At 70.4% G+C, this 90,292-nt stretch carries 87 protein-coding genes (1 of these 87 only partly in view); 64 read left to right on the top strand and 23 right to left on the bottom strand.

Features of this window, described 5'->3' with window-relative positions; translation table 11 throughout:
* From EW117_RS11575 to EW117_RS11515, 13 genes are all read left to right on the top strand, one after another.
* Positions 1-960 (top strand): phosphatase PAP2 family protein (locus EW117_RS11575; protein WP_129786809.1); only part of this gene is annotated, 960 nt, incomplete at its 5' end.
* 118 nt (positions 961-1,078) lie between these two features.
* Entirely contained in the window at positions 1,079-1,741 is a 663-nt protein-coding gene (locus tag EW117_RS11570) for a hypothetical protein (RefSeq protein WP_129786807.1), read from the top strand.
* A gap of 33 nt (positions 1,742-1,774) precedes the next feature.
* Positions 1,775-2,578, top strand: a complete 804-nt coding sequence (gene proC, locus EW117_RS11565) for a pyrroline-5-carboxylate reductase (protein WP_165362652.1) — start codon at positions 1,775-1,777, stop codon at positions 2,576-2,578.
* Between the two features lie 46 nt (positions 2,579-2,624).
* A complete protein-coding gene (locus EW117_RS11560; RefSeq protein ID WP_129786854.1) occupies positions 2,625-3,626 on the top strand; it encodes a LacI family DNA-binding transcriptional regulator in 1,002 nt (333 codons plus the stop codon).
* 318 nt (positions 3,627-3,944) lie between these two features.
* Positions 3,945-4,853 carry a carbohydrate ABC transporter permease gene (locus tag EW117_RS11555; RefSeq protein ID WP_129786805.1) on the top strand — a complete coding sequence of 303 codons (909 nt, stop codon included), beginning with the start codon at positions 3,945-3,947 and terminating at the stop codon, positions 4,851-4,853.
* Positions 4,853-5,713, top strand: coding sequence for a carbohydrate ABC transporter permease (locus tag EW117_RS11550; protein ID WP_129786803.1), 861 nt, complete (start codon positions 4,853-4,855; stop codon positions 5,711-5,713). Before EW117_RS11555 ends, EW117_RS11550 begins: the two co-directional genes overlap by 1 nt.
* A gap of 23 nt (positions 5,714-5,736) precedes the next feature.
* Complete coding sequence (locus tag EW117_RS11545; protein ID WP_129786801.1) at positions 5,737-7,098, top strand: ABC transporter substrate-binding protein; 1,362 nt, start codon at positions 5,737-5,739, stop codon at positions 7,096-7,098.
* Positions 7,099-7,218: 120 nt separating this feature from the next.
* Complete coding sequence (locus EW117_RS11540; protein WP_207211839.1) at positions 7,219-8,622, top strand: RICIN domain-containing protein; 1,404 nt, start codon at positions 7,219-7,221, stop codon at positions 8,620-8,622.
* 304 nt (positions 8,623-8,926) lie between these two features.
* Positions 8,927-10,591 carry a xylulokinase gene (locus EW117_RS11535; protein WP_129786852.1) on the top strand — a complete coding sequence of 555 codons (1,665 nt, stop codon included), beginning with the start codon at positions 8,927-8,929 and terminating at the stop codon, positions 10,589-10,591.
* Entirely contained in the window at positions 10,591-11,349 is a 759-nt protein-coding gene (locus EW117_RS11530; protein ID WP_129786797.1) for an L-ribulose-5-phosphate 4-epimerase, read from the top strand. The genes EW117_RS11535 and EW117_RS11530 overlap by 1 nt, the downstream gene beginning before the upstream one ends.
* Entirely contained in the window at positions 11,346-12,860 is a 1,515-nt protein-coding gene (gene araA / locus EW117_RS11525; RefSeq protein WP_129786795.1) for an L-arabinose isomerase, read from the top strand. The genes EW117_RS11530 and araA overlap by 4 nt, the downstream gene beginning before the upstream one ends.
* A 224-nt stretch (positions 12,861-13,084) precedes the next feature.
* The gene (locus EW117_RS11520) at positions 13,085-13,771 is read left to right on the top strand and encodes a GOLPH3/VPS74 family protein (RefSeq protein WP_129786793.1); all 687 of its coding nucleotides are present in this window, start codon (positions 13,085-13,087) and stop codon (positions 13,769-13,771) included.
* Positions 13,772-13,903: 132 nt separating this feature from the next.
* Positions 13,904-14,179: an acylphosphatase gene (locus EW117_RS11515; protein WP_129786791.1), complete on the top strand. Its 276-nt coding sequence runs from the start codon at positions 13,904-13,906 to the stop codon at positions 14,177-14,179.
* A 70-nt stretch (positions 14,180-14,249) separates the two neighbouring features.
* Here the strand turns inward: EW117_RS11515 and EW117_RS11510 are convergent, their stop codons facing one another.
* Complete coding sequence (locus EW117_RS11510) at positions 14,250-15,344, bottom strand: arabinan endo-1,5-alpha-L-arabinosidase (protein WP_129786789.1); 1,095 nt, start codon at positions 15,342-15,344, stop codon at positions 14,250-14,252.
* Between the two features lie 112 nt (positions 15,345-15,456).
* Here EW117_RS11510 and EW117_RS11505 point away from each other — a divergent pair, with 112 nt between their 5' ends.
* Positions 15,457-16,545, top strand: coding sequence for a LacI family DNA-binding transcriptional regulator (locus tag EW117_RS11505; protein ID WP_129786787.1), 1,089 nt, complete (start codon positions 15,457-15,459; stop codon positions 16,543-16,545).
* A 21-nt stretch (positions 16,546-16,566) separates the two neighbouring features.
* Here EW117_RS11505 and EW117_RS11500 read toward each other — a convergent pair whose 3' ends face one another.
* The 5 genes from EW117_RS11500 to EW117_RS11480 form a co-directional block, all read right to left on the bottom strand.
* On the bottom strand, positions 16,567-17,259 hold the full coding sequence (locus EW117_RS11500) for a YesL family protein (protein ID WP_129786785.1): 693 nt from the start codon (positions 17,257-17,259) through the stop codon (positions 16,567-16,569).
* Positions 17,256-18,626, bottom strand: a complete 1,371-nt coding sequence (locus tag EW117_RS11495; RefSeq protein ID WP_129786783.1) for an arabinan endo-1,5-alpha-L-arabinosidase — start codon at positions 18,624-18,626, stop codon at positions 17,256-17,258. Before EW117_RS11495 ends, EW117_RS11500 begins: the two co-directional genes overlap by 4 nt.
* Positions 18,623-19,558: a carbohydrate ABC transporter permease gene (locus tag EW117_RS11490; protein ID WP_242504233.1), complete on the bottom strand. Its 936-nt coding sequence runs from the start codon at positions 19,556-19,558 to the stop codon at positions 18,623-18,625. Before EW117_RS11490 ends, EW117_RS11495 begins: the two co-directional genes overlap by 4 nt.
* Before the next feature lie 18 nt (positions 19,559-19,576).
* Positions 19,577-20,470, bottom strand: a complete 894-nt coding sequence (locus EW117_RS11485; protein ID WP_129786781.1) for a carbohydrate ABC transporter permease — start codon at positions 20,468-20,470, stop codon at positions 19,577-19,579.
* A 99-nt stretch (positions 20,471-20,569) separates the two neighbouring features.
* Positions 20,570-21,919 carry an ABC transporter substrate-binding protein gene (locus EW117_RS11480; RefSeq protein WP_129786779.1) on the bottom strand — a complete coding sequence of 450 codons (1,350 nt, stop codon included), beginning with the start codon at positions 21,917-21,919 and terminating at the stop codon, positions 20,570-20,572.
* Between the two features lie 200 nt (positions 21,920-22,119).
* Between EW117_RS11480 and arfA (EW117_RS11475) the strand changes: the two genes are divergently transcribed.
* The 8 genes from arfA (EW117_RS11475) to EW117_RS11440 all read left to right on the top strand — a co-directional run bounded on the left by arfA (EW117_RS11475) (position 22,120) and on the right by EW117_RS11440 (position 34,383).
* Positions 22,120-23,631 (top strand): arabinosylfuranosidase ArfA, encoded by a 1,512-nt coding sequence (gene arfA, locus EW117_RS11475; protein ID WP_129786777.1) that lies wholly within the window; start codon positions 22,120-22,122, stop codon positions 23,629-23,631.
* Positions 23,628-24,665, top strand: a complete 1,038-nt coding sequence (locus EW117_RS11470; protein ID WP_129786775.1) for an arabinan endo-1,5-alpha-L-arabinosidase — start codon at positions 23,628-23,630, stop codon at positions 24,663-24,665. The genes arfA (EW117_RS11475) and EW117_RS11470 overlap by 4 nt, the downstream gene beginning before the upstream one ends.
* 176 nt (positions 24,666-24,841) lie before the next feature.
* On the top strand, positions 24,842-25,846 hold the full coding sequence (locus EW117_RS11465; RefSeq protein WP_207211838.1) for an ABC transporter substrate-binding protein: 1,005 nt from the start codon (positions 24,842-24,844) through the stop codon (positions 25,844-25,846).
* A gap of 158 nt (positions 25,847-26,004) precedes the next feature.
* Positions 26,005-27,531, top strand: a complete 1,527-nt coding sequence (locus EW117_RS11460) for a sugar ABC transporter ATP-binding protein (protein ID WP_129786773.1) — start codon at positions 26,005-26,007, stop codon at positions 27,529-27,531.
* Entirely contained in the window at positions 27,528-28,595 is a 1,068-nt protein-coding gene (locus EW117_RS11455) for an ABC transporter permease (protein WP_242504232.1), read from the top strand. Before EW117_RS11460 ends, EW117_RS11455 begins: the two co-directional genes overlap by 4 nt.
* The gene (gene yjfF / locus EW117_RS11450) at positions 28,592-29,599 is read left to right on the top strand and encodes a galactofuranose ABC transporter, permease protein YjfF (protein ID WP_129786771.1); all 1,008 of its coding nucleotides are present in this window, start codon (positions 28,592-28,594) and stop codon (positions 29,597-29,599) included. The genes EW117_RS11455 and yjfF overlap by 4 nt, the downstream gene beginning before the upstream one ends.
* Before the next feature lie 139 nt (positions 29,600-29,738).
* Positions 29,739-33,389: an alpha-L-arabinofuranosidase C-terminal domain-containing protein gene (locus tag EW117_RS11445; protein WP_207211837.1), complete on the top strand. Its 3,651-nt coding sequence runs from the start codon at positions 29,739-29,741 to the stop codon at positions 33,387-33,389.
* Between the two features lie 214 nt (positions 33,390-33,603).
* Complete coding sequence (locus EW117_RS11440; protein ID WP_129786769.1) at positions 33,604-34,383, top strand: GTP pyrophosphokinase; 780 nt, start codon at positions 33,604-33,606, stop codon at positions 34,381-34,383.
* Between the two features lie 78 nt (positions 34,384-34,461).
* Here EW117_RS11440 and arfA (EW117_RS11435) read toward each other — a convergent pair whose 3' ends face one another.
* On the bottom strand, positions 34,462-35,994 hold the full coding sequence (gene arfA / locus EW117_RS11435; protein ID WP_129786767.1) for an arabinosylfuranosidase ArfA: 1,533 nt from the start codon (positions 35,992-35,994) through the stop codon (positions 34,462-34,464).
* Positions 35,995-36,110: 116 nt separating this feature from the next.
* Here arfA (EW117_RS11435) and EW117_RS11430 point away from each other — a divergent pair, with 116 nt between their 5' ends.
* The 10 genes from EW117_RS11430 (at position 36,111) to EW117_RS11385 (ending at position 47,267) form a co-directional block, all read left to right on the top strand.
* Complete coding sequence (locus EW117_RS11430) at positions 36,111-37,190, top strand: LacI family DNA-binding transcriptional regulator (protein ID WP_129786765.1); 1,080 nt, start codon at positions 36,111-36,113, stop codon at positions 37,188-37,190.
* A 152-nt stretch (positions 37,191-37,342) separates the two neighbouring features.
* Positions 37,343-38,695: an ABC transporter substrate-binding protein gene (locus tag EW117_RS11425; protein ID WP_129786763.1), complete on the top strand. Its 1,353-nt coding sequence runs from the start codon at positions 37,343-37,345 to the stop codon at positions 38,693-38,695.
* Positions 38,696-38,703: 8 nt separating this feature from the next.
* On the top strand, positions 38,704-39,639 hold the full coding sequence (locus EW117_RS11420; RefSeq protein ID WP_129786761.1) for a carbohydrate ABC transporter permease: 936 nt from the start codon (positions 38,704-38,706) through the stop codon (positions 39,637-39,639).
* The gene (locus EW117_RS11415; protein WP_129786760.1) at positions 39,639-40,556 is read left to right on the top strand and encodes a carbohydrate ABC transporter permease; all 918 of its coding nucleotides are present in this window, start codon (positions 39,639-39,641) and stop codon (positions 40,554-40,556) included. Before EW117_RS11420 ends, EW117_RS11415 begins: the two co-directional genes overlap by 1 nt.
* A 252-nt stretch (positions 40,557-40,808) precedes the next feature.
* Positions 40,809-41,975, top strand: coding sequence for a multiple monosaccharide ABC transporter substrate-binding protein (chvE, locus tag EW117_RS11410; RefSeq protein WP_242504231.1), 1,167 nt, complete (start codon positions 40,809-40,811; stop codon positions 41,973-41,975).
* Between the two features lie 178 nt (positions 41,976-42,153).
* Positions 42,154-43,725: a multiple monosaccharide ABC transporter ATP-binding protein gene (gene mmsA, locus EW117_RS11405; protein ID WP_129786758.1), complete on the top strand. Its 1,572-nt coding sequence runs from the start codon at positions 42,154-42,156 to the stop codon at positions 43,723-43,725.
* Positions 43,722-44,903: a multiple monosaccharide ABC transporter permease gene (gene mmsB, locus EW117_RS11400; RefSeq protein ID WP_129786756.1), complete on the top strand. Its 1,182-nt coding sequence runs from the start codon at positions 43,722-43,724 to the stop codon at positions 44,901-44,903. Before mmsA ends, mmsB begins: the two co-directional genes overlap by 4 nt.
* A 167-nt stretch (positions 44,904-45,070) precedes the next feature.
* Entirely contained in the window at positions 45,071-45,697 is a 627-nt protein-coding gene (locus tag EW117_RS11395; protein WP_129786754.1) for a TetR/AcrR family transcriptional regulator, read from the top strand.
* Between the two features lie 8 nt (positions 45,698-45,705).
* A complete protein-coding gene (locus EW117_RS11390; protein ID WP_242504230.1) occupies positions 45,706-46,545 on the top strand; it encodes an ABC transporter ATP-binding protein in 840 nt (279 codons plus the stop codon).
* Positions 46,542-47,267 carry an ABC transporter permease gene (locus EW117_RS11385; RefSeq protein ID WP_129786752.1) on the top strand — a complete coding sequence of 242 codons (726 nt, stop codon included), beginning with the start codon at positions 46,542-46,544 and terminating at the stop codon, positions 47,265-47,267. The genes EW117_RS11390 and EW117_RS11385 overlap by 4 nt, the downstream gene beginning before the upstream one ends.
* A gap of 80 nt (positions 47,268-47,347) precedes the next feature.
* Here EW117_RS11385 and EW117_RS11380 read toward each other — a convergent pair whose 3' ends face one another.
* Both EW117_RS11380 and EW117_RS11375 read right to left on the bottom strand, forming a co-directional pair.
* Positions 47,348-48,646 carry a phytase gene (locus EW117_RS11380; protein WP_129786750.1) on the bottom strand — a complete coding sequence of 433 codons (1,299 nt, stop codon included), beginning with the start codon at positions 48,644-48,646 and terminating at the stop codon, positions 47,348-47,350.
* Positions 48,647-48,772: 126 nt separating this feature from the next.
* Positions 48,773-49,948 (bottom strand): acetoin utilization protein AcuC, encoded by a 1,176-nt coding sequence (locus EW117_RS11375; protein ID WP_129786748.1) that lies wholly within the window; start codon positions 49,946-49,948, stop codon positions 48,773-48,775.
* Positions 49,949-50,206: 258 nt separating this feature from the next.
* On the opposite strand from EW117_RS11375, the gene EW117_RS11370 reads away from it, so the two are divergent.
* The 5 genes from EW117_RS11370 (at position 50,207) to EW117_RS11350 (ending at position 53,643) form a co-directional block, all read left to right on the top strand.
* Positions 50,207-51,607, top strand: coding sequence for a TrkH family potassium uptake protein (locus EW117_RS11370; protein ID WP_129786746.1), 1,401 nt, complete (start codon positions 50,207-50,209; stop codon positions 51,605-51,607).
* A 71-nt stretch (positions 51,608-51,678) separates the two neighbouring features.
* Positions 51,679-52,347 (top strand): potassium channel family protein, encoded by a 669-nt coding sequence (locus EW117_RS11365; RefSeq protein ID WP_129786744.1) that lies wholly within the window; start codon positions 51,679-51,681, stop codon positions 52,345-52,347.
* A gap of 230 nt (positions 52,348-52,577) precedes the next feature.
* Positions 52,578-52,676, top strand: coding sequence for a 30S ribosomal protein bS22 (locus EW117_RS11360; RefSeq protein WP_003792170.1), 99 nt, complete (start codon positions 52,578-52,580; stop codon positions 52,674-52,676).
* 110 nt (positions 52,677-52,786) lie between these two features.
* Positions 52,787-53,122, top strand: a complete 336-nt coding sequence (locus tag EW117_RS11355; protein WP_129786742.1) for an ArsR/SmtB family transcription factor — start codon at positions 52,787-52,789, stop codon at positions 53,120-53,122.
* Positions 53,119-53,643: an SRPBCC domain-containing protein gene (locus EW117_RS11350; RefSeq protein ID WP_129786740.1), complete on the top strand. Its 525-nt coding sequence runs from the start codon at positions 53,119-53,121 to the stop codon at positions 53,641-53,643. The genes EW117_RS11355 and EW117_RS11350 overlap by 4 nt, the downstream gene beginning before the upstream one ends.
* A gap of 49 nt (positions 53,644-53,692) precedes the next feature.
* Here the strand turns inward: EW117_RS11350 and EW117_RS11345 are convergent, their stop codons facing one another.
* Positions 53,693-54,490 (bottom strand): HAD family hydrolase, encoded by a 798-nt coding sequence (locus EW117_RS11345; protein ID WP_129786738.1) that lies wholly within the window; start codon positions 54,488-54,490, stop codon positions 53,693-53,695.
* Positions 54,491-54,567: 77 nt separating this feature from the next.
* Between EW117_RS11345 and EW117_RS30155 the strand changes: the two genes are divergently transcribed.
* Genes EW117_RS30155 through EW117_RS11330 form a run of 4 tightly spaced genes read left to right on the top strand, consistent with a single transcriptional unit; the run spans position 54,568 to position 55,939 of the window.
* Positions 54,568-54,729 carry a hypothetical protein gene (locus EW117_RS30155; RefSeq protein ID WP_165362651.1) on the top strand — a complete coding sequence of 54 codons (162 nt, stop codon included), beginning with the start codon at positions 54,568-54,570 and terminating at the stop codon, positions 54,727-54,729.
* A complete protein-coding gene (locus tag EW117_RS11340) occupies positions 54,726-54,968 on the top strand; it encodes a Pr6Pr family membrane protein (RefSeq protein ID WP_129786736.1) in 243 nt (80 codons plus the stop codon). Before EW117_RS30155 ends, EW117_RS11340 begins: the two co-directional genes overlap by 4 nt.
* A gap of 14 nt (positions 54,969-54,982) precedes the next feature.
* Positions 54,983-55,231 (top strand): glutaredoxin family protein, encoded by a 249-nt coding sequence (locus EW117_RS11335; RefSeq protein ID WP_129786734.1) that lies wholly within the window; start codon positions 54,983-54,985, stop codon positions 55,229-55,231.
* A 60-nt stretch (positions 55,232-55,291) separates the two neighbouring features.
* Positions 55,292-55,939: a redox-sensing transcriptional repressor Rex gene (locus tag EW117_RS11330; protein WP_129786732.1), complete on the top strand. Its 648-nt coding sequence runs from the start codon at positions 55,292-55,294 to the stop codon at positions 55,937-55,939.
* Positions 55,940-56,041: 102 nt separating this feature from the next.
* On the opposite strand, the gene EW117_RS11325 is transcribed toward EW117_RS11330, so the two are convergent.
* Entirely contained in the window at positions 56,042-56,770 is a 729-nt protein-coding gene (locus EW117_RS11325) for an aspartate/glutamate racemase family protein (RefSeq protein WP_422890693.1), read from the bottom strand.
* A gap of 2 nt (positions 56,771-56,772) precedes the next feature.
* Positions 56,773-58,389, bottom strand: coding sequence for an NCS1 family nucleobase:cation symporter-1 (locus tag EW117_RS11320; RefSeq protein WP_129786728.1), 1,617 nt, complete (start codon positions 58,387-58,389; stop codon positions 56,773-56,775).
* Between the two features lie 228 nt (positions 58,390-58,617).
* Here EW117_RS11320 and EW117_RS11315 point away from each other — a divergent pair, with 228 nt between their 5' ends.
* Both EW117_RS11315 and mmuM read left to right on the top strand, forming a co-directional pair.
* The gene (locus tag EW117_RS11315) at positions 58,618-59,211 is read left to right on the top strand and encodes a helix-turn-helix domain-containing protein (protein WP_242504229.1); all 594 of its coding nucleotides are present in this window, start codon (positions 58,618-58,620) and stop codon (positions 59,209-59,211) included.
* Positions 59,212-59,272: 61 nt separating this feature from the next.
* Complete coding sequence (gene mmuM / locus EW117_RS11310; protein ID WP_129786724.1) at positions 59,273-60,199, top strand: homocysteine S-methyltransferase; 927 nt, start codon at positions 59,273-59,275, stop codon at positions 60,197-60,199.
* Positions 60,200-60,280: 81 nt separating this feature from the next.
* Here the strand turns inward: mmuM and EW117_RS11305 are convergent, their stop codons facing one another.
* Positions 60,281-60,832 carry a YceI family protein gene (locus tag EW117_RS11305; RefSeq protein WP_129786722.1) on the bottom strand — a complete coding sequence of 184 codons (552 nt, stop codon included), beginning with the start codon at positions 60,830-60,832 and terminating at the stop codon, positions 60,281-60,283.
* A gap of 132 nt (positions 60,833-60,964) precedes the next feature.
* Between EW117_RS11305 and EW117_RS11300 the strand changes: the two genes are divergently transcribed.
* The 6 genes from EW117_RS11300 to ccsB all read left to right on the top strand — a co-directional run bounded on the left by EW117_RS11300 (position 60,965) and on the right by ccsB (position 66,397).
* Positions 60,965-61,477 (top strand): MarR family winged helix-turn-helix transcriptional regulator, encoded by a 513-nt coding sequence (locus EW117_RS11300; protein ID WP_129786720.1) that lies wholly within the window; start codon positions 60,965-60,967, stop codon positions 61,475-61,477.
* 79 nt (positions 61,478-61,556) lie between these two features.
* The gene (locus EW117_RS11295; RefSeq protein ID WP_129786719.1) at positions 61,557-62,201 is read left to right on the top strand and encodes a histidine phosphatase family protein; all 645 of its coding nucleotides are present in this window, start codon (positions 61,557-61,559) and stop codon (positions 62,199-62,201) included.
* Positions 62,201-62,797 (top strand): TlpA family protein disulfide reductase, encoded by a 597-nt coding sequence (locus EW117_RS11290; RefSeq protein WP_129786717.1) that lies wholly within the window; start codon positions 62,201-62,203, stop codon positions 62,795-62,797. Before EW117_RS11295 ends, EW117_RS11290 begins: the two co-directional genes overlap by 1 nt.
* Positions 62,797-63,606: a cytochrome c biogenesis CcdA family protein gene (locus EW117_RS11285; protein WP_129786715.1), complete on the top strand. Its 810-nt coding sequence runs from the start codon at positions 62,797-62,799 to the stop codon at positions 63,604-63,606. Before EW117_RS11290 ends, EW117_RS11285 begins: the two co-directional genes overlap by 1 nt.
* Positions 63,606-65,408, top strand: coding sequence for a cytochrome c biogenesis protein ResB (resB, locus tag EW117_RS11280; protein WP_242504228.1), 1,803 nt, complete (start codon positions 63,606-63,608; stop codon positions 65,406-65,408). The genes EW117_RS11285 and resB overlap by 1 nt, the downstream gene beginning before the upstream one ends.
* A 2-nt stretch (positions 65,409-65,410) precedes the next feature.
* Entirely contained in the window at positions 65,411-66,397 is a 987-nt protein-coding gene (gene ccsB / locus EW117_RS11275; protein ID WP_129786713.1) for a c-type cytochrome biogenesis protein CcsB, read from the top strand.
* A 98-nt stretch (positions 66,398-66,495) separates the two neighbouring features.
* Here the strand turns inward: ccsB and EW117_RS11270 are convergent, their stop codons facing one another.
* A complete protein-coding gene (locus tag EW117_RS11270) occupies positions 66,496-66,894 on the bottom strand; it encodes a PLD nuclease N-terminal domain-containing protein (RefSeq protein WP_129786711.1) in 399 nt (132 codons plus the stop codon).
* A gap of 33 nt (positions 66,895-66,927) precedes the next feature.
* The gene (locus tag EW117_RS11265) at positions 66,928-67,371 is read right to left on the bottom strand and encodes a PLD nuclease N-terminal domain-containing protein (protein WP_129786709.1); all 444 of its coding nucleotides are present in this window, start codon (positions 67,369-67,371) and stop codon (positions 66,928-66,930) included.
* 94 nt (positions 67,372-67,465) lie between these two features.
* Here EW117_RS11265 and EW117_RS11260 point away from each other — a divergent pair, with 94 nt between their 5' ends.
* The gene (locus tag EW117_RS11260; RefSeq protein WP_129786707.1) at positions 67,466-67,750 is read left to right on the top strand and encodes a DUF4229 domain-containing protein; all 285 of its coding nucleotides are present in this window, start codon (positions 67,466-67,468) and stop codon (positions 67,748-67,750) included.
* Between the two features lie 88 nt (positions 67,751-67,838).
* Here EW117_RS11260 and EW117_RS11255 read toward each other — a convergent pair whose 3' ends face one another.
* Both EW117_RS11255 and EW117_RS11250 read right to left on the bottom strand, forming a co-directional pair.
* On the bottom strand, positions 67,839-68,708 hold the full coding sequence (locus EW117_RS11255; protein ID WP_129786705.1) for a 1,4-dihydroxy-2-naphthoate polyprenyltransferase: 870 nt from the start codon (positions 68,706-68,708) through the stop codon (positions 67,839-67,841).
* A gap of 85 nt (positions 68,709-68,793) precedes the next feature.
* On the bottom strand, positions 68,794-70,062 hold the full coding sequence (locus EW117_RS11250; RefSeq protein ID WP_129786703.1) for an AMP-binding protein: 1,269 nt from the start codon (positions 70,060-70,062) through the stop codon (positions 68,794-68,796).
* Positions 70,063-70,174: 112 nt separating this feature from the next.
* On the opposite strand from EW117_RS11250, the gene EW117_RS11245 reads away from it, so the two are divergent.
* From EW117_RS11245 to EW117_RS11235, 3 genes are all read left to right on the top strand, one after another.
* Positions 70,175-71,254, top strand: coding sequence for a DUF3048 domain-containing protein (locus EW117_RS11245; RefSeq protein ID WP_242504227.1), 1,080 nt, complete (start codon positions 70,175-70,177; stop codon positions 71,252-71,254).
* 121 nt (positions 71,255-71,375) lie between these two features.
* Complete coding sequence (locus EW117_RS11240) at positions 71,376-72,629, top strand: ATP-binding protein (RefSeq protein ID WP_165362650.1); 1,254 nt, start codon at positions 71,376-71,378, stop codon at positions 72,627-72,629.
* Positions 72,616-74,331: an ABC transporter ATP-binding protein gene (locus EW117_RS11235; protein ID WP_207211836.1), complete on the top strand. Its 1,716-nt coding sequence runs from the start codon at positions 72,616-72,618 to the stop codon at positions 74,329-74,331. Before EW117_RS11240 ends, EW117_RS11235 begins: the two co-directional genes overlap by 14 nt.
* A 58-nt stretch (positions 74,332-74,389) precedes the next feature.
* Here EW117_RS11235 and EW117_RS11230 read toward each other — a convergent pair whose 3' ends face one another.
* Both EW117_RS11230 and EW117_RS11225 read right to left on the bottom strand, forming a co-directional pair.
* Entirely contained in the window at positions 74,390-74,746 is a 357-nt protein-coding gene (locus EW117_RS11230) for a Scr1 family TA system antitoxin-like transcriptional regulator (RefSeq protein ID WP_129786699.1), read from the bottom strand.
* Between the two features lie 15 nt (positions 74,747-74,761).
* Complete coding sequence (locus tag EW117_RS11225) at positions 74,762-75,583, bottom strand: alpha/beta fold hydrolase (protein ID WP_165362649.1); 822 nt, start codon at positions 75,581-75,583, stop codon at positions 74,762-74,764.
* Between the two features lie 155 nt (positions 75,584-75,738).
* On the opposite strand from EW117_RS11225, the gene EW117_RS11220 reads away from it, so the two are divergent.
* Positions 75,739-77,379, top strand: coding sequence for a helix-turn-helix transcriptional regulator (locus EW117_RS11220; RefSeq protein WP_129786695.1), 1,641 nt, complete (start codon positions 75,739-75,741; stop codon positions 77,377-77,379).
* A gap of 20 nt (positions 77,380-77,399) precedes the next feature.
* Here the strand turns inward: EW117_RS11220 and EW117_RS11215 are convergent, their stop codons facing one another.
* Positions 77,400-78,065 (bottom strand): TetR/AcrR family transcriptional regulator, encoded by a 666-nt coding sequence (locus tag EW117_RS11215; protein WP_129786693.1) that lies wholly within the window; start codon positions 78,063-78,065, stop codon positions 77,400-77,402.
* Between the two features lie 139 nt (positions 78,066-78,204).
* Between EW117_RS11215 and EW117_RS11210 the strand changes: the two genes are divergently transcribed.
* Positions 78,205-79,290: a hypothetical protein gene (locus EW117_RS11210; RefSeq protein ID WP_129786691.1), complete on the top strand. Its 1,086-nt coding sequence runs from the start codon at positions 78,205-78,207 to the stop codon at positions 79,288-79,290.
* Here EW117_RS11210 and EW117_RS11205 read toward each other — a convergent pair.
* Positions 79,267-80,220, bottom strand: coding sequence for a 1,4-dihydroxy-2-naphthoyl-CoA synthase (locus EW117_RS11205; protein WP_129786689.1), 954 nt, complete (start codon positions 80,218-80,220; stop codon positions 79,267-79,269). The two genes, EW117_RS11210 and EW117_RS11205, sit on opposite strands and share 24 nt — an antisense overlap.
* Positions 80,221-80,289: 69 nt before the next feature.
* Here EW117_RS11205 and EW117_RS11200 point away from each other — a divergent pair, with 69 nt between their 5' ends.
* Positions 80,290-80,889: a gamma carbonic anhydrase family protein gene (locus tag EW117_RS11200; protein WP_129786687.1), complete on the top strand. Its 600-nt coding sequence runs from the start codon at positions 80,290-80,292 to the stop codon at positions 80,887-80,889.
* Here the strand turns inward: EW117_RS11200 and EW117_RS11195 are convergent.
* Positions 80,886-81,833, bottom strand: a complete 948-nt coding sequence (locus EW117_RS11195; protein ID WP_129786685.1) for an EamA family transporter — start codon at positions 81,831-81,833, stop codon at positions 80,886-80,888. The genes EW117_RS11200 and EW117_RS11195 overlap by 4 nt on opposite strands.
* A 147-nt stretch (positions 81,834-81,980) precedes the next feature.
* On the opposite strand from EW117_RS11195, the gene EW117_RS11190 reads away from it, so the two are divergent.
* From EW117_RS11190 to EW117_RS11165, 6 genes are all read left to right on the top strand, one after another.
* Complete coding sequence (locus EW117_RS11190) at positions 81,981-82,487, top strand: type II toxin-antitoxin system Phd/YefM family antitoxin (protein WP_242504226.1); 507 nt, start codon at positions 81,981-81,983, stop codon at positions 82,485-82,487.
* Entirely contained in the window at positions 82,487-82,822 is a 336-nt protein-coding gene (locus EW117_RS11185; protein ID WP_129786683.1) for a hypothetical protein, read from the top strand. Before EW117_RS11190 ends, EW117_RS11185 begins: the two co-directional genes overlap by 1 nt.
* A gap of 25 nt (positions 82,823-82,847) precedes the next feature.
* Positions 82,848-83,828, top strand: coding sequence for an o-succinylbenzoate synthase (locus tag EW117_RS11180; protein ID WP_129786681.1), 981 nt, complete (start codon positions 82,848-82,850; stop codon positions 83,826-83,828).
* The gene (gene menD, locus EW117_RS11175) at positions 83,825-85,606 is read left to right on the top strand and encodes a 2-succinyl-5-enolpyruvyl-6-hydroxy-3-cyclohexene-1-carboxylic-acid synthase (RefSeq protein ID WP_129786679.1); all 1,782 of its coding nucleotides are present in this window, start codon (positions 83,825-83,827) and stop codon (positions 85,604-85,606) included. The genes EW117_RS11180 and menD overlap by 4 nt, the downstream gene beginning before the upstream one ends.
* 161 nt (positions 85,607-85,767) lie before the next feature.
* Positions 85,768-87,459 (top strand): S1C family serine protease, encoded by a 1,692-nt coding sequence (locus EW117_RS11170; RefSeq protein WP_129786677.1) that lies wholly within the window; start codon positions 85,768-85,770, stop codon positions 87,457-87,459.
* A gap of 183 nt (positions 87,460-87,642) precedes the next feature.
* The gene (locus EW117_RS11165) at positions 87,643-88,155 is read left to right on the top strand and encodes a GNAT family N-acetyltransferase (protein ID WP_165362648.1); all 513 of its coding nucleotides are present in this window, start codon (positions 87,643-87,645) and stop codon (positions 88,153-88,155) included.
* Positions 88,156-88,207: 52 nt separating this feature from the next.
* On the opposite strand, the gene EW117_RS11160 is transcribed toward EW117_RS11165, so the two are convergent.
* Entirely contained in the window at positions 88,208-88,837 is a 630-nt protein-coding gene (locus EW117_RS11160; RefSeq protein WP_129786674.1) for a TetR/AcrR family transcriptional regulator, read from the bottom strand.
* Between the two features lie 129 nt (positions 88,838-88,966).
* Between EW117_RS11160 and EW117_RS11155 the strand changes: the two genes are divergently transcribed.
* Both EW117_RS11155 and EW117_RS11150 read left to right on the top strand, forming a co-directional pair.
* On the top strand, positions 88,967-89,560 hold the full coding sequence (locus tag EW117_RS11155; RefSeq protein WP_129786672.1) for a DUF6230 family protein: 594 nt from the start codon (positions 88,967-88,969) through the stop codon (positions 89,558-89,560).
* Positions 89,551-90,292 carry the start of a DUF6114 domain-containing protein gene (locus EW117_RS11150; RefSeq protein ID WP_129786670.1) on the top strand. The gene runs 1,022 nt beyond the window's last position, so the window shows 742 of its 1,764 coding nt (coding positions 1-742); it begins with the start codon at positions 89,551-89,553; its stop codon lies off the right edge, out of view. Before EW117_RS11155 ends, EW117_RS11150 begins: the two co-directional genes overlap by 10 nt.

Raw genomic sequence — 90,292 nt, 5'->3', positions numbered from 1 at the left:
CCGCGCCGTCCTCCCGCCCGCCTGGCCGCTCTCATGGTGGCGCTCGGCGCGGCACTGGGCACCTGGCTCGTCTGGTGGGCGATGGTCACCACCTGGCCCGGACAGCGAGTCGAGGAGCGTGTCTTCGAGACCGCCGACCGCTACCAGGACGTCGTCAACCACCTCGTGGAACCCATGCTGCTCCTCGGGTCGTTGCCGTGGCTCGCGGCGGGACTCCTCGTCGTCTGCGGGATCGGGTTGCTGCGCCGGAGCTGGGTGGCCACGGCCATGGCCGCCGTCGTGATCCTGGGAGCGAACCTGACCACCCAGGTGATCAAGGACGGAGTCTTCCACCGCGTCGGCCTCGTCGGTGAGTGGAACCAGGACGTCAACACCTTGCCGAGCGGCCACGTCACCGTGGTGGCGGCGGCCTGGGCCGCGCTCCTGCTCGTCACTCCACGCGGCTGGCGGCCCGTGACGGCGCTTGCCGGCGCCGCCGTCACCTGTGCCATGGGCCTGGCGACGCTCGCGGACCGCTGGCACCGCCCGTCCGACGTCGTCGCTGCGGTGCTCGTCGTCGTGGCCTGGACGGCCCTGACGTGCGCTCTCGCGCCGGCGGGCTGGGCGGGCCCGCCCGCCGCCGGGACCGCGAGGCGCGCCACCGCCGGGACCGCGAGGCGCGCCACCGCCGGGACCGCGCGGCGCGCCGCCGCAGGCGCAGCGCGGCGTGCCGACGCCGCGACGGGGCCGGTCACGATCCTCCTGGGAGTCATCGCGGTGCCGGCGGCCGCCGTCTCCGTACTGGCGGCTGCCGCGACGGAGGGCTACGCCTGGGCGACGCTCCCGTGGGGCGGGGGCCTGACGGCCTACACCGGCGGGCTGCTCGCCGCATGCGCGGTCTCAGCGGCGGCCTTCGCGGTCCTGCTACCGGTGTGTCAGGCGGCGGATCGTGCTCGGAGTGGCGCCCGCCAGGCGGGGTGAGGTTCGGACGCTCGTCCGGTGCCGGGCGTGCCTGCGCGCCGATGTCAGTGCCCCGACATAAGGTTTCGACTGAGCCGCCGTGACGCATCCGGTGGACAGAGCACGGGGGAGCCAGGACATGACCGACCAGCGCGTGAACCGACCGCGCACCGGTGCGACAGCATCGGTCGCCGGGAAGGGCGGGAAGACGACGTCGCCCGCGGTGTACCGGCGTCGTCGGCTCGTGGCGGTCGTGGGGTTGCTCGTGATCGTGCTCGCCCTGGTCCTCGTGGGGGGCTTCGCCTGGCCGGGTTTCTGGCGCAGCGAGGGGACGCCGCAGCCCGTTCCCACGGTGACGGTCACGGCGCCGGCACCGACCCCCACGGTCAAGGCGATGGAGCGCGCCGGTGACGAGACCGCCTTCCAGAAGGCCCTCCCGTCCACGGTGCTGCAGTTCGCGCTCGGCTCGCTCGCTGAGGCCAAGGAGCCCAAGGAGCAGGGTGCGCTGGAAGCCTGGAACGCGGAGTACGCCGACGGCGGCTCCGGCGAGGTGGCGCTCGTGGCGGGCCAGTGGGCGACGTCGGACGAGGCGGAAGCCGCGGCGACCGCCTGGACCCAGGCCGCCGGCGAGGCGGACCGCGAGGGCGACGTGAAGGTCGGCAAGAAGGTGGTCGGGCAGTACGCGATAGTGCCGGCCAAGGGGGGCAAGGCCGTCGTCGTCTGGCAGAACGGGACCGCGGTGATGCAGGCAACGGGCCCGGCCGACACCATGGAGGACTTCTACGCGGCCTTCCCGCTGTGAGGGCTCCCGTGCGGGGCGGGGGAGAATAGTGCCGTGAACCAGCGACTTGCAGTGCTCGGGGCCGGGAACATGGGCGAGGCCGTGCTCGCCGGCGCGCTCTCGGCGGGCTGGGCCGCGGCCGACATCGTCGCCACCGTGCGGACCGAGGCCAAGGCCCAGCACCTGCGCGAGACCTATCAGGTGGCCACGACCAGCGACAACGTGGCGGCGGTCCGGGGCGCGGGCCTCGTCCTCGTGGGAGTGAAGCCGAAGGACGTCGGTGCCCTCCTCGACGAGATTGCACCCGGGATCGACCCCGAAGCCGTGGTGGTCACCGTCGCGGCCGGACACCCCGCGTCCTTCTACGAGAAGGGGCTGCCCGCCGGTACCGCCGTCGTGCGGGCCGTGCCGAACACGCCTGCCGCGATCGGCGCGGGCATCACCGCTATCGCGCCGGGAGCGGCCGCCACGGAGGCCCACCTCGAGGTGGTGGAGCACCTGTTCGCGGGCACCGGCGCCGTCGTCCGCACGGCGGAGAAGGACCTCGACGCGGTCACCGCGATCTCCGGGTCCGGCCCCGCGTACATCTTCTACGTCGCCGACGCGCTCGCCGAGGCGGGTGTGCTGCTCGGCCTGACACGCGACGTCGCCCGCCGCCTCGCCACACAGACCCTGCTCGGCGCGTCCCGCCTCATGGACGAGTCGGGGGAGCACCCCGTGCTCCTGCGCGAGAAGGTCACCTCACCGGGCGGCACCACGGCGGCCGCCCTGCGCGCCCTCGACGACGGTGGCGTCCGGGCGTCGTTCCTGACCGCCGCGACCGCCGCGCGTGACCGCGCCCGCGAGCTGGGTGGATGATTCGTCCGTGACCATCTCTCGACCCGCGATGACGCGGCCGCCGGCCATGGCCGACGTCGCCGCGCTCGCCGGCGTCTCCCACCAGACCGTTTCGCGTGTGCTCAACGGCCATCGGAGCGTGCGCCCGGCCACCCGGGAGAAGGTGCTGGAGGCGATCGCGGAGCTCGGCTACCGCCGCAACAGCGCGGCGCGCGCCCTGGTCACGGCGCGGTCGACGACCGTGGGCGTGGTGACCACCGGATCGCCGTTGTTCGGCCCGTCGAGCACGTTGATCGCTGTCGAGGAGGCCGCTCGCGAGCAGGGCTGGTACGTGAGCGTCGCGACCCTCAGGCGGTACGACGCCGCCACCCTGCACAACGCCCTGGAGCACTTCCTGGACCAGGCGGTCGAGGGCATAGTCGTCATCGCGCCGCACAGCGACGTGGCCGACGCCGTGGAGTCGTTCCGGGCCCCCGTGCCCGTGGTGATCATCGCGGCGCGCGATGTGCAGCCCGACGTGCCGACCATCCCCCTGGCGGTGGACCAGCGGGCGGGCGCGCGGCTCGCCGTCGAGCACCTGATCGAGCTGGGGCACCAGCGGATCCTGCACGTCGCGGGCCCGCCGGACTGGCTGGACGCCGTCGAGCGTGAGGAGGCGTGGCGCGCGGTCCTCACCGAGCACCGTCTGCCCGTCCCCGAGCCGGTGGTCGCGAGCTGGACCGCGGACAGCGGCTACATGGTGGGGCTCGACCTGGCGCAGCGGGTCAAGGCGGGCGACGGCCCGACCGCGGTGTTCGCCGCCAACGACCAGCTCGCACTCGGCCTGCTGCGTGCCTTCTGGGAGTGCGGCGTCTCGGTGCCCCACGACGTGTCGGTGGTCGGGTTCGACGACGTCGACGGCTCCGGCCACTTCATCCCGCCGCTCACGACGGTGCGCCAGCCCTTCGTCGATCTGGGCAGGCGGAGCGTCGCACTGCTCCTCGCGGCGGTCGACGGCGGCAAGCCCGCGGCGGAGCTGATCGCCCCCGAGCTCGTGGTGCGGAGGAGCGCCGCGGCGCCGCGCACGTGAGTCCTCGCAGGTGAGGCCGCGCCTCAGATCGCGCGGACAAACCGGTGCGGATCGGAACCCAGCGGTTGCAGTTGTGCAACGTCGTAGTCCGTTAATGATCGAGTCGTTGACACATCCGCGGCGCGAGTGGCAGAGTCACCGCGCACGAGGATGTTTACGTTCACATTCCGTCGTCGGGCAGCATCGTTGCCCGGCGCGTGCCAAGGACATTGATGTCCAGGTGAGTCCGGACGCCGCTGTCCGGGGAAAGGGGTGCCGCCCGTGCCAGGTCGCCGCCCACCAAGTCTCAGCGTCCCCATCGAGGAAGGCCGCCCAGCCGTGGCGGGCACCGGCACGCCCGTGCTGGGCCGACGTCCACCCAGCCTCCGCGTCTCCGCGGCGGGCTGGAGCTTCGTGGCCCCGTTCCTCGTCGTCTTCGCCTTCGCGTTCATCGCCCCCGTGATCTATTCGCTGTACCTGAGCTTGTTCCGTGACCAACTCATGGGCGGAAACCAGTTCGTGGGGTTCGCGAACTACAGCGCGGCATTCACCGACCCGAAGTTCTGGGACGGCGCCGGTCGGGTGCTCCTGTTCCTGGCGGTGCAGGTGCCGATCATGCTCTTCGTCGCGCTGGTCGCCGCGCTCGCGATCGACAGCGGTCGTCTGTTCGGCAAGCGCTTCACCCGCATCGCGCTGTTCGTGCCCTACGCGGTGCCTGGCGTCGTGGCCGTGCTGATGTGGGGGTTCATGTACGGCGAACGGATCGGGATGGTCGGCTGGCTCAACGACGCCGTCGGCTCGCAGGTGCTCGCCCCGTTCACCAAGGAATGGATCCTTGTCGCGATCGGCAACATCGTGACGTGGGAATTCGTGGGCTACAACATGCTCATCCTCTACGCGGCGCTGCGTACGGTGCCGGGTGAGCTGTACGAGGCGGCCGCGCTCGACGGCGCGAACCAGTGGCGCGTGATCAGCGCGGTGAAGCTGCCGGCGCTGCGCGGGGCACTGATCATCGCGACCATCTTCTCGATCATCGGCAGCTTCCAGCTCTTCAACGAGCCGAGCATCCTCCAAAGCCTCGCGCCGACGCTCATCTCGTCGTCGTACACGCCCAACATGTACGCCTACAACCTGAGCTTCACCGGCCGGCAGATCAACTACGCGGCGACCGTCGCGATCGTCATGGGCGTGCTGACCGCGGTGATCGCCTACGTGGTCCAGCTCCGCGGCACGAGGAGGGAGGACTGATGGCGCACTCGTTCGCGAGACCACGCAAGTCCGTGACCCTGACCATCCTCATGGCAGGGCTGGTCGTCTACTCGCTGTTCCCGCTGTGGTGGCTGCTGATGAGCGCGACCAAGCCCCAGGAGCTGCTCAGCGGCTCGTTCGGCCTGCTGCCCGCAGGAGAGTTCGCGCTGTTCGCCAACATCTCGGAGGTCCTCACCCATCAGGACGGCATCTTCGTGCGCTGGTTCGGCAACACCGTGGTGTACGTCCTGGCGGGCGCAGGCGGAGCCACGCTGTTCGCGGCACTTGGCGGCTACGGCCTCGCGAAGTACCGGTTCCGCGGCCGCAACGCGGTCTTCGCGACCGTCCTCGGCGCGGTCGCCGTGCCAGGTGCGGCGCTCGCCGTGCCAACGTTCCTGATGTTCAGCGAGCTCGGGCTGACCAACACGATGTGGTCGGTCATCCTGCCGACCATGGTCTCCCCGTTCGGGCTGTACCTGATGTGGGTCTTCGCCTCGGAGGCGATCCCCACCGAGCTGTTGGAGGCTGCCCGGGTCGACGGGGCGGGCGAGTGGCGCACGTTCTTCACCATCTCGCTCAGGCTGCTCGCCCCGGGCATCGTCACGGTCGCCCTGTTCGTGATCGTCGCCACGTGGAACAACTACTTCCTGCCCCTGATCATGCTTTCCGACAAGAACCTGTTCCCGCTCGCCATCGGACTGGCGAGCTGGAACGCCGACGCGACCGGCGTCGGCGCTACCCCCGTGTTCCACCTGGTCATCACGGGTGCTGTGCTCACGATCCTGCCGATCGTGGCCGTATTCCTGCTGTTGCAGCGTTACTGGCAGTCCGGCCTCAGTGCCGGCGGTGTCAAGGGATGAACGACCTCAAGGAGGAGGCCCCCATGAGTATCAAGAGAAACCTCACACGCAGCCGCCGTGTCGCGGCGGCCGCCGCCGTCACGGTGCTGGCTACGACCCTGGCCGCATGCGGCGGGGGCGAGCCCGGAAGCGGAGAAGAGCCCGCCGAGGCCGCGAGCGCCGAGGAGATCGAGGCGGCCCTCGAGGAGGGCGGCACCATCGACTTCTGGACGTGGACGCCGCAGGCGCAGAAGCAGATCGATGCCTTCGAGAAGGCCTATCCGAACATGACCGTGAACCTCACGGACACGCAGGGCGCCGAGGACCACAACACGGCCTTGCAGAACGCGATTTCGGCGGGCAGCGGTATCCCTGACGTGGCCCAGCTCGAGTACCAGTCGGTGCCGCAGTTCCAGCTCCCCGGGCAGCTCACCGACCTCACGGCGTACGGCTTCGGCGACCACGAGGCCCTGTACACGCCGTCGACCTGGGGTGCTGTGTCCCAGAACGGCGGCATCTGGGGGCTGCCGCAGGACTCGGGTCCGATGGCGCTGTTCTACAACGCCGACGTCTTCGAGGAGCACGACCTCGTCGTGCCGGAGACGTGGGACGAGTACGTCGAGCAGGCACGCAAGCTGAAGGAGGCGGACCCCGACAAGGCCATGATCAACGACGACGGCAACGGCGCGGGTGGCGTCACGTCGATGATCTGGCAGGCCGGCGGCAAGCCGTTCCAGGTGGATGGTGACACCGTCACGGTGGACCTCGCCGACGAGGGGACGCAGAAGTGGGCCGAGATGTACCAGCAGTTCATCGACGAGGAGCTCGCGTCGGACATCCCCGGCTGGACCGACGAGTGGTACCAGGCTCTGGCTGACGGCACCATCGCCTCGATCGTGGTGGGTGCCTGGATGCCGGGCGTGCTGGAGTCTGGCGCACCTGACGGCTCCGGGAAGTGGCGCGTGGCGCCGATGCCGACCTATGACGGCACGCCCGTCAACGCGGAGAACGGTGGCTCGACCGAGGTGGTCCCGGAGGGCTCGGACGACAAGCTTCTCGCCGCCGGCTTCCTGCAGTGGCTCAACGCCGACCCGGAGAGCATCAAGGTGTTCATGGAGACCGGCGGGTTCCCCGCGACGGTCGCCGAGCTGGAGTCCGAGGAGTTCCTGGGCTTCGAGTCCGAGTACTTCGGTGGCCAGAAGATCAACGAGGTGCTCGCGGGTGGCGCCGAGAACGTGGTCGAGGGCTGGCAGTACCTGCCGTGGCAGTCCTACGCGAACAGCATCTTCTCGGACACGGTGGGCCAGGCCTACCTCGACAAGACGTCGCTCCTGGACGGGCTCGCGGCGTGGCAGGAGGAGAACGTCCGGTACGGAACGGAGCAGGGCTTCACCGTCAACGGCTAGCCGGCCTTCGCACGTGATGGAGGAGCGGGGATCCCGACGTACGGGATTCCCGCTCTGCGCGCCATGCACTGAGTCCTGAACTGCCCAGAATCCTGCACTGCGATGAAGGAGTGTGGTCCCGTGAGGCGTCTTTGTGCTGCCCTCGCTGCCCTGGCCTGTGTTCTGACGACCGCCGTCGGCGCGGTCTCCGCCCATGCCTCGCCCGAGACGGTGGCGAACGCCACCCAGTTCACCGATACGTCCGGCAACCCGCTGCACGCCCACGGCGGCGGGGTGGTCAAGGTGGGCGAGTACTACTACTGGTTCGGCGAGAACCGGAACTCGGACAACACGTTCCGGTATGTGTCGGCCTACCGGTCCACCGACCTCGTGCACTGGGAGTTCCGTAACCACGTGCTCACCGAGGCCAGCCACCCCGAGCTGGCGATGGCCAACATCGAACGCCCCAAGGTCATGTACAACCAGGCGACCGGCCAGTTCGTGATGTGGATGCACAAGGAGAACGGCACCGACTACTCGGAGGCGCGCGCGGCCGTGGCCGTGAGCGACGCCGTGGACGGCGACTACACCTACCAGCGCAGCTTCCGGCCGCTCGGGCACATGTCCCGCGACATCGGCGTGTTCGTCGACACCGACGGCACCGGGTACATGTACTCCTCCGCGCGGGAGAACTACGACCTGCACATCTACCGCCTCAACAGCGCCTTTACGGACGTCGCCGCACTCGTCGCCAACCCGTGGCCCGGCGGTCACCGCGAGGCGCCCGCGCTGTTCAAGCGGGGCAGCACCTACTTCATGCTGACCTCGGGCGCCACGGGCTGGAACCCGAACCAGCAGAAGTACGCGACGACCAGCAATCTGGCGTCCGGCTGGTCGGCGATGCAGAACGCCGGCGACTCAACGGGGTACGGCTCGCAGACGACGTTCGTGCTGCCTGTGCAGGGCACCTCGGGTACGTCCTACCTGTACATGGGCGACCGCTGGGGCAACTCGATCGGGAGCAACGTCAACGGGTCGAAGTACGTGTGGGCGCCGATCACGTTCCCCACGGCGACGTCCATGTCGTTCAGCTACTACCCGGAGCTCGTGATCGACGAGGCCGCGGGCACCGTCGTCGGCCGGGGCGGACCGTTCGAGTCGCTCACGGCGCGGCACTCCGGCAGGTGCGCCGACGTGACCAGCCAGTCCTCCGCCCCGGGCGCCCAGATCAAGCAGTACGACTGCAACGGCGGCGGAAACCAGCGGTTCTGGTTCCGGGTCGCGGGCAGCGGCTACTACAACCTCGTGGCCCGGCACAGCGCGCTGTGCGTGCAGGAGAACGCCACGACCGTCACGCAGGAGAACTGCGGGACGGGCGCCGCCCAGCAGTGGTCGGTGGTCGCGGCGTCCGGCAGCTACGTGACTATCCGGTCGCGGGCGACGGGCGAGTGCCTCGACGTCAACGGCGGCTCGACGGCGAACGGGGCGGCAGTGATCACCTACGCGTGCAACGGCGCGACCAACCAGCAGTGGACCCGAGGCTGACGAACCTGCCGAGGTAGGGCCCTGGCGAGGTAGAACCAGGGCGAAGTAGGACTGCAGCGCACCGACGATCAGTGCGGTGCAGTTCTTCTTCGCCAGAGTTCTACCTCGCCCTGGTTCTACTTCGCCCCAGTTCTACTTCGGCGAGGCCTGTCCGCGCCGCGGGGTTGGGTACCGAGTTGTCGTAACGTATCGTGTGAGCGCTAACATCGCCGTGGACGGTTTGCTGACGGCTTACCGTGACCAGCGACCGATGGTGACACGAACGACGCCTCGCGACGACGCGGGCAGGACGGAGCGGTCCACGATGGTGGAGCGGCAGGACGAAGGGGTGGGCCGGCGCACCGGTCTCCGGGAGGCGATCGAGCAGGGCCGGACGGCTCTCGGTATCGAGCTCGGCTCCACCAGGATCAAGGCGTGTCTGGTGGGCCCGGACAACGCGCCGATCGCGAGCGGCAGCCACGACTGGGAGAACCAGCTCGTCGACGGTATCTGGACCTACTCGCTGGACGCCGTGTGGTCTGGCCTGCAGGCCTCGGTGACAGCGCTGTTGGCCGACGTCGAGCGGCAGTACGGAGTGCGGCCGACGTCGTTCGGTGCGATCGGCGTCTCGGCGATGATGCACGGCTACCTGGCGTTCGACGACGCGGACGAGCTGCTCGTGCCGTTCCGCACCTGGCGCAACACCACCACGGAGCGCGCCTCGACCGAGCTGTCCCGCCTGTTCGGGCACAACATCCCGCTGCGCTGGTCGGTCGCCCACCTCTACCAGGCGGTCCTCGACGCCGAGCCGCACGTGCCGCAGGTGCGGCACGTCACCACGTTGGCCGGGTACGTGCACTGGCGCCTGACCGGCCAGCAGGTGCTCGGTGTCGGCGACGCGTCGGGCATGTTCCCGATCGACCCGGCGACCAGGGACTACGACCAGCGGATGCTGGCCCAGTTCGACGAGCTCGTGGCCGGCCGCGGGCCCGGCCCGGCTATCGCTGACCTGCTGCCGCGCGTCCTGCCGGCCGGCGCCGACTCCGGTGCGCTGACCGAGGAGGGCGCCGCGCTGCTGGACCCGACCGGCACCCTGCTGCCGGGGATCCCGCTCTGCCCGCCCGAGGGCGACGCCGGGACCGGCATGGTCGCCACCAACTCCGTGGCACCCCGCACCGGCAACGTCAGTGCCGGGACCAGCATCTTCGCGATGGTCGTCCTGGAGAAGGCGCTGGAGCGGGTGCACCCCGAGCTGGATCTCGTCACCACCCCGGCCGGCGACCTCGTCGCGATGGTGCACTGCAACAACGGGGCCAGCGAGCTCGGCGCCTGGGCGGAGATGTTCGGCCAGTTCGCCGCCGCGCTGGGGCAGCCGGTCGCGCCGGGCGCCGTCTTCGCGGCGCTGCTGCGTTCCGCCCTGGACGGCGACGCCGACGGCGGTGGCCTGCTCGCCTACAACTACCTGTCCGGCGAGCCGATCACCGGCCTGGAGGCCGGCCGGCCGCTGTTCACGCGCACGCCGGACAGCCGCCTCACTTTGGGCAACTTCGCACGCACGCAGGTCTACAGCGCGTTCGCCACGCTGAGCCTGGGCATGCGTGTCCTGGCGGAGGAGCAGGTCGAGCTGGACGCCATGTTCGCGCACGGCGGCCTGTTCAAGACCGAGGGTGTGGCCCAGCGGCTGCTGGCCGCCGCGCTCGGCGCGCCCGTCGCCGTCGGCCGGACGGCGGGGGAGGGCGGTGCCTGGGGCATCGCGGTGCTGGCCGCGTACCGGGCGTCCGCGCGCGGTACAGCCGCCCCCGAGCAGGACCTGGGCGCCTACCTGGGCGCCGAGGTGTTCGCGGACGCCGTGCTCGACGTCGTCGAGCCCGACGCCGGCGACGTGGCGGGCTACTCCGCCTTCCTGGAGCGCTACAGCGCGGGCCTCGCGATCGAGCGCGCCGCCGTCGCCGCACTCCGGAACCGAGACACGACGCAGGAGAGCGACTGATGAGCAAGGCACTGACCGACTACTCGCAGGCCGTCCAGGACGAGGTGGCGCGCGTGCGTGTCGTCGTCTCGGACCTGCATGCCGAGCTACCGCGCTGGGACCTCGTGGTCTGGACGGCGGGCAACGTGTCGCAGCGGGTGCCGAACCCCGACGTGCCGGACGGCAGCGCCGACCTGTTCGTCATCAAGCCGTCCGGCGTCTCCTACGACGACCTCACCCCGGAGGGCATGGTCGTGTGCGACCTCGACGGCGACCTGGTGGACGGGACGCGGTCGCCGTCGTCGGACACGGCCGCTGCCGCCTACGTATACCGGCACATGCCCGAGGTGGGCGGCGTCGTGCACACGCACTCCACGTACGCGACGGCCTGGGCCGCACGCGGCGAGGAGGTGCCGTGCGTGCTGACGATGATGGCCGACGAGTTCGGCGGCCCCGTGCCCGTGGGCCCGTTCGCGATCATCGGCGACGACTCGATCGGCCGGGGCATCGTCGAGACCCTGAGCGGCCACCGCAGCCCCGCCGTCCTGATGCGCAACCACGGCCCGTTCACGATCGGCAAGGACGCGCGGGCCGCGGTGAAGGCCGCGGTCATGGTCGAGGAGGTCGCCCGCACGGTGCACATCTCCCGCCAGCTCGGCGAGCCCGTGCCGATCGAGCAGCAGCACATCGACTCCCTCTACGACCGCTATCAGAACGTCTACGGCCAGCCCGCGACGTCGTCGGCCACCGCCGAACAGAACACGGAAGGACAGGCATGAGCACCAAGCCCTATGCGGACCGTGAGGTCTGGTTCCTCACCGGGAGCCAGGACCTCTACGGCGAGGAGACCCTGGCCCAGGTCGCGGAGCAGTCGCAGGAGGTCGCCCGCGCGCTGGACGCGTCGTCGGACGTGCCGGTCAAGATCGTGTGGAAGCCGGTCCTCAAGGACTCGGCGGCGATCCGCCGCGCGATGCTGGACGCCAACGGCGCCGACAACGTGCTGGGCGTCATCACCTGGATGCACACCTTCAGCCCTGCCAAGATGTGGATCGCGGGCCTGGATGCCCTGCGCAAGCCGCTGCTGCACCTGCACACGCAGGCGAATGTCGAGCTCCCCTGGGACGAGATCGACATGGACTTCATGAACCTCAACCAGGCAGCGCACGGCGACCGCGAATACGCGTACATCGCCACACGGCTCGGTGTCGCGCGGACCACGGTCGCGGGGCACGTCTCCAACCCCGCGGTCACGCGCCGCGTCGGGACCTGGGTACGTGGCGCGGCCGGCTGGGCGGCGACGCACGAGCTCAAGCTGGTCCGCTTCGGCGACAACATGCGCAACGTGGCCGTCACCGAGGGTGACAAGACCGAGGCCGAGCTGCGGTTCGGCGTCTCGGTGAACACCCACGGCGTGAACGACCTGGTCGCGGCGGTCGACGCCGTGGAGGAGTCCGCCATCGACAAGGTGGTCGCGGAGTACGAGGACAAGTACGACGTCGCTCCCGAGCTCCGGGCGGCCGGCGAGCGCCACGACTCGCTGCGGTACGCCGCGCGCCAGGAGATCGCGCTGCTCGGGTTCCTCGAGGCGGCCGGCGCCAAGGCGTTCACCACGAACTTCGAGGACCTGGGCGCCCTGCGCCAGCTCCCCGGCCTGGCGGTCCAGCGCCTCATGGAGATGGGCTACGGCTTCGGCGCCGAGGGCGACTGGAAGACGGCGGTGCTCGTCCGGGCCGCCAAGGTGATGGGCGAAGGCCTGCCCGGGGGTGCGAGCCTCATGGAGGACTACACCTACGACCTCACCCCGGGCTCCGAGCTCATCCTCGGCGCGCACATGCTGGAGGTCTGCCCGTCGCTGACCACCTCGACGCCGCGCATCGAGATCCACCCGCTCGGCATCGGCGGCAAGGAGGACCCGGTCCGCATGGTCTTCTCGGCGGACGCGGTCGAGGGTGCCGTCGTCGTGTCGCTCGCCGACATGCGCGACCGGTTCCGCCTGACGGCGAACGTGGTCGACGTCGTCACCCCGCCGCGTGACCTGCCGAACCTGCCCGTGGCGCGCGCGATGTGGGCGCCGCGACCGTCGTTCGACGTCTCCGCCGAGTCCTGGCTGACGGCGGGCGGCGCGCACCACACCGTCATGTCGACCGCGGCCGGGATCGAGGCGTTCGAGGTCTTCGCGAACATCGCGCGCACGGAGCTGCTGGTGATCGACGAGGACACGACGCGCCGCGGCTTCGCCGATCAGGTCCGGCACAACCAGGCCTACTACCGCCTGGCCCAGGGCCTCTGACGCGGGTCTTCGCGGAAGTCCGCCTCCATCACACGGTTACGCCTGGAAATCACGAGAGTTCCAGGCACAGCCGTGTGATGGAGGCGGACTTTCTGGTTCGTCGGTGCCGTCGCTAAGGGTCCGTCGTGCGGGGGTGGCGCGTCATCCCTGGGGCGGATCACACGGCGAGACCTGCCGTGATGTGCTGGAACTGACATACCAGCCGACATCCCAAGGAGACCGTGATGGATCTCAGTCTCGCCGAGGAGTACCTGTTGCTCGCGCTCGACGACACCTCCGGCCGACCGCTGCTCAGCGCGCAGCACGTGCAGTTCGCCCTGGCCGGGGCGTCGGTCGCCGACCTCACCCTGCGTGGTGCACTCGCGGTGTCCGACGGCGCGGACGGCGGCCGGGCCGGCCGGTTCCGGACGACCGGCCGGGCAACGCCGTCGGACCTGATGCAGCGCGAGGTGCTCGACCTGGCGCACGACCGCAAGCCCAAGGACGCGGTGCGGAAGGCGGGGCAGGGCAGCTTCGCCCGGAGACTGCGCGACTCGCTGCAGCAGGGGCTGGCGGCCCGGGGCGTGCTGCGCGAGGAGGAGATCAAGATCCTGGGGCTGTTCCCCAGCTCCACCTGGACCCCGCACGACCCGGCCCCCGAGACCGCCGTCCGCGAGCGGGTGCTGGCAGCATTGACCGGGCGCGCGGACGCGGACGAGCGGACGGCGGCCCTGGTCTCGCTGCTGCTCGCGACCGACCTGACCCGCAAGGTCTTTCCCGATCAGGACCGGCGTGCGCTGAAGCGCCGCGCCAAAGAGATCGCGGAGTCGGAGTGGGCAGGTGCCGCGGTCAAGCGCGCGATCGACGAGCTCAACGCGGCGATGGCCGCGGCGAGCGTGGCGGCGACGGGCGCGGCCACGGCAGGCAGCTGACCCCGACCCGCCGAGGTCGGGGCCTCGCGGATGTCCGCTCTCATCACACGGTTGTGCCTGGAAATCGCGAGAGCTCCAGGCACAACGGAGTGATGGAGGCGGACTCTCTGGTTCGTCTGTGAGGATGACGGCATGGAGACCTTGATCGCACGACACGTCGTCGTGAGCGGACGGGTACAGGGCGTCGGTTTCAGATATCTCCTCGAGCGGGAGGCAGCGGCCGTCGGCGTGGCGGGCTGGGTCCGGAACACCGCCGAAGGAACTGTTGAGGCGGTCGTCGAAGGGCCGCCCTCTGGGGTCGAAGAGGTTCTCGGGTGGATGCGGCGCGGCCCCCGGGGCGCCGCCGTCGCGTCGGTCGACGTGACCGCGACGACGCCGCAAGGCCACGCCGGCTTCACGATCCGGTAATCGCTGTGGGCGTGATCGTTGCGGCATCATGCCCCTTTTAGCCGCAACGATCACGCCCACAGCAAACGGGTCAGCGCACCAGCGGCCAGCCGGCCTTCCACGCCATCCGGTGCAGGCCGAGGGTCGGGAAGTACGGGATCTCCTCGTTCGCGCCGTCGTAGTAGTGGTACGCCAGGACGCCGTCGTGCACGGACTGTCCGCCTGGGCCGACCACCGGGCCGTTCGACTCCAGGAGCACCGTGCCCCCGCCGCCGACCATGTCGCGGCCCTCCTTGTCGAGGTACGGGCCGGTGACGGAACGGGACCGGCCGACGACGATCTTGTACGTGCTGTCCGCCCCGGCGCAGCAGGCGTCGAACGAGACGAACAGGTAGTACCAGCCGGCGCGCTCGTAGATGTACGGGGCCTCGACGCGGTTGCCGGGGGCGAACCGGTCGACCAGGTGGACGGCGTTCTCGAGCGCGCCGGCGACGGGCTTGCCGCTGGGCCAGGAGATCTCCACGAGGAAGATGCCGTACCAGTGCGAGCCGATCGCCATGTACGGCGTGCCGTCCTTGCCGGTGACGATACCGGCGTCGATCGCGTTGAACTCCTTGCCGTTCTCGATCGGGGCCGGGGAGGTGATGACCGGGCCCTGGTCCACCCACTCGTAGTCCGGGTCGTCCGGGTCGAGGGTGGTGTTCGTGGCGAGCGCCGTCACCGAGTTGTTGGTGCCGAAGCGAGACGCGGAGTAGTACAGGTAGTAGGTGCCGTCGTGCTCGTAGACCTCGGGGGCCCAGAGGTTGTCCGGCAGGGCGCCGTCCGAGAAGTGCTCGTCGATCCAGCCGGGGATCTCGTCCCAGACGGTGCCCTCGTAGGCCCAGGTGGTGCCGTCGTCGTGCGACGACCACATCTGGACGGTCCCGCCGTTCTCGCGGTTCAGGAGCCCGGTCGAGTAGACCCACCAGGTGCCGTCGTCGTCGACGGTGAGGGCGGGGTCGTGGATCGGCGAGGTGTCGCCGACGACGCTGATCTGGCCGGGTGGTCCCGCCGTCGTACCTGCTGCCGCGCCGGCGTCGGTGCCCGTAGCCGGTCCGGCGAGGGCCCCGGACGCCGGCGCGGCGACGGCCAGGGCCGCGGTCATGGCGAGCGCTCCGAGCGCCGCGAGTGGCTTGCGTGGTGACATCGTCGTCCTCCGTGTTCGTCGCCCTCGCTGCGTCTTCGCCGAGGGTTCTACAACGATGTAGAGTACATGGGTCCGCTTGTATTGACCACGATCCGTCGAAAGGGCGCGAACCATGCCGGTGACGATGCAGGACGTCGCGCAGCGCGCCGGCGTCTCGGTCAAGACGGTCTCGAACGTGGTGAACGGGTACCCGCACATTCGCGACTCCACCCGTCACCGGGTCGAGGAAGCCATCGATCACCTCGGCTACCGGATGAACGTCTCGGCCCGCAACCTGCGCATCCGCCGCACCGGGATGATCACCCTCAACGTGCCCGAGCTCTCGCTGCCGTACTTCGCGGAGCTCGCCGACTCGGTCATCCGCGCCGCCGACGAGTGCGGCTGGACGGTGCTCATCGAGCAGACCGGGGCGGAGCGCGCGCGTGAGCTCGAGGTGCTCGCGGGTGGCCGCCGCCACCTGACCGACGGCGTGCTCTTCTCACCCCTCGCACTGGGCCCCGACGACCTGGGCCGCTTCGACGTCGACTTCCCGCTCGTCGTCCTCGGCGAGCGCGTCTTCGGGGCGCCGGCCGACCACGTGACCATGAACAACGTGGAGGCGGCGCAGGCCGCCACGGCACACCTCATCGCCGCGGGCCGACGGCGCATAGCGGTCGTCGGCGCGCACCCGGGCGAGGTCATCGGCTCGGCCGCGCTGCGGCTGACCGGCTACGAGCGGGCGCTGGCCGACGCCGGCATCCCGCTCGACCTCGCGCTCGTGGGCGAGGCGGGCCTCTGGCACCGCGCGACCGGCGCGGAGACGATGGGCCGTCTGCTCGACTCGGGGGTCGAGATCGACGCCGTCTTCGCCCTGAACGACGCCATGGCGCTCGGCGCCCTGCATGCGCTGCACGCGCGGCGGATCGACGTCCCCGGAGACGTCGCCCTCATCGGGTTCGACGACGTCGACGACGTCCGCTACTCCGTGCCCACGATCTCGTCGGTAGACCCGGGCCGGGACGACATCGCGCGCACCGCCGTCGAGCTGCTGGTCGCGCGGATATCCGGCACCGAGGAACCGTACCGGCGCATCGTGCCCGGCACGCGGATCGTCGGCAGGGGGTCGACCGATGAGGCTGAGGGCGACGGCGAGAAGGTCGTGACCGTGCTGCCCGGTCGGGTGGAGGACATCGAGGCCAGCCCTCTGGCTGCGGGCCTCTGACCTGGGGCGCGGTCGCCTAGGCTACAGATCCGCAGAATCGTCCGTGTCGCCGTCGGCCAGCACCGTAGTTTGGTCGATGCGGTTCAACCGCTCGTCGACCATCCACCCGGTGAGCCACAGCGGCACCGAGATCCCGGCGAGCAGCCCGGCCAGCGGAAGAACGTACGACACCAGGCCGCACACCGCGAGCACCACCAAGGCGCCCACGGCAGTGCCAGGCCCCAGTGCGGGAGCCAGGAGCAGGAAGCGCCAGGTGTCGAGCGCGGACCGGTCGTAGCGCAGCACCACCCGGGGCCAGTAGGCCAGCACGACGGCGGTCCAGGTGCCGACCAGGACGAGCCCCACCTGCAGCGCCGCCCGGACTGCGCCGTCCAGCTGCGCCAGCACCAGCGCGTCGAGCCACAGCACCACGGCCGCGAACGTCACGGGCGCGCCCAGCAGGTTGGTGCGCCGCCAGCCGTCCCGCCACCCCCGCCAGAACGGGCGCCAGGGGGACCCGGCGGGATCGCCGTCGAGCAGCACGGCGCTCGCGGCCCGGACCGCCGGCCATGCCCCCAGCACGATGCCGCCGGCGAGCGTGCCGAGCAGGACCAGCACGTTGACCTCGACCAGCCGGGTGGCCCGCCGGAGCACTCGCATGACACCGCCGGTCCAGCCGATCTCGTCCTCGGCCGAGGTGTCGCGCACCGGCTCGTCCGGCTCGGGTTCGGTCACTCGTCGCTCACCTTGGTGCCGGTCACGACACGACCGGCGTCGTCCATCGCTGCCAGGCACAGCGTGGCACGGTCGCGCACGGCGTCCCAGCCGGGAAAGACGACGGCCGCCCAGACCCGGGCTGCGTCGGCATCGCTCTCCCAGGCGAACCGCCCCTCGCCGAGCGCGCGTGCTCGTCCGATGCCGGCGAGCACCCCGTCCAGCACGTCGCCGAGCCCTCCGATCGTGCCGTCGGCCACCTTGGCCGGCGCGGCACCGACGTCGAGCACCTCCCACGCGCCGCCCAGCGCACCAGCGTCGGCAGGCCAGGTCGCAACATCGTCGTTCTCGCGAGACGGACCCGCCCAGAGCTGCGGCGAGACCAGCGGCCAGCCGTCATGCGTCCACACCAGCCGGCGCACCTGGACGCGATGCTCGGTCGGTGCGTCGGCGTCGCGCACGTGATGCACCAGGAGCTGGCGGTCCGGTTCGGTGAGGACCGAGGCATGACCCGGCGCGAGGATCCCCGGCCCGCCGGCCAGGCGATGGCTCGCCAGGACCGGTACGCCGACCTGCCAGGGGTCCACGCCGGACGCCGCGTCCTGGGTCCCTGGCGCGCCGTCGGTCATCAGCCGGCCGGCGCGGTCCCGGAACGTGCCGGTGACGTCGTCCCCGACGCCGGAACGCACGTGGTACGTCCCGGCCAGGGAGTCGTACGAGACGAGGAGTGCCCAGCCGCCGTCGGGCCGGGGGAGGACGAACGCGCCCTCGACCGCGCCGTCGGCGAGCCGCGACCGGCGCGCCAGCAGCTTCCCCGGAGACCTGCGCAGCGCCCCCGCCGCCGGCGCGTCGACGACGAACCCGGTGGACGCGTCGACGGGCAGCGCGTAGATGCCTCCGAAGAACGAGCCATAGACGAGCCACTGCCGTCCGCCCTCGGCGGTGACCAGGTTCGCGTCGATCGCGTTGGGGTGCCCGAGCCCGTCCGGCCCGTGCACGTGATCGCTCGCGATGACGATGCCGCGGTCGGCCCAGGGCCCGGACGGGTGCGGTGCGATCGCGAGCCCGATCGCCGATCGCCGCGACCCGAACGTCGACGCGGAGTAGTACATGCGCCACTCCGCGGCGCCGGGCTCGCCCGCCCGGACGACGTCGGGCGCCCACAGGCCGCTCGCCCTGGACCACTCGGCGGCCGGCCCGGGGACGCCGTCGAGCGCCCAGCCGTGGAACGTCCAGGTCACCATGTCGCGCGAGGTGCGCACCTGGACACCGGCGCGTACGGGCCCGTCCGAGCGGGCGTCGGTGGAGAACATCCAGTAGGCGCCGTCGTCGTCCCGGACGACGGTGGGGTCGTGGACGTGCCGGCCACCCCACGCGGACGCCGTCATCCCTTGGTACCGGTGAGGGCGACGGACTCGATGATCTGCCGCTGGAAGATCAGGAAGATCGCGAGGATGGGCAGCAGCGCGATGAAGGACGCACCCATGATCAGCGGGTAGTCCCGCTGGGTCGCGTACTGCACGTTCATGTTGGCGATGACCACCTGGAGCGTCTGCCGCCCCGGTGTGTTCAGGTACAGGATGGGCGCCAGGTAGTCGTTCCAGATCGCCATGAACCAGAGGATGAACTGGGCGGCCACCGCGGGCCGGATGATCGGGAAGATCAGCCGCCAGAAGATCTGCCAGTAGTTCGCGCCGTCGATCTTGGCCGCCTCGATGATCGAGTTCGGCACGTTCTCCAGGTACTGCCGCAGGAAGAAGATCACGAGGATGTTGCCGAAGATCGCCGGGACGATCAGTGGCAGGAGCGTGTCCACCCAGCCGATCCGCGAGAACATCACGAACTGCGGGATCATCAGGGTGGGGTACGGGATCATGATCCCGGTCAGCAGGCCGATGAAGATGACGTTGCTGAACGGCAGCCGCATCTTCGCGATGGCGAACGCTGCCATCGAGCAGGTGATCGTGCCCAGCACCGTGACGGTGGCCGCCACGATGAAGCTGTTCTGGAACCCGGTGAGGATGCTGGAGTCCTGCCACATCCGGACGTAGGTGTCCCACTGCGGCACCTCGGGGATCCACACGGGGGGCAGGGCGAAGACCTCGGTCTTGGTCTTCAGGGACGTGGAGACCATCCAGGCCAGCGGAGCGACCATCACTATCGCACCGGCGGAGAGCAGGGCGAAGACCAGCCAGTCACCGATCCGGGTGCTCGTGGTCCGGCTCATCGGGCCGCGGCCCGGGGCCTTGCGGCTGGGGGTCGTGAAGCCGAGGGTGTTGCGGTTCTGGGGGTCGCGGCTCGGGGCCGTGGTGAGACTCATGATTCCTCCGCCTCCGCGTCAGTCGATGACGAAGCTGTTGCGCCGGTTCAGGCTGAATTGGATGAGGGTGATGATGAGGATGAGCAGGCCGAGGACGATCGCCATGGCCGTCGCATATCCCATCTGCTGGTACCGGAACGCCTGTCGCCAGATGTGCCAGACCGCCGACGCCGTGCTGTACTCGGGCCCGCCCGTCGGCGTCATGATGTTGATCTCGGTGAAGATCTGCGCGCCGCCGATCACGTTGGTCACCACCAGGAAGAACGTCACCGGGCGGACCAGGGGCAGCGTGATGGTGCGGAACCGCTGCCAGCCGTTGGCGCCGTCGAGCTGCGCGGCCTCGTGCAGCGAGCGCGGCACCGACTGGATGGCGGCCAGGTACAGGATCATCGAGTACCCCAGGCCCTTCCAGATGGCCATCAGGATGATCGCCGGCTTGGCCCAGAACGTGCTCGCCAGCCAGTTGGGGCCGTCGATGCCCACGAGGGCCAGGGCCTGGTTGACCAGGCCGAAGTCGCCGTTGTAGGCCCACTGCCACAGGATGGCGATCGCCGCCAGGGACGAGATCACCGGCACGTAGTAGATGGTGCGGAAGGCGGTGAGGCCCACGATCTTGCGGTTCATCGCGACGGCCAGGGCCAGTGACACGGCCAGACCGATCGGGATGCCGATCATGTAGAAGAACGTGTTGTAGACCGACTCGAGGAAGTTCGCGTCGGAGAGCAGCCGCACGTAGTTGTCGAGGCCGACGAACCGCATGACCCCGAGGCCGTTCCAGTTCGTCAGCGACGCGTAGATCGCGAAGCACACGGGGTACAGCGTGAACAGCAGGTAGCCGATCACCGGGGCCGCGACGAAGGCGAGAGCCCAGCGGTGCTCAGCCCGGTGCAGGCGCGAAGCTGTGCCAGCCATGGAGATCCCTCTCTGAGTGGCCCGGGGTTGCGGGCGTGATCGTTGCGCCTAAAACGGTCGTGCCGGCGCAACGATCACGCCCACAACCCAGGACGAGGACTAGTTGCCAGCGCTCGCGGCCGCGGCCTGCTCGGCCTGGGTGTTGGACTCATCCAGGAGGGCCTGCATGCGCGGCTGCACCTCGGCGAGGTACTCCTCGGCCGTCCGCTGGCCGTCCAGGACGGGCTGGATGTTGGTCCACATCTCGTCGTACCAGGCGGCACCGTAGGTCATCGCGGCCGGCATCGGGCGGCCGTAGTCCTCGACGATGTCGAGGAACTCCTGGCGGTTGGCCGGCTTCGAGTCCTTCTCGCCCGCCCACTCGGCGGCCATGTCCTTGAGGTTCGGGACCTGGATACCGGCGTCGACCAGGGTCTGCTGCGCGGTCTCGTCGGCGGACAGGTAGGTGACCAGCTCGGCCGCCTCCTCCGGCATGGCCGTCGTCGCGGAGACGCCGATGCCGAGCGAGCCGATCCACGTAGCGGGCTCACCCGTCGAGCCGGCGGGGAACGGGATGAGGTCATAGTCGAAGTCGAGCTCGTTGTAGACGCTCACGTCCCAGGGACCCACGGGGAAGAACGCGAGCTCTCCCTCCATCCAGCGCTGGTAGGTGTCCAGCGTGGCGGCCTGCTCGGCATTGGGGGTGACCTCGTCCACCGTGGTCAGGTCCGCGATGTACTGCAGCGACTCGGCCATCTCAGGGGTGTCCACGGTGACCTCGGTGCGGTCCTCGTTGGTCCAGTCGGCGCCGTTGCTCCAGGCGAAGCCCTGCATGTTCCACTGCACGTTGAGGCCGGTGCCCCACTGGTCGACCTCGTCGTCGCCGTCGGTGTCCTTGGTGACCTTCTTCAGCACGTCGAGCCACTCGTCCCAGGTGTAGGGCTCGTCGGGGCTCGGCAGCTCGATGCCCTCGGCCTCGAGCATCGTCTTGTTGTAGCCCATGGCGAACGGGCCGACGTCCTTCGGCAGCCCGTAGAGCGCGCCGTCGGGCGTGCCCTGGAGCGTGCCGTCGTAGCGGTAGGAGTTGACGCCGTACTCCCACAGGTTGTCCAGGTCGACGCCGGAGGCCTCGACGTGGTCGGTGATGTCGAGCAGCACGCCGGAGGTGACGTAGGACTGCAGGTTGGCCTGCTCGATGTAGAACACGTCGGGCACGTTGTTGCCCGAGATCGCCGCCTGGAGCTTGGTGGCGTACTGGTCGGCGTCGGTGACGATGACCTCGACCTCCACGCCGGACTCCTCGGAGAACCGGTCGATGGCCTCCTGGTAGGCGGCCTTCTCGTCCTCGCCGCCGCGGAACATGAAGGTGAGCTTGCCGTCGTCATCTGTTCCCGAACCACTGCCGCAGGCGGCGGTGGAGGCCAGGACCAGGGCGGCGACGATGCCGGTGGTCAGGCGTGACTTCCTCATCACGGGTTCCTCTCTTGAGCCGGGCTGCTGGCGCGGGCCGATCCGCCAGAAATGGCGGCGCAACGTGTCGCGGAGCGTACCGGGTTGTCTCTTCGGCTCTGAAGTTACATCGATGGAGAATCGATGACGCGCACGCTAGCATCCCTTCTACAACGATGTACAGCGGCCGATCGTGGCCGCTACAGAGAAAGAGGAACTCCATGCACTCCGCCACCGTCTCGCTCGACCCCGCGTTCGTCGTCGGGCCCGTGCGTCGCCGCACCTTCGGATCGTTCGTCGAGCATCTCGGGCGCTGTGTGTACACGGGCATCCACGACCCCGGGCATCCCTCCGCCGACGACGACGGCTTCCGCGGCGACGTCATCGGGCTCACCCGTGAGCTCGGTGTCTCGACGGTCCGGTACCCGGGCGGGAACTTCGTCTCGGGCTACCGGTGGGAGGACGGCGTCGGCCCGGTCGAGGACCGTCCGACCCGCCTGGACCTCGCCTGGCACTCCAGCGACCCCAACCTCGTGGGCGTCGACGAGTTCATGCGCTGGGCCGCCAAGGCCGGCGTCGAGCCCATGATGGCGGTCAACCTGGGCACACGCGGCGTGCAGGAGGCGCTCGACCTGCTCGAGTACTGCAACGTCCCCAGCGGCTCCTACTGGGCGGACCAGCGCCGCGCCAACGGTGCCGAGGACCCGTACCGGATCAAGATGTGGTGCCTGGGCAACGAGATGGACGGCCCGTGGCAGATCGGCCACAAGACCGCGCACGAGTACGGGCGGCTCGCAGCGGAGACCGCCCGCGCCATGCGGATGATCGACCCGGGGCTCGAGCTGGTGGTGTGCGGCTCCTCGAGCTCGGCCATGCCGACGTTCGGCGAGTGGGAGCGGACGGTCCTGACCGAGGCGTACGAGCACGTCGACCACATCTCCGCGCACGCGTACTACTGGGAGGAGGACGGCGACCTCGCCTCGTTCCTCGCCTCGGCGGTGGACACCGACCACTTCGTGGAGTCCGTCGCCGCGACGGCGGACGCCGTCCGCGCCGCGGGCAAGCACGCCAAGCAGATCAACATCTCGTTCGACGAGTGGAACGTCTGGTACCAGAAGCGCGCCGAGTCGAACCCGCCGTCGGGCGACGACTGGCCCGTGGCCCCCGTCCTCCTGGAGGACCGCTACAACGTGGCCGACGCCGTAGTGGTCGGCAACCTGCTCATCTCGCTGCTGCGGCACACCGACCGCGTGCACGCTGCGTCCCTGGCGCAGCTCGTCAACGTCATCGCGCCGATCATGACCGAGCCGGGCGGGCGCATCTGGAAGCAGACGATCTTCCACCCGTTCGCCCTCACCGCCCGGCACGCGGCCGGCGAGGTGCTGCGCCTCGCGATCGACTCGCCCGTGCACGAGACCGCCAAGTTCGGCGAGGTCGCGGTGCTCGACGCCGTGGCCACGCACGACGCCGAGTCCGGCGACGTCGTGGTGTTCGCCGTGAACCGGTCCTTGACCGAGCCGGTGGTGCTCGACGTCGACCTGCGCGGCTTCCCGGGCATGCGCGTGGCCGAGGCCCTGACGCTGTCGAACCCCGACCACACCTGGGCCGCGACCGCGGACGACGACACCAGCGTGCTGCCGCAGCCCAACACGTCGGCGAAGGTGGCCGACGATCGCGTGCGGGCCGAGCTGCCGCCGGTCTCCTGGTCGATGCTGCGCCTGGAGACCGAGTGAGCCGGCGTCGGACCGTCGTGTCGGCGTCCGTCGCGGTGGCCGTGGCCGTTGCCGCGGCCGCCGCGCTGGCGGTGACCAGGCCCTGGGAGCCGCGACCCCGGGTCCTGGACCTGGCCGGCGACCTGCGCGTGCACGACCCGGCCCTGGTCGCCGGGGCCGAGGGTGAACCGTGGTTCGTGTACTCGACCGGCGACGTCAAGGTCGGGTTCGGCGCGCCCCAGGTGCGCCGCTCCGACGACGGCGGGACGACCTGGGTGGATGCCGGCACCGCCTGGGACGCCGACACCGACCCGGAGTGGGTCCGGACAAGGATCGACGGCGTCGAGAACTTCTGGGCGCCCGAGCTCTACGAGCACGACGGCACCTGGTACCTCTACTACTCGGCGTCGACGTTCGGGTCGAACCGCTCGGCGATCGGCCTGCGCACGGCTGCGACACCCGATCCGGACGACCCCGCCTACGGCTGGACCGACCAGGGCATGGTCGTCGAGTCCGTGCCCGGCGAGGACAACTTCAACGCGATCGACCCCGGGATCGTCGAGGACGAGGACGGCAACCCGTGGCTGTTCTTCGGGTCGTTCTGGGGCGGCCTCCAGCTGCTCCCGCTCGAATGGCCCAGCGGGAAGCCGGTGGCAGGGGCCGAACCCGTCACGATCGCGAGCCGGGTCGGCGTGCCCGACAACCCGATCGAGGCGCCCTACGTCGTCGAGCGGGACGGCTGGTACTACCTGTTCTTCTCGCGCGACCTGTGCTGCCGCGGCACCGACTCGACCTACAACATCGCCGTCGGGCGCTCGCGGGAGGTGACCGGTCCGTACGTGGACGCGGACGGGAAGGATCTCGTGCTGGGCGGTGGCACGCCGGTGCTCGGCACCGAGGGGGCCATGGTCGGGCCCGGCGGCCAGTCGGTCTCCCGCGGGCACCTCGCCTTCCACTACTACGACGGCGCGTCCGGAGGAGACTTCCGGCTTGCGATCCAAGGGCTGGCCTGGTCCGACGACGGTTGGCCGGTTGCAGCGGCCGTGACCAATTAAGCCCTTTTCGTCCCTCGAATCCGCATGTTCCCCTATTGGATGAAACCCGGCAGACTCGTTACTGGACTGTGACGTGAGCGGCTATCTATCGCATCCATGTGAGCGCTAACATTCGACTCGGGCAATTTCGCCGCAAGCACCCCGCACGACGTCGCGCGGGATCTCAAGGAGGAGACATGGCACGCACTACCCTGACCCGCACCGTCCTGGCGGCGGTCGCGGCAACCTCGCTGTTCACGCTCGGCGCGTGCGCTTCGGACGCTGGTAACGAGCCCGCAGGTGGGGGCGAGACCACCGCCGCCGACGACGGCGTCATCACCCTCGGGTTCTCGCAGGTGGGCGCCGAGTCCGGGTGGCGGGCAGCGAACACCAAGTCCATCCAGGACACGCTCACCGCCGAGAACGGCTTCGACCTCAAGTTCTCCGACGCACAGCAGAAGCAGGAGAACCAGATCCAGGCCATCCGCACCTACATCACCCAGGGCGTGGACGTCATCGCGTTCTCCCCGGTGGTCGAGACCGGCTGGGACGCCGTGCTCCAGGAGGCCAAGGCGGCCGGGATCCCCGTGATCCTCACCGACCGCGCCGTCGACTCCGACGACGAGACCCTCTACGAGTCGTTCATCGGCTCCGACTTCGTCAAGGAGGGCACGACGGCAGGCGAGTGGGTCGTCGAGAACTTCGACGGGGACGGTCTCAAGGTCGTCGAGCTCCAGGGCACCACGGGCTCGGCCCCGGCGATCGACCGCAAGGAGGGCTTCGAGGCCGCCATCGACGGCTCGGACGTCGAGATCATCGACAGCCAGACCGGCAACTTCACGCGGGCCGAGGGCAAGACCGTCATGGAGGGCTTCCTCAACAAGCACGACGACATCGACCTCGTGTTCGCGCACAACGACGACATGGGGCTCGGCGCGATCGAGGCCATCGAGGCGGCCGGCATGGAGCCGGGCAAGGACATCCAGATCGTCACGATCGACGCCGTCAAGGACGGCATGCAGGCGCTCGCCGACGGCAAGATCAACTACATCGTCGAGTGCAACCCGCTCCTCGGGCCGGACCTGGCGAAGATCGCCCAGGCGGTCGTCGCCGGTGAAGAGGTCGAGAAGCGGATCGTCGTCAAGGACGAGGCGTTCGACCAGGCGGCAGCCAAGGAAGCGCTGCCCACCCGCGAGTACTGAGCCCCCCGTCGCCGAGGTAGAGCGCCTGTCCGGACACACGCTCTACCTCGGTGTGACTCGATCGCCGAAGTAGAGCGTGTGCCTGGACAGGCGCTCTATTTCGGCGACGTGGCGACGTAGCCCGGCGCCGCAGCAAACGCCAGACAAGAAGGTCGAGGATGACCCAGCAGACAGCACCACCCGTCGTCGAGATGACCGGCATCAGCGTCGAGTTCCCGCCGGTGAAGGCCCTCGACGGGGTCGATCTCCACCTGCGCCCCGGAGAGATCCACGCCCTCATGGGCGAGAACGGCGCGGGCAAGTCCACCCTGATCAAGGCCCTCACCGGGATCTATTCGCCGACGGCGGGGACGATCCTGGTCGACGGGGTCGAGCGTCGGTTCACCGGCCCCGCCGACGCCCGGGCACACGGCATCAGCACCGTGTACCAGGAGGTCAATCTCTGCGAGAACCTCACGGTCGCGGAGAACATCATGCTCGGCGCCGAGCCGCGCCTGCTGGGCGGCCTGAACTGGCGGGCGATGCGCCGTCAGGCGGCGGTCCACCTGGAGCACATGGGCCTGGACATCGACCCGGCGTCGTCCCTCGGGTCGCACTCGCTGGCGGTGCAGCAGCTCGTCGCGATCTGCCGCGCCACGGTGGGGGACTGCAAGGTCCTCATCCTCGACGAGCCCACCTCCAGCCTGGACACCGACGAGGTGGAGCACCTGTTCACCGTCATGCGCGCGCTGCGCGACGACGGTGTGGCGATCCTGTTCGTGAGCCACTTCCTGGACCAGATCTACGAGGTGTCCGACCGCATGACCGTGCTGCGCAACGGCGGGCTGGTGGGGGAGTTCGTCACCGCGGACCTGCCCGCCGCCGAGCTGGTGCAGCACATGATCGGCCGCTCCATGGAGGTGCTGGAGGCCGCTGAGGAGGTGGTCGAGCACGCCGAGCGTCCCGCCGGCGCCACCCCGCTGCTGCAGGTGGTCGGTCTGGGTCGCAAGGGCTCGGTACAGCCCTTCGACCTCGATCTCTACGAGGGTGAGGTGGTGGGCCTCGCCGGGCTGCTCGGCTCGGGTCGCACCGAGCTGGCGCGCCTGCTCACCGGTGCCGACCGGGCCGACGTCGGACAGGCCCGCGTGGCCGGGAAGCCGACCCGCCTGCGGACCCCGCGCGTGGCCATGGGCCACGGCATCGCCTACACGTCCGAGGACCGCAAGGGCGAGGGCGTCGTCGACGGCCTGACCGTGCGGGAGAACATCGTGCTCGCCCTGCAGGCGGAACGCGGCTGGATGCGGCCGCTGCCCCGCAAGCAGGTGGACGAGCTGGTCGCGAAGTACATCCAGCAGCTCGGCATCCGGCCGGCGAACCCGGAGGCGCTGCTGCGCAACCTCTCCGGCGGCAACCAGCAGAAGGTGCTGCTCGCGCGGTGGCTCGCCACTGCCCCCCGGCTGCTCGTCCTGGACGAGCCCACGCGCGGCATCGACGTCGGCGCCAAGGCCGAGATCCAGAAGCTCGTGGCCGACCTCGCCGCCGACGGCATGTCCGTCGTCTTCATCTCGGCCGAGCTCGAGGAAGTGCTGCGCATATCCCACCGCATCACCGTGATGCGGGACCGCCGCAAGGTGGCGGAGATCGACGGAGGAGGAGCCACGATGGACCAGGTGGTCGACCTCATCGCCGGAGGTGGGACGAAGTGACGAACCTGCTCCGCCACTACCTGTTCTGGCCGGTGGCCGCCCTGGTCGCCCTGCTGGTCGCCAACACGGTCGCCCGGCCCAGCTTCCTCGCCATCACCATCCGGGACGGCCACCTGTTCGGCGCCCCGATCGACATCCTGCGGACGACGGCGCCCCTGCTGCTCGTGGCCCTCGGCATGACGCTGGTCATCGCCACGCGCGGCATCGACCTGTCGGTTGGTGCGGTCGTCGCGGTCTCCGGGGCGGTGGCACTGTCGCACCTCGCGTCGTCGCCCAACCCGGAGTCGCCGGTCACGGTGCTCACCGCCGTCGGCCTGGCCCTGGCGTTGTGCCTGGTGCTGGGCGTCTGGAACGGGTTCCTGGTCTCGGCGCTCGGCATCCAGCCGATCATCGCGACGCTCATCCTGATGACGGCGGGCCGCGGTGTCGCCATGCTCATCACGGGCGGCATGATCACCACGGTCAACAGCGCGCCGTTCAAGGTGCTGGGCTCGGGCTTCTGGCTCGGCCTGCCCGTCGCGGCGGTCCTCGCGTTCGGGGTGTTCGCCGTCGTCGCGTTCGTGGTGCGGCGCACCGCGCTCGGCATGCTCCTGGAGGCCACGGGCATCAACCCGGCCGCCAGCCGCCTCTCCGGCGTGCGGTCCAAGACGCTGACCTGGACCGTGTACGCCGCGTCGGGCCTGTTCGCCGGCCTGGCGGGCCTGCTCATCAGCGCCGACACGATGGCGGCCGACGCCAACAACGCCGGCCTGTTCATCGAGCTCGACGCGATCCTCGCGGTGGTGATCGGCGGGACGGCGCTCTCGGGCGGCAAGTTCAACCTGTCGGGCACCCTGGTGGGCGCCCTCGTCATCGCGACGCTCGAGCGGACGGTGACCGTCCTCGGCATCTCGCCGCTGGTCACGCCCCTGTTCATGGCCCTGGTCGTCATCGCGGTGACGCTGTTGCAGTCGCCCAGGATGCGGGAGCGGCTCACCGCGGCGACCCGCCGCCCGGTCGCGACCACGCCCCCCGAGCCGCAGCCCGCCGCACGCCCCGACTCGACGGAGGTGAAGACCCGATGACGACGTCGGCTCCCGCCCGCACGCCCCGCAAGCTCGGCGGGGTGAAGATCCCGACCCGGCTCGACCGGCGCTACCTGCCGGTGGTGGGCACGTTCGTGGTGCTCGCGCTCATGCTGATCGTGGGCGGCTCGCGGTACGAGAACTTCCTGACGCCCGCCGTGGTGTCCAACCTGTTCATCAACAACGCGCACCTCATCGTGCTCGCGGTGGGCATGACCTTCGTGATCCTCACCGGCGGCATCGACCTGTCGGTGGGGTCGGTCCTGGCGCTGTCCACGGTGATCACCGCGGCCCTGCTCCAGGCCGGCTGGCCGCCCGCCGTCGTGATCCCGGTCGCGGTTGCGGCAGGGACGGTGATCGGCCTGGCGCACGGCGTGATGATCCACTACTTCCAGGTGCAGCCCTTCGTGGCGACCCTCGCGGGCATGTTCTTCGCGCGCGGGCTGTGCTTCCTCATCGCACCGGAGTCGATAGCCATCGACAACGCGTCGTTCGCCGAGCTGGCCACCTGGGTCCAGATCTTCGGCGAGTGGCGCATGACCTCCAGCGTGCTCATCGCGCTGATCGTGCTGGGCCTGGGCTTCGTGGTCCTGCACCTGACGCGGTTCGGCCGCACCGTGTACGCGATCGGCGGCGGCGAGCAGTCCGCGCTGCTGATGGGCCTGCCCGTAGCCCGCACCAAGGTGCTCGCCTACGTGGTGAGCGGCACGTGCGCCGGGCTCGGCGGCCTGCTGTTCGCGATGGCGCAGCGGTCCGGCTACTCGCTGACCGGCGTCGGCATGGAGCTCGACGCGATCGCCGCTGTCGTCATCGGTGGCACGCTGCTGACGGGCGGGACCGGCTTCGTGCTCGGCTCCGTGCTGGGCGTACTCGTGCTGGGCCTGATTCAGACCATCATCACGTTCGAGGGCACCCTTAGCTCGTGGTGGACCAGGATCGTGATCGGCGTGCTGCTGCTGATCTTCGTCCTGCTCCAGCGGGCCCTGACCCTCCGCCGAACCTGACCCCGCCGAGGTAGAACCCTGGCGAGGTAGAACCAGGGCGAGGTAGGACCGCAGCGCGCCAGAGTTCTACCTCGCCAGGGTTCTACCTCGGCGTCCTTGATCCAATAGCCACAACGATGTGACGGAAGGAATTACAACGATGAATAGATCCACGACCGCACCAGTGAGACGCCGGACCGCTCTCGTGGCGGCCGCGCTCACGCTGGGCCTCGCGGCCCCTGCGGCCGCAGCCCCGGCCCTGGCGCCCGACGCCGCCCCGGTCACCCTCGCGGCGGAGGCGCCCGCCCCGGCGTCGGCCACCGCGGCGGACGGCGAGTACGCCGCCTACTTCTTCCCCTACTTCACCGGCGAGTCCACGGCCGACGGCGAGACCATCTCGTTCGCCGTCTCGAACGGGCCGGACCCGCTGGAGTGGACCACGCTGAACGGCGGCGAGCCGGTGCTCAGCTCCACGCTCGGCACCAAGGGCCTGCGCGACCCGTTCCTGATCCGAGGCGGCGACGGCACGTACTACCTGCTCGCGACCGACCTGCAGATCTACGGCGGCGGCAACTTCGGCGACGCCCAGGAGACGGGCAGCCGCTCACTCATGGTCTGGGAGTCCACGGACCTGGTGAACTGGGGCGAGCAGCGCGAGATCGAGCTGGCCCCCGAGAACGCCGGCAACCTGTGGGCACCCGAGGCGTACTGGGACGAGGCAGCCGGCGAGTTCGTCGTCTACTGGGCCTCGGCCCTGTACCCGGCCGACGTCCCGCCCGCCGAGCGCGACATCCGCACGTCGTACCAGCGCATGATGTACGCGACCACAACGGACTTCGAGACCTTCTCGGAGCCGAAGCCGTGGATCGACGAGCCGCAGGGCGACGGCCTCGGCATGATCGACTCGACGGTCCAGGAGGAGGACGGCGTCTACTACCGCCTCACCAAGGACGAGTCGTACATGGGGATGCGGCAGGAGTCGTCCACCGACCTGCGCCGAACGCAGGGCGTGACCGAGGGCGACGGCTGGGACCTCATCGAGGAGCGCGTAGGGTTCGGCCAGCCGAACCCGTGGGGCGGCACGTTCACCGGCGGTGAGGGGCCCACGCTGTTCCCGTCGCTCACCGACGACCGCTGGTTCCTGCTGCAGGACCAGCCGAGCTACCACGGCGGCCAGGGCTACATGCTCTTCGAGTCCGACGACCTGAGCAGCGGCGAGTGGACGGCCAACCTCGACGCGGTCCTGCCGGCCAGCCCCCGGCACGGGACGGTCCTGCCGATCACCGCGGAGGAGCAGGCGGCGCTGCTCGCGGCGTTCCCGCCCGCGGAGACACCGGTGCAGGAGCACACGCTCGACGTCGACGCCGCCGCGGCCGGCACCGAGATGAGCGACGACCTCTACGGCGTCTTCTACGAGGACATCAACTACGCGGCCGACGGCGGCCTGTACGCCGAGCTGGTCCGCAACCGCTCCTTCGAGTTCGCGGCCACGGACAACCGGAACTTCACCGGCATGACGGGCTGGGACGTCGTGCAGCGGCGCGGGTCCACGGGCACCGCCCAGGTGCAGTCCGAGCGCGGCACGTGGCTCAACGACGCGAACCGCGCCTATCTGACAGTCGAGGCCGACGGCCCCGGCGTCGGCGTGCGGAACGCGAGCTACAACGAAGGCTTCGCGATCGAGAAGGGCAAGAAGTACGACTTCTCGGTGTTCGCGCGCAGCAACAGGGCGCAGCAGGTTCGGGTGAGCCTGGAGTCCCCGGACGGCGCCACGACATACGCGTCCACCACGGTGTCGGTGAACGGCTCCGACCGGTGGAAGAAGCACACGGCCAAGCTCACCGCGAGCGGCACGACCAACGACGCCCGGCTCGTGGTGACGGGCGGCGCGGCCGGCACGCTGCGGCTGGACATGGTCTCGCTGTTCCCCCGCGACACGTGGGAGGGCCCGGTCAACGGGCGCTCGCCGCTGCGTGCGGACCTTGCGCAGAAGGTCGCCGACCTCGAGCCGTCCTTCCTGCGGTTCCCCGGCGGGTGCGTCACCAACGTGGGTACGTTCGACACGTACCTGGAGTCGGACGGCGCCGACCGCCGTCGGACGTACCAGTGGAAGGAGACCATCGGGCCGGTCGAGGAGCGCCCGACCAACTGGAACTTCTGGGGCTACAACCAGACCTACGGCCTGGGCTACCTCGAGTACTTCGAGTTCGCCGAGGACCTCGGGGCGACTCCGCTGCCCGTGCTGTCGGTGGGTGCCAACGGCTGCGGCAGCAACATCCCCGAGATGACGGACGACGTCCGCATCGACCGTTGGGTGCAGGACACCGTCGACCTCATCGAGTTCGCCAACGGGTCCGTGGACACCGAGTGGGGCGCGAAGCGCGCCGCGCTGGGCCACCCCGACCCGTTCGGGCTGAAGTACATCGGGCTCGGCAACGAGGAGAACACCCGTACGTTCGAGGCGAACTTCCCGCGGTTCCGGGACGCCGTCGAGGCGGCCCACCCCGAGGTCACCGTGATCTCCAACTCCGGCCCGGACGACACCGGCGCCCGGTTCGACGAGCTCTGGGACTTCAACCGCGAGCAGGGCGTCGCGATGGTCGACGAGCACTACTACAACGACCCGTCGTGGTTCCTGTCGAACACGGAGCGGTACGACTCCTATGACCGCGAGGGCCCGCACGTGTTCCTCGGGGAGTACGCCTCGCGCGGCAACGCCTGGTCCAACGCGCTGTCCGAGGCCGCGTACATGACGGGCATCGAGCGCAACGCCGACCTCGTCGAGCTCGCCTCCTACGCGCCGATGTTCGCCAACGAGGACTACGTCCAGTGGTCCCCGGACATGATGTGGTTCGACAACGACGAGTCGTGGGGCTCGACGTCGTACTACACGCAGCAGATGTTCATGACGAACACCAGCGACCAGGTGGTCCCGTCCACGCACGACGGCCCTGAGGAGACGCCGGAGGACATCTCCGGCGGCGTCTTCCTGTCGACCTGGAACACCCAGGCCGCCTACGACGACGTGCGCGTCACCGACAACGCGTCCGGTGAGGTGCTGTTCTCCGACTCGTTCGACGACGGCGCCCAGTGGGAGCCGCAGGCCGGCACGTGGGGCGTAACCGGCGGCGAGTACGTGCAGTCGGCGGGCAACGTCACCGACGCCCGCTCGATCATCACCGACGCGTACACGAAGGACTGGGACAACTACACGCTGGAGCTCGACGCCCGGAAGCTGGGCGGCAGCGAGGCGTTCCTCGTCGGGTTCGCCGCGGGTGGCCGGGACGACTTCTACTGGTGGAACCTCGGCGGGTGGAACAACACCCGGCAGGCGCTGCAGCGGGCCGACGGCGGTGGCGCCGGCGAGGTGGCGGCCGTGGAGGGGCACCGCATGGAGACAGGCCGGGACTACCACGTGAAGGTCGTGGTCTCCGGGCGCACCATCAAGCTCTACCTCGACGGAGCGCTGCAGATGACGTACACCGAGCCGACCACCGAGTCGCTGTACCAGGTGGTCACGCGGGACGAGGAGACGGGCGAGCTGGTGCTCAAGGTCGTCAACCCGTACGAGTCCGTGGCGCGCACCGCGGTCTCGGTGGACGGGTACGCGGTGGACGGTGCGGCCGAGGTGATCGAGATGAGCGGGGCGCCGTCGGTCATGAACACCAAGACGCAGCCCGAGCGAATAGTGCCCGAGGAGGGCACGACCAGGCTCGACGTGGCGCCGTCGAATGACGGCTCGGCGTTCAGCTACGACTTCCCGCCCCACTCGATCACGTTCCTGCGCCTGTCGGAGGCCAACGGCAGCTGACGACCTGCCGAAGTAGAACTGTGGCGAGGTAGAACTGTGGCGAGGTAGGACTGTGGCGAGGTAGGACTGTGGCGAGGTAGAACGACAGCCCCGCCATGGTTCTACTTCGCTGTGGTTCTACCTCGCCACAGTCCTACCTCGCCACAGTCCTACCTCGACGATTGAGGCCCTCTTTCCGCCCGCGGCGACCCCGGCAACCCGTACGGTGGACTCCGTGAGCAAGCTGCCCGAGGATGTCCGGGAACACCCGATACCTGATCCTGCCGAGCTCCGGCAGCTGATCGGAGAGCTGCGCCGGCTGGTGCTGACCTACAAGTTCGGGATCGACGAGGTCATGACCAAGGTCTCGATCCTGCGCGACGAGTTCCGGCACATGCAGAACTACAACCCCGTGGAGCACGTGGGGTCGCGGCTCAAGTCGTTCGAGTCGATCGTCGCCAAGTGCCGGCGCAAGGGCATCCCGCTGACGCCGGAGGGCGTCCGGGCCCAGATGTTCGACATCGCCGGGGTGCGCGTCACCTGCAGCTTCGTCAACGACATCTACCTGGTCCGCGACATGCTGCTCGGGCAGTCGGACATGACGCTGCTGGAGGAGCGGGACTACATCAAGCACCCGAAGGCGACCGGGTACAAGTCGCTGCACCTCATCGTGAAGATCCCGGTGTTCCTGTCCGACCGGGTCGAGCACGTCATCGTCGAGATCCAGCTGCGCACGATCGCCATGGACTTCTGGGCCAGCCTCGAGCACAAGATCTACTACAAGTACGACGGCGACGTGCCCCGGCACCTCACGGACTCGCTCAAGCTCGCCGCCGACGTCGCCTGGTCGCTCGATACCTCGATGGAACGCATCCACGACGAGGTCAAGGCCATCTCGGGCGACGAGGAGCCCGTGGCGAGCCGGCACAACCTGCACACCCCTGAGGAGATGCTGCGCGACTTCTGGCGCGCCGCCGAGGCGGACGGCGGATTCGGCTTCGACACCGAGAACTGACCATCTTGGCTGTGGGCGTGATCGTTGCGCCTACGTGTCCGTTTTAGGCGCAACGATCACGCCCACAGCCAAGGGGGGTTAGAGGGTCGTGAGGGTGCCCGACAGGGCGGTCCAGGACTCCGGCGGCAGCGTCACCGTCGTCGTTGCGGCGCCTGCCGCGACGACCCGCCCGGCGACGTCGAAGGCGCCCCAGTGATCAGCAGCCACCTTCTCCGCGTGCTCGGGCCCGGCGATGGCGGGCGCGTGGTCGGCGGTCATGGTCCAGCCCTCGGTGACGTCGAGCGCGGCGCCCAGGTGCGCCAGCTCGACCTCTACGGGCTCGGCGGAGCGGTTGGTCAGGAACAGTGCCACCGCGCCGTCCGCCAGCGTCGCCGCCGCGGTCACCGCCGGCACCTCGCCGTGGGCCTTCGTCGTGATGGTGGGTGCCGAGACGCGCAGGTCCAGCGCCTTGCCCTGGGCGAGCCGCGCCGTCGTCGCGAAGGGGTGGAAGGTCGGCTGCCGCCAGGCCTCGCCGCCCGGCTCGGTCATGATCGGCGCGATCACGTTGACGAGCTGGGCGAGGCAGGCGACCGGCACACGGTCGGCGTGGTTCAGCAGCGTGACCAGGAGGTCGCCCACGACCACGGCGTCGAGCCCGGAGTAGACGTCCTCGATGATGCGCGGCGCGTCACGCTGGATCGGCAGGTTCGCCTCGCCCGGGAAGCGCGTGGTCAGGTACCAGACGTTCCACTCGTCGAACGAGATGGTGATGCGCTTGTCGGAGCGGCGCTGCGCGCCCACGGCGTCGGCCGACGCGACGACCCGCTCGATGAACCGGTCCATCGCGGTGCCCGACCCGAGGAACGACGCGCGGTCGCCGTCGACCTCCTCGTAGTAGGCGTGCATCGAGATGTGGTCCACGAGGTCGTACGTGTACTCCAGGACCGTGCGCTCCCACTCGCCGAAAGTATCCATCTGCATGGACGATGACCCGCACGCGACGAGCTCGATCGACGGGTCCACGAGCTTCATCGCGGCGCCGGCGTTCCGAGCGAGCTTGCCGTACTCGTGCGCGTCCTTGTGCCCGATCTGCCAGGGCCCGTCCATCTCGTTGCCCAGGCACCAGAGCTTGACGCCGTACGGCTTCTCGCGGCCGTTCTTGATGCGCAGGTCGGCCCAGCGGGTGCCGGCCTCGCCGTTGCAGTACTCCAGCAGGGCCACGGCTTCCTCGACGCCGCGCGTGCCGAGGTTGACGGCCATCATCGGCTCGATGCCCTCGCGCTCGGCCCACTGCAGGAACTCGTCGGTCCCCACGAGGTTGGGCTCGACGGTGCGCCAGGCGAGGTCGAGGAACGGCTTGCGCTGCTCCACGGGGCCGACGGCGTCCTCCCACCGGTAGTTCGACACGAAGTTGCCGCCCGGGTACCGGACCGTCGTGACGCCGAGCTCGCGGGTCAGGTCGGCGACGTCGCGGCGAAAGCCGTGGCTGTCCGACGTCGGATGGCCGGGCTCGTGGATGCCGGTGTACACGGCGCGTCCCAGGTGCTCCACGAAGGAGCCGAACAGGCGGCGGTCGACGGCGCCGACGGTGAAGTCGGGGTGCAGCAGGACGCGGGTGCGGGAGGTCGTCATTGTTCCTCGATGAATCGATCGGCGGTTCTACAACGTTGCACACTAGCGGATGGACGACGCGGTAGCGACGCTCGTCCTCTACTCTGTGGAAAAACTCGGACGGGGAGGCTGGCAGCGTGGCCGTGACCATGCACGATGTGGCGCAGCGCGCCGGTGTGTCCATCAAGACCGTGTCGAACGTGGTGAACGGCTACCCGTACATCCGCGCCGCCACGAAGGAGCGGGTCGAGGCCGCGATCGACGAGCTCGGCTATCGCGTCAACATGTCGGCCCGGAACCTGCGCACGCGGCGCACCGGGCTGATCACGCTGGCGGTCCCGGAGCTGTCGCTCCCGTACTTCGCCGAGCTGGCCGACGCCGTCATCTCCGCCGCCGACACCGCCGGCTGGACCGTGCTCATTGAGCAGACCAGCGCCAGCCGGGAGCGGGAGACCGAGGTGCTCTCGGGGCGGCGCAGGCACCTCACCGACGGGCTCATCTTCTCGCCGCTGGCGCTCGGCCCCGACGACCTCGGCCTGTTCACCGTGGAGTACCCGCTGGTGATCTTGGGCGAGCGGGTCTTCGGTGCGCCTGCCGACCACGTCACGATGAACAACGTGGCGGCGGCCAAGGCGGCGACCCTGCACTTGGCCTCGCTCGGCCGCCGTCGGATCGCCCTGATCGGGGCACACGAGGGGGAGCGGGTCGGCTCGGCCGCGCTGCGCACGACCGGCTACCTGGAGGGTCTCGCGGAGGCCGGGCTGCCCCAGGACCCGGCCCTGATCGGCGAGGCGGGCCTCTGGCACCGCTCCACCGGCGCGGAGGCGATGACCCGCATGCTCGACGACGGGGTGGAGATCGACGCCGTCTTCGCGCTCAACGACGCGCTGGCGCTCGGCGCGCTGCACGCCCTGCACGCGCACGGGATCGACGTCCCGGGGCAGGTTGCGCTGATCGGGTTCGACGACATCGACGACGCTCGCTATTCCGTTCCTGCGCTGTCGTCGGTGGACCCGGGCCGGGACCAGATCGCGCACACCGCGGTGGAGCTCCTGCTGGAGCGTATCGGCGCCGACGGCGACCCTGCGCCGTACCGGATGGTGGTGCCGGACTCGCGGATCGTGGGCCGGGAGTCCACCGGCGACGTCGCGCCCGGCGAGGCGGCCCGGATCGTCGGCGTCCAGCCGGGTGGTACCGACGTGGTGACGCCGGCCTGATATCCCCGCTCGCGACAACCGGCCCTCTTGCCATGTCGGCAGGTACCCGGTAGAACGGTGCCGGGCGTTCCTACAACGTTGAACGAACCCGGTGACGATGCCGGGGCACCTCGGCCTCCCCGGCCGTGGGCACCGAATCAAGGAGGACTCGGATGCGTACATCAGCCCGACGCCGAGGTGTGGCCGCCGCAGCCGCCATGGCCGTATCCGCCGTCGGCCTCGCGGCCTGCTCCGGCGGTAGCGGGGGTGCCGCAGAGGCGACCTGCACCAACGAGATCAAGCAGCCCGACGCCACCCAGGTGACGGTGTGGGCGTGGTACCCGTCGTTCGAGACGGTCGTGGACCACTTCAACGAGACCCACACCGACCTGCAGGTCTGCTGGACCAACGCGGGTCAGGGCGCGGACGAGTACAACAAGTTCCAGACCGCCATCGAGGCGGGCACCGGTGCGCCCGACGTGATCATGCTCGAGGCCGAGGTGCTGCCCACCTTCACGATCCTCGAGTCCCTCGTGGACCTGTCCGAGTACGGTGCCGCCGAGCTGGAGGACGACTACACGGCCGGCTCGTGGTCCGACGTCTCCAACGGCGACGCCGTCTACGCGATCCCGGTCGACGGCGGCCCGATGGGCATGCTGTACCGCGCCGACATCTTCGAGGAGTACGACGTCGAGGTGCCGACCACGTGGGACGAGTTCGCGAAGGCCGCCCAGGACCTGCGTGACGCCGGCTTCGAGGGCCACATCACCGACTTCCCGACGAACGGCGCCGCGTTCAACTACGCGCTGTTCGCGCAGAACGGCTGGGAGCCGTTCCAGTACGACGCCGAGCAGCCGACCGAGGTGGGCATCAACGTCGACAGCCCGGAGGCCGAGGAGGTCCTCAGCTACTGGAAGGGCCTGATCGACGACGACCTGGTGGCCACCGAGGACGCCTTCACCACCGACTACAACGCGGCGCTCGTGGACGGCACGTACGCCGTCTACCTCGCGGCGGCGTGGGGACCCGGCTACCTGCAGGGCCTGTCGGAGGCGGACGCCGACGCCGAGTGGCGCGCCGCACCGCTGCCGCAGTGGGACCCCGAGAACCCCGTCCAGGTGAACTGGGGCGGCTCCACCTTCGCGGTGACCACCCAGTCCGAGCAGCCGGAGGCCGCCGCGACCGTGGCCAAGGAGCTGTTCAACACCGACGAGGCGTGGAAGCTCGGCGTCGAGGAGGCGGCCCTGTGGCCGCAGTGGAAGCCCATGCTCGAGTCGGACTGGTTCACGGGTCTGGAGGCACCGTTCTTCGGCGGCCAGAAGATCAACGAGGAGGTGTTCCTCGACGCGGCGAACGGCTACGAGGGCTTCTCCTTCAGCCCGTTCCAGGTCTACGCGTACGACCAGCAGACGCAGGCCCTGTTCGACATGGTCGAGAACGACACCGACGCCGGAACCGCGCTGAGCACGGTCCAGGACGGGCTCGTGCGGTACGCCACCGAGCAGGGCTTCACGGTCACCGAATGAGCTCGGGCATGAGCGGGAGCAAGAGCGCCGTCCGGGCCGGCACGGCTCAGCCGACCAGCAAGATCGCCAGCCGGCGGCAGCGCTGGGGATACGTGTACGTGGCACCGTTCGCCGTGGTGTTCGCCGTGTTCCTGGTGCTGCCCCTGGGCTATGCGCTGTGGATGAGCCTGCACAACAAGGGCATCGCCACGGCTGGCCGCAACGTGTTCGTGGGCGCCGACAACTATGTCAAGGCGTTCACGGACCCGGTGTTCCTCGAGGGCCTGTGGCGGGTGGTCCGGTTCGTGCTGGTCATGGTGCCGGTCCAGATAGTCGTCGCACTCGTCGCGGCGCTCCTGCTCGACACTTTGGCCACGCGGTTGAGCCGTGTCTCGCGGCTGCTGATCTTCGTGCCGTACGCGATCCCGGCCGTGATCGGCGCCCTGATGTGGGGCTTCCTGTACAGCCCGCGGTTCGGCCCGGCGCAGGACGTGTTCGGGCTGGTGGGCCTGACGGCGCCGAACTTCCTCAGCTCGGCCAACATCTTCGGGTCGCTCGTCAACATCGTGACCTGGCAGTGGGTCGGCTACTACATGATCATCATCTACGCGGCCCTGAGGTCGATCGACCCGTCGATCTACGAGGCGGCCGTGCTCGACGGCGCCGGCCGCCGGCAGATCGCGCTGCGGATCAAGGTGCCGATGATCTCGTCGTCGATGGTGATGATCGTGGTCTTCGCGCTCATCGGCACCCTGCAGTTCTTCACGGAGCCGCAGGTGCTGCGGTCGTCGGCGCAGGGCGCCATCCCGTCCGACTACACGCCGAACATGTACGCGTTCGCCACGGCGTTCAACTACAGCCAGTTCAACTACGCCTCGACGCTGGCGTTCGCGCTCGGCTTCCTCGTGTTCGTGGGCTCGTACGTGTTCCTGTTCCTGACGCGCAAGCAGAGCGGGCTGAAGTGATGGCGAACTCGACACTTCTTTCTCGGACCCGCGCGGAGCGGGCCGCGGCCGAACGGACCACGGGGGAGCCGGTGGGCCAGGGCCGCCGCATCGGCTCCCACCTGGTGCTCGTGCTGCTCGCGATCTACTTCGTCGTGCCGCTGTGGTGGCTCGCCGTGGCGTCCACCAAGACCAACGCCGGCCTGTTCGGCGGGGCACCGCTCTGGTTCGGCTCGGACTTCGCGCTGGGCGACAACATCGCGACCCTCTTCAGCTACCAGGGCGGCATCTACTGGATCTGGTTCCGCAACTCGTTCGTGTACGCGATCGCGGGCGGCGTGGGCGCGACCGTCCTGTCGGTGCTGGCCGGCTACGGCCTCGCCAAGTACCGGTTCCGCGGCCGCGGCGCGTTCTTCGCGCTGCTGCTCGGCTCGGTGATGGTGCCGATGACGGCGCTCGTCATCCCCACCTTCGTGCTGCTGAGCGGCATGGGCCTGCTCAACACGATGTGGGCGGTGATCCTGCCGTCGCTGCTCAGCCCGGTCGGGGTCTATCTGGTGCGCGTCTACGCGCAGGACGCGGTCCCGGAGGAGGTGCTCGACGCCGGGCGGGTGGACGGAGCGGGCGAGATCCGGCTCTTCTTCCAGGTGGTACTGCCGCTGTTGCGGCCTGCGATCGTGACTGTGCTGCTCCTCACAACTGTCGCGACCTGGAACAACTTCTTCCTGCCGTTGGCCGTGCTGCGCGACCCGAATCTGCTGCCCGTCACTGTGGGGGTCTACAACTGGCAGGCCCTCTCCAATGCCGGCGCGGGCGGCGAGCAGGTCTGGAATCTCATCGTCACGGGGTCGTTCATCTCGGTGGTTCCGCTGGTCGCAGCGTTCCTCTCCCTGCAGAAGTACTGGCAGGGCGGGCTCTCGCTCGGGAGCGTCCGGTGAGGCGGGCCTCGTCCGGGACAGCGTTCGCAGGATTCAAGAGTTGACTGTATCGATGCCGTAACCATCCAGGAAGATCTCCTTACTTCCCCTCGACCACGGTTACGGTGGCTCCGTCAACGAACGATCGTGGCGGAGTTCAGCCGACACGGTTTTGACCAACAGGCGTGTGAGCGTTCACAATCTGTTGCGTTCACAATGTGAAGTCGGCCGGGTCGCAGAGAAGTGCCCGGGCAAACTCGAAGAGGAGACGTCATGGCAAGGAAGCTGTGGGCCAAGCGCGGTCTGGCCGCGCTGGCAACGGGCGCGATGGCCGTTTCACTCGCCGCGTGCGGCGGTGGCGGCGCGGGCGGTGGCGCCGGTGGTGGTGCCGGGGACGGCGAAGAGGGCGGCCTCGTGGGCGTCGCGATGCCCACCGAGACCTACGAGCGCTGGGTCGCTGACGGCGAGGCCGTCAAGACCGGGCTCGAGGAGGCCGGGTACGAGGTCGACATGCAGTTCGCCGGTGACGACATCCCGACCCAGCAGCAGCAGATCGACTCGATGATCAACAAGGGTGCCGAGGCGCTCATCATCGCCTCGATCGACGGCACCACGCTGGGCAGCCAGCTGGAGGCCGCCGGTGCCGCCGGGATCCCCGTGATCTCGTACGACCGCCTGATCCGGGACTCGGAGAACGTCGACTTCTACGTCACGTTCGACAACTTCGAGGTCGGCGTGCAGCAGGGCACCTCGCTGCTGACCGGTCTCGGCATCCTGGACGAGAACGGCGAGCCGGCCGCGGACGCGCCCGAGGGCCCGTTCAACATCGAGCTGTTCGCCGGTTCGCCGGACGACAACAACGCCGGGTTCTTCTTCGACGGCGCGATGTCGGTGCTGCAGCCGTACCTGGACGACGGCACCCTCGAGGTGCCCTCGAAGCAGGTCGAGTTCGGTAAGGTCGCCACCCAGCGCTGGGAGCAGGAGACTGCGCAGGAGCGCATGGAGAACCTGCTGACCTCCACCTACAGCAAGGGCGACACGACCGTCGACGGCGTGCTGGCCCCGGCCGACCCGCTGTCGCGCGGCATCATCACGGCGCTGGAGAACGTCGGCTACGGCGAGGGCGACCTCGAGATGCCGATCGTCACCGGGCAGGACGCCGAGGCGGCGTCGGCCAAGCTCATCGAGGACGGCAAGCAGTACTCGACGATCTTCAAGGACACCCGCCTCCTGGCCGAGCAGGCCGTGACCGCCACGACGGCCTACCTCGAGGGCAACGAGCCCGAGGCGAACGACACGGAGACGTACGACAACGGCGTGAAGGTCGTCCCGTCGTACCTGCTGGACACCGTGATCATCACCAAGGACAACATCCAGTCCGAGCTGATCGACTCCGGCTACCTCACCGCAGAAGAGGTCGCCTCCGGTCAGACCGACTAGGTCCGACGCCTCGGTAGCACCCGCCCGACACCGCCGAAGCTCTGGCGGGCCGATCGGCGTCGAGCATGCGGAGACCATGGTCTCGCGACATGCTCGACATCGATCGGCCCGCCGGGAGCGGGCGGGCGTCGGGCACCCGCACATCACTATTGGCGACAAGTACGCGACAAGGACTGGCATGGCCGATTCGGCGCCGACCGACATCCTCGAGATGCGCGGCATCACCAAGACATTTCCCGGGGTCAAGGCACTCCAGGACGTCAACCTCACCGTCCGTCGAGGCGAGATCCACGGGATCTGCGGCGAGAACGGGGCGGGCAAGTCCACCCTGATGAAGGTGCTGTCGGGTGTGTACCCGTTCGGCACCTACGAGGGCGACATCGTGCTCGACGGCGAGACCGCCCAGTTCGGCAACATCAACGACTCCGAGGCGCGAGGCGTGGTGATCATCCACCAGGAGCTCGCGCTCGTCCCCTACCTGTCGATCGCCGAGAACATCTTCCTCGGCAACGAGCGTCGGCGGGCCGGTGGCGGGATCGACTGGAACAAGACCAACGCCGAAGCGGCCGTGCTGCTCGAGCGGGTCGGGCTCAGCGAGTCGCCCACCACCCTGATCTCGGCCATCGGCGTGGGCAAGCAGCAGCTCGTCGAGATCGCCAAGGCGATCTCGAAGAACGTGAGCCTGCTCATCCTCGACGAGCCGACGGCGGCGCTGAACGACAACGACTCCGAGCACCTGCTCGATCTGCTCCGCCAGTTCAAGCAGCAGGGCATCACGTCGATCATGATCTCCCACAAGTTGGCCGAGATCGCCGAGATCGCCGACCGCACCACGATCATCCGGGACGGCCAGTCGATCGAGACGTTCGAGATGGCCGACGCCGGCGCATCGTCCGAAGCGATCCAGAACCGCATCATCCGCGGCATGGTGGGGCGTGACCTCGACAACCGCTACCCCGACCGCGATTCGCGCCCGGGCGAAGAGGTGCTGCGCGTCGAGGACTGGACGGTGTACCACCCGACCCAGCCGGGGCGCGTCGTCGTGGACAGCGCGAACCTCAATGTTCGCGCCGGCGAGGTGGTCGGCATCGCCGGCCTCATGGGCGCCGGGCGCACCGAGCTCGCGATGTCCTTGTTCGGCCGCTCCTACGGCCGCGACATCTCCGGCACTGCGTACGTGCACGGCAAGCAGGTCGACGTGCACAACGTGCCGGACGCGATCAAGGCCGGCATCGCCTACGTGTCGGAGGACCGGAAGCAGTACGGGCTGAACCTCATCGAGGACATCCGGCGCAACATCTCGGCGGCGGGCCTCGGCAAGCTGTCGAGGAACGGCTTCGTGGACGAGAACGAGGAGCTCAAGGTCGCGGGCGAGTACCGCGAGTCCATGAATATCCGCACCCCCAACGTGCTGATGGAGGTGGGCAAGCTCTCGGGCGGCAACCAGCAGAAGGTCGTGCTGTCCAAGTGGCTCTACACCGCGCCTGAGGTGCTGATCCTCGACGAGCCCACGCGCGGCATCGACGTCGGCGCCAAGTACGAGATCTACACCATCATCAACGAGCTGGTCGCGGCGGGGAAGGCCGTGCTGGTCATCTCCTCGGAGCTCCCCGAGCTCCTCGGGATCTGCGACCGCATCTACACCCTGGCCTTCGGCCGCATCACTGGCGAGGTCGACGTGGCCTCAGCCACCCAGGAAGGACTCATGGCTCTCATGACCCAGGAGAACACACAGGAGACGAAGGTATGACCGGCATCGCGAACCTCAGGGAGCTGTTCACCCGCAACCTGCGCCAGAGCGGTATCTACATCGCCTTCGTGCTGATCGTCGTGCTGTTCTCGGTGCTGACCGACGGGCTCCTGCTCAGCTCGCGGAACATGACCAGCCTCGTGCTGCAGTTCTCGTACATCCTGATCCTCGCCATCGGCATGGTGATCATCATCATCGGCGGGCATATCGACCTGTCGGTCGGGTCGGTGGTCGCGCTCACAGGTGCCGTGGCGGCCGTCATCGTGATCCGCGGTGGCATGCCGTGGTGGGTGGGTGTGATCGCCGCGATCGGCACCGGACTCCTGGTCGGAGCCTGGCAAGGGTTCTGGGTGGCCTACGTCGGGATTCCAGCGTTCATCGTGACGCTGGCGGGCATGCTGCTGTTCCGCGGTCTGACGCTCGAGGTGCTGAACAACGTCTCGCTCTCGCCGTTCCCGGCGGAGTACACGTCCATCGCCTCTGGCTTCCTCAACGGCCTGCTCGGTGGGTACGGATACGACACCTTCACGCTCGTCATCTTCGCGATCGGCGTGCTGGGCTTCGCCTACAACTCGTGGCGTACCCGCCGCGCTCGCATCGCCTACAAGCAGACCGTCGAGGCGCCGGTGCTGTTCGTGCTGAAGCTCGTGGTGGTCGCGGCCGTCGTGATGTGGTTCGCGTGGAACCTGGCCACCTACCGTGGCCTGCCGGCGGTGCTGATCATCCTGGCCGTGCTGGTCATGGTCTACACGCTGGTCACCAAGCACAGCGTGTTCGGCCGTCACGTCTACGCCATCGGTGGCAACCTCGCAGCGGCGCAGCTGTCCGGCGTCCGCGTGAGGCGCGTGAACTTCTGGATGTTCGTGAACATGGGCTTCCTCGCCTCGATCGCGGGCATCGTGTTCTCCGCCCGGTCGAGCGCTGCTCAGCCGGCGGCGGGCAACATGTTCGAGCTCGACGCGATCGCCGCGTGCTTCATCGGTGGCGCCGCCGTGACCGGCGGTATCGGCACCGTGACCGGCGCGATGGTCGGTGGCCTGATCATGGCCGTCATGTCGAACGGCATGCAGCTCATGGGCGTCGACCAGTCCACGCAGCAGGTGGTCAAGGGCATCGTGCTGCTCCTGGCCGTCGCGTTCGACGTCTGGAACAAGAAGCGGGCCGTGGCCGCCCGCTGACCCACCCTCACACCGCCGAGGTAGAACTCTGGCGAGGTAGAAGTGGGGCGAGGTAGAACTCTGGCGAGGTAGAACTGCAGCGCGAAGCTGACGTTGCTACCTCGCCAGAGTTCTACCTCGCCCCAGTTCTACCTCGGCGTCTTTTTGGGGTGGGCGAGAATGGCTGGATGGGTGAACCAGTTTCTGCGTCCCGCCGAGGGCGGCGTCCTGCCGGGCAGGATGCGCGTGCCGACATCCTCGCCGCCGCCCGCGAGGAGTTCGTCGAGCGGGGCTACGAGGCGTCATCCCTGCGTTCGGTCGCCCGCCGCGCCGGGGTCGACCCCGGTACCGTGCGGCACTGGTTCCCCGACAAGGCGCGGCTGCTGACGGCCACGCTCGGTGTCATCGAGATCGAGCCCGCCGTCGTCGTGCAGAAGGTCGCGGAGGGCCCGGTGGAGACGCTGGGGGAGCGCCTCGTCGAGGCGGTGCTCGGCCTCTGGGACTACGACGGCGGTGCCACCGTCCGGGTGGTCATGCCGGCGGTCATCGGCGACGCCGAGCTGCGCGCCCTCCTGCCCCAGTTCATCGGCGCGGCGATCCTCGCCCCGGTGGTGCGGGCGCTCGGAGTACCCGACGCACCGCTGCGCACCGCCCTCATGGCCTCGCAGCTGGCCGGGCTCATGATGACCCGGTTCCTGATCCCGGTGGAGCCGCTCGCCTCGCTGCCCCCGGCCGAGGTCGCCGCCCTCGCCGGGCCCACGCTGCAGCGGTATCTCACGGGAGATCTTGCGCCGGGCCGCGCGGCGGGAGCATAATTCCTCACATGAGGAAAAACGCGGTAGTCATCCGAGGTCTGCGGGTGGTTCGCGGCGGAAGACCGATCATCGACGGGCTGGACCTCGCCGTTCCGGCCGGTTCGGTCGTCGGGCTGTTGGGTCCGTCCGGCTCCGGCAAGACGACGCTGATGCGCGCGATCGTGGGCGTGCAGGACCGGGTGACCGGCTCGGTGGAGGTGCTGGGCAGCGCGGCAGGCACCCCAGCACTACGCCGCAGGGTCGGCTACATGACGCAGGACGCCAGCGTCTACACCGACCTCACCGTGGTGCAGAACCTCAGGTACTTCGCGGCGCTCGCCGGCGTCCCGGCGCCGGCCAAGGCGGTCGCGAACGCCGTCGCCACGGTCGACCTCGGCGGGCACGAGAAGCAGCACGTCGGCACGCTGTCGGGCGGCGAGCGGTCCCGTGTGTCGCTCGCCGCGGCCCTGGTGGGCGATCCCGAGCTGCTCGTCCTGGACGAACCCACGGTGGGGCTCGACCCCGTGCTGCGGCGCGACCTGTGGACGGTGTTCCGGAAGCTGGCGGCCGAGGGCCGCACACTCCTGGTCTCCAGCCACGTCATGGACGAGGCCACGCAGTGCGACCGCCTGCTCCTCATGCGCGCCGGCGGCCTCGTCGCGGACACCACACCCGACGAGCTGCTGACCAGCACCGGTGCGCCCGACGCCGAGCGCGCCTTCCTCGCCCTGATCGATGCGGCCGACGCCGCTGCAGCCCGGGCGGGGACCGGCGGGACCGACGTCGGCCAGGCAGGTGCCGGCACCGTGCCCACTGAGCCCACCGAGCCCACTGAGCCCACCGAGCCCACCGAGGAGTCGGCACGATGAACCTGACCTTCGCCACCGCCGGCCGCGTGCTGGCGCAGCTCCGTGTCGACCGCCGCACGGTTGCCCTCATCATCCTGCTGCCGTGCTTGCTGATCGGCCTCATCGCCTGGATGTTCAACGACCAGCCCGAGGTGCTCGACCGGTTCGGCCCGATGCTGGTGGGCATCTTCCCGCTCATCGTGATGTTCCTGGTCACGAGCGTGGCGACACTGCGCGAGCGCCAGTCGGGCACGCTCGAGCGGCTCATGACGACGCCGATCCACAAGGGCGACTTCGTGGCCGGCTACGGCCTGGCGTTCGCGACGCTCGCGTTGGTCCAGGCCCTGGTGGTGGTCGGCTTCGCCCTGCTCGTCGGGATGGACGTGGAGGGCCCGCTCTGGCTCGTCCTCGTGGTGGGCCTGCTCGACGCGATCCTGGGCTGCACCCTGGGCCTGGCCGCGTCGGCGTTGGCCCGCAGCGAGTTCCAGGCGGTCCAGATGATGCCAGCGATCCTGTTCCCGCAGCTCATCACCTGTGGCCTGCTCATGCCGCGCGACCAGATGCCGGAGGTGCTGGAGTGGCTGTCGCGCGTGTTCCCCCTCACGTACGCCGTCGAGGCGATGACGTCGCTGGCGGCCGGCGACGAATGGGCGGACATCCGCGGCGCGGTCGGGGTGATCGCCCTGTTCATCGTGGGTGCGGTGGTCCTCGGCGTGCTCACGCTCCGCCGCCGCACGGCGTGACGGGTCTTTGTTGTGGGCGTGATCGTTGCGCCTAAAACGGGCACATAGGCGCAACGATCACGCCCACAACAAAGGGACGGTCAGCGGAGGCGGAGGGCTTTCGTGACGTCGGCCCAGTGGACGTACGAGAAGCCCGTGCCGTCGCGGTCCGGGTCGGCGTCGGGCCCGGTCTCCGGCTCGTCGTGCGTGACGAGCAGGCCGGACCGGTACTCGCCGACGGGCGCGTTGGAGACCGCCAGGCCGTCCGAGCCGTTGACGTCGTCCACGCCGTCGCCGGCCACGCTGAAGGTGCCGAGCGAGCGGTTGCGGCCGCCCAGGTCGTAGACGCCGTAGGTGTCGTCACCCTGGCTGGACACGATCACGTAGCCCTTGCGGCCCGGGCCGTACCAGATGTCCACGCCCTCGGCGTCGGCGGTCAGGTTCCTGCCGCCGTACGACGGCGCCTGGGGGTCGACCGGGGCGCACTCCTCGGTCTCGGGGTCGTAGGCGTCGTGCACGCCGAAGTCCTTGACCCGGTCGATCAGGCGCGGCTCGCCCGAGCCCAGCGGGAGCGGCACGCGCCACAGCCCGACGTCCTCCTGCGCCGCGTACAGCGTGCCGGTGCGGCGGTCGACGGCGACCCCCTCGAGCTGGGGCTGCACGCCGGGCTCCTCGCAGGGCACCCAGGTGGTGCCGTCGGGCAGGGGGAACTCGCCCGGCATCGCCAGGTGCTCGACGTCGGTGTAGCCCACCCCGTCCGGGCCGGTCGTCAGCCGCGCCGTGGCGATGGTGGTGCTGCCCTCCTGCGTCACCACCGCATACGTCTCGCCGCCGCGCGGCTGGTAGACCGCCAGGCCGTACGCGGTCTGGTCCTCGGCGACCGTCTCCCGGTCCGGGCTGAACAGGAAGTCCAGCTCGGGCGCCGTCACCTCGGTGAGCGGCGCGTCGGCGTCGGCCCCGGCCGGGTCGATCGCGAAGAAGCGGATCTGGTCGTTGTACCGGTCCGAGACGACGGCGACGTCGGTCGCCGTGCCGTCCACGTCCAGGCCGAAGGCGATGTCCACGTTGTTGTACCGGCCCGGGACGCCGTCCTCACGCGGGGCCGCCGTTGCCGCGACCGACTGCAGCTCGGTCGCGGCAACGGAGTAGACGCGCAGGCCGCCTTCCTTGGCCGTCGCGACGACGAGCGAACGGTCGGAGTCGTCGGGGTGCACCCAGATCGCGGGGTCGTCGCCCGACGCGTTGCCGCCGTCCTCGTCGTCGTACAGCGGGGGAGTCTCGACCGAGGTGGTGACGGTGGCGGCGGGCCGTGGCCCGCCGTCTCCCGCGGCGACGGACGCCGGTGCGAGCAGGGGCAGGAGCAGCAGGGCGGCCGGCAGGGCGGCGAAGCGACGTCGCATGGGCCCGAGGCTCCCGCACCCCGGTGACGCACACCTGAACCCCGAGCGAACACCCTTGTTGTGGGCGTGATCGTTGCGACTACACGCCAGTTCCAGGCGCAACGATCGCGCCCACAACCACAGGGTTCAGTCCAGGAGGGGGTCCAGGCCCCAGTGGGGGAACACCGCTCTGCGGGTGGCCTGGATCGCCCGGTCGACGGCGTCGGCCGGGTCGAAGCCGTCGCGCCAGCTGCGGAACGGCACTGCGCCGGAGCCCAGCGTGTGCGCAGCCTCCAGGTCCAGGGCCTCGACCGCGGCGCGCCACGTGGCGGGCAGCTCGGACCCTGGTTCGAGGGGCGCGTGCGCCACCTCGGCGACGAGCGCCGCCCAGACGAGCGGGACGACGTCGGACACGGCGTAGCCGCCACCGCCCAGGGCGAGCCAGCGGCCGTCGGCATGCTCGTGCGCGAGCGCGTGCGCCCACTGCTGCGCGGTGATCTGCGCGTCGACCGACACGTTCAGGTTCGAGAGCGGGTCGCGGCCGTGGGCGTCACAGCCGTGCTGGGACACGATCGCCTGCGGGCGGTGCTCCCGGACCAGGGCGGGGACGACGGCGTCGATCGCCCGCAGCCACTCCGCGCCCGAGGTACGCGCCGGTACCGGGATGTTGACGGCGCCGCCCTCGGCCGGCCCGGTCAGGCCGACGTCGGCCGATGCGCCCGTGCCGGGGAACAGCGTGCGGCCGTCCTCGTGGATCGAGATCGTCAGCACGCGAGGGTCGTCCCAGAAGATCGCCTCGACGCCGTCGCCGTGGTGGGCGTCGAAGTCCAGGTAGGTGACTCGTTCGGCGCCCTGGTCCAGCAGGCGCCGGATCGCGGCGGCGGCGTCGTTGTAGACGCAGAAGCCCGACGCCGCACCGGGCATGGCGTGGTGCATGCCGCCCGCCACGTTCACGCCGTGCGCGATCTCGCCCTTCCACAGGGCCTCGGCGAGCGCTACGGACCCGCCGAGCTGACGCGCCGCGGCCTCGTGCATCCCGAGGAACAGCGGGTCGTCGTCGGTGCCCAGCCCGCGGGCCAGGTCCGGCTCCAGCGTGGTCCCGGCGCGCCGGACGGCGGCCACGTAGTCGGCGTCGTGCACGGTCTCGATCACGGCGTCGGTCGCGGGCTCGGCGTCGGCCACCTCGAGGGTGGGCCGGTCTAGCAGGCCGAGCGCCTCGATGAGCCGCATCGTGAGGTCGAGACGGGTGGGCGACATGGGATGCCCGGGTCCGAAGTCGTACTCGAGCAGTCGCGGACTCCAGACCAGCCGGGCGAGGTGCACCCGCCCACGGTAACGGACCCCCGCTGTGGCAGGTGCCGTGGCCCAGGATCAGAACGAGCCATCTGACGGGGAATGCTCCTCTTTCACCGATGGATCATCGCGCAGAAAACAAGAGCATGCCCGTTCAGTAGCCGTTGCGTATATGCAACAGCCACCTAAACACCAGGCGCCCGCCGCAGGGTTTCTGCCCAGAACGCCCTCCGCGACGTGGCAGAGTAGGGCGTCGATCGTCGGAGCTTGGTGAAGGGAGCGGGTCGGATGGCGTCGAGCTTTCGGCACCGCCTGTTCGGGCTCCGGGAACTGGTCGACGAGCTCGCCTTCCGTGCCCCGGCGCGACTGGCCGTCACGGTCTTCGCCTGCGTGGTGGCGCTGTTCGCGGCGCTCCTGACGGTGCCCTTCGCGACCGCCGACGGCGAGGGCGCGCGCTTCGTCGACGCCCTGTTCACCGCGGTCTCCGCCGTGTGCGTCACGGGGCTCGTGGTCCAGGACACCGCGACCTACTGGTCCCTGTACGGGCAGATCGTCATCCTCACGGGCATCAAGGTAGGGGGCTTCGGAATCATGACCGTCGCCTCGCTCCTCGGCATGATCGTGTCGCGCAAGATCGGGCTGACCCAGAAGCTGCTCACGGCATCCGAGACCAAGACGAGCCGACTGGGTGACGTCGGGTCCCTGGTGCGGGTCATCATCATCACCGCGACCACGCTCGAGCTGTCGATCGCCCTGCTGATCTTCCCCAGGCTGGTGGTGATCGAGGGCAACGTGGGAACCGCTGCCTGGCACGCGTTGTTCTACGGCATCTCCGCATTCAACAACGCGGGGTTCGTGCCCACCGCTGAAGGGCTGATGCCGCACGTCGGGGACTGGGCACTCCTGCTGCCGATCGCCCTCGGCGTGTTCGTCGGTGCGCTCGGGTTCCCTGTGATCCTCAACATCCAGCGGGCGCTGCCCCGCCTGGGCCAGCGCTGGCACGGCTGGACCAAGCGGCTCTCCTTGCACAGCAAGCTCACACTCGTGACCAGCGGTGTGCTGTTCGTCGTCGGTGCTCTGCTGCTCCTGGTCCTGGAGTGGTCCAACTCCGAGACGTTCGGGCCGCTGAGCTTCGGGGACAAGATCCTGGCGGCGGTCTTCGCCGGGATCATGCCGCGGTCCGGCGGGTTCAGCACCATCGACGTCGGCGCCATGAGCCAGTCGAGCTGGCTCATCCAGGACGCCCTGATGTTCGTGGGCGGTGGGTCGGCGTCGACCGCCGGCGGCATCAAGGTGACGACGCTCGCCGTCATGCTGCTCGCGATCGCCGCCGAGGCGCGCGGTGACCGGGACATCGACGCGTTCGGCCGCCGCATCCCGCGGGACGTGCTGCGGCTGTCCATCGCCGTCGTGTTCACGGGGGCGTCCATCGTCCTGGTCTCGTGCGTGGCGCTGCTGGAGCTCACCGACCATTCCCTGTCCCGCGTGCTGTTCGAGGTGCTGTCGGCGTTCGCCACCGTCGGCCTGTCCACAGGCATCACGCACGACTTGCCCGACGCCGCGAAGTACTGGCTGTCGGCGCTCATGTTCGTGGGACGCACCGGGGCGGTGACCGTCGTGGCCGTCCTGGCGCTGCGGGACCGGCGGCGCATCGTACGCTTCCCCGAGGAACGCCCGATCATCGGGTGACGGACAACGTGTCAGAAGCTGAGGTCACTAGGGTGACGCGTACGGCTGACAAGCGTCGAGAGAGGACTACCGTGCCGGAGAGAAAGCCCGAGCGGGACGCGGGTGTGCTGGTGATCGGACTGGGGCGGTTCGGGTCGGCGATCGGCGCGACCCTGGACCGGCTGGGCCAGGACGTGCTCGCCGTCGAGCAGGACCCGGTCCTGGTGGCCCAGTGGTCCGGGCGGCTGCCGCTGGTGGAGGCCGACGCGTCCAACCCCGAGGCGCTGGAGCAGCTCGGTGCGAAGGACTTCGGCGTCGCGGTGGTCGGTGTCGGTTCGTCGCTGGAGGCGTCCGTGCTGATCACGGGCAACCTGGTCGACCTGGGCACGCCCCAGATCTGGGCCAAGGCGATCTCGGCGGAGCACGGCCGCATCCTGACCCGCATCGGCGCCCACCACGTGGTCTTCCCCGAGGCCGACGCCGGATCGCGCGTGGCCCACCTCGTGAGCGGCAAGCTGCTCGACTACATCGAGGTCGAGGACGGGTTCACCATCGTGAAGATGCGCCCGCCGAAGGAGGCGCAGGGCTTCACGCTGGCGCAGTCGAACATCCGCAAGCGGTACGGGATCACCGTGATCGGCGTGAAGTCGCCGGGCGTGGAGTTCGTCTACGCGACGCCGGAGACGCGGATCTCTGCCAACGACCTGCTCGTGTGCTCTGGCCACGCCGAGCTGCTGGAGCGGTTCGCGGCGCGCCCCTGACCGCCCGTCCGGCCTGGCCACGACCGGCGGTCCGGGCCGGACCCGGCGCACCTCACACCTTCGTCGATTACGGGCCGCGCTGTTGAGCAGGTAGCCTAGGGTGCGGACTCCCTTTCGTGTTGGTCGGCCATCGTCACTATGGCGTCACTGTCCCGGACCAACCGTGGACCATTTCGCTGAGCGGCCCGTCGTCGGGCTGCCGCCGACCGAATCGAACATTGCGAGGACCTATGGGCTCCGTCATCAAGAAGCGCCGCAAGCGCATGGCGAAGAAGAAGCACCGCAAGCTGCTTCGTAAGACGCGCCACCAGCGCCGCAACAAGAAGTGACGCGCGCGCCGTCGGGCGCGTGACGAGCAGGCCCGGCCCCTGTGGGCCGGGCCTTCTTCGTGGCTCTAATATGCCTTGACAGGCATATGGCTCGGAGAGAATATAGACTCATGGTAGACGGCTTCACAGTGATCACCGACCCGTCGCGGCGGCGGATCCTCGACCTGCTCCTGGCAGGCGAGCGGGATGTCAACGAGCTGGTCGGGGAGCTCGGTGCGGCACAGCCCAACGTGTCCAAACACCTGCGGGTGCTGCGTGACGCCGGCCTGGTCGGCGCGCGAGTGGACGGCCCGCGCCGCGTCTATCACCTCACCAACACGCCGCTTGCCGACGTCGAGGCGTGGCTCGCCCCGCACCGTGCACGGTGGGCCCGCGCCTTCGACGCCCTCGAACGGCACCTCGACAGCACAGGCAGCACACCCAGCACCGAGGAGAACCAGCCATGATCAACAACCTGCCGGAGCACCCGTCTGCCGCGACCCTCGCGCCCGAGGGCGTCGAGTACACGCTCACCATGGAACGCGAGCTCGCTCATCCCGTCGAGAATGTGTGGCTCGCGCTCACGCGCGCGGACGACGTCGTGCACTGGGCGCCGTACCGGCCCGACCGCGACCTGACCGACGTCGGCCCGGTGGTGCTCGCACACAACGCGGACGGTCCCGACCCGCACGAAACCGAGTCCGGCCGGGTGCTCCGCGCGGAGCCGCCGCACCTGCTGGTCGTCGCCTGGGGCGACCAGGAGCTGACCTACCGGCTGTCTGCGACGGCGTCGGGCACGCTGCTGCACTTCACGCACCGGTTCGACGACAGCAACAGCGCGCCGGACTACGCCGCGGGCTGGCACCTGTGCTGGTCGGCGCTCATGGTCGTGCTCGAAGGGAGCACGCCGCCGCCGGTGCACGGCGAGAACGCCAAGCGGTACGGCTGGGACGAGCTGCGGGAGCGGTACGCGACGCTGCTCGGCTGAGCCGTCGGCTCAGGGGCACGTGCGGCGGGCGGCAGCCGGCGAAGCGTCGCTAGCGTTGGCCGCGCAGGCGGCGGCGGGCCGCGCGCAGCACGAGGCCGAGCACCCAGGCGGCGCCCGCCCACGAGGCGGTCCGCACCCCGCGCCCGGCCACGCGCTGCGACCGGCCGCGGAACTCCCGGATCGGCCAGCCCACCTCCTGCGCGTGCCGGCGCAGCCGCAGGTCGGGGTTGATGGGGCAGGGATGGCCCACTACCCGCATCATCGGCAGGTCGTTCAGCGAGTCCCCGTACGCGTAGCTCTCGTCGAGGTCGATGTCCTCGCTGTCCGAGAGCTCGACGATGGCATCGGCCTTGGCCTGACCGTGCATGAGGTCGCCGTTGAGCCGGCCCGTGTAGAAGCCGTCCTTGTGCTCGGCGATCGTGCCGAGCGCACCGGTGGCACCCAGCCGGCGGGCGATGAGTTGCGCGATCTCCACCGGCGTGGCCGTGATGAGCCACACCTGGTGTCCCGCCGCGATGTGCTCGTCCAGCAGCCGGCGTGTCCCAGGATAGATCCGCAGGGACAGGACGGCGTCCCACACCTCCTCACCGAGGGTGGCGATCTCCGCGACGCTGCGGCCCGCGATGAGCGACAGGGCGCGGTTGCGCACCTCGTCGATCTGCTCCTTGTTCTCGCCCCAGAGCAGGTACCGCGCCTGGATCAGGCCGAACCTGAGGATGTCCCGCGTGCCGAAGAACTTGCGCTGATACGCGGACTTGGCGAGGTGAAAGGCACTCGCGCCGCGGATGATCGTGTTGTCGACGTCGAAGAACGCCGCGGTGGCGGACGAGGGGTGCGTCGACGGCATGGAGGCCACTCTATCCGCGCGCCACGTCGCGCAAGTCACACCGTGCAGCCCGGCCCTACCGGTGATAGAACCAGGGCGTGACGCATGAGATCGGCGCTCCCGAGCGGGCCACCCTCGCGCGATTTCTCCACCTCCTGGTGGCCGTGCTGGCGCTCGGCGGGTTCGCGATCGAGCTCGTCACCGCGATCGTCGGTTCGCCGTCGTCGTCTGGCTGTGGGTCGGGCCGCGACCGCGCGTGACCGCACGGACCGTGTGGTGGTCGCTCGCGTACCCGATCGTGTGGCTCGTCTACACGTTCCTGCGCGGCGCCGCCACCGGGTGGTATCCGTACCCGTTCCTCGACGTGACCCTGCACGGTTATCGAGGTGCGCTGACCGGCGCCGCGCTCGTCGCCGTCGTCTTCCTGGTCCTGGCCTGGGGCGTGCGATGGGCGGACGGGCGGCTCCCGGGCACCGACCGTTCGGCGCCTCCCCTGTGACGTAACCTCTGTGCGTGACAACTCCCGTCGAAGCCCGCGTGGTCCTGTACACACGAGAGGCGTGCCACCTGTGCGAGGACGCACGCGCCGTCGTCGTGCGGGTGTGCGAGGGTGCGGGAGTCCAGTGGCGCGAGGTCGACATCGACAGCGCGCCCGCACTGCGGGAAAAGTACGGGGAATACGTCCCCGTGGTCGAGGTGGACGGGGTCCAGCAAGGTTTCTGGCGCGTGGACGGTGCGCGTCTGGCCCGCCTCCTGGCATGATCATCCCGGCAGTGTGTGCGTACGCCGGCGACACAGTGGTCGCAGGGAGGGGAGCAGCACGTGGTCGAACTCAGTGACGGGACAGTTCCGGCGGCAACCGTAGGGAGGCTTCCGTACTACCTGCGCGCATTGCGCGACCTCGCGGCCGAGGGGGTGGCCCTCACCTCCTCGACGGAGCTCGCCGAACGCTCGGGCGTGAGCTCGGCGCAGCTGCGCAAGGACTTGTCCTACCTGGGTTCGTTCGGCACACGCGGCGTCGGGTACGACGTCGAGTCGCTCGCCTCGTACATCACCGTCGCCCTGGGGCTCGAGACCGAGCACCGGCTCGCGATCGTCGGCATCGGCAACCTGGGGCACGCCCTCGCGAACTACTCGGGGTACGCGACGCGCGGCTTCCAGGTGGTCGCGCTGCTCGACGCGTCGCCCGACGTCGTCGGCACCCGCGTGGCCGGCGTGACCGTGGAGCACGTGCGCGGCGTGGCCGAGGTCATCCAGCGCGAGCGGGTGTCGATGGTCGTGCTCGCGCTGCCGGGCCACGTGGCGCAGGACGTGGCCGACTCGGTCGTCGGCGCGGGCGTCCGCGAGATCCTCAGCTTCGCGCCGGTGGCGCTCCAGGTCCCGGACGACGTCGTGGTGCGGTCGGTCGACGTCGGTGGCGAGCTGCAGATCCTGGCGTTCCACGCGGCGACGCGGGCCACTGCGCTCTGACCCTGGTTTGGTGACGGCTGCGCTGCTGATGCTCGTTCAGCAGGCCATCGGAGAGCCGTAACCCCTGGCGTTACGGCTGCCGGGAAGCCTGCTGAACGAGAGTCAGCGACGCTCGCCCGGGCGGCGCGGTGGCGGCGCGTACTCGTCGCGCTTGCTCGTGCCGACGTTCATGTGCACCATGCCCGACACCAGGCCGACGGCGGCTGCCACGCCGTCGATCACCGGAACCCCGGTGCGCTTCGTGAGGTCTGCGCACAGGTCGGTCATGCCGGCGCAGCCGAGCACCACGGTGTCTGCGCCGTCGTCGCGGACGGCGCGTTCGCAGAGCTCGGCGATGCGTTCCCGGGCGGCCGATCCGGCGTCCTCCAGCTCGAGGACCGGCACGTCCGCGGCGTACAGGGCGACGCACGCGTCCTCGAAGCCGTAGCGCCGCACCAGGTCGTGCGCGCGGCCCAGGGTGCGGGACAGCGTGGTGACCACCGCGAACGTGCGGCCCGACAGGGTGGCGACGTGCATGGCCGCCTCGGCGATCCCGATGACCGGGCCGGCGGTCAGCTCCCGGGCCGCGTCGAGGCCGGGGTCGCCGAAGCAGGCGATCACGTAGCCGTCGGCGGGGCCGCCGTCGCCCGCCTCCGCACACGCGACCTGTTGCGCCACGACGAGCGCCGCCCACGCCTCATCGGTGTGGCTCTCGACGGCGGCCGGGCCCGCGCCGGGCTCCGGGCAGGTGGCGACGACGGCGACGTCCGGTCCGGCGACCTCCCGGGCCGTGACCGCGATCTTGTCGGTCATGGCCCGGGAGGTGTTGGGGTTGATGAGGTGTATCCGCACTGTCAGGCCGCGGTGTCCGCGCCGTCGGCCACACCCTCGGTGACGCCGTCGAACGACGGGATCTGCGGGCTGAGCCGCTCCAGCCACCAGAAGGCGACGAAGCCGAGGCCGCACCCGATGAACCAGGTGTAGTTGCCGATCCAGGAGATGTCGAAGTACCCGAGGTCGGCGATCAGCTTGGGCAGGACGCCCAGGAGCACGGTGGGCACGCCGGCCAGGAAGACCGCGAGCACGCCGTTGCGGTTGTAGCCGTTCGTGTACCAGTAGGCGCCCTCGGGCGCCATGGTGAACATGTCGTCGACGAGCACCCGCTGCCTGGCGGCGACGTAGTAGCCCGCGATGAGGATGCCGAACAGCGGCCCGATGAGAGCGCCCAGCACGCCGAGCGTGTAGTGGATCGCGTCGGCGTTGTTGTACCAGTTCCAGGGCAGCAGGAGCACGGAGCCGACGGCGGCGATCATGCCGCCCATGCGCCAGCTGATCTTCTGCGGGGCCACGTTGGAGAAGTCGAAGGCGGGCGAGATGAAGTTCGCGACGATGTTGATACCCACTGTCGCCGTGACAAAGGTCAACCCACCGAGAAGGATCGCGAACGGGGTGTCGATGCGCTCGACGGTGTGGATCGGGTCGGTGATGAGCTCGCCGAACACGGGCATCGTTGCCGACGCGGTGATCACCGTCAGGAGCGAGAAGAACAGGAAGTTGATCGGCAGGCCCAGCAGGTTGCCGCGCTTCACCGCCTTGAAGGAGCGCCCGTACCGCGCGAAGTCGCCGAAGTTCAGCATGGGTCCGGAGAAGTAGGACACGACGATCGCGACCGCTGTGCAGAACACGCCCACCGATGCCCACCCCGTCAGCGGCTCACCCGCCGAGAGGTCCAGGCTGATGTTGGACCAGCCGGCCTCGGAGACCAGGTAGATGGCGAGCACGATCATCACGACGTAGACGGCGGGGCCGGCCCAGTCGATGAACTTGCGGATGGTCTCCATCCCGTTCCAGAACAGCGCCGCCTGCGCGAACCAGAGGATCGCGTACGAGATCCAGCCCAGGGCGCTCAGCCCGAGGAAGGTCGGCTCGACGAGGGCCGCGGAGGCGGGGATGAACTTGAGGAACACGATGTTCAGCGACTCCGCCGCGAGGAACGTCTGCACGCCGTACCAGGCGACGGCGATGAGCCCGCGGATGATCGCGGGGATGTTCGCGCCCTTGACTCCGAAGACCGCGCGGTTGATCACGGGGTACGGCACTCCGGTGCTCTGGCTGGGCTTCGCGACCAGGTTGGTGAACACCTGCACGATGACGATGCCCACGAGCAGAGCCAGGAGCACCTGCCAGCTCGCGATGCCGAGCGCGAAGAGGCTGCCCGCGGTGACGTAGCCGCCGACGCTGTGCACGTCGGACATCCAGAAGGCGAAGATGTTGTACGACGACCACTTCTGCTCCCGCAGCGGGGCGAGGTCCTCGTTGGCGAGCCGGGGGTCGTAGGACGGCTTGACGTTGCCGGACCCCACCGGTTGCCCTGCGGCCTCCACCAGGTCGGCCTCGCCGACGGGCAGCGCGCCGGGCGGGTTCTCGGGCGCGGCTGCCGTGGAGGCCGTCACCTCGGTGTTCTCGGTCATGAGCAGTGCCTTCCGAAGGGGGTCCGTAGATCCATATGAAGTTATGGGTTAACGCGGGTCGGCCGGTTTCCCTCGGGTAACCACGTCGTAAGGCTCGTGTTCAGTAATCACTTCATGCATGTTTCGGCGGGCGCCGTCACGTGTCGCGGAGGTGAATCAGGCGTGTCGCCCGGTGTGTCGCACCGCCCGGGGGCGCGCGGCGGGTCGGTGCGCTCGTACGATGCGGCGGTGCCATCCGAACCGCCCCTGGGTGCCCGGCTCCGCGCGCTCCGTGAAGCGCGGGGTGTCTCCGCGCGTAGTCTCGCCACGACGCTCGGCATCTCGGCCAGCGCCGTCTCGCAGATCGAGCGGGACGTCATGCGCCCGTCGGTCGTGCGCCTGCTAGCCATCACGGACGCGCTCGGGGTGTCCCTGTCCGACGTGTTCGAACCGGCGGACGCCGCAGCCGGACCGCGCGGCGGCGCGGCGGAGTTCGACCACGCCGGGATCGCGGTCACGCGGGGGTGGGAGGCGTCCCCGGTGACGCTCGACGGCGGGGTCACGTTCCGGCGGCTCTCGCCGAACCCCACCCGCGGTCTCGACTTCTTCGAGTCGGTCTACCCGCCCGGCGCCGCCGCCACGCTGGGTGACGTCGACCTGTTCAAGCACGAGGGCTACGAGATCGGCAACGTCGTGTCGGGGGAGCTCACCGTCGAGCTGGCCGACGACGAGGTGGTACTGGCGGCCGGCGACTCGATCAGCTATCCGTGCTCGGTGCCGCACCGCATCCGGAACGCCGGCGTGCGGCCGGCCGTGGCTACGTGGCTGATCGTGCACCCGTGAGCGCTCGGACCGGGCTGGTACCGCGGTGACCGTCTCACCGCCCGGCGCTTAGGGTCACCTCGTGGGATTCCTCGAACCGAACGACGCCGTCCTGATCACGGATGGCGGCCTGGCGACCGAGCTCGAGATGCGCGGGCACGACCTCTCGGACGACCTGTGGTCGGCCCGGTTGCTGGCCGATGCTCCCGACGAGATCAAGGCCGCTCACCTGGCGTTCTTCCGGGCTGGGGCGGTCATCGCGACGACGGCGAGCTATCAGGCGTCGTTCGACGGGTTCGAGGCGCGTGGGATCGGCCGGGACGACGCCGTGCGGTTGCTGCGGCGCAGTGTCGAGCTGGCACAGGCGGCTCGTGACGAGCTGGCACAGGCGGCTCGTGACGAGCTGGCAGGGGACGGGCGGGAACGCTGGGTGGCGGCGTCCGTCGGCCCCTATGGTGCGGCGCTGGCCGACGGATCGGAGTACCGGGGTCGGTACGGGCTGAGCGTGGCCGAGCTGGCGGCGTGGCACCGACCCCGCGTGGAGATGCTGGCCGACGCGGGGCCGGACGTACTGGCGCTCGAGACCATCCCGGACCTGGACGAGGCGGAGGCGCTGATGTCCGTGGTGGCCGGGACCGGCGTCCCGGTGTGGCTGACCTACAGCATCGACGGGGATCGCACGCGCGCCGGGCAGCCGCTGGCCGAGGCGTTCGCGCTCGCCCGGGACGTTCCCGAGGTCGTGGCAGTGGGTGTCAACTGCTGCGCGCCTTCCGACGTGTCGGCGGCGATCGCCATCGCGGGCGAAGTCACCGGGAAACCGGTGATCGTCTACCCGAACAGTGGCGAGGGCTGGGACGCACGGCGGCGCACCTGGGTGGGGTTGTCGCAGCACTCCGCACAGGAAGCGCGGCAGTGGGTCGCTGACGGTGCGCGGATCGTGGGCGGATGTTGTCGAGTGAGCTCGGCCGACATCGAGAACATCGCTCGTGCCGTGGTCGGCGCGGGGTAGTGCTTGGAGCGGGTCCGGAACACAGCAGAGTGCCTGAGTACCTGTGCGCCGCACAGGTACTCAGGCACTCTGCCGCTTCTCTCAGCCCTTGGCGATGGCGCTGACGTCCAGCGTGATCTTGACCTTGTCGCCCACCAGGAAGCCGCCGGTCTCCAGCGTGGCGTTCCAGGTCAGGCCGAAGTCCTTGCGGTTGACCTCCAGGTTGGCCTCGAAGCCGGCGCGGTCGTTGCCGAAGGGGTCCTTGGCAGTACCGGTGAACTCGGTCTCCAGCTCGACGCCCTTGGTGATGCCGTTGATCGTCAGGTCACCGGAGATGACGTAGTCGTCGCCGTCGGCCCGGATGTCGGTGGAGGAGAAGGTCCAGGTCGGCTTCTCGTCCGCGTGCCAGAAGTCGGCGCTCTTCAGGTGGCCGTCGCGGCCGGCGTCGCCCGTGCTGACCGAGGCCGCGTCCAGCTCTGCGGTGACGCTCGACGACTCGAGGTCCTCGCCGACCGTGATGGTGCCCGAGGTGACGGCGATGCTGCCGCGCACCTTCGCGATGCCCGCGTGGCGGACCGAGAACGAAGCAGCGGTGTGCGAGGGGTCGATGTCGTACGTGCCGGCGGTGAGGCCGGCGGGGAGCGGGGTGGCCATGAGGGAGGACTCCTTGTTGATGTGGCGATTTGGGTGGATAGTTGAGCGATCAACTACTCACGATGGAGTCCAACATAACGGGTCCACTAACGTATTCCTAGAGGCTCGGCGAGGACGAAGGCGGTGGGCGGCATGACGGCACAGACGGTCGAGGAACAGGACCTCTGGCTGACCGAGGAGCAACAGGGCTCCTGGCGGCACTACCTCGAGGGCACCGCGCGCTTCGTGGAGGCGCTCAGCGCCGTCCACGACCGCACCCTCGAACTCTCCCTCGGGGAGTACAGCCTGCTGGTCCAGCTCTCGGAGGCGCCCGAGTTCACGATGCGGATGTCGACGCTCGCCGACGGTCTGGTGCTGTCGCGCAGCCGGCTCACGCACACCGTGGCGCGGATGGAGGCGCGCGGGCTCGTCGAACGCCGCGCGGCCGAGGGCGACCGGCGCGGGGTGAACTGCACCATGACCGACGCCGGCCGCACGGCCCTGGAGGTCGCGGCGCCGGGCCACGTCGCGGCGGTGCGCCGGATCATGGTGGACGCGCTGGAGCCGGAGGAGTTCGAGATGCTGGGCCGGGTCATGGCCAAGGTCGCCGAGTCCTCGAAGGCCGCAGGCGGTACGGAGGAAGGCCTGTCGACCCTCTGCGACTGACCTCCGCAAGGGCATCATGACGTAATCCACACACCCAGGAGGTCACAGGCACCCAGGGTCGGGTGCGAGACTGGGCGCCATGGTTTCCACGACGGTTCACCTGCTACGTCACGGCGAGGTGTACAACCCCGACGGTGTCCTGTACGGCCGGCTGCCCGGTTACGGCCTCTCCGACCGTGGCCAGGCGATGGCGAAGATCGTCGCCGAGCACCTCACCAGCACCGGTCACGACGTGACCCGGGTGGTGGCCTCCCCGCTGCAGCGCGCGCAGGAGACGGCCGCCCCCGTGGCCCAGGGCTTCGGCCTGGAGCTGGCCACCGACGACCGCATCATCGAGGCCGGCAACCGGTTCGAGGGCCTGTCCGTCGGCAACGGCGGCGGCGCCCTCAAGAGCCCGCGGAACTGGCCCTACATGTGGAACCCGTTCCGCCCGTCGTGGGGCGAGCCGTACACGCGGCAGGTCGAGCGCATGCGCAGCGCCGTCGAGGACGCGCGCAAGGCCGCCGAGGGCCACGAGATCGTGCTGGTCAGCCACCAGCTCCCGGTGTGGCTCACCCGCCGGTCGTTCGAGGGCGGCCAGCTCTGGCACGACCCCCGCAACCGCCAGTGCAACCTGGCCTCCCTGACGTCCCTGCACTTCGAGGACGACCGCTTCGTAGGCCTGCACTACACGGAGCCCGCCGCGGAGCTCTACCCCGGCGCGAGCAAGGTTGCCGGCGCGTGATGCGAGGAAAGACCTTCAAGGTCGTGCAGTGGGTAGTGGCCGTCGGCATCGTCGTGGGCCTGGTGGCGGCGCTCGCGGCGTGCACGCCGGAGGAGTCCGGCGCCGGTGACGTCGTCGGGCAGGGGTACGTCTCGGGGGACGGGTCCGTGCAGACGTACGACGTCGGCGAGCGCAAGGGTCCCGTGGCGATCGTGGGCACCGACTTCGAGGGCAACGAGGTCGACAGCGCCGACTGGGCGGGTGACGTGATCGTCGTGAACACCTGGTACGCCTCGTGCGCGCCGTGCCGCGCCGAGGCGCCCGACCTCGTGGACCTCGCCGAGTCGAAGGACGGCGTGCGGTTCCTGGGCATCAACACCGAGGACGACGCCGGTGCCGCCCAGGCGTTCCAGCGCACCTTCGAGGTGCCCTACCCGAGCATCGAGGACCGCAGCGGCGCCGTGATCGCGGGCCTGTCCGGCGTCGTGCCGCTGCAGGCCGTGCCGTCCACAGTGGTGCTGGACCAGGAGGGCAACGTGGCCGCGCGGGTCATCGGCCAGGTGGAGGGCTCCACGCTCGAGGCCCTGATCGACGAGGCCCTGGCGGAGGCCGCCTGATGCTTTCCGGCACTGTCGCGACCGCCGTCGGTGACGGGCTCGCGAGCACGGCGTTCAGCGGGTCCCTGCTGCTGGCGGTGCCCGTGGCGATGCTGGCGGGCCTCGTGTCGTTCGCCTCGCCGTGCGTGCTGCCGCTCGTGCCGGGGTACATCGGCTACGTGAGCGGCATGGCCGCGGCCTCCATGAACGCGACAGCCGAGGCCGGTGCCGTGAAGACGCGCGTCAGGCCCGCCCGCTCCCGCGTCGTCGGGGGCGTCGCGCTGTTCGTGCTCGGCTTCACCGCCGTGTTCGTCTCCTTCGGGGCGGCGTTCGGCAGCCTCGGGACGTACCTGGTGCAGTGGGAGGACGTCATCACCCGCGTGCTCGGCGCCGTGGTGATCCTGCTCGGCCTCGGCTTCCTCGGCGCGGTCCCGTTCCTGCAGCGGGAGGCGCGGTTCCACCTGACGCCCCGCGCCGGTCTGTGGGGCGCCCCGCTGCTCGGTGTCGTGTTCGGCCTGGGCTGGACGCCCTGCATCGGTCCCACCCTCGGCGCCGTGCAGGTGCTCGCGATCGACGAGGCGTCCGCCAGCCGTGGCGCACTGCTCGGCGTCGCCTACTGCATAGGCCTGGGCGTGCCGTTCCTGCTGGTCGCCCTCGGGCTGGGGAGCTCCGAGCGGATGATGGACTTCCTGCGCCGGCACCGCCTCGCGGCGCTACGGCTCGGCGGCGGGCTGCTGGTGCTGGTCGGGCTGCTGCTGGTCACGGGGCTGTGGTCGCGGATCACCGGGGCCATGCAGCTCTGGATCGGCGGATTCGAGACGGTGATCTGATGGCCGGTCGTACGAGCAGGGAAGGTACCTACGTCCCCGAGGGCATCGCCGACGAGTTCACGCAGGGCGAGCCGGCGCAGGGCGCCCCGTCGTCGGACGAGAGGTCCGGCGACAAGCAGCAGAAGCCGGACCGCCCCAGCGCTCCCGCGCTGGGGCTGGTGGGAACGCTTCGCTGGATGTGGCGCCAACTCACCTCGATGCGCGTGGCGCTCATGCTGCTCATGCTGCTCGCCGTCGCGGCGGTGCCCGGGTCGGTGCTGCCGCAGCGCAACCAGGACGCGGCCGGCGTCATCGAGTACCTCGCCGACCACCCGACGGCGGGGGAGTGGCTCGACAAGGCCGGGTTCTTCGACGTCTACTCGTCGGTCTGGTTCTCCGCGATCTACATCCTGCTGTTCGTGTCGCTGGTGGGCTGCATCCTGCCGCGGTCGGCGGCGCACTACCGCGCGCTGCGCGGCCGCCCGCCTCGCGTGCCGTCCCGGTTCAACCGGTTCCCGGCCAAGGCCTCGGCGACCACCGACGCCTCGCCCGAGCAGGTGGCCGACGCCGTCGCCGCCCGCCTGCGCGGCAAGATCTCCTGGCTGCCCACGTTCCGCGTGGACCGGGGTGAGGAAGCCGCGCGCGGAAAGCGGCCGGCGTCCGCCACCGTGAGCGCCGAGCGCGGCTACCTGCGCGAGACAGGGAACCTGGTGTTCCACCTGGCCCTGGTGGGGCTGCTGGTCTCCGTGGCGACGGGGCAGCTCCTGCACTACCGCGGCCAGGCGATCGTCACCGAGGGCCGCGGGTTCGCGAACGCCGTCGTGGACTACGACACCTTCGAGAAGGGGTCCTGGTTCCGGCCCGAGTCGCTGGTGCCGTTCTCCATGACGCTCGACCGGTTCGAGTCGGAGTTCGCCAGCGACACCGTGGCCTTCGCGCAGGCGCGCGACTTCACGGCGCACGTGACCGTGACCGAGCCCTCCGGCGAGCAGCGGCCGGAGCAAATCAAGGTGAACCACCCGATCGTCGTCGACGGCGCCAAGGTCTACCTGCAGGGCAACGGCTTCGCGCCGGACATCACGGTGCGCGACGCCGAGGGCGAGGTCGCCTTCGCCGGGCGCGTCACGTTCATCCCGCAGGACACGATGTACACGTCCCGCGGCGTGGTGAAGGTGCCCGACGTGTCGCCGGGGCTCGACCAGATCGGGTTCGTGGGCTACTTCCTGCCGACGGCCGAGGTCGAGGCCGACGGGTCCGCCCGTTCGGCGTTCCCGCAGCCCGTCGACCCGCTGCTCGTGCTCGAGGTGTACACGGGCGACCTGGGGCTCGACGACGGCTCCCCGCAGAACGTGTACGAGCTCGACACGGCGTCGCTCACCCCCGCTCTCGACGAGAACGGCGACCGCGTCAAGGTGCTGGCGCGGCCCGGCGAGACCGTGGAGCTGCCGGACGGGCTCGGCACGCTGACCCTTGGCGACGAGCTGCCGCGCTACGTGGCGCTCGACCTGCGGCACGACCCGTCGCTCACCTTCGTGCTGGTGTTCGCGCTGCTCGCGCTCGGTGGGCTCACCGTCTCGCTCTTCACGCCGCGGCGCCGCGTCTGGGCGCGGGCGTACGCCGGGCAGGATGGGGCTACGGTGGTCGAGATCGCAGGGCTCGCCCGCGGGGACGACGCCGGCCTGCAGGCCGAGGTGGACCGCGCACTGGCGGCGGTGCCCGGGGAAGTGCAGCAGCCAGAAGCGGCGGACGCACCCGCCGAGACATCGGTGGTCACGCCCGACTCGGTGGTCGAGCCTGTCGAGACCAGATCGGAAAAGGACTGAACATGGAGCTGGCAAACCTGAGTGTGCTGCTCGTCTGGGGCGCCGCGACCGCACTCGCCGTCGCGCTCGTCGCGTTCGCGGTGGACCTGTCGCGCCTGTCGGGCGCGAAGGTCGACGCGCGGGACGCGGCCAGGGACCGGGCGAAGGTGGCGGTCGGCGCCGGGGCGCCCGTCGACGAGCCGGTCTCGCCGTACGGGCCGGACGCCGGAGCGACCGCGCCAGGACCGGTGAACCGAAAGCTCGCCGGGATCGGGATGTCCGTGACGTGGCTGGCCGTCATGCTGCTCTTCGTCGCGATCGTGCTGCGCGGCGTCGCCGCCGGCCGCACCCCCTGGGCCAACATGTACGAGTTCGCGCTGGTCGGCACCTTCGTCGCCGTCGCGGTGTTCGTGGGTGTCAACACCCGGCGCGACGTGCGCTTCCTCGGCGCCTTCGTGGCGGGTCTCGGCGTGCTGTTCCTCGTGCTGGCGCAGACCAGGTTCTTCGTCGAGGCCATGGGTGTGCAGCCCGCGCTGCAGAAGTACTGGCTCGTGATCCACGTGGGCGTCGCCATCGCCGCGACCGGCATCTTCACCGTCGCGTTCGTGACGTCGGTGCTGCAGCTCCTGCGGGACGGCCGGGACAACGGCTCCGTGCTGCTGGGCAGCAGGCGCTGGGGCTGGCTCGACCACACGCCGGCGCCGTCCGCCCTGGAGTCGCTCTCGTTCCGGCTGAACTCCGTCGCGTTCGTGCTCTGGACGTTCACGCTGATCGGCGGCGCGATCTGGGCCGAGGACGCCTGGGGTCGCTACTGGGGCTGGGACCCCAAGGAGGTCTGGAGCTTCATCGTCTGGGTGGTCTACGCGGCCTACCTGCACGCGCGCACCACGCGCGGCTGGTCCGGGACCCGCGCGGCGTGGTTCGTCGTGGCCGGTTACGCCTGCGTGCTGTTCAACTTCACCGGCGTGAACCTGATCTTCAACGGGAAGCACTCCTACTCGGGCCTGTGAGTGCGCTCAGACCGCGCCAAGGGCGACTTGGTTGTGAGCGCGATAGTTGCGCCTAAAACGGGCACGTAGTCGCAACGGTCACGCTCGCAACCAAGGTGTCAGTTGTTCTCGGCGTCGTCGTCCTTGGCGTCCCGGCGGCTGCGGGTCTCCCGCTCGCGCTTGCGCTTCTCCTGCTCCAGGCGCCACAGGAACTCGGGGTCGTCGTCAGGGGCGGCGGGACCGGACGGGCGACGCGGGCCCGGGCCGACGCGCGGGGGCGGGGTCGGGCGGCTGCCACCGGTGCCGGGACCTGATGCCGGGCCGGCGCCGGAACGGCGGGCGGTGGTGCGCACGATGATCCACGAGATGGAGCCCAGGAGGGGCAGGAACACGATCAGGATCACCCAGAGCCATCGGGGCAGGCCGCCGCGTTCGTCCTCTTCGGTACCCCAGACGTCGGCCAGGGCATACACCGTGAGCCCGACGATGAACAGCGGGACGATCACACGCAGGAACATGCTTCCAGCCTACGGCGGGTTGGCGGATATACGTCAGCCTTCGGCGTGACCTTCGCCGCGTTGCCGCTCGTCATAGCCTTCAGGACCGGCGTCCTCGGTGCGCCCGGCTCCCTCGCGGGCCTCTCGCTCGCGCTTGCGCTTCGCCTGCTCCATCAGCCAGATGAACTCGGGGTCGTCCTCGGGCGCCACGGGAGCGTCCTCCTGCTCCCAGGAGCGGACGCGCCGGGAGTACTGGGCGGGCGCCGGCTGGCTCGCCGGGAATCCGGTCACCTGTCCGCCGGAGCTCGCCCGGCGGCGTCGGGCGCCGTTGCTCACCACGATCCACGCGATGGAACCCGCCAGCGGGAGGAACACGATGGCGATGATCCAGAAGCCTTTCTGGATGCCGCCGAGGTCTTCCTCGTCCGCCTGGATCACGTCGACCAGCGCGTAGACGACGAGCGCGAGGTAGAGAAGGAAGAAGACGAGCTTGAACATGCGGGGGAGCCTAGCGGGGGAGGCGTCCGCGGCACCCGAGGGAGCGGGTGATTTCGTGGCCGGCTGTGACCCAGGCCCGGCCTACCATGGGTAGGTGCCCCTCTTGATCTACACCCTGCTTCGCCTCGCCGTGTTCGGCGCGGCCCTCGGCCTGCTCTACGTGGCCGGCCTGCGGGGCTGGTTGCTCCCGATCGTCGCGGTGGTGGTGGCGCTGGCCGTGTCGTACCTGACGCTGAGCAAGCCGCGGGACGCCGCGACGCGGTGGATGGCCGGCCGGTCGGAACGTCGCGCCGCCGAGCGCGCCGTCTTCCCGAAGGTCGACGCCGACGCGGCCCACGAGGACGCGCAGCTCGACGAGAAGTTCCGCACCGACCGCTAGCCGCCGTGGCGCCTTTGGCTGTGGGCGCGATCGTTGCGAATACTCGCCCGGTTTAGGCGCAAAGATCGCGCCCACAACCAATCGGGGGTCAGAGCGAGAGGCCGAACCAGAGCAGGAGCCCGTAGCCCAGCTCGTACAGGCCTGTCCCCGCCAGGACGGGGATCAGCAGCTTCCCGCGCGCCCCCGCGAGCACCGGGATGGTCAGCAGCGTCGCCGGGCCGAGCAGCAGCAGCACGACGAGCGACCACGGCGCCCAGAACGCGCACACCGCGGCCAGCAGCACAGGGACCCCGAGCATGGTGACGTACGCCCGGCGGGCCCGGTGGTCGCCGAGCCGCACGGCCAGGGTGCGCTTGCCGGCCAGCACGTCGGTGGGGATGTCGCGCAGGTTGTTCACCATGAGCAGCGCGCACGCGATGAGGCCGACGCCGATCGCGCCGAGCACCGCGGGCCACGTGATGCGGTCGGCCTGGGTGTACGTGGTGCCGAGCACCGCCACCAGGCCGAAGAAGACGAACACGGCGATCTCGCCGAGACCCCGGTACCCGTACGGCTGCTTGCCGCCCGTGTAGTACCAGGCGGCCGCGACGCACACTGCGCCGACGGCGATCAGCCACCAGTGGCCCGACACTGCGCACAGCGCCAGGCCCAGCAGGCTCGCGACGCCGAACGCCGCGAACGCCGCCCGCTTCACCGCGCCGGGAGCCGCCGCGCCCGACGCCGTGAGCCGCATCGGGCCCACCCGGTCGAGGTCGGTCCCGCGCACGCCGTCCGAGTAGTCGTTGGCGAAGTTGACGCCCACCTGCAGCGCGAGGGCAACACCCAGCGCGAGCAGTGCGGGCAGCCACGCGGAGGCGTCCACCTGCGCGGCCGCGCCGGTGCCGACCATCACCGGTGCCGCCGCCGCCGGCAGCGTGCGGGGCCGCGCCCCGGAGATCCACTCGGCGGCAGTCGCCATCAGCGTGTCCTTCTTTCGTGGGGTGTGCCTGGTTCGTCGAGACACCGGGTCCGGGCCGGTGCGCGGCCCTGGCGGAGGAACGAAGTCATGGTCGCACGGGTTCCCGGGCGGCCTCCCGCTCGGCCCGCACGACGGCGTCCCGCACCGCCCGGCGGTCCACCTTGCCCGGGCCCCGTGTCGGCAGGGCGGCGGTCACGTACACCCGGCGCGGCGCGGCCGGTGCCCCGAGGCGCTGCCCGACGGCGGTGCGCAGCCCGGCGAGCAGCTCGGCCCCGCCGTCGGCCAGGTCGTTGCGGCCCGTGGCCGCCCGGGCGGCGGGCACCCGGCTGGTGACCACCGCGACGACCGCCTGGCCCCACTCGGCGTCGGGCACGCCGACGACGCAGGCCTCGCCCGGGGTCCCGAGCTCGGCGAGATGCTCGGCGATCGTGTCCTCGACCACCGCCGGGGCGACGTTGACCCCGCCGGTGACGATGACGTCGTCCGCCCGGCCGAGGACGTCGAGCCGGCCTCCGTCCAGGCGGCCCAGGTCCGAGGTGCGGAACCAGCGGGTGCCGTCGGGATCGGTGCGGAACGCGTCGGCCGTCGCGGCCGGGTCGCCCACGTACCCCTCGGCGAGCACGGGGCCGGACAGCTCGATCATCCCGGTCCCGGCGTCGCTGGAGCCGGCGCGAGAGTCGGCGGCCGCGCCGGGACCCGTTCCGGCGTCGGCCGTCCGCACACGTACGCCGGTGAGCGGGACGCCGTCGTACACGCAGCCCCCGCTCGTCTCGGACATGCCGTACGTCGTGACGGCGCGGACCCCCGCCGCCCGGACCCGGGCCAGCAGTGGGGCGGCCGTCGCCGCGCCGCCGACGAGCACGGCGTCGAACCGGGCGAGGGCGTCGAGCCCTGTGGTGTCGCCGTCGTCGTCCGCCGCGGTGACCAGGCGGTGCAGCTGAGTGGGGACCAGCGACACGTACGCGCGCGACCCGCGCGCGAGGAACTCACCGGCGAGCGCCGCGAACCCCGCCGGCGTGAACCGGTCGGGTGCGCCGACACGCACCTCCGTCCCCGCGACGACTGACCGGTTGATGACCTGGACGCCGGCGACGTGCGTGGGCGGCAGCACGAGAAGCCAGCGGCCGGGGCCGCCGAGCCGTTCGTGCGTGGCGTCGGCGGACGCGCGCAGGGCCGCCGCGCTCAGCGCGACCTCGCGCGGATTTCCCGTGGAACCGGAGGTCCGCAGCACGAGCGCGGTGCCGGGCGGGAGCGCGGCGTCGGACAGGCGGGGCTGCGGCGCATACGCCGGTCCGCCGCCGAGAGCGTCCCGGATCGCGCGGACGACGTCGGTCGAGGTGCTGGTCGTGGCCACCTCATGAGAGTAAGCGTGCCTGGGGCATGCCGGACTACGGTGTCGGTAGGGTGTGCGCCACGCGGAACGCCCCGGTGAGGGCACAGGTACGGACGCTCGCGGAGGAGAACTGATGACTACCCGCTGGACGACGGCCGTATGTGCCACGGGCGCGGCGCTGGTGGTCGCGCTAGGGCTGTCCGGGTGCAGCCTCGGGGCGTCCGAGGAGCCCCTGCCCACGCCCACCACCACCGTCGACGGCCCGGTGCGGGGCGACCGGAACGGGCCGCCCAAGCCCGACGTGCCGGCGGTGTGGCCGCTCACCGGCGTCGAGACGGAGAAGGTGGCGCGGCGCCCGGCGGTGTCGGTGAAGATCGAGAACGCCGCGGCCGCGCGGCCGCAGGTCGGCCTCGTGGAGGCGGACATCGTGTGGGAGGAGGTCGTCGAGGGCGGCATCACGCGCTTCGTGGCGACCTATCACTCGAACATCCCGGACATCGTGGAGCCCGTGCGCTCCGTGCGGCCGATGGATCCCGCGATCGTGGCGCCGCTCGACGGCATCCTGGCGTTCTCCGGCGGGCAGGGCCCGTTCATCGCCGCGGTGGAGCGCTACGGCACACAGACCCTCATCAATGACGACGGCGACCCCGGCTTCTCGCGCGACCCCGGCCGGGTCGCGCCGCACAACGTGATCGGGAGCATGCCCACGTTCTTCGCGCAGGCAGATGGCAAGCGGACGAGCCCGCCGCCCCCGCAGTTCCAGTACGCGCGCAAGGTGGGCCAGGGGACGGCGCCGCGGAGCGGGAAGGTCGCGCGGGAGGTGGACGTGCGGCTGTCTCCCGCGCAGCGCACCGTCTGGACGTGGGACCCGGAGAACCGGCGCTACCTGCGCAGCGAGGGCTCGTCCGCGTCGGTCGCCGCCGACGGCCGACGGCACTCCGCCCGGAACGTGCTCGTGCTGTCCACCCACGTGTTCAACACCAAGTGGGTGGACCCGAGCGGCGCCCCGGTGCCGGAGCACCGGCTCGCCGGCCGCGGCGGCAGCGGCACGCTCTACTCCTCGGGGCGGGGCGTCCCGGTGCGCTGGTCCAAGAAGGACCACAACTCGCCGATAGTGCTCAAGACGAAGAAGGGTCGCGAGGTGCAGCTCGACCCGGGCAACACCTGGATCGAGCTGGTCCCGGCCGGGTCGGGGAGCTGGTCGCCGCGCTGATGGCGGAATCGCCGCAGCCAGATGAGAGAGCTTTCATCCCGGTCTCATGACGGGTTCATGGCGGCCTAGTTGAGTGACGGCTGTTGCACCTTGCGTCCCTCGACACGAAAGCGTGGCTGCCATGAGCATTCTCGACACGTCCCCGGACCTGCGCGGTCATGCCCCGCGTCCCGTCGCGGTACCGCTACGGGCCGCGGCCTCCGGTGCGGGGGTCGCCGCCGACGCCGCCGCCCGGCCCGCCACTGCCCGGCCGGCCGGGCCGTTCGCGCCCCGCCTGCTGCGGGCCAAGAAGGCCTACTCCACGCGGTTCGTCGCCGCGGCGATCGAGCAGGATCCGGCCGCGTTCGGCCTGATCACCGACCCGGCACGGGCGCCGCGACCGGGGGACGTCGTCCTGGCGCGGGTCGTGACGATCGGCCAGCACCGGCGGCTCGAGTCCCCCGTTTCCCGTCGGCAGATCCTGTTCGAGGGCGACGAGATCCTCGTCTCCTACGGGTCGCGCTACGCGGCGGACCAGTTCCTCGCAGTCCTCCCCGAGGACCTCGGGCCGTGCCACCTCGCCGCGGCCGGCGGGCTCGCCTCGCGCGTCGTGGACCAGCACGCGGACGTCGAGGACGCCACGGTGATCGAGCCGATCGGGCTGCTCTCGACGTCGGACGGGGTGGCGAACCTCGAGGCGTTCGCGCCCCACACGGTGCGACCGGCGCGCGCCGAGGTGCCGGGCGCGGGTGCCGCGTCGCGGGTGCCGGTCATCGCCGTGGTGGGCACGTCGATGAACTCCGGCAAGTCCACCACGCTGGCCTGCCTCGCCCACGGCCTGGCCGCCGCGGGCCTGACCGTCCACGCGGGCAAGGCAACGGGCACGGGCGCGGGAAACGACGCGCACCTGTTCACCGACGCGGGCGCCCACCGCGTCGTCGACTTCACGGACTTCGGCCGTCCCAGCACGTTCGGGCTCCCGTTCGAGGACGTCCGCGACGTCTTCGCGACCATGGTCGACGTCCTGGCATCGCCGGCCGAGCACGGCGCGCCCGACGTCGTCCTCGTCGAGATCGCCGACGGCCTCTACCAGGGCGACACGAGCCGACTCCTGACAGACGACGCGTTCCGGTCCGTCGTCGACCGGGTGGTGTTCGCCGCGGGCGACGCGCTCGGGGCGAGCGGCGGGATCCTGGCGCTGCGCGCGCTGGGCTGCGAGCCGTCGGTGGTCTCGGGAGTGCTCACGGCCTCGCCGCTGGCCACGGCCGAGGCCCGGGTGGCGCTCGATGTGGACGTCGTGCCGACCTACGACCTGTGCCTGCCGGCCATCGCGCTGGCGGCGGCGGACCTCGGCCCGGTCGCCGGGCGAGTGGGTGGCGGGCATGCGGTCGCGTGAGCTTGCCGTGCTGGAGCCGGGCGCGGGTGAAGCGGACGAGCCGGGCGCGGGTGAGCCCGGCGCGCTGCCGAAGGTCTTCACCGGGTCGCGGCGGGGCTGGCTGCTCGGCCTCGTCGCGATCGGGCTGGGCCAGGGCGCGCTCGGCGCGGTCAGCGCCTGGGCCCTGACGCAGCTCCGTGCCGGCAGCCCGTGGCCGATGGTCGTCGCGATCCTCAGTATCGTGGCGGCCGCCCTGGCGATCGGCGGACTGCGGGTCGAGGAGCGCATCGCCGCCGAGCGGCTCGGCCAGGACTACGTGCGTGAGGTCCGCCGCGACCTGATCGAGTCCGAGCTCACCCCGGGCAGCCGCACCCACCTCGGCATCACCGTCGCCCGGACCACCAACGACCTCGCCGGCGTGCGCAACTGGGTGTCCCAGGGCGTCGGCCCGCTCGCCGCCGGGATCCCGCTGATCGTCGGCTCCGCGATCGGGCTCGCGCTCATCGATCCGTTCCTCGGCGCCGGCTTTCTACTTCCGCTCGCTGCGCTCGCCGTCGCCATGGTGCCCTGGGCGCGGACCGCGTACACCAAGTCGCGCAGCCTCCGGCGGGCCCGCGGGCGCATGGCCACCCGTATCGCCGACACCGTCGGGGCCTCGCAGGGGATCATCGCGGCGCACGGGGCCGGGCGCGAGCTCGGCCACATCGACACCGCCTCCGACGTCGTCGTCGACCGTGCCGTGGACCGCTCCGTGACCGTCGGCACGATCCGGGCCGGCGGCACCGTGGCGGCCCTGCTGGCCACGCTCGCGGTCGCCGCGATCGGCGTCGTCAGGGGCCTCGACCCCGGCGTCACGATGGCCGCCATGGCCGTCGCGGGCATCGCGTCGACGCCGATCATCGACCTCGGCCGGATCGTCGAGTACCGCCAGACGTACCTCGCCGCGCGCGCGGTCCTCGTCCCGGCGCTCGCGGACGCCGCCCGACGGCGCGCGGAACACGAGCGCGTGAGTCTCGCCGCGGCGTCCGCCACGGTGCCGGACGGCGCGGACGGGCCTGACCGGGTGCACCTCGTGGCGCCGGGGCTCACCGACTCACCGTTGCGTGCCGGCGGAGGCGCCCGGATTCGCCTGACCAGCGACGATCCGGAGGCGCCGCTGCGCCTGATGCGCCGCGTGGTGGGCCTCGACCCGGCTTCGTCCGGCACGCCCGACGAGGTCTGGGTGGGCGGCGAGAACCTGCGCGCCGTCGCCCCGGCGCGGGGACGTGCGCTCGTCGGGCTCGTGACCAGGGGCGCCGTGTTCGAGCGCGGGCCGCTGCGGCGGGCGCTGCGCTACCGCCGTCCCGATCTCCCCGAGGAGACGGCGGCCGAGGTCTTCGAGACCGTGGGGCTGTCCGTTGATCGGTTCCCCGACGGGCTACGCACGGTGCTGCGCGCGGGCGGGGAGCCGTTGACCACGGACGAGCGGGCCCGGCTGGCGCTCGCCCGCGCGATCTACGGTGAACCACCGCTCCTCCTGGTCGCGGGTCTGGACAGGGACCTGGACGACGAGGGGCGGGTTCGGTTGGGGCGGATCCTGGCGGGCTACCCGGGGGTCGTGGTGTTCACCGGGCCCGACGAGCTGGCGTCGGCGCTTCACGCGGAGGAGGTGCGCGTCACCGCGGGACCGGTCTCAGTAGCTTGGGCGCCGGACAGGCAGAGGGTCGTGGTCGATCAGGAGTAGGCGCGTCAGTAGCGGCTCGCGATCGGGCAGGTGCAGAGGCTGATATGTGCGTGGCCTGTCAGCCGAGGTCGTCGGCGATCTGGACGAGGATGCGGCGGGCGTCGTGTCCGGTGGCTGCGGATCGCCAGAGTGTGTCGAAAACGGTGGTGTACGTCTCGGATTCGGCGCCGGTGTACCGGTGCTCGCGACCGAAGGTCTCCACGCAGACGAGGTCGTCGTACATCGCGAAGGTGTGCAGGGGGACGAGGTCGAGCGGGACACCGAGCGGCAGGATGCCGGGCCGGACATTGCCGAGTCCGATGACGCCGTGCAGGCGGTCGATCTGCTCGCGCATCACCTCAGGCGGGACGATGCCCCAGCGCAACGCCGGTTCGGCGACCAGCAGCTCGAATCGGCGGGGCTCGCCCTCGCGCATGCGGGAGATCGCTGATCACGTGAGGACAGCCGAGTCGCGGGCGAGGAACGTCGCGACCTGCTCTGCCACCTCTGCGGGCCGGACGAAGGGCGAGAAGTGGGTGGCGTCCTCCAGGTCGGTGTCCTCGCACTGCGAGAAGACGTCGTGCAGGAACTCCCGCCCGGCCGCAGCGAGCGGGTTCTTCTGGTCGGCCTTCCAGGAGAGGATCGGGCAGTCGATGACGGCCGCCTGCTCGGGGCCGAACTGCCACTCGCCCAGCCCCGCGAACTCGGTCTCGTAGAACGTCGCCCAGTTGGCCTTCGCCAACCCGCCCGGCGACGCCATCTCGATGTCGTCGCGCCAGTCCGGGATCGTCTCCGCGAAGATGACGTCGGTCGCACCCTCGGGGTCGCCGGCCAGGTAGCGACCGATCGAGGCCTCGGCGACCGCACCGAACGTCTCAAGGAGCTCATCAAAACCTTTCGCCGCGAGCCAGCCGGTCGGGGCGAGCGGTTCGAGGAGGCTGAGCGACCGCATCCGCTCGGGGCGAGCGGCCGCAAGCGCCAGCCCGATCATCGCGCCCTCGGAGTGACCCACCACGTGGGCGGCATCGACACCGAGGTGGTCGAGCAGCGCCACGGCGTCCGCCACCTGGGCGTCGAACCCACCCGCGGGTCCGCTGCTCTCGCCGTAGCCGCGCCGGTGGTACTGGATCCGGCGGTACCCGTCCAGTGCCGGCTGGCTAGCCAGTGGCCGCAGCACGTCTGCCCAGAAGGCGCCGTGGATGACCAGCATCGGCTCCCCCTCACCCTGCACGTCATAGGCCAGTCGGACGCCGTTCACGTCGATCTCGTTCATGGCAGTCTCCTCGATGCGTGGTCCCCGCCATCGGGGGCCATGACTCGAGACTGGTCCGAGCCGGCCACGTATCGGATCGGCACGCGCTGCCAACCTCTCTGGGCCGCGATGGGTATTTCTACCCACCGATCGGCCGTCTCGGTCATGCTGAAGGAATGGGATCCGTCGCAGCGACTCACTTGATCCGGGCGCGGGAGCTCCATCTGGCATCTCGCTGGGAGGAGGCGCGCGCGGAGTACGCCGCCGCGGACGCCGTCGAGCCGCTCGCCGTCGGCGACCTGGCGTCCTACGCCGAGGCGGCCCAGGTCACCGCCCGCGGAGATGAGGCTGTCGCCCTCCTCCACCGGGTCTTCGACCTCCGGGTCCAGGCGGACGAGCTCGACGAGGTGGCCGAGGTCGCCTTCTGGCTGTGGTGGGCCCTGCTCAACAGCAACCAGCTCGTCGAAGCCGACGGCTGGCTCCGGCAGACCACCCGCGTGCTCGGACCTGCAGCCGCCACCAGCCCCTGGCTGAGGTGTCCCGAAGCGATGCTGGAGGCAACGAGGGGCAACTACACTCGGGCCGGCGAACTGCTCGGCACGGTCGTCCAGGAGGGCCGGGGAGAGGTGGTCCCCTGGGCGCTGTGCATGTGGGGGCAGCTGCTGATCGAGGAGGGACGACTCAGCGAGGGGCTCGATCGTCTGGAGGAGGCGATGTCGATCCTTCGCCGGCGAGACCTGTCGCCCCGGGTGACCCCGTGGGTCTACTGCGCTGGGGTCAGAGGGTCCTGCTTGGCCTGGGACTTCAGCCGCGCCCGGGCGTGGAGCAGGTCGATGGCCGGATGGCTCGACTCGCTGAGCAGCCTGGGCGGTGCGTACCTCGGGAACTGTCGCATCTACCGGTCCCGGCTGATGTGCCTCAACGGTGCCTGGCCGGACGCTCTCGAGGAGATCGCCGAGGTCTGCGGTGACCTCGACGGCTACGCCGGATGGATCTGCGGGCACGCGTTCTACCAGCTCGGAGAGGTCCGGCGGCTCCGTGGCGAGCGGGAGGCCGCTGAAGCCGCGTACGTCCGGGCGGCCGAGCACGGCTGCCCCACGCAGCCCGGGCTTGCGCTCCTCAGGCTTGCCGACGGAGAGGTCGGCGCGGCATCGGCCGGCGTCCGACGGGCGCTCACCGAAGTGAGCTCGAAGGCCGACCGGCTGGATCTGCTGAGGGCGGCGGTCACGATCTACCTCGAAGCCGGGAAGGTCGAGGCGGCCCGAGAAGCCGTGGCCGAGTTCGAAGAGATCGCGGGCGAGCACGCCACGCCCGCCATCGAGGCCGGGAAGGCCACCATCAGGGGTGCGCTGGCGCTCGCCGAGGACGACCCCGGACGGGCACTGCCATTCCTGAGACGAGCAGTCGGCGCCTGGCAGGAGCAGGAGGTTCCGTACGAGGTGGCCACCCTGAACGTCCTGATCGGACAGGCTTGCCGGTTGCTCGACGACGAGGACGGCGCCCGGATCGAGTTCGCCGCGGCGAGGGAGACGTTCGCTCGGCTCGGTGCCCTCCCGGATCTCGCTCGGATCGATGCGCTCGTCTCTCCCGGTGATGCCACGTCGGGCACCCATGGCCTGAGCCCGCGGGAGATGGAGGTGCTGCGCCTCATCGCCAAGGGCCGGCCCAATCGTGCGATCGCGACCGAGCTGCACCTCAGCGAGCGCACGGTCCACCGCCACGTCGCCAACATCTTCACCGAGCTCGGCGTGGACTCACGGACCGCGGCGGTCACCTTTGCGATCAAGCACCACGTCATCGAGGTGGGGATGCTCTGACGATCGCCACGCCGGGCTGGTCATCGTCGAGTGGCGAGGTCGACGGCGGTCGCCAGCTCGGCGGCGTACCGCTCCAGGTCCAGATCCGGCCGGCTCTGCAGCAGCAGAGGCAGGCCTTCGAGCGGCTGCTGGACCATGGCAGCAAGCACGAGGGGGTCGAACGCCCGGAAGGCTCCGGCGGTCTGGCCGCGCCGCAGGATGTCCTGGAGGTGGCTCATCACCGGGCTGTGCGGATCGGCCTGGCCGACTGCTGGATTGCCCGGCTCGTCGTAGACGGCCGCGGAGATCGACCGGATGGCACGCATCCGCGATCGGTGGGCTCCGATGTAAGCGACGACGCCGGTGATGTAGGCGCGCAGCTCTGCCGATGCCGACTCGGGCGGCGGGAGATCCGGCCGGCCCGCCGGCCTGACGATCGGCCGGCTGGCAGGGTCGACGTCGACCCGGTCGAGCAGGAACTCGTTGATGGAGCGGTAGATGTCGTCGACCACTGCCTTCATCAGATCGGCCTTGCCCTGGAAGTGGTAAGAGATGAGCCGGGTGCTGCTCAGCCCGCCCCGGACGGCGATCCGGGCGAAGGTGGTCTGTGCGAACCCCAGCTCGGCGACCGTGTCGATGGTCGCGTCGATGATCTGCGCTCGCCGCGCCGCCGAGGCCGCCGAACCTTCCCCCGCCACTGCTGCCATCTGCTCCCCGTCTCTTGCCGTACGTGCGCTTGCCCCGCGGAGAATGCCAACCCTAAGGTATTACTTGGCTGAGTAAATCGGCACCAAGGGCCGGGAGCATCGGGCCTGGCGCCACGAGGTGAGCGGGGAGTGAGCGAAAGTGGACGATCCGGCAGGTGCGACGAAACCGCGACGACGGGGTGGCAAGGCCGCCTGGACCTTGATAGTGCTCGCCCCGATCTGCGGCGAGCTGATGTTCAGCGCCGTCGGGATGCCGATCATGTGGATCGTCTTCCCGTTCCTCGTGCCGATGTACGGCGCCGGCGTGCTGCTGGTCCGGGAGCTGACGGTCCGGGCGGGCGGGGCCTGGCCCACCCTCGTCGTGCTCGGGCTCGTGTACGAGCTCGCCGAGGACGGGTTCGGGCTCCAGGCTCTGACCAGCCCCGTGATGTACAACGCGGCCGAGTGGGGGCCGCGCGTCCTCGGCTTCAACCTGACCTACTGGGAGTCCCAGGTCGGCTACCACATCGTGTTCAGCGTGCTGATCCCGGTCCTGCTCACCGACCTGCTCTTTCCCGAGCTCCGCCGCGAGCCCTACCTCCGGCGTCGTGGGCTCGTCGGGATCGGGGCCACCACCGTCGTCGGTGTCGCCCTGCTCCGCGTGACGTTCCCTCCGTCTGTCGACCCCGGCTACCAGGCGCCGCTGCCGTTCCTCGCCGGACTGCTGGTGGTCATGCTCGGCCTGTCGTGGTTCGCCCTGCGGGTGGTCCCCCGGCGCTTCCCCGTGCCGCCGCCCGCCGCGGGTTCCGGCGCGTCCGTACCTCGCCCGCCGGTCGTCGGGCTCGTCGCGGTCGCTGCGACGCTGGTCTTCCTCGGGCTGCTGATGCCACGGGGCAATCCGCCGTCGGGTCCCGCTTTCGGGGAGGGCGACGTCGTCTACCTGCCGATGGCGGCAGCGGCCCTGCTCGCGATCGGGATGCTGCTGCTGTTCGGCCGCTGGTCCGGCTCGCCGGCGATGACCGACCAGCACACGATCTGGGCGGCCGGCGGTGCACTTGTCGGCCATACCCTCTTCATGGTCGTGATGGTGCTGCTCTACCCCGTCGACACGCTCACGACGACCGTCGCGCTCACCACTGGACCGGCCCTGATCCTGGCGACCGTCCTCCTGCTCGCGTTGCTCGCGCGGAGGGTGGCGGCTCGGCGCGGGCGGGCGGAGCGGTCAGTAGTAGTAGGGGAACCCTGACCAGTCCGGCTCGCGGCGCTCCAGGAACGCCTCCTTGCCCTCGACTGCCTCGTCGGTCATGTAGGCCAGCCGCGTCGCCTCGCCGGCGAAAACCTGCTGGCCGGCGATGCCGTCGTCGGCGGCGTTGAACGCGAACTTCAGCATCCGGATGGCCTGCGGCGACTTGGTGGCGATGATCCGCGCGTACTCGAGCGCCAGCCCTTCCAGGTCCTCGTGGGCGGCGACCTCGTTGACGGAGCCCCAGCGCTCGGCGTCGTCGGCGGAGTACTCGCGGGCGAGGAAGAAGACCTCGCGGGCACGCTTCTGCCCGATCTGGCGGGCGAAGTAGGCCGAGCCGTACCCGGCGTCGAACGAGCCGACGTCGGCGTCGGTCTGCTTGAACTTGCCGTGCTCGCGGCACGCGACCGTGAGGTCGGCGACGACGTGCAGCGAGTGCCCGCCGCCGGCGGCCCAGCCGTCCACCACCGCGACGACCACCTTGGGCATGGTCCGCATGAGGCGCTGCACCTCCAGGATGTGCAGGCGGCCGGCCTTGGCCGGATCGATCGAGTCGGCGTGCTCGCCCTCCGCGTAGCGGTAGCCGTCGCGGCCGCGGATGCGCTGGTCACCGCCGCTGCAGAAGGCCCAGCCGCCGTCCTTGGGAGAGGGTCCGTTGCCGGTGAGCAGGACCGTGCCGACGTCGGACGTCATGCGCGCGTGGTCCATGACCCGGTACAGCTCGTCCACCGTGTGCGGGCGGAACGCGTTGCGGACCTCCGGGCGGTCGAACGCGATGCGGACCACGGGCAGGTCGCGCGGCTCGGGCCCGCTGCGGTCGACGCCGCGGTGGTACGTGAGGTCGGTCAGGTCCTCGAAGCCTGCGACCGCGCGCCAGCGCTGGGGGTCGAACGTCTCGGAGACCTGCTGGGGAAGTTCGGTGCTCGTGCTCACGCGGGCAAGCCTAGTTCCGGCCGCGTCGGTGTCGGCCTCTATGGTGGCGGCGAGGAGAGGAAACCCCACATGCTGATCCGCCATCGCGGTCTCGAACCCACCATCGATCCCTCGGCGTACGTCGCGCCGTCGGCGACTGTCGTCGGCGATGTCCGCATCGCCGCCGGAGCCAGGATCCTGCACGGCGCCGTCCTCACGGCGGAGGACGGCGCCGTCTCCATCGGCGTGGACACCGTGGTGATGGAGAACGCCTTGGTCCGCGGACGCCGCGGGCGCCCCGCCGAGATCGGCTCAGCCGTGATGATCGGCCCGCACGCTCACGTCAACGGCAGCACCGTGGAGGACGAGGTGTTCATCGCTACCGGTGCCGCGCTGTTCCCGGGCAGCGTCGTCGGCGCGGGCGCGGAGGTCCGCATCAACGGGGTCGTGCAGGTCAACACCAAAGTTGCCCCGGGAGAGCTCGTGCCGATCGGCTGGGTGGCCGTGGGTGACCCGGCGACGATCCTGCCGCCGGACAGGCATGAGGAGATCTGGGCGATCCAACGAGAGCTCGACTTTCCCGGCACCGTGTACGGGGTGGGTCGGGACGAGTCGATGCGCGAGCTGATGCGCCGCCAGTCGGACTACTACGGCGCGCACCGCGACGACGCGCCGGTCGACGAGACCTAGTTCGGGCGGTCCAAGGGTTCGGCCGGCGCGAGGTCCTCCGGCTGGATCTTGGGGCGCGCGCCGCGCGTGGCACCCACCGAGGCGATGACCACGCACAGCACGGCGATCCACTGCGACCAGTGCAGCAGCTCCTGGAGCACGACGAGGCCGACGAGGGCTGCCATGGCCGGCTCGAGGCTCATCAGGATGCCGAAGACGCGCGGTGGCATCTTGCGCAGCGCCTCCAGGTCCAGCGAGTACGGGACCACCGACGACAACAAGCCGAGACCGAGCCCGGCGACCAGGACCCATGGCTGGACCAGCGCCGTTCCGCTGTCGGCCACGCCGAGGGGCACTGCCACCAGCGACGCGACGATCATGCCCAGAGCCAGGCCGTTGCCTTCCGTGGTGTGCCGGCCCAGCGCGGCGCTCACCACGATGTACAGGCCCCAGCACGCCGCCGCGGCGAGGGCGAACAGCAGGCCGACGAGGTTCACGTCGCCGCCACCGCCCATGAGCAGGGCCACGCCGGCTGCCGCGAGCACGGCCCAGAGCGCGTCCAGCCATCGCCTCGACCCGATGAGGGCCACCGTCAGCGGACCGAGGAACTCGACGGTGACCGCGATCCCCAGCGGGAGCCGGTCCAGCGCCAGGTAGAAGCACAGATTCATCAGGCCGAGGGTCAGGCCGTAAGCGACCACCGCGGTCCACGCACGACGACTCATACGCAGCGAGGGCCGCCACAGGAGCATCAGGATCGCCGCGGCGAAGAACAGGCGCAACGCGACGGTCCCGAAGCTGCCCACCTCGCTGAACAGCTGCTTGGCCAGCGCCGAGCCCAGCTGGACGCTGACGATGCCGAGCAGGACCAGGGCCGTCGGCGGCACCCCACCGAGGCCACGTCCGACCAGACCGGTCAACGACGGCCGGGCGGTCGGGCCGTGTCGGGTGCTGTCGTCGTTCATGGGGGCCACTTATGGAGTATCGACGACCACGGAGTCGGGAAACACGTCATTTCGCTGGGCCCCTGTGGATAACCCCCCAAAGGCGTCGGGGGCTCGACGTAGGTTGGTTCGTGGGTGCTCACCCGACAACCAGCTGCAGGAGGAACGATGACACTTGTGCTTGACAGTTCAGAACATATTCTGAACTATGGAACGATGGACGTTCGGCCCATTGCTCAGACTGTGCGGTTCTCGGATCTCTCGCGCGACTCCAAGAAGGTTGCGGCCGCAGCCGATCAGGGCCCGGTCATGATCACGCGTCGTGACGGTGAACCCCTGGTTTTGCAGCGGCAGAGTGTGTACGAGCAGAACCGGGCTGGTCTGGCGCTCGCGTCTCAGGTGATCGCTGCTGCGGTGGGCGAGGGCGCTGAGGCTTTCGCAGAGCGACTTGGCCAGTACTTCCCGTGGATGAGCTTCCTTCCCTCGGACGGGCGGCAGCAGTGCGCGAGCGAGCTCGCCGAAGTGGCGCGGGCCTGTGCGTCGGTGTCTGTCTTTGAGCCGCTCGAGGTCGCGGTCAGTGCGTGGCAATCGACGGCTGAGGCGTACGCGTCAGGCCATGGGCCCGACCGGGAGTACGACTGGCTGGACGAGCCAACCGCCGTTGAGCGGCCGTGATGGCCCGAGAGGCCTCGGTTCCTCGTCCCGTCAAGAAGAACGAGTACACGATCGTCTTCGCGAGCAAGCAGGCCCAGAAAGGCTGGCTCGACGTTGCGGCGACAAAGCGACGCGTGGGACTTCTCACGCGGACTCCGCATGCGTCATCACCGACCTGCCATCAGCTCAAGTTCGAGCTGGCGACCGTCGAACGCGCGGGACGGATGCACGACAGGTGGCAGTGCGAGCTGCCTGGAGGGGCACGGATCTGGTTCTACGTGACGAAGGTCGAGCCGACGGCCGGTGTTGTTCATATCCTCGACGTCCACACGCACCATCCGAACGAGACCAAGTAGCCGTGCAGGTCGTTAGCCTGGGCCTGTGCTGCTGATCGGTGAACCCGTCGTCTGGTCGACACCCCTGCGGACCCGCTTCCGCGGGATCGACGTGCGCGACGGCGTCCTGCTGCGCGGCGATGCCGGATGGGGCGAGCTGTCGCCCTTCTGGGACTACGACGACGAGGAGTCCTCGACCTGGCTGCGCGCGGCCTACGAAGCCGCGACGATCGGCTGGCCCGAACCCGTCCGGCGGAGCGTTCCGGTCAACGTCACGGTCCCCGCCGTCGGACCGGAACGGGCACGGGAGATAGTCCTGGCGTCGGGCGGCTGCCGCACCGCCAAGGTCAAGGTCGCCCAGCGGGGTCCCGACGGGACCCTCGAGTCCGTGGCCGCCGAGGCCGACCGCGTCGCGGCGGTCCGCGAGGCCCTCGGGCCCGACGGCGCGATCCGCGTGGACGCCAACGCCGCCTGGACCTCTGACGAAGCCCTGGCGCACCTGGCCGAGATCGACCGCGCGGCCGGCGGGCTCGAGTACGTGGAGCAGCCCTGCGCCGCCGTCGACGATCTGGCCCTGGTACGCCGCAAGCAGGACGTGCCCGTCGCCGCCGACGAGTCGATCCGCCGCGCCTCCGACCCGATGCGGGTGGTCCGCGAGGAGGCCGCCGACATCGTGGTCCTCAAGGTCCAGCCCCTCGGCGGCGTCCGGGCGTGCCTGGAGCTCGCCGAACAGGTCGGACTGCCCGTGGTCGTCTCGTCGGCGCTCGAGAGCTCCGTGGGGCTCGCCGCCGGCGTCGCCCTCGCCGCCGCGCTCCCCGAGCTGCCCTACGCCTGCGGGCTCGCCACGTCCCAGCTGCTGGTGCACGACGTCGTCGGCGAGCCGCTGCTGCCCGTCGACGGTGCGCTGCCGGTCCGCCGACCCCAACCGTCGCCCGCGGCGCTCGCGGCCGCGCCGGCCGACGGCCCGACCACGGAGCGCTGGCTCGTGCGGTACCACCGACTGACCCGGATCCTGGAGGACGTATGACTATCCCGCCCGCCGTGGCCGCCGCCCGCGCACTGATCGCAGACCTGGTCACCCGAGGCGTGCGGGACGTCGTGCTCGCGCCCGGCTCGCGCAGCGCCCCCCTCGCGTACGCGGTGGCGGAGGCGGCCGACGCCGGCCGGCTCAGGCTGCACGTGCGGATCGACGAGCGCGCGGCGGGGTTCCTCGCGCTCGGCCTGTCGAAGGGCGCGGAGGGCGCACCGGTCGCCGTCGTCACGACGTCGGGGACCGCCGTCGCGAACCTGCACCCGGCCGTGCTGGAGGCGAACCACACGGGCCTGCCGCTGATCCTGCTGACCGCAGACCGGCCGCACGAGCTGCGCGGCACCGGAGCGTCGCAGACCACCGACCAGGTGGGCATCTTCGGTTCGGCGGTGCGGTTCGCCGTCGACGTGCCGGCGCCATCGGGCGCCCTGGATCCGGCGGGGGAGCCGGGCGCCACGGGCGCGCCGGAGCTCCGCGACCTGCGGAGCGTCACCGGACGCGCGGTCAGCGCGGCCCTCGGGTTCCGGTCGGGGCATCCCGGCCCCGTGCATCTCAACCTGGCGTTCCGGGACCCGCTGGCGCCGTCGGTCCAGCTGCCAGGATTGCCCGCCGACACCGCGCAGGAGGGCTACCCCAAGCCCGACCCGCCGCTCGTCGTGCCCGCCGTGCTGCAGCACGTCGCGTCGCCCGCGCTGCCCGGTGACCCGGTGCGCACCGTCGTCGTCGCGGGCGACGGCGCGGGCACCGACGCACGGCAGCTCGCGGAGGTGCAGGGCTGGCCGCTGTTCGCGGAGCCGTCGTCCGGGGCAACCGGCGGCCCCAACGCGATAGCCGCGTACCGGGTGCTGCTCGGGTCGGAGGAGCTCGCCGCGAGCATCGAGCAGGTGGTCGTCCTCGGGCGGCCCACGCTCTCGCGGCCGGTGCAGCGCCTGCTCGCCCGGCCTGACGTGACGGTCACCGTGGTAGCGCCGGGCGCCGGTCCGTGGCCTGACGCCGCCCGTAACGCCGCCGTCGTGCTGCCCGGCGTGGCGCCCGCCTGGTTCGAGACGTCCACGCCACCGCCGTCGGCGTTCCTGGAGCGCTGGCGGGCCGCGAGCGCACAGGCTTCCCGCGTGCTCGACGATGTCACGTGCGACGACGCGGTCCTCGGCGGGCCGACGGCGCTCTCCGTGGCCCGGGCCGTTGCCGGGGTGCTCGGCCCCGACGACCTGCTCGTGGTGGGCTCGTCCAACCCCGTGCGGGACCTGGAGCTGGTGCTCGGGCTGGACGGTCCCGGCCCGGCGGTCCTGGCCAACCGGGGACTCGCCGGCATCGACGGCACCGTCTCGACGGCGGTCGGGGTGGCGCTCGCTACCGCTCGCCGGGGCCTGCGCACCCGCGCCCTCCTGGGCGACCTCACTTTCCTGCACGACGTCGGCGGCCTGCTGCGCGGGCCCGACGAGCCTCCCGTGGACCTGGAGATCGTCGTGGTGAACGACGACGGCGGCTCGATCTTCGCGACCCTGGAGCACGGTGCGCTCGCCGCGACCAGCAGTGCGGCGAGCGCCACGTTCGAGCGGGTGTTCGGGACGCCGCACGGGTCGAACCTCGCGCAGCTGTGCGCGGGGTACGGCGTCGACCACCAGCTCGTGAAGGATGTGCCGACCCTGCGACATGCGCTGCAGGCGCCGAGCCACGGCGTCCAGGTCATCGAGGTGCGGGTGCCGCGGCAGGACCGCCAGCAGGAGTCCCGCACGCTGGCGAACACGATCGTGGCCGCCGCCACCCCTCGTTGAGTGCTGGCTATTTGCCCTGTCTGCGGCGAACGGGGGGCGAATATCCCGCACTCAACGGGGTGGGAGGCGGGTTGACGAGTGTGCAGGGAACTCACAGACTCGTTTAAGGATGGGACAAGGAACGGGGTGTCAACTGGTGGTGACTTCAAGGAGGGTCACCGATGAACGACGAGAACAGCACTACTCCGCAGCCGGATCAGCAGCCGCCCGCGACGCAGCCCACCGAGCAGCTGCCGCCCGCGACGCAGCCGACTCAGCAGCTGCCGGTCAGCGGCCCGGCGCCGGCCCGGAACAAGGGGCCTGCCGAGAACCCGGCACCTGAGCAGTCCTCGGACGCCGCGCAGCCCTCGGACTCTGGACAGCCCTCGACCACCGCACAGTCCCCGGCGCCCGCGCCGGCCCCCACGCAGGCGCCCGGGTCCGTACCCCCGGCTGTCCCCGCGGGTGCGCAGGCCCAGCACGGCGTACCCGCCGAGCACGGTGCCCAGGCCCAGCATCCGGTGCCCGCGCACAACGCGGCACCCGCGACGAGCCACGCGTCGGGGTACGTCAACCCGTACGCGGCGCCCGCCTCGGCGTCGGACGGCGGAGCGGCGGGCGGCGCACAGACCAAGCCGCGGAACCGCACCTGGGTTCCCGTGGTCAGTGCCGCGGCGGCGGCCGCGCTGCTGGCCAGCCTGGGCACGGCGGGCGCCATCTCGCTCACGAACGACTCGGACAACCCCTCGTCCCTGGCCGACGTCGGACAGTCGTCCAGCGAGAACGTCCCGGTGAAGAGCTCGACCGTCCAGAACCCGGACTGGACGTCGGTCACCTCCGCGGTGCAGGAGTCCGTCGTGGCGATCCAGGTGGAGAGCCAGGCGGGCGGGGCCGAGGGGTCCGGCGTCGTGCTGGACTCCGAGGGCCGCATCCTGACCAACAACCACGTCGTTGCGGATGCCACGACGGTTCAGGTCACGCTGAGCGACGGTCGCGTGTACGAGGCCGAGATCGTCGGCACCGACCCGGCCACGGACCTCGCCGTCGTGCAGCTGTCCGACCCGCCGTCGGACCTCGAGCCCGCGAAGTTCGCCGACTCGTCCGACGTCGTGGTGGGCGAGCCCGTCATGGCGCTCGGCAACCCGCTGGGCCTGGCGAACACCGCCACGACGGGCATCGTCTCCGCCCTGGACCGCCCGGTCACGGCGAGCGCCGAGGACGGCTCGGACCAGGTGGTCACCAACGCCATCCAGATCGACGCCGCGGTGAACCCGGGTAACTCGGGCGGGCCGCTGTTCAACGCGTCGGGCGAGGTCATCGGCATCACGTCCTCGATCGCGACGCTGTCGGGCGGCATGCAGTCGGGCAGCTCCGGCTCGATCGGCCTGGGCTTCGCCATCCCGTCGAACCTGGCCACGCAGATCGGTGACCAGCTCAAGGCGGACGGCACCGCCGAGCACGCCTTCCTCGGCGTCTCGCTCGAGGACGCGACAGCCACGGCCGACGACGTCACCCGCCGCGGCGCGGGCGTCACGGAGGTGGTGGCGGACTCGCCGGCCGGCGACGCGGGTATCCAGCAGGGCGACGTGATCGTCGCGATCGACGGCGATGCCGTCAACGGCGCGGCGTCGCTCACGGCGTTCGTGCGGGAGAAGGAGGCCGGCGACGAGTCGGTGCTCACCGTGGTGCGCGACGGCAGCACGCAGGAGATCACGGTCACGCTCGCGGTCCGGGACGAGTCGGCGGTGCAGGACCAGGGCTCGCAGGACCAGCAGGCGCCCGGCCAGGAGGGCGGTTCGGGTTCGGGCTCTGACCAGAGCTCCCCGAACAACGTCCCGGACTGGCTCCAGGAGTGGTTCGGCAACCAGGGCTGACTGTCCCCCTCGTCCCGCCGAGGTAGAACTCTGGCGAGGTAGAACTGGGGCGAGGTAGAACTGGGGCGAAGTAGAACACCAGCTGGCGTTCTACTTCGCCCCAGTTCTACTTCGCCCCAGTTCTACCTCGGCGTATTCGCGTTCAGCGGGTGAAGCTGGGCCGTCAGGTTTAGGTTGGTCCGCGTGTCTGGGACGTTCACCGTGGTCAGGACCCTCGGCCGATCGGATGCCGCACACGACATCCTCGAGGAGCTGCCGGAGTGGTTCGGGATCGACAGGTTCACGCACGAGTACGTCGAGGCGGCGGCCAAGTTCCCCAACTATGTCGCGGTCGCCGTACCCGAGACTGCCGACTCCGCGGTCGGTCCCGGCGGCGGCGAGGTGCCCTTCGAGGACGTGCTCGGTGTGCTGCTCGTCGACCAGCGGTACCCGACGTCGGCGGAGGTGCACCTGCTCGCCGTCCGCCGGAAGCACCACCGCGCGGGGATCGGCCGCAGCCTCCTGGAGCGCGTGGAGGAAGACCTCCGCGCCCAGGGGGTGCGCGTGCTGAGCGTGAAGACGCTCGGCCCGTCGGCGTCCGACCCGGACTTCGACCGGACCCGCGCCTTCTACACCGCCTGCGGCTTCCACCCGGTGGAGGAGTTCCCCGACCTCTGGGCGGACAACCCCTGCCTGCTGATGGTCAAGGCGCTCTGACGGGCGAGCAAACCTGACCGGAGCGCCCGGCCGGACCGGCGCGCCGACCGGATCAGAGCGTCGACGGAACCCCGAACAGCGCCTCCGACGCACCCGGCACGACGGCGGCGACGACGCCGCCCAGGCTGCGCTCGAGGTAGCCGACGAGCATGTCGTCGTCCAGGTCGGAGTTGATCGCGCCGTCGACCAGGGCCTGCTCGGCGAGGGCCACCCAGGAGCGGACCGCGATGCGCAGGAGCTCGGTCTCGGGCACGCCCAGCTCCAGTAGCACGGCGAGGGCACGCTCAGTCTGCTCGCGCCGCGCGTCCTCGATGACCGCACGCACCTCTTCGTCGCCGCTGGCCGCGCCGCGAACGAGCGAGTAAAAGGTGGGGCCGTGCTCCCGCACGTATGCGACGAGCCTGGTCAGCGTGCTGACCAGGCGGTCCGACGGCGGTAGCTCCGGTTGCGGCTCGGACGCGTGCAGCATCGAGTCGCGCGCTCTACGGACGATCTCGTGGTGCAGGCCGTTCTTGGAGCCGAAGTAGTAGTAGACGAGACCTGTCGAGACGCCGGCTTCGGCGGCGATCTCCTCGACGGTCACTTCGGCCAGTGGACGGTCCGCAAGGGTCGCGACTCCCAGCGCCACGAGCTGGTTGCGGCGCTCCTCCGGGCGGAGTCGCGTACGTCGGGCTGTTGCCATGCGTCGAGCATATCGGGCATGCTTTGCGGCGCCGTCAGGGGGACAATTGACGGTCACTCAGTAATCGCGCTAACGTCGCGACGGGACGACGGCGTAGTCGTCCTCACCATTGGCATCGAGGGGAAACCAATGAAGCTCAGCAAGATCACGGGGTCGCGCAAGGGTCGAGTGGCCCTCGCCGTCATTCCGGTCACCATCGCCGCCAGCGTTCTGCTCGGTGGGGTTGCACAGGGCGCCGTGCCGGTCTCGTTCGCCATCTCCGGCAGCCAGTTCAAGATCGGCGCCGACCAGCTCGCGGGCACCGGCTTCTCGCAGTACGCGGGTGTCGCGACCGCCTCCGACGGCACGGAGCACCCCGCCGCCATCGCGAACATCAAGGACGCGCAGCTCTACAACCTGTGCCAGTCGGTAGTGCAGGACACGCCGCTGGGCAAGGTCGGCATCCTGATCTCGGCGGGCACGGGTGAGGAGCCCGCGAAGGCCACCGACCTGCAGATCGGCATGAACGACCTGTCGGGTACCGCGATCTTCAAGAACATCCGCATCGGCGTGGACGCCTCGACCGTGAACACGGCCAAGAAGGGCGACGCCGGCGACTTCGCCATGGACTCCGACTCGGTCGACATCTCGAACCTCGAGCAGGTCTCCTGGAGCACGCAGGCCGCCGTCTTCCAGCTGACGGACCTGAGCCTCAAGATCACGGACGGCACCGAGTGCTTCTGAGTCCGGGTGACGGCCAGGCGCACGCCGGCCGCCCCGGACTTCGCGCGAAGCTTGCTGACTGGCGCAGGGACTTCCGCCCCTGGCGCAAGCAGCGGCCGTTCGTCGGGGGTGTGCTGGTAGCGCTCGCTGGTCTGGAGATGCTCCTGTCCGGCCCGATCAAGCTGGACCAGCTCGGTATGAACATCGTGCTGCAGTTCGGGGTAGAGGGCGCGCAGGCGACGATCCTGCCGATCACCCTGATCCTGCTCGGGATCCTGTCGATCGCCCAGCCCGTGCACCGGATCTTCTACGGCGTGATCGCGCTCGCGATCTCCGTGTACTCGATCGCGGGCGTGAACCTCGGCGGCTGGGTCGTCGGGTTCCTGCTCGGCGTGATCGGCGGCATCGTCGTCGTGTCCTGGGGGCCTCCGGTCGAGGCCGCCGAGGCGGACGGCGCGGAACCGGCCACTGAGGCGGACGGCGCGGACGGCACCTCGGGTGACGACGCCGCCGCGCCGCGGGCCGACGTCGACCCACCCGCCGGCGCCGCGACGCCCGAGGCGGCCGACGCACCGGCGTCGGACACCGCTCCGGCGTCGGACACCGCCGAGGAAGGATCGGAGGCTTCGGAGACTCCGGAGGCCCCGGACGCGGACGACGACGCACCGCGCGAAGGCGATGAGCCCGCCGCGGACACGGCGGCGATCCCCAAGGTGGAAACGCTCAGCACCGCGCTGCGCGCCCTCTCCCAGA

Origin of the sequence: Promicromonospora panici, assembly GCF_900608595.1 — a bacterium.
GTDB classification, from domain to species: Bacteria; Actinomycetota; Actinomycetes; order Actinomycetales; family Cellulomonadaceae; genus Promicromonospora; species Promicromonospora panici.
The sequence above is the reverse complement of the archived record's forward strand: the minus strand, read 5'-3'. Positions and strand labels throughout refer to the sequence as shown.

Bases quoted from the DNA above. Each gene is read 5' to 3' on its own strand.
- EW117_RS11170 (WP_129786677.1), top strand. From the start codon at position 85,768: ATGAACGACGAGAACAGCACTACTCCGCAGCCGGATCAGCAGCCGCCC.
- EW117_RS11510 (WP_129786789.1), bottom strand. From the start codon at position 15,344: ATGTCACCACGCAAGCCACTCGCGGCGCTCGGAGCGCTCGCCATGACC.
- EW117_RS11305 (WP_129786722.1), bottom strand. From the start codon at position 60,832: ATGGCCACCCCGCTCCCCGCCGGCCTCACCGCCGGCACGTACGACATC.
- EW117_RS11390 (WP_242504230.1), top strand. From the start codon at position 45,706: ATGAGGAAAAACGCGGTAGTCATCCGAGGTCTGCGGGTGGTTCGCGGC.
- araA (WP_129786795.1), top strand. From the start codon at position 11,346: ATGAGCACCAAGCCCTATGCGGACCGTGAGGTCTGGTTCCTCACCGGG.
- EW117_RS11360 (WP_003792170.1), top strand. From the start codon at position 52,578: ATGGGCTCCGTCATCAAGAAGCGCCGCAAGCGCATGGCGAAGAAGAAG.
- EW117_RS11215 (WP_129786693.1), bottom strand. From the start codon at position 78,065: ATGGCAGCAGTGGCGGGGGAAGGTTCGGCGGCCTCGGCGGCGCGGCGA.
- EW117_RS11155 (WP_129786672.1), top strand. From the start codon at position 88,967: ATGAAGCTCAGCAAGATCACGGGGTCGCGCAAGGGTCGAGTGGCCCTC.
- EW117_RS11530 (WP_129786797.1), top strand. From the start codon at position 10,591: ATGAGCAAGGCACTGACCGACTACTCGCAGGCCGTCCAGGACGAGGTG.
- yjfF (WP_129786771.1), top strand. From the start codon at position 28,592: ATGACGACGTCGGCTCCCGCCCGCACGCCCCGCAAGCTCGGCGGGGTG.
- EW117_RS11200 (WP_129786687.1), top strand. From the start codon at position 80,290: ATGCTGATCCGCCATCGCGGTCTCGAACCCACCATCGATCCCTCGGCG.
- EW117_RS11345 (WP_129786738.1), bottom strand. From the start codon at position 54,490: ATGCCGTCGACGCACCCCTCGTCCGCCACCGCGGCGTTCTTCGACGTC.
- EW117_RS11425 (WP_129786763.1), top strand. From the start codon at position 37,343: ATGCGTACATCAGCCCGACGCCGAGGTGTGGCCGCCGCAGCCGCCATG.
- EW117_RS11395 (WP_129786754.1), top strand. From the start codon at position 45,071: ATGGGTGAACCAGTTTCTGCGTCCCGCCGAGGGCGGCGTCCTGCCGGG.
- EW117_RS11265 (WP_129786709.1), bottom strand. From the start codon at position 67,371: ATGTTCAAGCTCGTCTTCTTCCTTCTCTACCTCGCGCTCGTCGTCTAC.
- EW117_RS11460 (WP_129786773.1), top strand. From the start codon at position 26,005: ATGACCCAGCAGACAGCACCACCCGTCGTCGAGATGACCGGCATCAGC.
- EW117_RS11270 (WP_129786711.1), bottom strand. From the start codon at position 66,894: ATGTTCCTGCGTGTGATCGTCCCGCTGTTCATCGTCGGGCTCACGGTG.
- resB (WP_242504228.1), top strand. From the start codon at position 63,606: ATGGCCGGTCGTACGAGCAGGGAAGGTACCTACGTCCCCGAGGGCATC.
- EW117_RS11190 (WP_242504226.1), top strand. From the start codon at position 81,981: ATGACACTTGTGCTTGACAGTTCAGAACATATTCTGAACTATGGAACG.
- EW117_RS11355 (WP_129786742.1), top strand. From the start codon at position 52,787: ATGGTAGACGGCTTCACAGTGATCACCGACCCGTCGCGGCGGCGGATC.
- EW117_RS11350 (WP_129786740.1), top strand. From the start codon at position 53,119: ATGATCAACAACCTGCCGGAGCACCCGTCTGCCGCGACCCTCGCGCCC.
- EW117_RS11415 (WP_129786760.1), top strand. From the start codon at position 39,639: ATGGCGAACTCGACACTTCTTTCTCGGACCCGCGCGGAGCGGGCCGCG.
- EW117_RS11545 (WP_129786801.1), top strand. From the start codon at position 5,737: ATGAGTATCAAGAGAAACCTCACACGCAGCCGCCGTGTCGCGGCGGCC.
- menD (WP_129786679.1), top strand. From the start codon at position 83,825: ATGACTATCCCGCCCGCCGTGGCCGCCGCCCGCGCACTGATCGCAGAC.
- EW117_RS11465 (WP_207211838.1), top strand. From the start codon at position 24,842: ATGGCACGCACTACCCTGACCCGCACCGTCCTGGCGGCGGTCGCGGCA.
- arfA (WP_129786777.1), top strand. From the start codon at position 22,120: ATGCACTCCGCCACCGTCTCGCTCGACCCCGCGTTCGTCGTCGGGCCC.
- EW117_RS11230 (WP_129786699.1), bottom strand. From the start codon at position 74,746: ATGCGCGAGGGCGAGCCCCGCCGATTCGAGCTGCTGGTCGCCGAACCG.
- EW117_RS11320 (WP_129786728.1), bottom strand. From the start codon at position 58,389: ATGACCGAGAACACCGAGGTGACGGCCTCCACGGCAGCCGCGCCCGAG.
- EW117_RS11485 (WP_129786781.1), bottom strand. From the start codon at position 20,470: ATGGCTGGCACAGCTTCGCGCCTGCACCGGGCTGAGCACCGCTGGGCT.
- EW117_RS11520 (WP_129786793.1), top strand. From the start codon at position 13,085: ATGGATCTCAGTCTCGCCGAGGAGTACCTGTTGCTCGCGCTCGACGAC.
- EW117_RS11225 (WP_165362649.1), bottom strand. From the start codon at position 75,583: ATGAACGAGATCGACGTGAACGGCGTCCGACTGGCCTATGACGTGCAG.
- EW117_RS11235 (WP_207211836.1), top strand. From the start codon at position 72,616: ATGCGGTCGCGTGAGCTTGCCGTGCTGGAGCCGGGCGCGGGTGAAGCG.
- EW117_RS11480 (WP_129786779.1), bottom strand. From the start codon at position 21,919: ATGAGGAAGTCACGCCTGACCACCGGCATCGTCGCCGCCCTGGTCCTG.
- EW117_RS11570 (WP_129786807.1), top strand. From the start codon at position 1,079: ATGACCGACCAGCGCGTGAACCGACCGCGCACCGGTGCGACAGCATCG.
- EW117_RS11245 (WP_242504227.1), top strand. From the start codon at position 70,175: ATGACTACCCGCTGGACGACGGCCGTATGTGCCACGGGCGCGGCGCTG.
- EW117_RS11300 (WP_129786720.1), top strand. From the start codon at position 60,965: ATGACGGCACAGACGGTCGAGGAACAGGACCTCTGGCTGACCGAGGAG.
- EW117_RS11495 (WP_129786783.1), bottom strand. From the start codon at position 18,626: ATGACGGCGTCCGCGTGGGGTGGCCGGCACGTCCACGACCCCACCGTC.
- mmsA (WP_129786758.1), top strand. From the start codon at position 42,154: ATGGCCGATTCGGCGCCGACCGACATCCTCGAGATGCGCGGCATCACC.
- EW117_RS11285 (WP_129786715.1), top strand. From the start codon at position 62,797: ATGCTTTCCGGCACTGTCGCGACCGCCGTCGGTGACGGGCTCGCGAGC.
- EW117_RS11490 (WP_242504233.1), bottom strand. From the start codon at position 19,558: ATGAGTCTCACCACGGCCCCGAGCCGCGACCCCCAGAACCGCAACACC.
- EW117_RS11220 (WP_129786695.1), top strand. From the start codon at position 75,739: ATGGGATCCGTCGCAGCGACTCACTTGATCCGGGCGCGGGAGCTCCAT.
- EW117_RS11290 (WP_129786717.1), top strand. From the start codon at position 62,201: ATGCGAGGAAAGACCTTCAAGGTCGTGCAGTGGGTAGTGGCCGTCGGC.
- EW117_RS11240 (WP_165362650.1), top strand. From the start codon at position 71,376: ATGAGCATTCTCGACACGTCCCCGGACCTGCGCGGTCATGCCCCGCGT.
- EW117_RS11560 (WP_129786854.1), top strand. From the start codon at position 2,625: ATGGCCGACGTCGCCGCGCTCGCCGGCGTCTCCCACCAGACCGTTTCG.
- ccsB (WP_129786713.1), top strand. From the start codon at position 65,411: ATGGAGCTGGCAAACCTGAGTGTGCTGCTCGTCTGGGGCGCCGCGACC.
- EW117_RS11505 (WP_129786787.1), top strand. From the start codon at position 15,457: ATGCCGGTGACGATGCAGGACGTCGCGCAGCGCGCCGGCGTCTCGGTC.
- arfA (WP_129786767.1), bottom strand. From the start codon at position 35,994: ATGACGACCTCCCGCACCCGCGTCCTGCTGCACCCCGACTTCACCGTC.
- EW117_RS11535 (WP_129786852.1), top strand. From the start codon at position 8,927: ATGGTGGAGCGGCAGGACGAAGGGGTGGGCCGGCGCACCGGTCTCCGG.
- EW117_RS11295 (WP_129786719.1), top strand. From the start codon at position 61,557: ATGGTTTCCACGACGGTTCACCTGCTACGTCACGGCGAGGTGTACAAC.
- mmsB (WP_129786756.1), top strand. From the start codon at position 43,722: ATGACCGGCATCGCGAACCTCAGGGAGCTGTTCACCCGCAACCTGCGC.
- EW117_RS11160 (WP_129786674.1), bottom strand. From the start codon at position 88,837: ATGGCAACAGCCCGACGTACGCGACTCCGCCCGGAGGAGCGCCGCAAC.
- EW117_RS11380 (WP_129786750.1), bottom strand. From the start codon at position 48,646: ATGCGACGTCGCTTCGCCGCCCTGCCGGCCGCCCTGCTGCTCCTGCCC.
- EW117_RS11445 (WP_207211837.1), top strand. From the start codon at position 29,739: ATGAATAGATCCACGACCGCACCAGTGAGACGCCGGACCGCTCTCGTG.
- EW117_RS11195 (WP_129786685.1), bottom strand. From the start codon at position 81,833: ATGAACGACGACAGCACCCGACACGGCCCGACCGCCCGGCCGTCGTTG.
- EW117_RS11515 (WP_129786791.1), top strand. From the start codon at position 13,904: ATGGAGACCTTGATCGCACGACACGTCGTCGTGAGCGGACGGGTACAG.
- EW117_RS11550 (WP_129786803.1), top strand. From the start codon at position 4,853: ATGGCGCACTCGTTCGCGAGACCACGCAAGTCCGTGACCCTGACCATC.
- EW117_RS11255 (WP_129786705.1), bottom strand. From the start codon at position 68,708: ATGGCGACTGCCGCCGAGTGGATCTCCGGGGCGCGGCCCCGCACGCTG.
- EW117_RS11185 (WP_129786683.1), top strand. From the start codon at position 82,487: ATGGCCCGAGAGGCCTCGGTTCCTCGTCCCGTCAAGAAGAACGAGTAC.
- EW117_RS11385 (WP_129786752.1), top strand. From the start codon at position 46,542: ATGAACCTGACCTTCGCCACCGCCGGCCGCGTGCTGGCGCAGCTCCGT.
- EW117_RS11370 (WP_129786746.1), top strand. From the start codon at position 50,207: ATGGCGTCGAGCTTTCGGCACCGCCTGTTCGGGCTCCGGGAACTGGTC.
- chvE (WP_242504231.1), top strand. From the start codon at position 40,809: ATGGCAAGGAAGCTGTGGGCCAAGCGCGGTCTGGCCGCGCTGGCAACG.
- EW117_RS11420 (WP_129786761.1), top strand. From the start codon at position 38,704: ATGAGCGGGAGCAAGAGCGCCGTCCGGGCCGGCACGGCTCAGCCGACC.